This window comes from Colwellia sp. 75C3 (assembly GCF_002836255.1).
Lineage (GTDB): Bacteria > Pseudomonadota > Gammaproteobacteria > Enterobacterales > Alteromonadaceae > Colwellia.
In genome coordinates this window covers 57,672-173,014 of sequence record NZ_PJAU01000054.1, presented here as the reverse complement: position 1 = coordinate 173,014, position 115,343 = coordinate 57,672, and the positions used below count along the sequence as shown (strand labels likewise).

The 115,343-nt window shown below is 37.6% G+C and carries 79 protein-coding genes and 1 tRNA gene (2 of these 80 cut by a window edge); 44 read left to right on the top strand and 36 right to left on the bottom strand.

Features of this window, described 5'->3' with window-relative positions; all coding sequences use genetic code 11:
- The 7 genes from CXF85_RS13325 to CXF85_RS13300 form a co-directional block, all read right to left on the bottom strand.
- A protein-coding gene (locus CXF85_RS13325; protein ID WP_198555634.1) for a cadherin domain-containing protein crosses the window boundary here: on the bottom strand, window positions 1-6,839 show its 5' portion. The gene continues 3,688 nt to the left of window position 1, outside the view; 6,839 of the gene's 10,527 nt are visible here — the first part of the coding sequence; it begins with the start codon at window positions 6,837-6,839; its stop codon lies off the left edge, out of view.
- A gap of 141 nt (window positions 6,840-6,980) precedes the next feature.
- Complete coding sequence (locus tag CXF85_RS13320) at window positions 6,981-7,253, bottom strand: histidine kinase dimerization/phospho-acceptor domain-containing protein (RefSeq protein ID WP_101229148.1); 273 nt, start codon at window positions 7,251-7,253, stop codon at window positions 6,981-6,983.
- Window positions 7,254-7,374: 121 nt separating this feature from the next.
- Window positions 7,375-8,052, bottom strand: a complete 678-nt coding sequence (locus CXF85_RS13315) for a response regulator (RefSeq protein WP_101229147.1) — start codon at window positions 8,050-8,052, stop codon at window positions 7,375-7,377.
- Window positions 8,053-8,055: 3 nt separating this feature from the next.
- The gene (locus CXF85_RS23410) at window positions 8,056-8,106 is read right to left on the bottom strand and encodes a hypothetical protein (protein WP_442871872.1); all 51 of its coding nucleotides are present in this window, start codon (window positions 8,104-8,106) and stop codon (window positions 8,056-8,058) included.
- Window positions 8,094-8,639 carry a hypothetical protein gene (locus CXF85_RS23160; protein ID WP_232771190.1) on the bottom strand — a complete coding sequence of 182 codons (546 nt, stop codon included), beginning with the start codon at window positions 8,637-8,639 and terminating at the stop codon, window positions 8,094-8,096. The genes CXF85_RS23410 and CXF85_RS23160 overlap by 13 nt, the downstream gene beginning before the upstream one ends.
- 108 nt (window positions 8,640-8,747) lie before the next feature.
- Complete coding sequence (locus tag CXF85_RS13305; RefSeq protein ID WP_101229146.1) at window positions 8,748-11,960, bottom strand: two-component regulator propeller domain-containing protein; 3,213 nt, start codon at window positions 11,958-11,960, stop codon at window positions 8,748-8,750.
- 651 nt (window positions 11,961-12,611) lie between these two features.
- A complete protein-coding gene (locus CXF85_RS13300) occupies window positions 12,612-15,488 on the bottom strand; it encodes a M16 family metallopeptidase (protein WP_101229145.1) in 2,877 nt (958 codons plus the stop codon).
- A 268-nt stretch (window positions 15,489-15,756) separates the two neighbouring features.
- On the opposite strand from CXF85_RS13300, the gene CXF85_RS13295 reads away from it, so the two are divergent.
- Window positions 15,757-15,942, top strand: coding sequence for a hypothetical protein (locus tag CXF85_RS13295; protein ID WP_101229144.1), 186 nt, complete (start codon window positions 15,757-15,759; stop codon window positions 15,940-15,942).
- A gap of 54 nt (window positions 15,943-15,996) precedes the next feature.
- Window positions 15,997-16,362, top strand: coding sequence for a cupin domain-containing protein (locus tag CXF85_RS13290; RefSeq protein ID WP_101229143.1), 366 nt, complete (start codon window positions 15,997-15,999; stop codon window positions 16,360-16,362).
- A 4-nt stretch (window positions 16,363-16,366) separates the two neighbouring features.
- Here the strand turns inward: CXF85_RS13290 and CXF85_RS13285 are convergent, their stop codons facing one another.
- The 3 genes from CXF85_RS13285 to CXF85_RS13275 form a co-directional block, all read right to left on the bottom strand.
- Window positions 16,367-16,618, bottom strand: coding sequence for a hypothetical protein (locus CXF85_RS13285; protein WP_101229142.1), 252 nt, complete (start codon window positions 16,616-16,618; stop codon window positions 16,367-16,369).
- Between the two features lie 70 nt (window positions 16,619-16,688).
- Window positions 16,689-17,141 (bottom strand): hypothetical protein, encoded by a 453-nt coding sequence (locus tag CXF85_RS13280; protein WP_101229141.1) that lies wholly within the window; start codon window positions 17,139-17,141, stop codon window positions 16,689-16,691.
- A gap of 236 nt (window positions 17,142-17,377) precedes the next feature.
- The gene (locus CXF85_RS13275; protein ID WP_101229140.1) at window positions 17,378-19,573 is read right to left on the bottom strand and encodes a S46 family peptidase; all 2,196 of its coding nucleotides are present in this window, start codon (window positions 19,571-19,573) and stop codon (window positions 17,378-17,380) included.
- Between the two features lie 393 nt (window positions 19,574-19,966).
- On the opposite strand from CXF85_RS13275, the gene CXF85_RS13270 reads away from it, so the two are divergent.
- From CXF85_RS13270 to argR, 4 genes are all read left to right on the top strand, one after another.
- Window positions 19,967-21,331 (top strand): hypothetical protein, encoded by a 1,365-nt coding sequence (locus CXF85_RS13270; RefSeq protein ID WP_101229139.1) that lies wholly within the window; start codon window positions 19,967-19,969, stop codon window positions 21,329-21,331.
- A 53-nt stretch (window positions 21,332-21,384) separates the two neighbouring features.
- Window positions 21,385-22,524 (top strand): imelysin family protein, encoded by a 1,140-nt coding sequence (locus tag CXF85_RS13265; RefSeq protein ID WP_101229138.1) that lies wholly within the window; start codon window positions 21,385-21,387, stop codon window positions 22,522-22,524.
- Window positions 22,525-22,873: 349 nt separating this feature from the next.
- Window positions 22,874-24,496 (top strand): di-heme oxidoredictase family protein, encoded by a 1,623-nt coding sequence (locus tag CXF85_RS13260; RefSeq protein WP_101229137.1) that lies wholly within the window; start codon window positions 22,874-22,876, stop codon window positions 24,494-24,496.
- A 245-nt stretch (window positions 24,497-24,741) separates the two neighbouring features.
- Window positions 24,742-25,218: a transcriptional regulator ArgR gene (gene argR / locus CXF85_RS13255; protein ID WP_101229136.1), complete on the top strand. Its 477-nt coding sequence runs from the start codon at window positions 24,742-24,744 to the stop codon at window positions 25,216-25,218.
- A gap of 140 nt (window positions 25,219-25,358) precedes the next feature.
- On the opposite strand, the gene CXF85_RS13250 is transcribed toward argR, so the two are convergent.
- Window positions 25,359-26,618 (bottom strand): outer membrane protein transport protein, encoded by a 1,260-nt coding sequence (locus CXF85_RS13250; protein WP_101229135.1) that lies wholly within the window; start codon window positions 26,616-26,618, stop codon window positions 25,359-25,361.
- Between the two features lie 253 nt (window positions 26,619-26,871).
- On the opposite strand from CXF85_RS13250, the gene CXF85_RS13245 reads away from it, so the two are divergent.
- From CXF85_RS13245 to CXF85_RS13225, 5 genes are all read left to right on the top strand, one after another.
- Entirely contained in the window at window positions 26,872-27,312 is a 441-nt protein-coding gene (locus CXF85_RS13245; protein WP_101229134.1) for a hemerythrin domain-containing protein, read from the top strand.
- Between the two features lie 5 nt (window positions 27,313-27,317).
- Complete coding sequence (locus CXF85_RS13240; RefSeq protein WP_101229133.1) at window positions 27,318-27,590, top strand: DUF2249 domain-containing protein; 273 nt, start codon at window positions 27,318-27,320, stop codon at window positions 27,588-27,590.
- A 17-nt stretch (window positions 27,591-27,607) separates the two neighbouring features.
- Window positions 27,608-28,918, top strand: coding sequence for a hypothetical protein (locus tag CXF85_RS13235; RefSeq protein WP_101229132.1), 1,311 nt, complete (start codon window positions 27,608-27,610; stop codon window positions 28,916-28,918).
- Window positions 28,919-28,967: 49 nt separating this feature from the next.
- Window positions 28,968-29,630, top strand: coding sequence for a fumarylacetoacetate hydrolase family protein (locus CXF85_RS13230; protein WP_101229131.1), 663 nt, complete (start codon window positions 28,968-28,970; stop codon window positions 29,628-29,630).
- Between the two features lie 105 nt (window positions 29,631-29,735).
- A complete protein-coding gene (locus CXF85_RS13225) occupies window positions 29,736-30,134 on the top strand; it encodes a YacL family protein (protein WP_101229130.1) in 399 nt (132 codons plus the stop codon).
- Between the two features lie 104 nt (window positions 30,135-30,238).
- On the opposite strand, the gene CXF85_RS13220 is transcribed toward CXF85_RS13225, so the two are convergent.
- From CXF85_RS13220 to CXF85_RS13195, 6 genes are all read right to left on the bottom strand, one after another.
- A complete protein-coding gene (locus CXF85_RS13220) occupies window positions 30,239-31,078 on the bottom strand; it encodes an HDOD domain-containing protein (RefSeq protein ID WP_101229129.1) in 840 nt (279 codons plus the stop codon).
- 333 nt (window positions 31,079-31,411) lie between these two features.
- Entirely contained in the window at window positions 31,412-32,815 is a 1,404-nt protein-coding gene (locus CXF85_RS13215; protein ID WP_101229128.1) for an AmpG family muropeptide MFS transporter, read from the bottom strand.
- Window positions 32,816-33,077: 262 nt separating this feature from the next.
- A complete protein-coding gene (locus CXF85_RS13210) occupies window positions 33,078-33,407 on the bottom strand; it encodes a hypothetical protein (protein WP_101229127.1) in 330 nt (109 codons plus the stop codon).
- 239 nt (window positions 33,408-33,646) lie between these two features.
- A complete protein-coding gene (locus CXF85_RS13205) occupies window positions 33,647-34,225 on the bottom strand; it encodes a peptidylprolyl isomerase (RefSeq protein ID WP_198555641.1) in 579 nt (192 codons plus the stop codon).
- 91 nt (window positions 34,226-34,316) lie between these two features.
- On the bottom strand, window positions 34,317-34,886 hold the full coding sequence (locus CXF85_RS13200; RefSeq protein WP_101229295.1) for a YajG family lipoprotein: 570 nt from the start codon (window positions 34,884-34,886) through the stop codon (window positions 34,317-34,319).
- A gap of 16 nt (window positions 34,887-34,902) precedes the next feature.
- The gene (locus tag CXF85_RS13195) at window positions 34,903-36,081 is read right to left on the bottom strand and encodes a methyltransferase (protein WP_101229125.1); all 1,179 of its coding nucleotides are present in this window, start codon (window positions 36,079-36,081) and stop codon (window positions 34,903-34,905) included.
- 150 nt (window positions 36,082-36,231) lie between these two features.
- Between CXF85_RS13195 and CXF85_RS13190 the strand changes: the two genes are divergently transcribed.
- Both CXF85_RS13190 and fabV read left to right on the top strand, forming a co-directional pair.
- The gene (locus CXF85_RS13190; RefSeq protein ID WP_101229124.1) at window positions 36,232-36,546 is read left to right on the top strand and encodes a BolA family protein; all 315 of its coding nucleotides are present in this window, start codon (window positions 36,232-36,234) and stop codon (window positions 36,544-36,546) included.
- Between the two features lie 157 nt (window positions 36,547-36,703).
- The gene (fabV, locus tag CXF85_RS13185; RefSeq protein WP_101229123.1) at window positions 36,704-37,894 is read left to right on the top strand and encodes an enoyl-ACP reductase FabV; all 1,191 of its coding nucleotides are present in this window, start codon (window positions 36,704-36,706) and stop codon (window positions 37,892-37,894) included.
- A gap of 130 nt (window positions 37,895-38,024) precedes the next feature.
- Here the strand turns inward: fabV and trhA are convergent, their stop codons facing one another.
- Together trhA and CXF85_RS13175 are read right to left on the bottom strand one after the other, a co-directional pair.
- The gene (gene trhA / locus CXF85_RS13180; protein WP_101229122.1) at window positions 38,025-38,684 is read right to left on the bottom strand and encodes a PAQR family membrane homeostasis protein TrhA; all 660 of its coding nucleotides are present in this window, start codon (window positions 38,682-38,684) and stop codon (window positions 38,025-38,027) included.
- A gap of 131 nt (window positions 38,685-38,815) precedes the next feature.
- Window positions 38,816-39,034 carry an EF-hand domain-containing protein gene (locus CXF85_RS13175; protein WP_101229121.1) on the bottom strand — a complete coding sequence of 73 codons (219 nt, stop codon included), beginning with the start codon at window positions 39,032-39,034 and terminating at the stop codon, window positions 38,816-38,818.
- A 319-nt stretch (window positions 39,035-39,353) separates the two neighbouring features.
- Here CXF85_RS13175 and CXF85_RS13170 point away from each other — a divergent pair, with 319 nt between their 5' ends.
- The 10 genes from CXF85_RS13170 to ribB all read left to right on the top strand — a co-directional run bounded on the left by CXF85_RS13170 (window position 39,354) and on the right by ribB (window position 49,954).
- Window positions 39,354-40,796, top strand: coding sequence for an alpha/beta hydrolase (locus CXF85_RS13170; protein WP_101229120.1), 1,443 nt, complete (start codon window positions 39,354-39,356; stop codon window positions 40,794-40,796).
- 38 nt (window positions 40,797-40,834) lie between these two features.
- A complete protein-coding gene (locus CXF85_RS13165) occupies window positions 40,835-41,590 on the top strand; it encodes an ABC transporter ATP-binding protein (RefSeq protein ID WP_101229119.1) in 756 nt (251 codons plus the stop codon).
- On the top strand, window positions 41,587-42,777 hold the full coding sequence (locus CXF85_RS13160; protein ID WP_101229118.1) for an ABC transporter permease: 1,191 nt from the start codon (window positions 41,587-41,589) through the stop codon (window positions 42,775-42,777). Before CXF85_RS13165 ends, CXF85_RS13160 begins: the two co-directional genes overlap by 4 nt.
- A gap of 143 nt (window positions 42,778-42,920) precedes the next feature.
- Entirely contained in the window at window positions 42,921-43,430 is a 510-nt protein-coding gene (locus CXF85_RS13155; RefSeq protein ID WP_232771189.1) for an RNA polymerase sigma factor, read from the top strand.
- A 1-nt stretch (window position 43,431) separates the two neighbouring features.
- Window positions 43,432-44,157, top strand: coding sequence for a hypothetical protein (locus CXF85_RS13150; protein ID WP_101229116.1), 726 nt, complete (start codon window positions 43,432-43,434; stop codon window positions 44,155-44,157).
- Window positions 44,158-44,672: 515 nt separating this feature from the next.
- Window positions 44,673-45,932 (top strand): serine hydroxymethyltransferase, encoded by a 1,260-nt coding sequence (glyA, locus tag CXF85_RS13145; RefSeq protein ID WP_101229115.1) that lies wholly within the window; start codon window positions 44,673-44,675, stop codon window positions 45,930-45,932.
- Window positions 45,933-46,237: 305 nt separating this feature from the next.
- Window positions 46,238-46,735 (top strand): transcriptional regulator NrdR, encoded by a 498-nt coding sequence (nrdR, locus tag CXF85_RS13140; RefSeq protein ID WP_101229114.1) that lies wholly within the window; start codon window positions 46,238-46,240, stop codon window positions 46,733-46,735.
- A gap of 1 nt (window position 46,736) precedes the next feature.
- The gene (gene ribD, locus CXF85_RS13135) at window positions 46,737-47,978 is read left to right on the top strand and encodes a bifunctional diaminohydroxyphosphoribosylaminopyrimidine deaminase/5-amino-6-(5-phosphoribosylamino)uracil reductase RibD (protein ID WP_101229113.1); all 1,242 of its coding nucleotides are present in this window, start codon (window positions 46,737-46,739) and stop codon (window positions 47,976-47,978) included.
- A 57-nt stretch (window positions 47,979-48,035) separates the two neighbouring features.
- The gene (locus CXF85_RS13130; protein ID WP_101229112.1) at window positions 48,036-48,722 is read left to right on the top strand and encodes a riboflavin synthase; all 687 of its coding nucleotides are present in this window, start codon (window positions 48,036-48,038) and stop codon (window positions 48,720-48,722) included.
- Between the two features lie 122 nt (window positions 48,723-48,844).
- The gene (ribB, locus tag CXF85_RS13125) at window positions 48,845-49,954 is read left to right on the top strand and encodes a 3,4-dihydroxy-2-butanone-4-phosphate synthase (RefSeq protein WP_101229111.1); all 1,110 of its coding nucleotides are present in this window, start codon (window positions 48,845-48,847) and stop codon (window positions 49,952-49,954) included.
- Between the two features lie 54 nt (window positions 49,955-50,008).
- On the opposite strand, the gene CXF85_RS13120 is transcribed toward ribB, so the two are convergent.
- Window positions 50,009-51,139 carry a hypothetical protein gene (locus CXF85_RS13120; protein WP_101229110.1) on the bottom strand — a complete coding sequence of 377 codons (1,131 nt, stop codon included), beginning with the start codon at window positions 51,137-51,139 and terminating at the stop codon, window positions 50,009-50,011.
- 122 nt (window positions 51,140-51,261) lie between these two features.
- Window positions 51,262-55,002: a hypothetical protein gene (locus tag CXF85_RS13115; RefSeq protein ID WP_101229109.1), complete on the bottom strand. Its 3,741-nt coding sequence runs from the start codon at window positions 55,000-55,002 to the stop codon at window positions 51,262-51,264.
- Between the two features lie 349 nt (window positions 55,003-55,351).
- Here CXF85_RS13115 and CXF85_RS13110 point away from each other — a divergent pair, with 349 nt between their 5' ends.
- The 3 genes from CXF85_RS13110 to CXF85_RS13100 are packed head-to-tail and all read left to right on the top strand — an operon-like array spanning window position 55,352 to window position 58,110.
- Window positions 55,352-56,566, top strand: a complete 1,215-nt coding sequence (locus CXF85_RS13110) for a hypothetical protein (RefSeq protein ID WP_101229108.1) — start codon at window positions 55,352-55,354, stop codon at window positions 56,564-56,566.
- A 13-nt stretch (window positions 56,567-56,579) separates the two neighbouring features.
- On the top strand, window positions 56,580-57,356 hold the full coding sequence (locus CXF85_RS13105; protein WP_232771188.1) for a PepSY domain-containing protein: 777 nt from the start codon (window positions 56,580-56,582) through the stop codon (window positions 57,354-57,356).
- Window positions 57,343-58,110, top strand: a complete 768-nt coding sequence (locus tag CXF85_RS13100) for a PepSY domain-containing protein (RefSeq protein WP_157829103.1) — start codon at window positions 57,343-57,345, stop codon at window positions 58,108-58,110. Before CXF85_RS13105 ends, CXF85_RS13100 begins: the two co-directional genes overlap by 14 nt.
- Window positions 58,111-58,340: 230 nt before the next feature.
- On the opposite strand, the gene CXF85_RS13095 is transcribed toward CXF85_RS13100, so the two are convergent.
- From CXF85_RS13095 to pepA, 4 genes are all read right to left on the bottom strand, one after another.
- Window positions 58,341-58,550 (bottom strand): cold-shock protein, encoded by a 210-nt coding sequence (locus CXF85_RS13095; RefSeq protein WP_011041587.1) that lies wholly within the window; start codon window positions 58,548-58,550, stop codon window positions 58,341-58,343.
- A 497-nt stretch (window positions 58,551-59,047) separates the two neighbouring features.
- On the bottom strand, window positions 59,048-61,903 hold the full coding sequence (locus CXF85_RS13090) for a valine--tRNA ligase (RefSeq protein WP_101229105.1): 2,856 nt from the start codon (window positions 61,901-61,903) through the stop codon (window positions 59,048-59,050).
- Window positions 61,904-62,109: 206 nt separating this feature from the next.
- Window positions 62,110-62,592 carry a DNA polymerase III subunit chi gene (locus tag CXF85_RS13085; RefSeq protein ID WP_232771187.1) on the bottom strand — a complete coding sequence of 161 codons (483 nt, stop codon included), beginning with the start codon at window positions 62,590-62,592 and terminating at the stop codon, window positions 62,110-62,112.
- A 96-nt stretch (window positions 62,593-62,688) separates the two neighbouring features.
- On the bottom strand, window positions 62,689-64,194 hold the full coding sequence (gene pepA, locus CXF85_RS13080) for a leucyl aminopeptidase (RefSeq protein WP_101229103.1): 1,506 nt from the start codon (window positions 64,192-64,194) through the stop codon (window positions 62,689-62,691).
- Window positions 64,195-64,689: 495 nt separating this feature from the next.
- On the opposite strand from pepA, the gene lptF reads away from it, so the two are divergent.
- Both lptF and lptG read left to right on the top strand, forming a co-directional pair.
- Window positions 64,690-65,856, top strand: a complete 1,167-nt coding sequence (gene lptF, locus CXF85_RS13075) for an LPS export ABC transporter permease LptF (RefSeq protein ID WP_101229102.1) — start codon at window positions 64,690-64,692, stop codon at window positions 65,854-65,856.
- Window positions 65,856-66,923 carry an LPS export ABC transporter permease LptG gene (gene lptG, locus CXF85_RS13070; RefSeq protein ID WP_101229101.1) on the top strand — a complete coding sequence of 356 codons (1,068 nt, stop codon included), beginning with the start codon at window positions 65,856-65,858 and terminating at the stop codon, window positions 66,921-66,923. The genes lptF and lptG overlap by 1 nt, the downstream gene beginning before the upstream one ends.
- A gap of 104 nt (window positions 66,924-67,027) precedes the next feature.
- Here lptG and CXF85_RS13065 read toward each other — a convergent pair whose 3' ends face one another.
- Entirely contained in the window at window positions 67,028-67,528 is a 501-nt protein-coding gene (locus CXF85_RS13065) for an RDD family protein (protein ID WP_101229100.1), read from the bottom strand.
- A 312-nt stretch (window positions 67,529-67,840) separates the two neighbouring features.
- On the opposite strand from CXF85_RS13065, the gene prsT reads away from it, so the two are divergent.
- Together prsT and CXF85_RS13055 are read left to right on the top strand one after the other, a co-directional pair.
- On the top strand, window positions 67,841-70,639 hold the full coding sequence (gene prsT, locus CXF85_RS13060) for an XrtA/PEP-CTERM system TPR-repeat protein PrsT (RefSeq protein WP_157829102.1): 2,799 nt from the start codon (window positions 67,841-67,843) through the stop codon (window positions 70,637-70,639).
- Between the two features lie 178 nt (window positions 70,640-70,817).
- Window positions 70,818-71,984: a choice-of-anchor A family protein gene (locus CXF85_RS13055; RefSeq protein WP_101229098.1), complete on the top strand. Its 1,167-nt coding sequence runs from the start codon at window positions 70,818-70,820 to the stop codon at window positions 71,982-71,984.
- A 128-nt stretch (window positions 71,985-72,112) separates the two neighbouring features.
- On the opposite strand, the gene CXF85_RS13050 is transcribed toward CXF85_RS13055, so the two are convergent.
- Window positions 72,113-75,220: an efflux RND transporter permease subunit gene (locus CXF85_RS13050; protein ID WP_101229097.1), complete on the bottom strand. Its 3,108-nt coding sequence runs from the start codon at window positions 75,218-75,220 to the stop codon at window positions 72,113-72,115.
- Between the two features lie 339 nt (window positions 75,221-75,559).
- On the bottom strand, window positions 75,560-76,660 hold the full coding sequence (locus tag CXF85_RS13045) for an efflux RND transporter periplasmic adaptor subunit (protein WP_101229096.1): 1,101 nt from the start codon (window positions 76,658-76,660) through the stop codon (window positions 75,560-75,562).
- Window positions 76,661-76,823: 163 nt separating this feature from the next.
- Between CXF85_RS13045 and CXF85_RS13040 the strand changes: the two genes are divergently transcribed.
- From CXF85_RS13040 to CXF85_RS13030, 3 genes are all read left to right on the top strand, one after another.
- The gene (locus tag CXF85_RS13040; RefSeq protein WP_101229095.1) at window positions 76,824-77,444 is read left to right on the top strand and encodes a TetR/AcrR family transcriptional regulator; all 621 of its coding nucleotides are present in this window, start codon (window positions 76,824-76,826) and stop codon (window positions 77,442-77,444) included.
- A gap of 319 nt (window positions 77,445-77,763) precedes the next feature.
- A tRNA-Leu gene (locus CXF85_RS13035) sits at window positions 77,764-77,848 on the top strand.
- A 99-nt stretch (window positions 77,849-77,947) separates the two neighbouring features.
- Complete coding sequence (locus CXF85_RS13030) at window positions 77,948-78,226, top strand: peptidylprolyl isomerase (protein ID WP_101229094.1); 279 nt, start codon at window positions 77,948-77,950, stop codon at window positions 78,224-78,226.
- Between the two features lie 126 nt (window positions 78,227-78,352).
- Here CXF85_RS13030 and CXF85_RS13025 read toward each other — a convergent pair whose 3' ends face one another.
- The gene (locus tag CXF85_RS13025; protein ID WP_101229093.1) at window positions 78,353-80,773 is read right to left on the bottom strand and encodes a methyl-accepting chemotaxis protein; all 2,421 of its coding nucleotides are present in this window, start codon (window positions 80,771-80,773) and stop codon (window positions 78,353-78,355) included.
- 503 nt (window positions 80,774-81,276) lie between these two features.
- Here CXF85_RS13025 and CXF85_RS13020 point away from each other — a divergent pair.
- From CXF85_RS13020 to CXF85_RS13000, 5 genes are all read left to right on the top strand, one after another.
- Window positions 81,277-82,830 (top strand): ATP-binding protein, encoded by a 1,554-nt coding sequence (locus tag CXF85_RS13020; RefSeq protein ID WP_101229092.1) that lies wholly within the window; start codon window positions 81,277-81,279, stop codon window positions 82,828-82,830.
- Window positions 82,831-82,981: 151 nt separating this feature from the next.
- On the top strand, window positions 82,982-83,773 hold the full coding sequence (locus tag CXF85_RS13015) for a substrate-binding periplasmic protein (RefSeq protein ID WP_101229091.1): 792 nt from the start codon (window positions 82,982-82,984) through the stop codon (window positions 83,771-83,773).
- A gap of 418 nt (window positions 83,774-84,191) precedes the next feature.
- Window positions 84,192-86,024 carry a S8 family serine peptidase gene (locus tag CXF85_RS13010; protein ID WP_101229090.1) on the top strand — a complete coding sequence of 611 codons (1,833 nt, stop codon included), beginning with the start codon at window positions 84,192-84,194 and terminating at the stop codon, window positions 86,022-86,024.
- 294 nt (window positions 86,025-86,318) lie between these two features.
- Window positions 86,319-88,022, top strand: coding sequence for a S8 family peptidase (locus CXF85_RS13005; RefSeq protein WP_101229089.1), 1,704 nt, complete (start codon window positions 86,319-86,321; stop codon window positions 88,020-88,022).
- A 98-nt stretch (window positions 88,023-88,120) separates the two neighbouring features.
- Window positions 88,121-91,282, top strand: a complete 3,162-nt coding sequence (locus CXF85_RS13000) for a two-component regulator propeller domain-containing protein (RefSeq protein WP_232771186.1) — start codon at window positions 88,121-88,123, stop codon at window positions 91,280-91,282.
- Window positions 91,283-91,620: 338 nt separating this feature from the next.
- Here CXF85_RS13000 and CXF85_RS12995 read toward each other — a convergent pair whose 3' ends face one another.
- Together CXF85_RS12995 and CXF85_RS12990 are read right to left on the bottom strand one after the other, a co-directional pair.
- Window positions 91,621-93,147 carry an AMP-binding protein gene (locus CXF85_RS12995; protein ID WP_442871871.1) on the bottom strand — a complete coding sequence of 509 codons (1,527 nt, stop codon included), beginning with the start codon at window positions 93,145-93,147 and terminating at the stop codon, window positions 91,621-91,623.
- A gap of 128 nt (window positions 93,148-93,275) precedes the next feature.
- Window positions 93,276-94,715: a coniferyl aldehyde dehydrogenase gene (locus CXF85_RS12990; protein WP_101229087.1), complete on the bottom strand. Its 1,440-nt coding sequence runs from the start codon at window positions 94,713-94,715 to the stop codon at window positions 93,276-93,278.
- A gap of 260 nt (window positions 94,716-94,975) precedes the next feature.
- Between CXF85_RS12990 and CXF85_RS12985 the strand changes: the two genes are divergently transcribed.
- The 3 genes from CXF85_RS12985 (at window position 94,976) to CXF85_RS12975 (ending at window position 99,860) form a co-directional block, all read left to right on the top strand.
- Window positions 94,976-96,955, top strand: a complete 1,980-nt coding sequence (locus tag CXF85_RS12985) for an alkyl/aryl-sulfatase (protein ID WP_101229086.1) — start codon at window positions 94,976-94,978, stop codon at window positions 96,953-96,955.
- A gap of 106 nt (window positions 96,956-97,061) precedes the next feature.
- A complete protein-coding gene (locus CXF85_RS12980; RefSeq protein WP_101229085.1) occupies window positions 97,062-98,270 on the top strand; it encodes an iron-containing alcohol dehydrogenase in 1,209 nt (402 codons plus the stop codon).
- 51 nt (window positions 98,271-98,321) lie between these two features.
- Window positions 98,322-99,860 carry a DUF1254 domain-containing protein gene (locus CXF85_RS12975; RefSeq protein WP_101229084.1) on the top strand — a complete coding sequence of 513 codons (1,539 nt, stop codon included), beginning with the start codon at window positions 98,322-98,324 and terminating at the stop codon, window positions 99,858-99,860.
- Window positions 99,861-99,906: 46 nt separating this feature from the next.
- On the opposite strand, the gene CXF85_RS12970 is transcribed toward CXF85_RS12975, so the two are convergent.
- The 3 genes from CXF85_RS12970 to CXF85_RS12960 all read right to left on the bottom strand — a co-directional run bounded on the left by CXF85_RS12970 (window position 99,907) and on the right by CXF85_RS12960 (window position 107,089).
- Window positions 99,907-100,944, bottom strand: coding sequence for an AraC family transcriptional regulator (locus CXF85_RS12970; RefSeq protein ID WP_198555631.1), 1,038 nt, complete (start codon window positions 100,942-100,944; stop codon window positions 99,907-99,909).
- 215 nt (window positions 100,945-101,159) lie between these two features.
- The gene (locus CXF85_RS12965) at window positions 101,160-103,580 is read right to left on the bottom strand and encodes a TonB-dependent receptor (RefSeq protein ID WP_101229082.1); all 2,421 of its coding nucleotides are present in this window, start codon (window positions 103,578-103,580) and stop codon (window positions 101,160-101,162) included.
- A 497-nt stretch (window positions 103,581-104,077) separates the two neighbouring features.
- Window positions 104,078-107,089 carry an ATP-binding protein gene (locus tag CXF85_RS12960; RefSeq protein ID WP_101229081.1) on the bottom strand — a complete coding sequence of 1,004 codons (3,012 nt, stop codon included), beginning with the start codon at window positions 107,087-107,089 and terminating at the stop codon, window positions 104,078-104,080.
- A gap of 311 nt (window positions 107,090-107,400) precedes the next feature.
- On the opposite strand from CXF85_RS12960, the gene selD reads away from it, so the two are divergent.
- From selD to CXF85_RS12945, 3 genes are all read left to right on the top strand, one after another.
- Window positions 107,401-108,438, top strand: coding sequence for a selenide, water dikinase SelD (gene selD, locus CXF85_RS12955; protein ID WP_101229080.1), 1,038 nt, complete (start codon window positions 107,401-107,403; stop codon window positions 108,436-108,438).
- Complete coding sequence (mnmH, locus tag CXF85_RS12950) at window positions 108,438-109,559, top strand: tRNA 2-selenouridine(34) synthase MnmH (protein WP_101229079.1); 1,122 nt, start codon at window positions 108,438-108,440, stop codon at window positions 109,557-109,559. Before selD ends, mnmH begins: the two co-directional genes overlap by 1 nt.
- A gap of 298 nt (window positions 109,560-109,857) precedes the next feature.
- On the top strand, window positions 109,858-110,472 hold the full coding sequence (locus CXF85_RS12945) for a hypothetical protein (RefSeq protein WP_101229078.1): 615 nt from the start codon (window positions 109,858-109,860) through the stop codon (window positions 110,470-110,472).
- Between the two features lie 85 nt (window positions 110,473-110,557).
- On the opposite strand, the gene CXF85_RS12940 is transcribed toward CXF85_RS12945, so the two are convergent.
- Together CXF85_RS12940 and CXF85_RS12935 are read right to left on the bottom strand one after the other, a co-directional pair.
- On the bottom strand, window positions 110,558-111,148 hold the full coding sequence (locus tag CXF85_RS12940; protein ID WP_101229077.1) for a DNA-J related domain-containing protein: 591 nt from the start codon (window positions 111,146-111,148) through the stop codon (window positions 110,558-110,560).
- Window positions 111,149-111,167: 19 nt separating this feature from the next.
- A protein-coding gene (locus CXF85_RS12935; protein ID WP_157829101.1) for an EAL domain-containing protein crosses the window boundary here: on the bottom strand, window positions 111,168-115,343 show its 3' portion. 405 nt of this gene lie beyond the right edge of the window; only the last 4,176 of its 4,581 coding nucleotides appear in the window; its start codon lies off the right edge, out of view; its stop codon occupies window positions 111,168-111,170.

Genomic DNA, 115,343 nt, shown 5'->3' with positions numbered 1-115,343 from the left:
ACATCACCAGATAAAGCCATGTCTAAATTAATGACGTCACCATTTTCTAAGGTTAAAACACCTTGCATTGCAGTCACTTCAAATTCAAATGCTTGGTCAAGATTGAAGTTCAGGTCTGCATTCATTTCAGTAGTAATATAACCAACTTCAAAATCAATTCCACTACGTTCAACAATAATGCCGTCTATTGAGGACGGGACTCCAGCAAATGTTTCAGGTGTGAGCTTTTTATAAAGTGTGGCAACATTGTCCATTAAAATAGCTGAGGTTATATTGAAATTATCTATCGAAACGGGATCAGAAGTGCCTTGCTCTACCTCAAACGTTTGCTGAGAACGATATATCGTATTACCTAAGTCAAATTGAGTGAGCAATTCTTCATCAATGGTTAAATGATGCGCCATATTACTTAACTGCAATTCTGAGCTCGCGGTAAATTCTGGCGATGTAGCCTCAAAGCCAACACCTTCAAGGTAAGATGCATCAAAAGAAAAACTGACACTACTGCCTAATGTCAGTTCATCATCATGTTCGATAGAAATGGCCATAGGTAATGTTAAATCGACTTCACCACCATCAAGGCTTAGCTCACCATGCCAATCTATATCAACTCTAAAATATGCTTCAAAATATTCATCCGTGAGATCCGCGGGGAAATTACCATCAACTTCATGCAGAATATCAGTACTTAGTGCAGTACCTGGGTAGAGTAATTTCATAACATCCATTAAATTACCAAAAGATGTATCTTTCCAAGTATTTACATCTGATGCACTAAAGTCTGCAATAGCATCATGATGTCCGCCAGAGGTATTAATAATATTGATGGTTACATCTGCTTGCGCAGCTTCGCCAAAACTATCAACTACTTCAACCAGCAATGTAAAAACACCGCTTGGAATAGACTCATAATCAACACCTGCTTCATTTAGTACGGTAATTTCACCGCTTTGGTCAATTGCGAAAGTATCACCAATATTGCCGAATAAACGATAACTAAGCACGTCACCATAATCAGCGTCTGAAGCGACAACTTGCCCTACAACATCACCTTCAACAGCTGTTTCTGTTATGTAAAAGCTTGCATCGTGAACTTGCGGAACGGTATTAATACCCACCCAAACATCAGGGTGTACTAACATGATGGCTGTACCATCAGTGTAACGTTTAAATTGTGTTCCTAAATAGGCTTCAGAGCCGTCTTGAACCCAGAGTTGGTCTAGCGCTAATAAACGATCACCAGTATCACCAATAACAATGACTCGCCCTAATGAACCAGCCGTTTTTACTAATGACAATTGGTTATCGCCACTGCCAGTAATATTAAATATTTCAATACCACGTACACGCTCTGGTGCACTGGTTAGATCTAAATCGAAATCTGCACCATCAAAAATAAGCGTATCAAAACCCGAACCACCATCAATACGGACAAATGAACCATCACTAATGCTAATGCTGTCGTCACCAGCCCCGGCATATAAAACATCTGCGCCGCCATTACCTACTAATACATCGTCGGCAAGCCCTGTACTTAATCTGTCGTCAGCTGACGTGCCCAATAATTTATCGGCATCGACCGTTCCCCATTGAGTAACTTCTAGACCTTGCCCAAATAACAAATAAGCACGGCCGGTATTATTATCAATGCCATCTAAACTATCCGAGTTTCGGCTCGACAAGATGAAATCAGCGATACCATCGCCGTTTACATCACCGGCCTTGGCTGCAAAATATCCTAACGAATCACCATTAGCACCTTCTAACAGATAACCCCCTTGGTTATTAACGATGTCAGACAATTTAATAATGTCGGTATCCGATTTACCATAAATAATAAAAACACTCTTCGTTGCTGCATCACCGAGCATAAAGTCATCATAACCATCGCCATTGATATCACCCAAGCCTGCTGCACTAGCTTTAGCCGCTACATTGTCATTAAATGAATTATTGGAATAATCGTCTTCAATCATAAACCCGCCAACACCATTCACTAAATCAGTTGCCTGGCGGTCAGATTTATCAGCGGTACCAAAAAACAGGTAAGATCTAGGGTGCTCCCAATCGGGGAATCTTCCTTTATCGGGTTCTATCACTAGAAAGTCATCAATACCGTCAGCATTTATATCACCAACGCTATCATTGATAAAAGCCAAACCAACATTAACAACGATAGTATTAGTGGAACCATCGTAAGATAAAAAGCTTGTTTCATTCGTTTCACCTGACGACCAATGGCTATAGTCATCTCCTTTTACGGCAGTACCTAGATCCATGCTTTGTGTTGTATTGCTGCCGAATATAAACGTTCCACTTGTGGCTGCATTATTCATTAAGGCAATATCAACCAAACCATCGCCATTTTGGTCACTGATAGCAAAACCAGCGGTTAATCCTGTACTCCCTTCCCATGATATATTTTCTTCTCGATAAATAGCAAAACCACGGGCATCGCCGTTATCTTTAGTTTCAAGTAGATTAACAGTTGCGCCATTGTTTTTTCCAAAAACGACGTAAACATAAGCAGGATTAAAAGCAAAAAGGCCGTCATAGTCATTCAGACCAGCAAGCTCGGCATAGTCAGAGAATCGAGTAACACCCCCGTCTACATTTTGGTAATAATAGGATGTCGCATCTTCTAAAATAGGGTCATTAAAGTCCTCAATTAATATGCTTTTATGTTCCAAGGGCTCGCCAATAATCACATCAGCTTTACCGTCACCGTTAACATCGCCTAAACTCACAGATCCGCCAGAATAATCATAATGACTGTTTGAATGCATCATGAAACCGGCATTGTTTGACCCATCAGCAATATCGGATAACAAAAGTGTTGATGGCGGTGTTTCACTACCAAAAATAACGTAAGCTCGTCCTGCGTGAGTAAAGCTATTGGTAACATCACTGGCATAAGGTGCACCAATGGCAATATCGTCAATGCCATCGCCATTCACATCACCACCTCCAGTTACGGAAAAACCGGCCAAATCACCGGCATTCTCACCGTAAAGTGCAAAGCCAGCAATGCCGCTAGTCACGTCTGTTAAAGTAGATAATGCACCACTGGCTTTCCCAAAAACCACATAAATTTTGCCCGCATTCTCGCCATTGGTACTGTCAAATGGCGCACCAAAAATCACATCATCTAAACCATCATTGTTAAAATCACCGGCTGATGCTACGTTCCAAGATAATTGGTTTTCAGCTGTTTCTCCGGTAAATTGTTGAATTAAATCGAGTGATGATGAGCCACTCAGTGAGCCACTTAATAGCTCATTGGGCGTATCGAGATCATTAATATTTATCGAAATAGTTTCGGTTGTTGCGCGAGCTTCATCATCGACTACTTTAATAGCCAATTCATAACTGCTTTGTAATTCATAATCTAGCGCATTGTTTTTAGCAACTTTAACTTCACCGCTGCTCGAATCTATTTTAAAAACACCATGTTCATTACCTGACTCAACACTAAAAATTAGTACATCTGTGGCATTACCCACATCGGCATAGGCTTCAATTGTACCGACGACAGAATTTTCATTTTTGTTCTCATCAATACTTAACTCAGTGATTACAAAAGAAGGTGCATCATCAACATTTTCAACGTCGATTGTTATGGTGATACTAATTGTTGAACCATCACTATTAGTAACCAGTACTTCAATATCATATTGCCCATTGCTGCTTTCATAATCACCAATACCACTGATAACACCGTTACTATCAATCGTAAAAATCTCTGTGCCATTCGGCACTATTGTATAGTTCACCGGTGTAGATGAAAAATCACTCAGTCTATCGGCAATAGAGTATGAAAAAGACTCGTTTTCTGTGGGTCGGTAATTCAAGCTCAATAAATTAACGCTACTCGCGTGATAATCTAGGTTAGGTACAGTTGCTTGTCCGTGACTACTATACCCCCAACAAACGACACCTTGCTCAGTATCTAATGCGCAAATGTGATAAGCGCCAAAAACAACTTGTACAGCTTTATTTAACGTAGGCTTATCGATGACTTGGCCAAAGATATTGTTACCCCAACAAACCAACCCCGTATCATCAACAACACAGGCATTTACATTACCAACAAATAGATGCGTTGGGTTATTCAATGCAGGAATATCTGTTTGTCCAGAATCGTTATTTCCCCAGCACTTAACACCAGCATCATCAAGTGCACAGGCATATGTTTTTCCAGAGCCTAATACCGTAGGGTTACTTAAGGTCGGTATGTTATTAATAATATCAGTATCAGAGCCCCAACAATTAACCTCCGTTTGATCAGCACTAACTTCATCTAAGGCACACGAAAAACCATCACCAACAGTGATTTTTAGTGGCGAGATTAAGGCAGGTACCGTTGTTGCTTCAAGTTCTGAATCTGGTCCCCAGCAACTCACTCCGCTGTCATCAACAGCACACGCGTGTAAAGCATTCATTGCTACTTGAGAAGGGTTAGTTAACTCAGGTGCATCATTAATATCAGTATTATCCCCCCAACAACTCACACCATTATCATCTAGTGCACAAGCATTTGTTGTAGATTCGTTTATGGATAAATAATAGGGATTTGTTAAATCAGGAATGGAGGAAATCAGTGAGGTATTACCCCAACATTGCACATCATTATCAAAAATAACACAGCTAGTGGTAGCACCTGCAGCCAAGAATGTTTGTTCAGTCGATATGTCGATTAGCTCATAAGCACCAAGATCAGTAGTCTCAGGGAAAGAACGAAATAGACCTTTAAAATCTGTATTAAGTCCGGTATCAGTACCCGCATCTACTGCGCCACTGTCTACTGCTAAACTATAATCACCATTGGCTGGGTCTAGTAACTTTGGGTCACCCGAATAAGGTGCGTTACAACTGCCGTCTTCAATCCAGTTACTGTTATTCGTTGTTAATGTACCCGCACAATCAGTCCCGACATGTCCATAAGTGATGTTATTGCTTAAACTAAACAGACCACCAGCGACATGAATAGCATCACTGCCAGAGAATGATTCATTGTTATAAAATGTATTGTTAATTAATGTTGTTGAAACGGCTGTAGAATCAGCATAAATAGCGCCGCCGTTGCCATTGTCAGTTTGGTTTTCTACAAAAATGGAGTTAGTGATCGTCATGGTTGCTTTATTACGAATCGCACCGCCCGCTTTAACTGTAGTGTTTGATTGGAACAGGCTGCGATCTACGCTTAATTCACCCGCGTTATTAATAGCGCCACCGTCACCGCCACCGTTATCGGCAGAGGTCGTACCGTTATTCAAAAACTGACTCTGCGTTACTGTGAGTACACCAGTGCTACTATTTACTATTGCGCCACCCCAACCCGTTACATAATTAGCATCGAAGATTGACTGCTCAATAGTTAAATTTCCGTAATTAGCGATAGCCCCCCCGACGGATTGTGTACCGCCACCATCAATAAAACTCAACCCCTTAATTACAACGTCGTGACCCGAAAAAACTTTAAAAATTTGTTTGTCTGAATAGCCGTCACTATCGCTATCACCACTAATGGTAACAACACTTGCACCATCGATAACTAAATCCTGTTCAATCGATAAACGATTTGCCAGGTTAATTTCAGTATCACCAATCAAGTTGAAAGTAATGGTATTATCGCTGCCATTTCCTGGGCAAATGTTAAGCAATGCATAACTTAAGGTATCATCGCCACTGCTTGCAGCACTGGTAACTACGAACGCTTTGGTACAGGCGACATATGGCTCTAGATCATTATCATTCAAAATACCATCGTCATCAAAATCGCCTTCTTCATAATCTTTACAACCATCGTGATTGGCATCCGTTGCCTCATCAGCGACCCAGCCGATGATACTTGCCGGACATAAATCTGCCGTGCCAATGACGCCATCATTGTCAAAGTCTAAATCTTCATTATACTCATAAGCACCAATGTCGATAGCAGCACCTAATAAACGCTGTTCTCCAGTAAAGTCAGTATCACCACTAGTCCACTCAGAAGAGCTACCGCTATCGACCAATAAGCTAGTTGGAATAGGTCGATAATCTCCATTGTTATAATCATAAAAATTTAGTGTTATCTTTGAGACACCACAACTAGCGTCGTCGATTGAGCTGTTGCTTGTCTGTAAAGCTCCCTCAGCCTTACATTGGTCCTGTGTTGAGTCTTCGCCCCAAATGATGCTATTAATTACTGTTACATCACTACTAGCACTACCTAAAATAACTCTTCCAGGTTCTCGCCCAATATTCCCGACCATTGTGGTATTAATGATTTTCACTGTTCCTGATGAGGCAAATACTGCAGCGCCTCTATCACCATCATTTTGTTCAAAAAGGCTGTCTTTAATGGTTAAGGTACTGGTTGAATCAATGAGAATAGAGCCAACATGAGTGCCATCATTATATCGAAAGGTTGATTTTTCTATTAATAAGTCACTGCCACTTTTATTGGTAATGGATGAACCTGTGCTAGTTCCATAACCATAACCTCGTTCAAGAATTAAATTTTTCAGGTTAACACTTAAACCACCGTTAATTTTTATATGACTAATATCTGCAGTATTATCACCGTCACTATCACCACTAATAATCACTTTTTGGCTTAAACCATCAATGCTTACACTTTTGTCAACAGTTAAAGTGCTTTGAAAATGAATAGTGAAATCGTCATTAAAACCGATACTGCCTGAATCACAGACATCTAGTAGCGCTTGACGTAAAGTGCCTGCGCCGCTGTCCCCGTTATTTGTTACCGTAATGGTATTACTACAAGCATTTGCAGTATTTGAACTCAATAATAGGGTTATTATAATGAATAATATTGGCATTTTTGTATTCATACTATTTATCACTCTTTTTATTTTTCTTATTTTAAATTTAAACATTATTGATATTTCGGCTGGTTTAGGAGGCAATTTTTTGATGTTACCCTAAGTAACAGAAATGATATAAAAACAATATGCAGTGAATATGCAGAGGGATTATTTATTTTCTTTTTCTTCTTTGACCATGTCATCTATTAGCATTTCAAATTCTTTAAATTTCCCTCTAAGGCTTTGAAAAACAATTTTATTATTTTCATACATTCCATCCTCAATTGACTCAACGTACATTTTTATAACTGATAGGGGGGTTCTTAGCTCATGAGAAACTTTATTTAGAAACAGTTGATTTTTTTGATCTACATTTTCAGCTTCTAACATTGATGCTGAATTAAAAAGCGACTGTGAATTTTGTGGCTGTATTTTTCTCATGGGTACACAGGTAATCTTTACAATGAATTAACGAATGTGTATTAGAACATAACAATATGCAGTGAAGATGCAGGAGGGAATAAATTCAAATAGAGGTGACTATTTAGTTTATGTTTTACTTTTAGAGTGGTTCGAACTTATAACCTGCGCCATAGATAGAGCGAATAACGTCATTTTCAATAGATAGTGCTTTGAATTTTTTACGCATATTTCGTATATGGCTATCAACCGTTCGATCCGACACATCACGATAATCTTGATAAACCAAGTCCATAATTTTACTACGTGAATATATATGATTGGGGTTTGTATAAAGTAAATTAAATAAAGCAAACTCAATTGCGGTAAGCTCAATACAGTTACTTTTATAAGTAATTTTAAAGCTTTTTTTGTCAACCACTAAACCACTGAGTTGCGATTGAGGCTCAAATTTTTTCATACGTCGTAAATTAACTTTAACTCTAGCAACGAGCTCTTTAATGCTATACGGCTTACATACATAATCATCAGCACCAATATCTAAACCAACAAGCCTGTCGATTTCTTCTACCTTTGCTGTCGTCATGATAATAGGAATATCAGAAAAACATCTCACTTCTTTACAAACATCTAAGCCTTGTTTAACCGGAAGATCTAAATCCAAGAGGATAAGGTTAGGTTTATTTTTCTGTGCCCATTCAACAGCACCAATGCCATCATCAAACCACTTCACTTGATAATCAGCGGCTTCCAGATACAAGGTAACTAGCTCAGCAATTTCAACGTCATCTTCAACGATTAATATGGTTTGTTTATTCATTTGTTATCTCTTAAACCTGCGTGATACTAAACCCATCATTCCTATTGCAAAAATAGCAAATGTGGTTGGTTCAGGTACTTCAACCTTTTACTCCATTTTGCAAAAACCAAGTCTTCATGTTCTCTTGTATTTACAGCGTACAGCAGGAAAATAGTGTGTTGTCGCATATATCTTACACTCGTATCATTTCTTCTTGGTATAACTTTTATCTCACTTAAATCAGTAAATACCGTGTAAACCTCACACACTACTTCGCTATCACAGCCGAAAATCAACTCTGGTGATATATCGAAAGAACCTAAAACGGTATCAATGAACACCTGATCCAAAAGGGCATTAGCAGCGTCGTAGGCTTGATCAATATTCGACCACAAGAAATCATCTACATCATCACAATCAGTAAAAATTTCGGCGCATTTTCCATCTATGAAAGAAACATTATATAATTCATTATCAATCAAAATATCCGTCGCACCGATTAGCTGCCCCTCGGTGTCAATAATGAGACCTGCATTTGCAATATTAGCTAAACTACTAACTGACAATAGTACCGTTGCAACGACCTTTTTTAATAATGTAAACTTCATTTTAATTTCCTTTCAATCACTTTTCTTCATTTTAGTAAATAGTGTTTATAATATGAAACACATCTTAGCAATGAAATATGCAGTGATATATTACGGGTAGCAATCTATCTAATTTATTATCGGAAACATAATCACAATTTTTATACCACCCAGACTAGAACATTGTGCCGTAACCTTTCCATCGTGTGCATTGATAATAGAGCTCACGATTGAAAGTCCTAATCCTGAGCTATTCGTTGAACGGTTGCGAGTAGCATCCGCTTGATAAGAACGATCAAATAATAAGGGTAACTCCTTGTCTTCAACACCAGGCGAGCTATCTTCAAATGATATAACAACATTTTCACTTTCAACAGACAATAGTACGTTAATGCACCCTTGTGGATCAGAATAACGAATACTGTTTTTCAACAAGTTATTAAACACTTGGCTTAAACGATCCGAATCAAAATTCACTTCCAATTCTTTTACCGTTGAAGAAGTAAAGCTAAGTAATAGACCTGCTTTTTTAGCCAGCGGTTGAAAAGATTCAATAGCCTCTAACAATATATGATTGATAACATGATCTTGTTTATTCAGTGTGAACGCCCCTGTTTCGACTAACGAAAGCTGATAAAGATCGCCTACCATTTTATTTAAATTGCCTAGCTTTTTCTGTAATGAATTATAAGATTTTTCGCTGTGTTGTAACACGCCATCTTCAAGTGCTTCTAACTGCATTTTTATGGTGGTCAATGGCGTCCTAAGATCATGAGTCACGTCAGCTAACATCCTATTTTTTTGTTCCATTAGCTCTGTTATCATTTCGGCTTTTTGAATAGCTTCTCTTTTCTCATGTTCCTTCCGCTCGCTTAATCTAATCGCTTTTAATCGCCACTGAAAAAGAAGATAAAGAGAAAAGGTAAAAAGCATTAATATTGCCAGCCTAAACCAGATCGTTTGATAAAACTTAGCCTCTACTATAACTTTTATTCTCATAGGGGGATTAGTCCAAATACCTTTTCGGTTACTTCCATCAAGCAGTAAAGTGTATGTACCAGGGCTGAGAGATGTATATTTGGCTTGCCTAACATCTGTAGGCGTCTCCACCCATGTATCATCGTAGCCTTCTAACTTATAGCGATAGTCATTGTTGTTAGGGCTGGTGAAATCTAAAGCTGAGAATCTAACAGAAAATTCGTCATCCGCTGGCGCTAAATGAATACCTTTTTTCACCACGCCAAAAGGCACTTCTTTATCACCTATAGTAATATTGGTAGCGACAATATTAGGCTGGAATATCCATGGTGTTATCTTTTTTGGCTCAAAGATTAATAAGCCGGAAGAAGCAAATAAAATTCTTTCCTCTCCAATAGCCAATATGGACTTTCCTCTTTGACTATTTAACAGACCATCGGCAACATCCTGCTCAGACAAAATATCTCCATCTGCACTTAAATGAAAACGCGGGCCATACCAGTAAGTTGAGTCTGAGCTAGAAAAAAGCATTTCGTCATGAGGGGTTTTATCTGTTGCCATTTGTGCAAAAGATGTAAATTGAAGTTGCTTACCTGTTTGATTAATTAGCTTATTAATACCTGAGCGAGTATTAATGAAAATATTTCCATCATTGTCTTCAATAACTTGGTTAATGTAATTATTCGATAGTGTCCCTTGGGTATTAAGCTCCTTAGAGTAAATTTTAATAGTTAAACTATCGATGGTTATTATTCCTAGACCATTATTTGTTCCAATCCATAGTTGACCATTCTTATCAACAGTCAATGATTTGATGAAGGCTAAAAATTCTGAACCATCCTGATTAATAACACTTTCAAGTTTTAGTTTTTTTAAATTAAGATGATGTAATCGATTGGCTTGTGCTATCCATACCCCTGTGTTTGATTGTGCAAGCAGCGTGATCCCTTCCGTAAAAGTTTTGCTTAGTGAAATAGAAACATTTATTAATTCTTCTTTTTCTTGTGAATATTGAAATAACTCGCCACTTTTAGCGCCTAAAAAAATGGCACCATCATCCGTCAAAATAGCACTGGTAATCTGACCAATCTCTTTAAAATCAGCCCCTACTAATTGATGACTATCTCCTGCCTGCAAGTTTATGCGCAGTATTTTATTCTTAGATATGACCAATATTTCATATTTTGATAGTTTGATCACCTGACTAATATAACTATCAAATATATTTTTTAATTGCGGTAAAAAAGTATTAACGCGTTTAATGCCTTCATTATGTTGATTAAAATAATGTAAACCAGAATCTTTAACACCTAACCATATTAATCCCGATTGTGATACCAACATTGCATTGACAAAGTCGTTACTCAAACTGTATTTGTCCAACAAGTTACTTTTTAATACCTTAAGCAACGCCCCTGAATGAGAATCCCTAATTTCTATTCCTGAAAAGCCGCTGATCCAAATTTCATTATCTGAAGGTTGCGCTATAGTCGTATTAATTTTCATTTGCTTTGGATTATCTAGTGGTAATTTGATAACAGTCGCACTTTCAATCTGATCAATATTATCTAGCTCAATAATATAATTACCTTTTTTCTGTGTGGCTAACCAAATACGTTTATCGCGTGCAATAAAAATTTTTCTGACAATTACATTTTTTAAAAGAGTATGATTACTGAATAACTGTTCATTATTTTCAGCTGTTTTTTCCTGATAAAATAGACTAAACCCCTGTTTTACTTCATCAAATAATGCCAATCCTTTACCTGAAGATATCCATAATCTATTTTGGGAGTCAAACTCAACGTCAAGTAAGTGATTAAAATAATATTCATCCGGCTTTTCAACTGAAAGATAATGAGAGAAAGTTTGTTGTTTATCGAACGTCTCCAAACCTTTATTTGTCGCGATCCAAAGTTTTCCCTTATTATCAATGGCAAAATCATTCACTTGTTTTCCAGCAATTGAAGATGAGTTTGAGTCGTCGTTAATGTATTGAGTAACTTGATAAGTATTTAGGTTGAGGCGAAACATGCCATCAGACATAGTTCCTACCCATAATGTATCTCCGTCGACTAACAATGCACGGACATATATTGTAGAAAAATCAAATTTTGAACTAACAAACAATATTTTTTTGTAATCGTAACCATCGAACCTAAATAAACCTCTTCGAGTACCAACCCAGATGAATCCTTTATCATCTTGGGCTAATTCATTGATTGATTTATTTTCTAAACGATCGTTAGCTTCTGCGGGATAAATAACAGGAGAAAAAAGATCATTACTGAGTTGAGCGTGAGAAAATTGGCTGAAACATAAGTTCACTAGAAAGAAGATAGATAAAGAATAGAAAAATTTCATTAAAAAGAAAGCCCTACTTAAGTATTATTATTTTTTTGGAGGGGATAGTGACATACCCACTTTAAATAGACCACTGCTGAAAGTATTGAATATACGCATCAGTGATAAAAAGGTTGAAATTCCACTTGAAAATATATCAAGTGAAAAGTTGACATAACTAGAGCATTTCTAATTCCGCAATGCCACAAAGTGAACATAAATTCTATGGCGGTATGTGCCCCTTTCCGCCATAGAATTATAAAAATTTAATACCTGAAATCATATTAATCTAATGTCCGCTTTGGTATTTTTTTATCAAATTAGAATTTTTGACTTTATAGATTCCTGATGAAATTTAGAACAATTCTATTATCTAACGCAGGGCTGATTTCTATCGGTTCAAATGTCGCTAGATAAGCTAGGGCTAAGGTCTTCTTTCGTATCTAAGTGAACATAAACGTGCCTAATTCCGAAGACTAATTTAGGTCTGCACTGTGACAATAGTTAACATCCCAAGTTATATCCAAACACATTTTTTCGCTCCTATTTAGCGTAATCACGCATTGTTTAGGGGAGAAATATTCAAGGTAAAAGAACTAAAAAAAGGCTGATAAATTATTATTTATCAGCCTTTTTGTTGTTAAGGTTATTACGCTTTATCTAAAGTGTTGGTTACTTAACGACATTACCCTTTTTATCTAAAACGATAGGCTCACCTAAGCCAAGCTCTTTCATGCGTGGCAATTGCGTTTCTGCATCGCCAACCACTAAATAGACCATTTTGTCTGGGTTAATGTAGGTTGAAATAGTCGCTTTCGCTTGCTCAAGTGTCATGTGTTGCAAGGCTGTTTGTTGCTTTTCTACATAGTTGCTGGCTAAGTCATAGCTACTAATATTTTGTAGAACACCCATCAAGCTACCCGTGGTTTCAAAAGCACGTGCATTCGATTTTGTTAACACTGATTTTGTCATTGCTAATGCGTTATCATCAAAACCATCACTGTAATTAGCCATTATTTCACGGAACGTTTGCATTGACTCTAAAGTCACATTTGAACGAACACTTGAACGAGCGGTAAACAGTCCACCGGCATTTTCTCGGCTTATGCCTGAATATGCGCCGTAGGTATACCCTTTTTGTAAACGTAAAATCTGGAATAATTGCCCAGAAAAACTACCACCTAAATTATGGTTTACCGCAACGGCTTGATAATAATCATCAGCATTGGCGACCATAGCTGGCATACCTATGCGTAAAAATGATTGTTTAGCGCCAGGTACATCAACAAAGTACACTTGCGCTTTATCAATGGTTGGTAATGCCGTGACTTCAGGTAATGCCACTTCCATCGATTTAAGTTGTGTACTAAATGCCGATAAGCTTTTAATAACGTCATTACGTTTAACTGCACCGGCAACATGTACTGTTGTCAGGTTAGCAGCAAGATTTGCTTGATAATATTTTTTCACGTCATCTAAAGTGATGTTATCAACATTTTCAGCTGTGCCAGATACTGATGTAGCTAGTTTACTGTTAGCGCCATACATTATTTTTGCATAAACGTTTTGTGCAATAGCACCTGGGTTAGCACTTGCTTGTTGAATGTTTGCTTTGGTTTCTTGTTTAATGCGATCCCATTCTGCAGCATCCCAACGAGGCTCTAATATGATCTCTTGAGCCAAAGTCATAGCCGCTTGGTAATTTTTAGCTAAGGCATTACCCGTTAATGTGATGTATTCGTCACTGGTGGTAAACCTGAACGATGCGCCCATTTCTCCCATGGCTTGTTCTAATTGTTGTGGTGTTTTATTTTTAGTGCCTTCCATCATTATTGAGGTAAGTAAGTTGGCAACGCCATCTTTTCCTGAAGGGTCTAATGAATGTCCACCCATCACACGAATTGAGAAAGAAACGAGTGGTAGTTCTGTATGCTCAATTGAAAGTACGGTTAAGCCATTATCCATCGTTATTTTTTGAACGTCAGGTAATTTTACTGAGCTTAGTACACCGTCTTTTGGCATAACAGAGCGGTCAAATGATGAAGGAGCTTGAGCAATAGGTGTTAATTTTTCTGTATTGGCTTCTTGTTTAGCGGCTGTTTCAGCGCCTTGCACAATTTCTTCTTCAACAACCTTGGCTTTTACCGCACCTGTTAAGGCGAGTGATTTTTTACCTTTAGGTACGAAGCTTGTGGCAATAGTGTTTTTATTTACAATGTATTTATTAAATACAGCCATAATATCGTCACGAGTCACTGCACGAAAAAGCTCTATCTCTTTAGTCACTAACGAGGGATCACCAGCAAGTTCATTATGCTGTGCAATGGTTGATGCCTTATTAAATACGCTGGTTAACTCACCGTAAAATGCTGTTTCGCGTTTTGTCATGATGCGTTCAAGCTGTGCATCAGTAAAACCTTCTTTGGCAAATTGGGCTAGTGCGTTATCAATGCTCACCTTAACTTTATCTAATTCGATGTCATTAAATGCGCGTACTTTTAAGGTAAATGTTCCAGCCAATTCAGAGCTGTAATTACTTGCTGAAACAGACGGTGCTAACTTGTCTTGCTCGACAATATTTTTATATAAAACACTGTCTTTGCCATCGGCTAATATTTCAGCCAATAAATCTAATGCATAAGCCTCTTTTTGATACTGCTCAATGGTAGGTAGCGTTAACGTTAACTCAGGTAAGGTAGCGAAATTATCTTCGTGATAAAGTGACTTACTTTTTTCGATAACGACTGGCATAGGTGGTAAAGGGGTAACATCGCCGCGAGGTTCAAGTTCACCAAAGTATTTTTTAATCCACGTTTTAGCTTCATCGGTCTCGAAATCACCAGCAAGTACTAAGGTTGCGTTATTTACGCCATACCATTGTTGATAAAACTCACGCACATCAGCTAATGTCGCATTTTGTAAGTCTTCTAAGCTGCCGATTACATCCCAGCTATAAGGGTGACCTTCAGGGTAAAGCGCGGTTAATGTTACATATTCAGTATGGCCATAAGGACGATTATCAACGCTTTGACGCTTTTCATTTTTAACGACTTGCTTCTCATTTTCTAGGCCTTCAGGCGTCACGGTATTGATGAAATAACCCATGCGGTCTGATTCCATCCATAACACTTTTTCTAAACCATCCTGTGGGAATAATTCATAATAAATGGTGCCATCTTGCCATGTGCCACCATTTAACGTGCCGCCCATATTGCCGATGTTTTTGATAAAGTTTCCAGGGCCTACGTTTTCAGAGTTTTGAAAAAGCATGTGCTCAAAAAAGTGAGCAAAACCAGTACGACCTAATTTTTCTCGATTTGAGCCAACATGATAAAGAATGGCAACCGCAACAACAGGGTCTGATTTATCTTGATGAAGTACTACTTCTAAGCCGTTAGCTAAGGTGTATTTTTCTAGTGCTACTGTTGGTAACTGTGCTTGCGCTACTGTTGCTTGAACGGGAGTATTTGTTGATTCAGAGCTTGTATTACAGGCTGTAATGCTTAAAGCTAAGGCACTTAGAGCGAATATTTTAGTTAACTTTATCACGGTTTATCCTTGCGTTATTGTTAGCGTTATTTCACATAGGTGTGAGGGCGTGCTATACCATTTGGGGTAATTAAGCTTACATAATTCAATGATGACTTAGTTAGTGCAATGGTGTTAATTGTTAAAAAATGTTATCGACTTTATCTAACTTAATAGTGATATTCAACTGAGGCTTGAAATGATAATAATCAAAAGTTATAGCGCTTTTATAAAGTAGTGATGAAAATTGACTATAGTGATATTACTCGAGATTTGACAAGGAAAGAAAATGACAACATTATTAACGGCCGCAAAAAGCTATTATTATGCCTATATTATAATGTCCTTAGGCGTGGTCTATAACTTAGTGCAGCAAGATTTTGTCGGTGTTGGCATCTTTCTTATTTTATCTGCTTTACTGATCGCTATTGGCTTTATAGTTAGTCGAAAAAATAGTTCAGAAGGTACGCCGTAAAGCTAGTAATACAAAATAGAGTTAACTATTAATTACAGGAATCAAAGTTACCGTATGCATAAAATTAATATCAATGAAAAATTCTCACTATTTGATGATAAATGGTCACCTAAAGTGATTGCCGAGTCTAATGGTCAGTTAGTAAAAATAGCCAAAGGCGATGGCGAGCTTGTTTGGCATAAGCATGATAATGAAGATGAGTTATTCATTGTTTTTACCGGTCAATTGACCTTACAGCTCAAAGCAGGCGATATTATTCTAAACCCAGGAGAAATGTATGTTGTTCCCAAGGGAGTAGAACATTGCCCAAAAGCATTACCTGATACACACTTTTTAATGGTAGAGCCGGCAAGTACGGCTCATACCGGTGAAAATATTAGTGAAGTGACGGTGGCATCTTCTGATCAAGCATGGATCTAAAACGCTAATTGATGTTGTATTTCCCTTTACCCATCTGATTTTCTTTTTGTTTTTGCGTCACTATGCGCTTATCAACTTGCACCATTTTAATGGTTTGATCTACTAGAGGGTCAGGCGTAAACATCTGCACAAAAATGCCAAAAGCAATGGCAATACCTTTACGTTTTCTGGCGAATTTCAATAACAAACAAGCAATAATGGCGAGTACAACAAACACTAACCACGGGGCTAGCATTGCATAAAATAAGTTTTCCATGTGATTTTCCTAAAATAAACAATTAATCGCTCCTATAACCATTAAATTTGGCGATAGAGTAAAAGTTAAATTAAGAAAGGTTTTGTTGGTATTGTAACTTTGCCTGGTAACAAGGCTTTTGGGCATACAAAGTGTTTTGTGTACCTTGGATATGTGTGTGGGTGGTGAGTTGTTCTTGATAAGATTGTCGCGCGAGTGATTGTGCATCGTAGAGAACTAAGTCTGTAGCAAGTTCATTTATTGTCGCGATAAAAAGTGTTCTAGCAAGGTTGTCGTTATCGTCTTGTTGCAATAAGGTCAGTAGGCTTATTTTGCGTTTTGATGGTGCAGTTTGCCTATTATAGTCCTCAATAGAATCAGTATGATTGTTTAATGTGTTGGTAAGGTCTGTACTCTCTGCGACCGCGTGGTATTTGCTTGCTAATAGAGAGGATAAAGGTACTGCCAGTGCTGAATGTAAAGACAGGGAAGCGCTAAGTAATAATAAAAATTTAATCAAAAAACTAGTCAAAGAACTATGCATGATGCCTCCCTTTATTATCTTTATTAATCCATGTGCCATTTAGCGTAAATGGTATCTTCAGCTACTTATGAGATAAGGCCAGAAGTTTATTTTTCAAGGGAAATTGGCAAATTATTGAGTGAAGTGTATGGGTAGGTGTGATTCAGCTGTGATTTTCAAAATAAAAAAATCCGGCACATGGCCGGATTTTAAAGTATCGATGAGTAAGTGTTTAGTTAACTAAACTTATTCATCCGTTACTCAACAATGTCCATTTCTTCGATTAAGTTAGTGGCGCCATCTACGTGCTCCATAACCCAAAGCATGTAACGCACATCAACGTGAATTGAGCGATTCAATTTAGTATCGTAATCCCAATCACCAATAATGCTTTCATAAACACCATCAAACACTAATCCAACAAATTCAGCTTTGTCGTTTAGTGTTGGTGAGCCTGAGTTACCACCGGTAATATCAAGCGTACCTAAGTAGTTAACAGGTACTGAGCCAAGTACTTTTTTCGCGTACTCGCCGTATTGTTTTTTATTGATTAAATCTAATTGCTTTTGCGGTGCATCAAACGGTGCAACACCGGTATCTTTAGCAACAATACCTTCAAGGGTAGTATAAGGCGTAGCCGTTAAACCATCTTGAGGAGAATAACCTTTTACATTACCGTAAGTAATACGCAAAGTGCTGTTAGCATCGGCATAAACAGGTAAGTCGTTATCGTTGAAGTAAGCAATAAGCGCTTCCATGTACTTAGGACGGAAAGCTTGGATGTTACCCGCTAGCTCTTTTGACTTATCTTCAATGACTTTACGTTCTTTAAAGCTAGAAACCGCTAATTGAATAAACGGGTCTTTGCTTTTGTTAAAATCACTTACCGATTTAGTCATAAGCGCTAAACGTTGCTCTTGTGAATTAAGCTTAGTCTTTTTGTACATTATTTTTAACTGTTTACGTAGCTTCTTCTCGTTAAAGTTTTTAGCTGTAGTCTTAGTTAAACCAAAGAATTTATCAAATGACTTAATACGCTCTGCTTTAGGTAAAGTAACGTAGTGCGTTAACATAGCAACAAGTATTTCTTTATCAATTTTCTCATCATAACGACGGTCAACTGATTTCATGTTTTGTTCAAAACGAGCGATATCACGTTCTTGGTAACCACGTTCACGTTCAATGTTCGGCTTAGTGTTTTCTACGGCTAAACGGTGTAGAGATTTCGCAGTAGATAACATTTTGCTATAACGCATGTAACCTAAAATTAAATCACGAGCTTGTTGCTTATCATCTTGTTTAACTAAGTTGTTTAAACCCGATAACGCTTCGCCGTATTGGGCTTTACGCTTTGAACTGCTGTTTAACCATTTAGCTAAATTTGTTTCAAGTTCTTGCTTACGTTGTAAAAAAGACCCTTTGTTGTAACTGTGGATCATTGAACCATAGTTTTTAGCATAGTTAGCAAGACCCGCTAATGTGCTTTCGTACTTAATACGCGCTTCACTACCTACTTCTGAATGGGTATGAATTAAATCAATAATCTCTTCGCGGTAAGCTTTAGCATTTGGGTAAGTCCAAGAGAAAGTATTTTCAACTTCATAAGCGGTGCGGTAGCGGTTAGTTCTGCCTGGGTAGCCAAGCACCATGATGTAATCACCGTCATCAACACTGCTTTTGTTTACTTTTAAGTGATGCTTAGGTTTGTATGGCACATTGTCTTTGCTAAAATCAGCAGGTTGACCATCTTTACCAACATAGGCGCGGTAGAAACCGTAATCGCCAGTGTGACGTGGCCACATCCAGTTATCAACATCGCCGCCGTATTTACCAATACTGCTTGCTGGTGCGTGTACTAAACGTACATCACGAATGGTAAGCTGTTTGAATAAGTAATATTCTAAACCGCCGTGAAAGTTAACTACACTACAACGGTATCTATCATCATTTTCACATTCAGCGACTAATTTTTTTGAATTAGTATCAACGGCTTTATAACGATCACTACCTGACATTTTTTCCGAAACGCCCGACTTTACCAATTTAGTTACTTCGGTAATTTCTTCGGTTACATAAATGCGACTACCCGGTGTTGCTGGTAATTCTTCAGCGAAATTCTTAGCTAAAAAACCATTTTTTAGTAAGTTGTTTTCTGCTGTTGAGTTGTATTGTACTGAACCATAAACACAGTGATGATTACTGGCAACTAAGCCCTGATCAGATACAAATGAAGCGGTACAACCACCTAAGCTAACAATGGCGCCCATAGGGAAACCTGTTAGGTCAGTTAAATCATTTGGGTTTAATTTTAAGCCCGCTTTAGTTAATTCTTTGGCGATTGTTGGTAGTTGGTTTGGTTGCCACATACCTTCATCAGCTAATGCCGAGCCTGCGCTAAGAGCCAGTGTTGGCAGTATTACCGACAAGCTCAGTAATTGTTTTATTTTATTCATAGCTTCCTACTTTTCTCATGTAGTTTTGACTGAATTTAATTGCTTTTTAGAAGGCAATTTTGATGTTATTCAGTTGTTAATTTTTTTGACGAAAAATGTCGACAGGAGAGTGTGCGCTAGCGACAAGTCTTAGTCAAAAAAAACAATGAAAATAATTAATTCAGATTGTAAAGATTGTCTTAAAAAGTCGCCGCTAACAATCACCATTATCATAACGATCATCTAATAATGTCTCCAAGACTATATTCAATTGGCAGCGAGATAAATCCATACAAAAAACTGAGTTAGTACACACCTATTGCAAATAAAAACAATTCTCACTTGTAATTGTAACTGAGTGTTATTATCATTCACGCAAATAATATTGATTCTCGTTTATATTTGAGTGATTTCATGAATAACATCGTAAAGTTTATAGCAGTAAGTATCCTTCTTTTCGTTCATCATCAAAGCGTTGCGGCGAGCGATGTGGAGTTAGAAGCAGAAATATTAAAGCAGAAAGATCAACTTCAGCTAATTGAAAAACAATTAGCTGAATTAAAAACAACCCTAATTACTGCTGAAGAGCAGCGTCAAGATGACAAATTAACCAGTCATGCTAAAGCTAAGAATTGGCAGATTAACTCTTACGGTAGCGTACTTTATAAAAATGAAGAGGTTTACCGTAATATCCAAGACACAAATCCTGAGCGAAAAGCGACCACTGATTTGGAGCGAGTCGTTTTAGAGTTTGTTTACGATTTTGATGCTAAATGGCAAGTAGAAGTTGAGCTTGAATATGAACATGGCGGCGTAGGCTCAACCCTTGAATATGATGGTTTTGAAGAGGCTGGTGAATTTGAGGCCGAAATTGAAGCGGGTGGCGAGGTTATTGTTGAAAAGCTACAAGCAAAATATAAAGCGAATGACTATTTCACCGTTAAAATGGGCCATATATTTGTTCCTGTTGGTTTAGGTACTGATTTACATAAACCAGGTCAGTATTTTTCCACGGAACGTTATTGGAGCGAAGCGACACTTATTCCACAAGTGTGGCATGAAACGGGTATTAACCTTATTAGTGCTTGGCAAGGTTTTACCGCTCAAACACTGATAACTACAGGCCTTAACTCAGAATATTTTAGAACTTATCAATGGGTCGCTACAGGACATCAAAAAAGATTTGAGCAAGTTAATGCTGATGATTTAGCACTAACGTTACGTTTAGACTACGGCAATATAAAAACGGGGAAAGGGTTTGGCGTTAGTTATTACACGGGTGACACTACAGGAAATCGTCACCATAACACCCAAATTGGCGGTAATGGAAACTTGACGATTATTGGTTTTCACGGCGCTTATAGCTATGACAATTGGCAAGTTAGAGGGCAATATTTATTAGGTACTTTAGATGATAGTGAAGCGATCACTAATGCCAATAAAACCACACCGGGCCTTAAACCAGGCAATTTCGCCCAGCTGGGCAGTGAAGCTGAATCATCATTTGTTGAGCTAGCCTATAACAGCCAAGCACTTTTAAATTTAAAAAATCCTCTTTATTTATACACAACCTATGAATATGCCAATCCAATTAAAAAAGTTGAGCAGGGCAATGCAACCGATCGTTTTAACAAAGCATCTGTTGCTTTTGGCATTAATTATTTTCCTATCAAAAATATCGTCCTAAAAGCACAAGTAGCACAACAAATGTATGCACAAAGTAACTTGGATGACAGCAGTAGCTTTAGCCTATCTATGGGTTATTTTTTCTCGATATAAAAAACTTAGTAACAATTAATCAATAAAAATATTTAAACAAGGAACACTCTACAATGTTAAAAAAATCACTTCTGGCTTTAGCCATCTCTAGCTTATTTCTTACTGGCTGTGGCAGTAGTTCATCAGATACTCCAGCGATTATCGAACCGACAGGTTTTACTTTTTCGGCAACTGAAATGATCACCAATTTAACTAATGATGTGATTGTAGCTGGTTATAAAAACCTTAATGATGAGGCGGCAGATTATTTGTTAGCCACACAAAACTTAGTTAATACGCCTACTGAAGAAAACTTAGCATTAGCTCAACAAGCTTGGAAAGATGTTCGTGTGCATTGGGAGCAAGGTGAGTCTCATATATTTGGTCCTGTTGATGCACTTTCTATTGACCCTCATTTAGATACTTGGCCATTAAATACCAGTGATCTACAAGCATTATTAGCGTCTCAAACTGGCTTTAGCGCTGATACAGTCAAAGCATTTAATGACGATGTACAAGGTTTCCATACCATGGAATTTTTATTGTTTGGTGATGGCGTTACCGACAATGAAAAATCTATTGCTGAAATGACAGCCTTAGAGCGTGAATACTTATCTGCCGCGACAGAAGTCTTTAAAGATCATACACAAACGTTGTTTGATGCATGGACTGTTGCTAATGATGCAAACGACGCTAATTCTCCTGCTTATAAAGATTTATTATTGACGGCAGATAATGCTGTTTACGCTTCTCAGTTAGGTGTAGTAGAAGAATTAATTAACGGTATGATTGGTATCGTAAATGAAGTCGGTACAACTAAAATAGCCACACCTTTTGGTAGCAGCATAGATAACATAGATACCACCAAGGTTGAGTCACAATATAGCTGGAACTCTCTCGCTGATTTTACTGACAACATTCAAGGTGTTCAAAATGTTTACCGTGGTGAATTCCTAGGGCAAGCAGATAAAGCAGGCATTATTGACTTTGTTACCGCCGCTGATGCAACTATCGCAACGCGTGTAGACACTGAAATAGTTGATGCTATCGCAGCAATTAAAGCCATTGCCGGTGACACTGATTTACCTTTCAGACAGGCCATTAATGATGTTGACGCTCGCGTGAGAATTCAAACCGCAATTGATGCTTTATTAACATTGCAAACCTCGTTAGAGAGTGATGTTTTAACGCAGTTGAAAAATTGGCAGCAGTAGTTTTTAGCTAGCGAATATGAGTGTTTTTCAAGGATGAATGTCGTGCAAGGATGCACACTTATTTATATACCCATCACACCTCAATATGCAGACTTCAGCAAGTCGAGAAAGGGTTAGGTACAAGGAATTGAGTGAAGGAAATAGTTACTCTATTACCTAAATCAATAACGCCGTAAATGACCCTTTATTGCATTGCCCGTAGGGAGTTAAGCTAGATCATCAGTTCAGCGTTGCGATACTTGATAAGGGAACAACCATTATCTGCGTAACGCGCCTTGAACTGACTTCCTAGCTTAGTTCTGAAACTGAACCTTGGGGTATGATGGGTAATGTCCTGGAAGTATTCTCAATGAAAAAATTAAGCAGAGCAAAGTGGTCAAGCTTGACCAACCCTTGTATCAGGTTAGTTATCGCGAGTTCGATAATTATTTCTGGTTGTAACTCAAGCAGTTCAGATAAAAAAGAAGAAGTATCTCAAGTTGCTTATACCCACGTAAGTCAATTAGGTGGTGATGCCACAGCGGTAAGCGCGAGCGATTCGGGCCATGGTTTTTCAACACCAATGCCGAATCTTACTAATGAGCAGTTAGACAAACATTTAGCTGGTGATGCGCATTTTGAAACCGCATTTACGACGGCGCCAAATAATGAACATCCAGAGCTTGATGGTTTAGGGCCTGTTTTTAATAACCAAGATTGTAATTCTTGTCATCAACGTGATGGCCGATCTTCAACAATTACCTTGGCACAAGATCAAGAACGTATCTTATTGGGGTCAGAAGCCGGAATTTTCTTACGTATGAGTATTGATGACGGCGAATGCTCTTATCCAACAGTAGAGAACAATTACTGTAAAAATGCTGGCGTTGATGGTTTTGGTACACAGTTATTTCATCGAGGCGTATTAAAAGCCAGAGATGATTGGCAAGAAAAGCCTTTCATTGGTCAAGCGGATGTTTATCTGGCTTATCAGTATTCAACGGTGGAATATGCCGATGGCAGTTCCGTTGAACTTAAAAAACCGATGTTTTCGATTGAACAACCTTATGATGTTAGTGCTGAAAACCGTTTAGATAGCGCTATTTTACAAGCAGATGTTCGGTACAGTCCAAGAAATGGTATGCCAGTTTTCGGCTTAGGTTTACTTGAACTTATCAGTGACGCGGATATTTTGGCTAATGTGGATGAAAATGATTCGAATAATGATGGTATCTCGGGGCGTGCTAATTGGGTATTTGATCCGGTAAAGGCACAAAGTAATGATGCTGTTCCTGTATCTTTAGGTCGCTTTGGTTGGAAAGCCAGTACGCCAAGTGTACGTGTGCAATCTCTTGGTGCTTTACGCGGTGATATGGGGGTGACTAATCCATTATTTCCTGATGAAAGTATTGCGAATACGCCATTGCATGAAAGTTACTTAACACGTACAAATTTTGTTGATACCGGTGTTGATGAACAAGGCAATACTGAAGCGTCGCAGGAATTTTCAGATGAGGTAGTGTTTTATGCTGAAACGTTAGCCGTGCCAGCAAGACGAAACGTTGACAATGAATCTGTGATTGCAGGTGCTCAACTTTTTGATCAAGTCAATTGTACTGGCTGTCATCAGCCTGACTTTACTACTGCAACGGGAGAGTTATTAGTCGGTGGTTTACCTGCGCCTGAAGGTCTGAAAGGTCAGCACATTTACCCCTTTACCGATATGTTATTACATGACTTAGGTGAAGGGTTAGCTGATAACCGTCGTGATTTCACTGCTACCGGAGTTGAATGGAAAACTAGACCTTTATGGGGCATAGGGCTAACTAAAACGGTTAATCCTGCCGCCGGTTTTCTACATGATGGCCGTGCAGCAACAGTTGAAGAAGCAATTTTATGGCACGGTGGTGAAGCGCAGCAAAGTAAAGAGCACTTCATGGCTTTGGCACAAGCGGATAGACAAGCGCTATTAGATTTTGTTATGTCATTGTAGTTAATAATTAAACGTTAATAGTTGCATGTTTTATAAGTAATAGGCTTTTAACCGATTACTTATATTTCGTATAAGAACCCACTAAATCCCTATAAAGTAAATGTAGATTTTAATTATTCGCGTTGAGATACTCATATTAGGGTTTTTCAGCTTAAAAAACGCCATGATTAATGAATAAGTATTCACTATGAGAGTATCAATAGTGTAGAATTAGTATATACCAATTAATTATATGAAGAAGCTAAATGACTAGCAGCCGTAAAGAGAAAGAATCCCTATTAGTTCATGCATTTAAAAAATTATTAAAAGAGCAATGTTATGGCTCACAAGGTCAGTTAGCAGAAGCGCTTGCGGCGCAGGGTTTCGAAGATATGTCACAAGCGAAAATATCTCGCTTATTATCTAAACTTGGTGCAGTTAAAACACGTAATACCAATAATGAAATGATTTATATTCTGCCAGATGAATTGGCAGTACCAAAATCTAAGCAATCAATCGAATCTGTGGTATTGAGTGTTAAGCATAACCAAATGCAAATCATATTAAAAACAGGTATTGGCGCTGCGCCATTAATTTCTCGTATGCTGGATAGCATGGGTGAGTCTGCCGGGATCTTAGGCACACTTGCTGGCGATGATACTATTTTTATTGCGCCAGTTGATGTTAATAAAATTGAAGAAATTACCATTTCAATTCGTAACTTGTTAGCAGTAAAAGATTAGTAGCTAAAGAATAACTATCTTCGCTTATGCAAAAGAAATACACGTACTAATAAGCAAAAAAAGTCCTCAAACAACGTGTGAGGACTTTCTTAAAACTCTTCAACTATTAATTAACCTAGTCAGCTAGCCGCTTCATTACGTTAGAAAACATGGTTGTATTGTGCAGAAACGATATACGCATCGCCTTCTGATTCAAATCCCCACTGTTGACCTAAATCATCTGTTTCAGTGAAGGTTTCAGTTTTACCTTGAACAATACTGACACCAAAATCAACTGAAGAGGCATTGCTGAAAGTGTAATTTAAACCAGCACTGATCCAAATACGGTCACTGTCTGGGATTGAGATAGAGCGATGGTCTTCATCGGCTGGTGTTTGGTCATAAGCAATACCCGTTCTCAATTTTGTGTTACTGCTTAGTTGGTAAGTCGCACCAAAGGCATAACGCATTGAATCTGAAAAATTCTCTTTTTTGGAAAATACAGGGGCATCTACCCCTTCAGCGTAACCCGCTAGTTCATCAAAGCTGCTCCAACCCGTCCACATAGCTGAGTAATGTACTGCTAGATCGTCATTTAATTGATGTAGGCCGGAAAACTCCATAATCGCCGGTAAAGTAATATCCATAGCGCCAGGTACAACTTCGCCATTGAAACCACCAAGTGTTGGAGGAATTTCATTACTATAATCACCTTCAAGCTCGAGCTTTACTTCACTGCGATAACTAAAGCCTAAGCGATTGTTTTCATCAAAATCATACGATAAACCCATATTCCAGCCGTAAGATATATCATCACCAGCCAAGTTTGCTGCCTCAGTTTTAGGTGCTAAACCATAAGGGTTCTCGCCAAAATTACGGACTAATGAAGCATCTGCGTAAATTACATTTAAGCCACCAGCGATGGCAAAGTTATCATTCACTTTATAAGAAAGGCTGGTGTTAAAGTTAACGGTAGTAATTGATGTTTCACCCGCCAATTGTCCTGCTGCATAATCTTCATCAAATTCAGTTGCTAAACCAAAATTCGAGAAAGTACCAAAACCTAGCGCAAACTTGTCATTTAACGGTACTACTAAGTACATTGCAGGAATGATGGCACTTGGTGCAATACTACTATCATTTAGCGCTGAAGCTGGGATGTCTCCAGGTGCATCAAGACCCGTTAAGCTGACATCAGGCATTACATAAGTGCCTGTCATTGAGAATTCCATGGTATCAAACTGCGCCATTAAGGCAGGATTACGGGCAACAACAGAAGCATCATCTGCAATGGCGGCTTCACCAGCGAAAGCTCTACCTAAACCTGCAGCACTATGCTCAGCTAACTGAAAGGCAGCACCTACACTGTAAAACGATGAGCAGGTTAATGATAACGCTAATAAGGATTTCTTGAATGTCATAACTTTGGACCATGTAGAATAATATAAAGTATTCAGCCTACCTCAAAGGTCAGACCAGAACTGTTATCAATGGTAAAAACTGGTAGCTGAATTGTGAACCTTACGGTTGAAAGGAGACTTATTTTTATATTTTGTCTTGGATAAATATTACTTTGTCGCGCTTTTATTAATGTAGGTCAAATCTCATGCTACGAAGCTACTCTATTATACCAATATTGATAATCACTAATAAACAGTAACAGCAGGAAGTCGTATGAGTTCAATTCCAGAGTACATGACAGCAAAACATAGAGAATGTGATGAGTTTTTTTCTGAAGCAGAATCTGCTGTTGCCGATAAAAATTGGCCGTTAGCATTAGCTAAATGGCAGATGTTTGCCAGTGAATTAACTGAGCACCTAGCGCAAGAGGAAGATGTTTTATTCCCACAGTTTGAACAAGCAACGGGTATGACAGCGGGGCCAACACAGGTAATGCGCATGGAACACCAACAAATGCGTGCTTTGGTGCAGTCGTTAGATAATGCGCTTGCTGCGAAGGAAAAAGATGAATATTTAGGATTATCTGAAACCTTGATGGTGATGATGCAGCAGCATAATATGAAAGAAGAAATGATGCTTTACCCTATGATGGCGCAACACCTAAGCGATGGCGATCAGCTTATTGAAGGCTTTAAAAGCAGTGAAGTCGCTTAGCACCTATGGAACTTGTGGTTGTTGATGTCAGTGAACTTGCCCCACCCGAGCCAATGACAGTGATATTAACTGCCTTGGCTGATTTGAAACAAGGCTGCTGTTTGCTGGTTACTCACAGACGACAACCATTTCCGCTGTATGAAAAGCTAGTTCAAGCCGGCTGGGCGTATCATTGCCAAGTACATGATGATGATAATATCTCACTGTTTATCTTTAAGCAGGCAGAACAACTTGTGTTTGAGCAATGCTTTGACGGTAAAACATTTCACTCAGCATAAAAAAGTAAAGGTTAGCCATGAACATGTCAGGCTTGTCATTTAACGCATTACCCCCTATCGATTTACCATTTCGTTTTTTCTTAACCGCGCCGCTTTTTATCATTGCTTGTGCGTTGTTAGTTTTATTTTCTGGCGAGACGCTTTGGTTGAGTCGTTGGCAACCTAATATGCTGGCGCTAACTCATGGCTTTACCTTAGGTTTTTTGACTATGGTAATGATGGGCGCATTATTACAATTATTACCCGTAATTGGTGGTGTCGGTATCGCCAAACCTCGATTTATTGCGACGACTAGCCATGTCTTATATTGTGCAGGTGTTGTGGCTTTAATGTTCAGTTTTGTTTTTGCTCATCAGTGGTTAACGCTGGCGGCATTAATACTGCTTAGTTTGGGTTTTGGCCTTTATCTTAGCGCTATTATCGGGGTGTTAATTAAAAAGATAAGCCAAGGTGATTCCATTAATGGCTTTCGTTTGGCGATAATATCCTTGGTTATATTACTGCTATTAGGCGTTTTACTGTTAGCGAATAGAGTGGGCATTAGCGTGTCATTTATTACTCTTGATAAACACCTTACCGATATTCATGCGCTTATGGGGTTAGTCGGCTGGGCAGGACTGCTAATTATTGCGGTAAGTTTTCAAGTTATCCCCATGTTTCATGTCGCACCTAGTATGCCAAAATATATAAAGCAGTATCTTGCTGGCAGTATATTCATTTTATTGATGCTTTATATTTTTTATGCGGAATTTGCCTTAGCCTTAATTTTTATTAGCCATGGGGTTTTTGCCGTTACCTTGTTTTATGTGATCAAGCAGCGTAAACGTAAAGTACCCGACACAAGTATTAAGTATTGGCAGTTGGCTGCGGCAACACTGTTATTACTTAATGTATTGTACTTTTTACCCGAATATTTTTATCACTCAGAAGAAACCCCTTTATTTATGCCATTACCTGATAAAGGTATGCTATTAACCGCAATTTTCATCTATTTCTATTTATTGTCAGTAATCCAGGGCATGTTACTCAAAATATTGCCATTTTTGAGTTATACGCACTTACAACAGCGCTGTTTAATCGACTTCTCAGCTATGCAGTTTATCCCACATATGCATGATTTTTTAAATAAAAAACAAGGTGTAGCACTGTACTATATGCATATAATCAGTGGATTATCTTTGGTTGCGGTAATCTTTGAACCGAGTTTATATGTTGTCTTTGCTCTTTTTCTTTTGATTGAATTTGTATGGCTACTGTTTTTAATGTTGCGGTGTATGCGTTTATATTTTTCAGTTAGTAAGAAAATCAACTTGTCCAATAACACGTAACTGATTATCATGCTCGCTAATCCCTTTTAGTAAGCTAAATAGGTCTTTTATGAACACTGTTACCCTTAAGTTAGATAAAAATTCAGCACAGTCAGTACAAGAAATAACCCCTTCTAAAGTGGTATGTATTGGCCGTAATTATGTTGATCATATTAAAGAACTTGCCAATGAAATACCTGATGAATTAGTGGTTTTTATCAAGCCAAATTCAGCAATTAGTTCAACATTATTGGCGAAACATAATGATGATGCCTTACATTACGAAGCCGAACTAAGCTTTTTGTATCAAGGTGGAAAGTTTACGGCGGTAGCGCTTGGTTTAGATTTAACTAAACGCGAAGTACAAGGAAAGTTAAAAGCGAAAGGTCTTCCTTGGGAACGAGCGAAGGCTTTTGATAAATCGGCTGTTTTTAGTGATTTTGTTAGTATTGAACAAGAAGATATCAAAAACTTGAATCTATCACTTTTAATTAATGATGATCTCAAGCAGCAGGGCGGCGTTAATTTAATGATGGCAAAACCTGATGATATATTAAAGGAATTGCAAACATTCGTGAGCCTTGAAGACGGCGATATTGTTATGACAGGAACGCCGAAAGGTGTTGGTGTGATTACTCAATCAGATAACTTTGTTGGTCAGGTTTTTTTAAGCGAAATGAATAACCAAACGCCTAGCCGCGTCTTATTAGATTATCAGTGGCAAGCACAGTAATTACTTCAAAAAAATTTATGATTTTAGCCTAAAGCTAAATGAAATCGGTAAAGGTTTGCTACACTTAATGTAAGCCATTTGATACCCCCATTGATAGGAAAGGCTATGGAATATGAATTTGTACACGACGCCATCACAGGCGAAGCCAGAGCGCTCTTTTCGTTAGAGCACGAGGTCATAGGTCCATGGATGGAAGTAGAAGTAGGGCACGATGTAACTAAGCTCACTAAGTTACTAACTGCGATAGATAATATTGAAAAAGGAGGATCACAAGAAGTACTTATCACAGGTAGTGAATATTCTATTACCTTAAGTAGGGATGATGTCTCGATTCAAACCAACGTCAGTATGAACGGTTCATTAAATGGCAGTGGTGAAGGTTTACCTGAGATGCTAACCGATGAGCATATTCATTTAGATCAAAATGAAATGGCTGGTTGTGGTTTAGATGATTTCAGAGCCTTGCTACTTTCTTGGGGACAGTTTACCAACGGTTTACGATAACGCTCCGGTAAGCTTGATTAAAGGTGCTCTGGTCGCACCTTTAATTCTTAATTATTTTACAATATTAGTTACTTATTTGTGTACTGTTTAACAGGTAGCTAAGGTTATTTACTCTCAGTAAACTCTGAAACTAGCGCTTGTAATGTTTCTTCATCAATTGCTAGCACCTCACACACCTTTTCTTGTACGTATGGCCAGTCTGCAGTGTCGCAATCAGAATGTTTTATAGATACTAGCTGTTCACTCAATTTAAGTACGGCAAATAAATCTTGTTCATGTGGGCTATTAAATTCGCTAATAAAATTCCTGTCATGATGCTGTAAAATAATTTGGCAAACGTCTTTGGGTAAACGCCATGAGCTGGCAACATAATAACCAAGAGTCGCATGGTTTACGCCGTAATGCTGTTCTTCTACTTCAGTAAGTGCCAGCTCAGGGGTGGTTAATGCTTCATCTAACAACTGTTGATAATCATTATATTTCATTGCCATTACTGGTACGCCGCAAGCATGAAATAACCCTAAACTAAAAAACTTATCATTTGCTATTTGAGGTCTATATCTTTGACCAATTAACATAGCCGCACTAGCAATATCAGAAGTAAACTGCCAAAAATCTTCTAAATCGATACTGCAATTTTTAGGATCAAAACTCTTTTTAAGCAAGCTGCCGGTAACCAGCATCACTACACCGAATATTCCAATATAATTGACTGACATTTTGATATCGGTGACTGTTCTACCTAAGCCGTACAAAGGTGAATTAATAGTTTTTAAAATAGCAGCACTAACAGCTAGATCTTTGCTTATAGCATTGCTAATAGCATTAATGTCGGGGTCAGTATCAGCCATGAGTTTGAGTAACTCGAGCAACAGTTTAGGCTGGGCGGGCACTGAAAAACCACGGCTAATATCATCTAAAACACTTTGATCAATAATTAACATAATGCATATAAAACGCTATAAAAACATAGCTTAATTGTATGTCATAAAAGCCGTTCATGCTCTATTTCTTGTTTAGATTAGCGGTTGTTTTTCTGTGAGGACTACTGTCCTCTTATCTTTGCCGTATTTGCATTTTTTATATCTGATATGGCTAAATTTTAATAAATCAGTGGGTTATGTAAATCATCATAACAAAGAAACCAATGATAATAGTGTTAAAGGCAAGGATGTAAGTGAATCCCTTGATACCTTGCTTAAGGCTGTAATTATGTGCAGTAAGGTACCAAGTCCAAATTGCACACATAATAATGGGTATTAAAAAGAAAAATTTTATCATATTGTTACCTTGTTAATTTGTTTTGAATTCTCATTCATATCACCGCTGCTATCTTCTTCAATGACCCGTTTCAATAGTACAATTAAGCCTAAAACGGGTATGCCAATTAATGCCGAACTAATAAAGAAGTTTACGTAACCAAAACCATCTACATATACCCCAGAAAAACCAGCAATAAACTTAGGGAATAACAGCATCATCGAGCTTAATAACGCATATTGTGTTGCCGAAAACTCTATATTAGTGAGTTTGGATATATAAGTAATAAAGGCTGTAGTAGCAATACCTGCACTAATATTATCCATAGAGATAATCACTGTTAAAAGGATGAGATCTTTTCCGGAAAAAGCAAGGACAGCAAAAATAAGATTGGTAATAACAACTAAAACAGCACCTAAAAAAAGAATGGAATAAGTACTATATCTTGTTAATAGTATCCCTCCAAGGCCTGCACCGATTAGCGTCATAATGACACCAAAAACTTTACTTATAGCCGCAACCTCTCCCTTGGTATATCCCATATCTACATAAAAAGGATTGGCCATGATACCCATCACAATATCTGATATCCGGTATGTAGCAATTAATAGTAATATCAGTAGAGATTGTTTGCCATACCGTTTAAAGAAGTCAGAAAAAGGAGCAACAATAGCGATATCAAGCCATGCGATAAAGCGTGAGAAAATTCGTGGGATATGCTGATGTTCAAGTTTAGTTTCTATTTGTTTAAGCTTAATGGTTTGTTTGTCGTGATATTCCGGCTCATGACAAGTAAAGGTAGTTATTATGCCCACAAACATGCAGCCAGCCATAACAAGGTACGAAACTGACCATGCGCTTAGTTGATATGCGTCACTAGGACTTGCCCAAGCAGCGATAGCAAGAGATCCAGCGCCAGCCATAATCATAGCAAGTCGATAGCCTGTCATATAAGCGGCAGCCATTGCGGCTTGAAACTTCTCAGGAGCTGATTCAATGCGGTATGCGTCAATAACAATATCTTGTGTTGCTGAGCTATATGCCACGATCATTGCAAAAATAACGAAAAGAGTAAGGTTTACCTGTGGATCACTCATCGCCATGCCAACGAGGGCAAGTACAATTGAAATTTGAGATAATAGCATCCAACTGCGACGACGACCCAAATAGTTAGTTAAAATAGGGATCGATAACCGGTCAACAAAAGGCGCCCAAATCCATTTGAATGCATAAGCGAGTGCTATCCAACTAAAATAGCCGATATTTGCACGACTAACACCAGCCTCACGCAACCAGAATGAAAGTGTAGAAAAAACTAAAAGGATGGGTAATCCAGCAGAAAATCCTAAGAAAAATAGCGTGGCAACACGTCTTTCTAAATAAATTTTGGCGCTCTGCAACCATGTTTTATTTTCTTGCATTTATAAATTACCTTTAAAAAAAACGGGGAACAAGCGTTGACTATTAAAAGGCAAACAAGCGCTAAAAATAGAACTAAAGCAAATAAAAAGACAGAGAATCTTTCGGGGACTGAAAATAACACCTTTTACAGATAGGGTGTACATACTTTAGGTCTTAGATCTTATTGAGAATGACAGTGATAATAAGCTGATTTATTGATATAGCAAGCGGATAAAGAGGAAGGGTAATGAAAAGTAAGATGTTTTTTATTAAAACGACTACTTAAGGGATTGGACGCCAGCCAATACAATCAATAGGATAACTACCGGTACCGTTAAAAAAGTCGAGGCAGGTATTCATTTCACTTTTAAAGAACAGATCTTGGCTAAGTGCTAAGGCTCCATGCAAGCTAACTTCATGCATTAAATGCCAAAACACACGTTCTTTAGCGCTATGTGGCGTTTCATCAAGAACTTTTAATAATGTCCACTCAGACATGGTATCTAAAATAAAACTGTCCAGTTCTGTGTAGTGAAGTTTTTCTTCGATAACAGCACTAACATAGGCATTCATTTGTAGTATTTTATCATCGATAAATTGCTCAATTATCATGGAGTCCCCTTATAATACACGTACCGTTTGGCACAGAAGATGACGCGGTTTAGCACAACGTTATAATTATCACCGAAAAGTATTAGTTTCTTTATTATTGATTTATCGTTTGATTATTCTTTATTATAATTCTTATTAGCCCACTTATTTATCGGTGATAATTGGCTTTTTGTCAAAGAAAAGTCCCTTTTTATTTGTTACTTTATTGTAAAGCAGTATTGGTGGGACTCTTGATAATACTAATCTTCAGCGGGCAATAATATCGCTTTAATTAAGGTGACAGGTTTTAACGGAACATCATTCCAAGCCATCGTTTCATTGTAATCGGTTGGTACTTTAGCTATTGCTTCTAGTACTTCTTCACCTTCAACGATAGCGCCAAAAACAGCATAACCCCATTTTCTTCCTGGATCTAAAGTCTTATTATCCGCGAGGTTAAAAAAGAATTGACGGTTGGCGGTATGTGGTCTGTTTTCTTTCGCCATAGCAATAGTCCCTGCTTCATTCTTAAGACCATTACCTGACTCATTAATAATGTTTTTACCTAAATCCTTAGCGATAAATTTAGCGTCGTAAGCACCACCTTGTACAATAAAATCATCAATAATACGATGGAATATGGTGTTGTTATATTCACCTTTGACCACGTATTCTAAGAAATTATCCACAGTAACAGGGGCTTTAACTCTATCAAGTTCAACGACAATTACGCCCATGGAGGTGATCAACTTTACTTTAGGGTATATATTCGTTGGATCAACGGCATAGCTAAAACAGCTAATGATTAGTAAAGCGCTTGCAATAATAAATTGGAAAATACGGTTCATAATTACCTACGGTTTAATGAAATAGAATGAGTAATACCAAACGGATTAATTAACTCGTCCCAGTGGTATTACATGGCTGACTTTATAAAAAGGTTTTAATATCTTTACTGGTTAATATTTGCTTTATCAAGGTACTTAAATGTTGGTTGAATTCGCGTTCTAACACCGCGATATCAGCATTAAGGGCACCTTCACTATGCGCTCTATTTTTAAAGCGGCTAGTCAGTGTTTGTTTGGTATTATCAATTGACACTTTGATAATAATTTCACTTTGAGTGCTGTAACTGACACTTTCTTGAGTAACACTGATAATTGCTTTTTCTATGGTAACGGTTATTTTATTATTTGCTGAGTTATCTAAAGCTAAACCTTGCTGTTGCCACTGTTTCGCTAATATGCCTTGAATAATATTTTCAAGGCGTTGCTCAGATGAAAGAATAATCGCCGCTTCATCTTCTTCAAGTATTTGGATGATATGCGTACTGGTACGCATATCAACAACATTCAGTTGTGCTTCTTTGCCCGATAACTGATTCGATGGTGATAGGCTAACTTGTGGTGAAACAATTAAATGTGTAGGGGCTGCGCTACAGCCGACAATACTTGCCAGCAATAAAGTTAGGGCTATCGACTTAAAGGTCTTTAAGTTCATGGCTTTCTCTATTTCCTTATCGTTTAATTGCTGATTGGGTAACAAATTTATCATTACTAGCGATTAAGGTTTCATTACCAAATAGGCGTTGTAACTTAATATGATAAGCTAACTTTTGGTTACCAATAATACGTAACTCGCCGCCTTTCTTTAATACGCGATGACTGTCTTTAAACATCTGCCAAGCGATGTGATCGGTTGTCGCGGTATTTTGGTGAAAAGGTGGGTTACATAAAATTAAATCGACACTTCCGCCTTCTATATCAGTCAAAGAATCGTTAAGAGTAAACTCACATTGGTCAATCACTTCAGGCATGTTTGTCATTATATTATGCTTAGCTGAGGCCATTGCCATGCTAGATTCATCAATAAACTGAACCTGTGCTTCTGGCTGATTTGCTAAAACAGTAAGTCCGATAACACCATTACCGCAACCTAAATCTATTACTTTGGTGTGTGCGGCAACTTTAGGTAAATTCTCAATAAAGTATCGAGCGCCAATATCTAACTTTTCTCGCGCATAAACATTTGCATGATTACTTATGGTCAAATCGCGAGACGGTGAGTCATTGGTAGATATATGTGCTAAAGGCCATACCGTTGGGAAAGGGGACTGATGTACTTGTTTGTTATCAAACTGACAAAAAACTAAACGTGCTTTTTTAACTGCCAAGGATGTTTTAGTGGTGCCTAAATGTTTTTCAAACACTTTTAAGGTAGAGCTGTGTATTTCTTTAGCGCGATCTGCGGCGATAAAAATACATTGTTCACTCACTGATTTTTTTATTTGAATAAGTTGTTCTATCAGTAGTGATTTACTTTTAGGGATCTTATATAAAATAACATCAATATCATTAGGTAAGCTATCAAGAGAATTTAACTGCTCAATTTTACTATCATCTAAGTTATTTTGCTCGATGTTATAGCTGGTTCCTTGGTTACTGATATAGGAATCATTGATAGAAATAACACTTGGATTTTCACTACCTGAATGGCAAAAGTTTGTAGCCAAGGTACCAAAAGCATCATTAAAAAGAGCCACCTTTGTTTGTGCGTTAATTAAACCTTGTTCATTAACATGGTTTATTAGGTACTCATCGGCTGAGTCCCATGCTTGTAAACTACGGTTTACTTGTGAAACAGGAAAACGGCTTAAGAATAAGTTCTTATCATTAACAATAAATGGACTGATCATAAAAATTGGCTAAAGGTCAGTGAAAAATTGCCCGCTATTGTGTCATAATTCACAACATATTGTTGGTCTATCCACTTAAATCAGCTAAAATATTTGTCACTTTTAGTACCTATGACTTCGGTACTTATTTTTATACTTATCGAGAGAATAATGACTGTTGCCTCTGTTATCGAACAAAAATTGCTTGCTGCTTTTCAGCCATCACATTTAGAGGTGATTAATGAAAGTAATAACCATAATGTACCACCGGGCAGTGAGTCACACTTCAAAGTGATTATTGTTGCTAAAGCGTTTGAAAATGAACGCTTAATTAAACGTCACCGCCTAGTAAACGCAGTACTTGCAGAAGAACTTTCTGATAAAATTCATGCGTTGGCATTACACACCTATACAGAATCACAATGGCAAGAGCAGTATGCTGAGAATACGCCAAGCTCTCCAAACTGTTTAGGTGGCGGAAAATAGAAAAACAATTACATTGCCTTCTGGTCATACCTCTTTATGCTTGAGGCAGGGTACAATGTCGTCAAAATTTGAAAAACTCTTTCAAACCTTAGCTATGATTTATACAAATATGCAAGACGGTAGCTGAGTCACTAATATAAATAAAAAGGTTTTACTTATGGTTATCAAACCAAAAATTCGTGGTTTTATCTGTACTAATGCTCACCCAGTTGGTTGTGAAGCGCATGTGAATGAGCAAATTGCTTATGTAAAAGCACAAACATCAGCGACCTCGGGTCCTAAAAATGTTTTAGTTATTGGTGCTTCTACTGGTTACGGTTTAGCTTCACGTATTACTTCTACCTTTGGTCATGACGCAAAAACGTTAGGTATTTTCTTTGAAAAACCACCAACAGATAGAAAAACAGGATCTGCTGGCTGGTATAATACAGCGGCGTTTGTAAAAGCTGCTGATGAAGCGGGCATTTACGCTAAGAACATTAATGGTGATGCTTTTTCTCATGAAATCAAAGCAAAAGCGATTGAAGCAATTAAAGCAGACATGGGTAAAGTTGATTTAGTTGTTTACTCATTGGCATCACCACGTAGAACTGATCCAGATACGGGTGAAGTATATTCTTCTACGTTAAAGCCTATTGGTCAAAGCGTTACTACTAAGAACCTTAATACTTCAAAACGTACTATCGATGAAATATCGGTTGAAGCAGCTAATGATGCTGAAATTCAAGGTACTATCGACGTTATGGGTGGAGCTGATTGGGAATTATGGATGAACCAACTTAGCGAAGCCGGTGTATTGGCTGAAGGTGTTAAAACCGTAGCTTACACCTACATTGGTAAAGAGTTAACGTGGCCAATTTACGGTAAAGCGACTATTGGTAAAGCTAAAGAAGATTTAGACAGAGCCGCTAGTGCGATTAACGCAGCGACAGCTGACTTAAATGGTCAAGCACGCGTTACGTCATTAAATGCTGTAGTAACACAAGCAAGTTCAGCTATTCCTATTATGCCTTTATACATCTCAGCTATGTTCAAAGTAATGAAAGCTGACGGTACTTATGAAGGTTGTATTGAGCAAATTTCTAACTTATTCAAAGAGAATATTTATAGTGATTCTCCTCGTTTAGATGAACAAGGTCGCTTCCGTCAAAACTATAAAGAACTTGAGGATAGCGTTCAAAAACGTGTTACTGATATTTGGAACATTGTTGATACTGATACGATTGATGAATTAACAGATTATGTTGCATATCATCAAGAGTTCTTAAAACTGTTTGGTTTTGATATTGCTGGTGTTGATTACGATGCTGATGTTAGTCCAGAAGTTGCGATTAATAACTTAATTTAAGTTAGCTACTATCAGTAAGGTTTTTTGCCTTAAAGGTGTCAAAATTAACATTGATAGCTAATTTGATCTTTACTAAAAAGCCGCATTTATTGCGGCTTTTTCTTATCTGAAATCTTGATTAACTTCTTAATTAAACGTACCAATAAATCATTAAAAAGTGACAAGTCGCGCCACCTAATACAAAAAGGTGCCAAATAGCGTGAGTGTAGGGCACCGTTTTTTTAACGTAGAAAAACACTCCAAGAGAATAAATTAGCCCACCTAATGCCAACAAACCAATGGCCTGTTCAGGTAGGTTTTCATATAATTCACCCAAAATACCCAACGAAATAAAGCCCATGCCTAAATAAGTGGCTAAAGATATCTTTTTGTATTTGTTACCAAATTTTATTTTGAAAAGAACACCTGCAATAGCAAATAACCAAATAAAAGCCAGTAGAGTATATCCAAGCGAACCGGCTAATGTGATAGCAAATAGGGGAGTGTAAGTACCTGCAATAAGTAAGTATATGGCGCAATGATCAAGCAGTTTGAATAGCTGCTTAGCCCGTTTATTAGTTAAGCTATGGTAAATTGTTGATGCGAGAAATAGCAGAATCCCGCTGGTTGCGAAAATACTAAAACTAACTATCCGGCTAATATCGCCATGGCTATTTTCTAATAATAAAAAAAATGCGAAACAACTTAATATCAGACCAAAAGCATGGCTGATAGCATTGAGCGTTTCTTCACTTTGACTATAGGTGTTTGATTGAGAATTGGCTGAAGAAAGATCTTTCTGATCAGTCATAATGTGCTGCTTTAATTGGTTCAGAGTGCGAGTCTACGCTGAGTACCAATATAATTCAAAGCAAAACAAAAATAGAGTCTATCTAAGGCTAAAGCGTTTTAGCCTTGGAGACGGGATTGAGCTGACTTTAGTTAAAGTGCTAACTCAATAACCATATCTTTCAACTCATCTTTGGAAATAGAGTTGCTGTGATTTTTATCAAAACGGTTAAATATGGTTTCGCACATGCGAATACCTTTGTCTTGCAATAAAACGTCAATCAGTTCAACAAACTCAGTGCGACTAATTACACCGTCTTTGTCTTCATCAAATACTTCAAATAACTCATCTACCCACTGATTTAAATCCATTGTAATCCTCACAAAAATTAAAAAACTATAACTAAACCATATCGCTTATTCAGGCGTTTGGGAATGGCTATTTCAACTTTTTTAGTCTTGTGATGGATAAAGTAGCTATTTGCGTGTTAATTGGTTGCTTTTACGGGGAAGTGCCTAGATTTAAACAAAGCTAGGCTTCTCCTTCTCATTAAAAATTTTAAGGAAATCAGCAGTTATATATTGAGCGATTTAGTCGTTTATGATTATTTTTAATTTTATTTTAATTTTTCTGTAATAAATTTGTAAATGCTCAGACTAACTGTTCAACGCTTTATTAAGGAAAGATAATATGAAAGTAACGTGGAAAAAGCTTTTGACGCTAAGTTTGTTGTCAATGACGGCAATGAGCTGGGCAAATGAGAATAAATTAACTTTAGATAATTGCCATTTGGGCGAAATACGCTCACAAGTAAAATGTGGCAAGCTTGAAGTACCAGAAAATTACCAAAAACCTGAAGGTGATAAAATATCAGTTAACTTTGCTGTATTGCCTGCAATCGATGACAGCGAATACAAAGTACCATTGATGTTTTTAGCTGGTGGTCCAGGACAAGCGGCGACTGAGTTAGCAATGCTTTTAAATAGAGCTTTCCGTGAAGTACGTAAAACGCGAGATATTATTTTAGTTGACCAGCGCGGTACCGGTGAAAGTCATGCATTGTCTTGTGATTTAGAAGAAGAAGGAAGTGTGTACAGCACGCTTACTAAAGACTTTAAAGCAAGTGATGTAAATGAATGTGTGAGTCAATTTAAAGGAGATTTAAGCCAGTACAATTCTGAAAATGCTATTCGTGATTTTGATGCTGTTCGTGCGGCACTTGGTCATGAAAAATTAAACATTTATGGCGGCTCTTATGGTACTCGTGCTGGTTTAGTTTATATGCGGATGTTTCCAGAGTCTCTTGAAAGCGTAGTATTAGATGGAGTAGGCCCAATTGAAGTACCCATTGGTTTATTTGGACAAAGTGTTGAACGAGCATTTAATTTATTAGTTGAAAACTGCCAAAAAAGTGAACCTTGTCATCAAGCTTTTCCAAACCTAGCTAAAGAATTTCAACAAGTTAAGTTACGTTTAGCAAGTGCCCCTGTATCTATTGATATTCAGCATCCTCGTTTAGGTACGCCTACTAAATTTGTGCTGGATGATGAAAAATTTACTACTAGCTTACGTATGCAGTTATATAGCACCAGTGGTCGTTCATTAGTACCTTTAGTTATTAATCAAGCATATTTAGGTAACTACCAACCACTGATTGGTTTAATGGCAAGTACTGAGGGTGAACAACAAGTTTATACCGGTTTGCATTTCAATATAGTGTGTAATGAAGATGTTCCGAGAATATCAGAAAAAATGAAAGCAGTTGATGCAACTAACAGTTTTGATGGCGATACTGGTCACTTTATCTTTGACAGTATTTGTCCATTGATTCCCAAATACCGTCCGAGTGATGATTTTTATCAAAGTGTCACTGCTGATATTCCCACCCTCATTTTATCCGGTAATTTAGATCCCGTAACACCGCCTAGTAATGGTGAATACTCAGCGAAGAGTTTACCTAATAGTCACCATATCGTTGCTAAAAATACTGCGCATATTGTTGCTACGAGTACTTGTGCTAATGATATTGTAAATGAATTTTTAACAACAAAAGATCCAAAAGCACTTGATGAGTCTTGTCTTGATGACATCCCTGAAGAAACGTTCATGACCAGTGTTAATGGTATTCAATAGAGCTATTAATTGGTTAACAGGGTAATAAGGAAATAGAAATGATTGAAGTAAATAATTTACATAAAAGCTTTATTGATAAAAAAGATAATAAAAACAGCGTTAAAGCGCTAGACGGACTTTCTTTTACTGCAAAAGACGGTGAAATCACCGGTATTCTAGGGCCAAACGGCGCCGGTAAAACTACCTGTTTACGAACGCTCTATGGTTTGCTTTCAGCGGATGAGGGGTTTGCAACCATTGATGGTATCAGTGTTACTGAAGATCCACTTGCTGCACGTGCCAAGTTGGGTATTTTTCCTGACAAATTTGGTTTGTATGAACGTCTTACTGCTTATGAGCAAATAGATTATTTTGCCAGCCTTCATGGCATGTCAGGTAAAACAAAAAAACAAGCGATAGAGCAAGTAATCCAAGATTTAGAGTTGGGCGAATTAGCGCATCGTAAAACCGTTGGTTTCTCACAAGGGCAGCGTATGAAAGTAACCTTAGCCCAAGCGTTAGTGCATCAGCCACAAAATTTCGTGCTTGATGAGCCAACCCGGGGGTTAGATGTAATGAGCACCCGCATATTGCGTAATCATTTGGCTAAATTTAAAGCTAAAGGACATTGTATTTTATTTTCATCGCATGTAATGCAAGAAGTTGCAGCGTTGTGTGACCGAGTGATTATTGTTGCCAATGGCAAACTTGCAGCACAAGGTACACCACAAGAATTATGTGAGTTAGCAGGTGAAAAGAATTTAGAAGAAGCCTTTGTTAAACTGATTGGCTCAGATGAAGGAGTTGCAGCATGATTACTTCAAATTTTAATCTAAATTTAATTCAGCTAAAAGCTCTACTACTGAAAGAGTATAGGGAAGCTTTTCGTGATAAACGTGCGTTAATGGTTGCGCTTGGAATGGCCATTTTAGCGCCTATTGGCATAATGGTTATGTCAAAAATAATGATTGAAAAATTGGTGGATGAGCCGCCGGTTTACGTTAAGTTTGTCGGTGCGGAACATGCGCCTAAGTTAATAACGCACTTTGCAGATAAAAATTTATTTGATTTTGCTGATGTGCCTGAAGATGAACGGTCTACTTGGGAACAACGTAATATAGCCATTGAAATTCCAGAAGATTATGCTGCTGATATGGCTGAAGGTAAGCCAATAAAACTGCATTTACAAGCTGACTTTACTGATAAGGCTGTTCAACCACCGGTTAGGCGTATTAATAATGCGGTGCGTGATTTTTCTATGTCGATTGGTTATAAACGTTTATTACTTCGTGGTGTAGATATACGTTTGCTTAGTCCTGTGAAGTTAGTTGAGCAAGACACAGCGAAGCCTGATGCGACCTTTATGTTAATTTCAATGATGCTTGGTATCTATTTGATGTTAGCTGCTTTTATGTCTGGTTTATCGGTAGCGATTGATTCAAGTGCAGGAGAGCGAGAACGAAATGTGCTTGAAATGTTGTTATGTCAACCTGTCAGCACGCTTAAAATTGTATTAGCTAAATTGATCGGTGCTTCAACCGTCTCTGTGATTGGCGTGTTATTAATATTAGTACTGACTTCAATCTCTGTGGGCTTTGTTGATTTAACAAAAATTGGCGCTACGTTCAGTTTAGATTTTTCAACAGCGTTAGTGTTGTTGTTACTGCTTTTACCCATTTGTTTTTTTGCGACAGCGTGTCAGTTATTTGTAGCCTTTCAAACAAAAAGTTTCAAAGAAGCGCAGTCTACAGTAGGTATGCTTATTGGTATTCCGGCGTTTATCCCTTTTGTTGTTTCAATGATGGATGACCGTCCTGAATGGTTAAATTGGTTACCAATTTCAGGTCAGTCAATGATCATTGAAAATATTTTTAAGGGTATTGAAGTTGATTGGTTAGCTGTTTTTGCGACTAGCGGCGTAACTATTGCTATCACTGTTGCTTTAGTCTTAGCGCTGGCTAAAAAGCTGAAGTCAGAAAAAGTGGTTATGGCATTAAGTTAAGCATTTTTTAATTGAATGAGTGAGCAGTAACTGAATAAGGTGATCCAAAAGTAATTATTATGTTAAATTCTAGCCAATTAATAATATCAAATGCTCAATTTTCTTCTACTTTAGGAAATGAAATTGGATGCAAGGAAAGCAAATTGGATCATCAAGCAGTATTTACTCAATGGATGACGGAGCATGAAAGACTGCTGCGTCATATCATTACCGGTTTTGAAGCAAAAGCTGCTATTCAAGATGAGCTTTTTCAAGAGATCGCGTTAAATATTTGGCGTGCCTTACCTAAGTTTCGTCAAGATTCAGCGGTGAAAACCTTTGTCGCACGTATTGCTCATAATGTATTAGCCACTCATGTTGCCAAAGCCATTAAAACAGTTAAAACCTCTGACATAGAGAGTTGTACTGAAGTTGAAAATATAACAGCGATACAAAACACACCTTATCAAGAGCTTAACCAAGCACAGCGTCAGGCTCGTTTATCACAAGCAATTCGACAACTTAAACTTGAACAACGACAAGTGATAACACTTGCATTAGAAGGCATGAGTTATCAAGAGATGGCTGATGTTTTAGTGATAACGACTAATTTAGTTGGTGTGAGATTACAACGAGCTAAAACATTATTGGCGCAGTTGTTGGAGGGATCATAAAATGGATAAATCAATATTGGACAATGAAGATACATCGTCGATAGAGCCCAGTAAGCTAGGAACAGATCATTCGATTCTTGTTGAAACAAAACAGATCGATGTACTTTCATTGCCCCAAAAAAAGAATATTTCAGGATCAGAAGGTGATAAACAAAATCCACCACTAGATGAGCAACCACTAGATGAAAATTGGCTAATACTCTCGCGAGACTGGCAAGCACAGCCTTTTGAAAAAACAGATATTAAAAAATTACTTAAACAAACGAAAAGACGCACCTTATGGGCAAAGTCTTTATTAGTCATTGATATCATTGCGACACTTGGGCTTATCATTGCCCTTATGGTCGGCCTATATCAAGGGGATTGGGGCACAGCGACCATAGCTTACTTTACCTTCGGTTCTTTAGGCTCGGTAGTTTTTGTGTATTATGAAATCCAAATACGCTTACGTATTTGGCAGCACAGTTGTGATAGTCCAGATAAAGCGGTAGAAAATGCGATTGCAGGAGTCGAGTCGTCAATAAAGTATATTAAATTAATAAAATGGTCATGTTGGTTGCTGCTGCCTGCAGTGAATTGGTATATTTATGCCATGATTGAAGAGTCAGAGAAGTCACCTTGGCCGCCTTTCTTTGCTATCAATACTTTTGTTATAATCATGTGGCTGATTACCCACTGGTTTCACATAAAACGTGAGCGTGAATTATTACAGCTTAGCTCTGTCTAGTAAGGAAATAAAAAATCTGCCGCTATTTGTGAAATAGATCAGTGAGTAATTACCGAAAAGGCATCATCACTTTTTATAATGATGATGCCTTTCTCGTTTTAAATTTGGTCTTCATTTTGTTTTTAGTGCTGATATTTGTTTAGTAATAATATTCATTCATGAAATGAATAATTTGTACTTTACCTTTGTATTCTGTTTATTATTCGGGTAACGATTTGATTACCTGTTTTATATTCGTTGTAAGTTGTTTTTTTATTAGTTATAGTTTGTTTGCTCGTTTTAGTGAAAACTTTTATAGCACTGTTAAGTACTGTTACTTAATAAATTACGCTATAGCACAGTGTAAAATGCACTAACGCTAGCCCGTTTTGCCGTGTACATAGAGGCAAAAATCAGGCAATATACTGCCACTAATTTTTGTATGTCTTTATTATCTTACTACGTAGTTAAGTTTACTCAGTAGGTAATTAGGGCACCGTTTGCAGCCTTGGGCTGAAATACTTAAGGAATAAACCATGTTTACTCGTGATATGAATATTGCTAGCTTTGATCCAGAACTTCATGAAGCAATTAGCAATGAAGTTGTTCGTCAAGAAGAGCACATTGAATTAATTGCTTCTGAAAACTACTGTAGCCCTCGTGTTCTTGAAGCTCAAGGCTCTCAGCTTACCAACAAATATGCTGAAGGTTACCCAGGAAAACGTTATTACGGCGGTTGTGAGTATGTTGATATTGCTGAGCAATTAGCGATTGACCGTGCTAAAGAATTATTTGGTGCTACTTACGCGAACGTTCAGCCACATGCTGGTTCACAAGCTAACGCTGCTGTTTTTCAAGCTTTAGTTACGCCAGGCGGTAAAGTATTAGGCATGAGTTTAGCTCACGGTGGTCATTTAACTCATGGCTCACATGTAAGCTTCTCTGGTAAGTCTTATGAAGCGTTCCAATATGGTCTTCACCCTGAAACGGGCGATATTGATTATGTAGAATTAGAGCGTTTAGCTTTAGAACACAGACCAGAAATGATTATTGGTGGTTTCTCTGCATTCTCAGGTGTTGTTGATTGGGCACGTATGCGTACGATTGCTGATAAAATTGATGCTATCTTCTTCGTTGATATGGCTCACGTTGCTGGTTTAATTGCTGCAGGTCTTTACCCTAGCCCATTACCACACGCGCATGTTGTTACAACAACTACGCATAAAACATTAGCTGGCCCACGTGGCGGTTTAATCGTTTCTGCTTGTGATGATGAAGCTATTTATAAAAAGCTTAACAGCGCTGTATTCCCTGGTGGCCAAGGTGGCCCATTAATGCACATTATTGCTGCTAAAGCGGTAGCATTTAAAGAAGCATTAGAACCTGAATTTAAAGTTTACCAGCAAAATGTTTTAGACAACGCTAAAGCGATGGTTGCAGTATTACAAGAACGTGGTTATAAAGTTGTATCTAACGGTACTGACAACCACTTATTGTTACTTGATCTAATTGATAAAGATATTACGGGTAAAGATGCTGATGCCGCTTTAGGTAAAGCACACATCACAGTAAACAAAAACTCTGTACCAAACGATCCGCGCTCTCCGTTTGTTACTTCAGGTTTACGTTTAGGTACTCCAGCAATCACTCGTCGTGGTTTTGGTGTTGAAGAAACAAATGCATTAACTGGTTGGATTTGTGACATCCTTGATGACATCAATAATGAAGATGTTATTACACGTGTTCAAGATCAAGTTAAAGAGTTATGTGCACGTTTCCCAGTTTACCAAAAATAAATAGATAGTACCTAAGTCAGCATAACTTGTTGGTGTAAGACAAAATTTAGGCGTCAAAAGTACTCATTGACTAACGTCAACTCCGTGCTTTTTTCTTTAAATTTAGCCTTACACCTTAAAGTTATTACTGACTTGCTATAACGAAATAATTGTAAAGTAAGTTAGTAGTCAATGAACGTCATTCTCGAAGTCTTTAGTCGGGAAGCCACTTTGTTTAGCTTAATCACTTGTTTTATATTAAAATGGTCGCCTTGAGCGGCCATTTTTTTTGTCCGTAAACTACTCTTCATTACCGTAGGTAAACCATGTATTGTCCATTTTGTTCAGCAAATGACACAAAAGTCATTGATTCACGTTTAGTTTCTGATGGTCATCAAGTACGCCGACGTCGAGAATGTTTAGCTTGTCATGAACGTTATACTACGTTTGAAAGTGCTGAGTTGGTTATGCCACGCATTATCAAACGAGATGGCAGCAGAGAGCCGTTCAATGAAGATAAAATGCTGAGTGGCCTCACTCGTGCTTTAGAAAAACGTCCGGTTAGCATGGAACAAATAGAGCTGGCTGTTAATAAGTTAAAGTCTCAAATGCGCGCTACGGGTGAACGAGAAATCAGCAGTGCGATGTTGGGCGATTTGATTATGGCACAGCTAAAAGAATTAGATAAAGTCGCTTATTTACGTTTTGCTTCAGTCTACTTGTCTTTTGAAGATATCAGTGAATTTGCCGATGAAATAACCCGTTTAGGTAAAGAGAAAAACGGAAAGGCAAAGAAAATCAAAGCCACGAAAGCAGTTAAGTAATATGAAGGCCAGTGTGACTAATAACAAACAAAACGTTGCTGAGCAAGACTTTACAGCACAAGACCATCTCTTTATGTCACAGGCTATTGAATTAGCTAAAAAAGGGCACTTTACTACGTCACCAAACCCGAGAGTTGGTTGCATCTTAGTGAGTTATACAGACGGTATAGGTAAAGTTATTGGTGAAGGTTACCATCAAAAGGCAGGGCAGGGGCATGCAGAAGTTAATGCTTTAGCTGCGGCCAACGTAAATAATGCCAAATTAATCGAAGGAGCTACAGCCTATGTTACTCTTGAGCCTTGTAGTCACTTTGGCCGAACGCCACCTTGCGCCAAAGCATTAATTGATGCCAATGTTGGGCACGTTATTGCTGCTATGGTTGATCCAAATCCACAAGTTTCAGGTAATGGTTTATCGCTATTAGAAAAAGCTGGCATCAAAGTGCAATCAGGTTTGCTAGAGCAAAGCGCTAAACAGCTTAATGTTGGCTTCATTCATAAAATGATAAATAACCTTCCTTATGTGCGCTGTAAATTAGCGGCTAGCCTTGACGGTAAAACGGCTATGGCCAGTGGTGAAAGTCAATGGATTACCTCAAGCGAAGCACGACAAGATGTGCAACGTTTACGGGCTCAAAGCTGCGCTATTATTACCGGAGCAGATTCAGTGCTGTTTGATAATGCTAAAATGACAGTTCGATGGTCTGAACTCGGCGAGTTAAAAAATACTTACCCAGAAGAAGTCCTGCGCCAACCATTACGTGTGGTTATCGATAGTCAAAATAGACTAACACCCGATCTCGCAATATTCGAACATGAGTCACCAATATTACTCATTAACGGCATAGATAATGGTAAAGTTAAAAATAAACTTGAGTCACATCTTGAAAACTTACCAAAATGGCCTCATTTCGTAGAACATGTACAATTACCTTTAGTTAAAAACTCTCAAGGTCAATTGAAAATAAATTTAAAGGCCTTGTTAGAGTATCTAGCTACACGAGGGCTCAATGATATTTTAATTGAGTCAGGTGCTCAATTAACCGGTGCTTTTATTGAGCAAGATTTAGTAAATGAACTTATTCTTTATCAAGCCCCCAAGTTAATGGGCGGTGACGGTAAGAACTTAGTGGAAATGCCCGGTATTTCAAAGCTGAATCAAGCCAAAGCGATAAGCATTAGTGATATTCGTATGGTCGGTGGCGATATTCGTATCACTAGCCAATTCATACCTAGTAAATAAGTACTTAATAAATAAACACACAAAAATACATACACAAAAAATTAAATAGAGAGCGCTATGTTTACAGGAATTATCGAAGCGGTTGGTACTATAAAAGCCATCAATGTTAATGCCCAAGGTGCTCGTTTAGTTATTGATACTAATAGCTTGGACATGAGTGATGTTAAGCTGGGTGACTCCATCGCAACTAACGGTATTTGTCTTACAGTCGTTGATTTTAATAACGCTAAAAGTAATGGCAGTTATAGCGCAGATGTTTCTAAGGAAACTCTACAACGTACTGGTTTTGCAAGTTATCAGGTTGGTAGTAAAGTAAACTTAGAAAAGGCTATGTTAGCTAGTACACGTTTTGGAGGCCATATGGTTTCAGGACATGTAGATGGTGTTAGTGAAATATTAGCTATCAATAACAATGGTAATAGTATTGAATACTGGTTAAGTATGCCAAGTGATTTAGCGCATTATATTGCCGAAAAAGGTTCAGTAACTATTGATGGTACCAGCTTAACGGTAAATGCATTGGCTGAAAATGGCTCAAGCGGCAAGTTTAGATTAACAATCGTGCCACACACGGTAAAAGAAACTATCTTTGCTCAGTACCAAGTAGGTAGCAAGGTAAACATGGAAGTAGATTTAATTGCGCGTTACTTAGAGCGCCTACTTACTAAAAGCCCTGAAGCTGACCAAGCTCGAACGTCTAACGTAAGCGAAGCCATGTTATTAAAAGCCGGTTTTATGAAATAACCGGATTATGAGCGCGAAAAATAAATCAGTAATCAATGCATGGTAATTATGCATTTTAAAACATATTAAATAAGAACAGTTAAATTAGGCTAACAACATCGCTAGCCATTAAAGAGGCCGAAATGAACTTAAATACCCCACAAGAAATCATCGCAGACATCGCCTTAGGTAAGATGGTTATTTTAATGGATGATGAAGACAGAGAAAATGAAGGCGACTTCATTATGGCCGCTGAAAAAGTGACGCCTGAAGCGATAAACTTTATGGCTACTCACGGTCGTGGTTTGATTTGTATGCCAATGAGTCGTGAAAAATGTGAAACATTAAAGTTACCCTTGATGGTAGATAAAAATAACGCACAATTTAGTACTAATTTTACTGTATCAATTGAAGCCGCAACGGGTGTAACTACCGGTATCTCTGCGGCTGATCGTGCAGCGACTGTACTTGCCGCGGCAAATAAAACAGCGACACACCTTAGTATTGTACAACCAGGTCATATCTTTCCATTAATCGCTAAAGATGGCGGTGTATTAAATCGTGCCGGTCATACTGAAGCCGGTGTTGATTTAGCGCGCATGGCGGGTTTTGAGTCAGCTGCTGTTATTGTTGAAATTTTAAATGAAGATGGCACCATGGCGCGTCGCCCTGATTTAGAAATTATTGCAGAAAAGCATGGTATCAAAATGGGTACTATTGCTGATTTAATTGAATTTAGAAATGCTACCGAAACAACTATCGAACGCATTTCTCAGTGTAAACTGCCAACGGCTTTTGGTGACTTTGATTTAACCGTGTTTAAAGACACTATTGATGGTCAAGCACACTTTGCCTTAACTAAAGGTGAAATTAAGGCTGAGCAACCAACGTTAGTACGTGTTCATTTAGAAAATACCTTTAGAGATTTATTATTCAGTCAGCGTGAAAGTGTGGCAACTTGGCCAATGGCTAGTGCATTAGAAAAAATTGCTAAAGAAGGCGGCGTACTTGTATTGCTAGGCAAACATGAGTCAGCGAGTGAATTAATTAACTTGGTAGAAAAATATGCCAAGATTGATGCAGGAGAAACAGTAAACGAAATTAATCGTCATATTGGCTCTCGTAATGTGGGTGTTGGCTCACAAATACTCGCTAACTTAGGCGTAAGTAAAATGCGTTTATTAAGCTCGCAAACTAAATACCATTCACTATCAGGCTTTGGCTTGGAAGTGGTTGAGTATATTGCAGACTAGTGTTTTGTAATAAATTCATATGAAAAAAAGGTGCTTATAATAAGCACCTTTTTTTTAGAAAGTGTAATGTCCTGATAGCCCCAAAGAAAATTGCATTGCTTTCTCTATATCAATATTGTCAATAGCAAGCCTCATAGCAAACCATGAGTTACTGTATTGAATTTCAGGGGAAAGGTGTTCTAAATCTAGCATTAACGTAAGTACGCTAGTTTCAAATTCGATTTCTGCACCAGCATAATAAAAGTTAACATCCCCTTGTCGCTTATAACGAGCAAGATAACTCATAGTAAAATGTTCACTACTCAAGCTTTCATCTAGGTAATGTGCAAGTAAGTTAACCTGTTCAGGCAAGGTAAAGTCAAAATCTTTAGCACCAAAAACGCCACGGTACAGGGGTAAATATGACTTACCACCAAGGCTATTGATAAAAGTACCATCGGTATCGACTTTCCCTTGGCTAAAACCTAAACTTTTCATGCTAAATTGTGAATATAAATCTTTAATATCAACACTGATATCAAATTTATCAGTTACTTGCCAATTAATAGCTAAATCAAGAGTTATGCCATAACCATCGGTTTCCCAGTTATTGTTATTGGTGTGTTTTAAAAAATTTTTATCATTGTAATACTCACTAAGCTCCGCTGTACCAGTAATGTTATTATTGTCATCACCAAAAATTTCACCGGTAATTTGAGACTCCCTGCTGGCACTAACATCCCAGTAGCCAATATTAATTTCAGTAGAAAAATCGTCGAGCTGCCATTGATAACCAACCCTAAAGCCATTACTACGTTGGTGATGTAACTTTAACGCAAGTTGATAATTATCTTGTGTGATGAGCGGTTGATCAGTTCGTTCTAAATAAAAAGCTTGCGCGGTATCGGGGTTAGTATATACAAAGTAATCAATTCGGTGAGCAACGTTAAAATTTAAATTTCCCCAATAAGCTTTTATGCCTGTTTCATTTTGGGTAAAACCAATGCTTGAATCTGTTGCGGGGACTTGTAGCCAATCGTCTTCAATAAGTTGTTTTATCGGTAAAATATTACTGAATGATTCACTCAGTACATAAGCTGAAACATGATTGTTTTTGAGTTGTTTATTGTTAGCGTGCCCTTTATTTGCCCAAATCAAGGTAAATAAAAAAGTTAACGTAACAGCACAAAGTAAATTAATCTTCACTAAGATTCCTTATTGGAAGAAAATGATCTTTTGTTAGCTTATAAAAAATGCCAGTCATCAATGACTGGCATTTTAATTTAACCTAAACGACTATCGTTTAGTAGTTAATAGCGAAGTAAAATTTATAAACTTTCTTCTTCTTGCACACCATCATTATCAATGTCTGCGTAAACGATAAAAATAGCACCATCTCTATCTTCAATAATTGCAGCTTCTATTGCTGTAGGACCAACAAGAATACGACCAATAACTTGTGTAGTAGATGTATCATCTTCATCTGGTTCATTTAGTACTAAGACTACACCATCAGCGTTATTAGCCGTTAAACGACCTTCCACTTCGGTATTGTAATGCGCAGTAAATGAACGCTGTGTGTCAGCACCGGGTAAACGGTAGCTCATACTAAGGTCAAAAGCACCATCTTCAAGGGCAGTTCTATTGCCTGAAAGTTGTAACTTCACTTGGTAGTCACCTAAGATAGCTTCTAATGTTAATGCAGCATTAATATTAAGAAAAATATCTTCGTCTTCTAACAAGTCGTTAGAATCAGCTTCGATGTTGTAACCATCAAACATGGTGGTTCCAGCTGATAATGAGTCTAAGGTATCTTTATCAAAATCAGTTTCAACTTGACCTATACCATCCCAATAATAGGGTTTAGCAGCGTAATGATTTGCTCCGTTGTTAATAAAGCCCTGATAAACATCAATTGCACTACTGACTGTTAATGGGTTAAAGGGTAAAGGATTCCAATTCACAGTAGCCCATGATTCAGCGGTCCAATCAAAATCATTGTATGAAGTAAATTCAGTGACAACCCAGCTATTTTCATCAAAACCGACCACGTTGCCATCTGCATCCACTAAGTTGCCGTCATCATTAAAGCCGTGAACAGTGTTGAATCCGCCAAGATAGTAAGCAATTATGATGTCTGCTTCTCCAAAACCGACTTCACCGTCCACTTGGTAGTCCATTGGCATAAGTTTAAGTTGAGAATTAACTTTACCCCAAGGCCCTTGTGCCATTCTACTAACAATAACTTGTGGCACATCTAATCCAATATCGGTGACTTTTGACCAAATAGATTCAGTGGACGTACCATCTTCATCTATTTTTTCTTCATCAGAGTTAAAGTTACTACCGACTTCACCGGTAAAAGTGTAGGTGGCAGTATAAGCATCTTCAATCGTTGCAGTTACCGTATTGGCATCAGCACTCACTTCAACCGTTAATACATCTTTGATTAATGCTTGAGTAATGTAACCATCTAAAGAGGTGACCGAACCGTCCTTTAATGCCATTAATTCTTCTTCATTAAAAAAGACAGAAACTTTACCTAAGCTAGTTTGAGTTGAGATTTCACCACCCCAATCATTGTCAATTTTTTGAGCATATAAATCAGCAGCATTATTAATCATATCAAGGTTATATGGCATAACCCAAGATTCGCCGGAAAATTCGACAAAATCGTCAATACTATTGAAAGTGCCTATAACCCATGCATCATCAAAATTACGTGCAGTACCATCGGCTTGTAATAACTGGCCATCAGCATCTAATAAAGCCGCTGTGTCGTATTCATAACCTTTTTGCCAGTGCCCAATAACAGCTACTTCAACAGAATCATCTGTGCCATCTGCATTAGTATCAACAGGAGTGAATTTAGTCGACCAAGCCCAAAAACTATCAGTTTTTTCTATTAGACCGGAAATAGAATAGGTAACAACGTCACCTAGTGTACGTATCATCTCTGTTTCAATGAATGATTCGCCCCACGGATGCGTTTCTGGAACCGCTGGAATATTGCTTGATGTATTAGTCCATTCACCGTCACCCGGTGTAAAAGTACGAGTTAGAGTATATGGATTGGTTGCTATATCTGAGGGGGAAACAACAATAGTATGCTTATCTGCAGATACATTAACAGCAAAAACACCCGGTACTTCTTTACCTATATATTTAAATTTCGGTGCTTGGTAGCCATCAAGGTTATCAATATTAACAGTCAGTGTTGCGCTGATTGAATCACCTTCAAGCGAGTTGAAGGCACCACTGAGCGTTAACATCTCAGGTAGTGCCAAGGTTTCTAGCTCTGGACGGCCATAACTAATAATGTCTTGATTATTTTTGTCATCCCAACTTCTTTGCTCATCAAGAGTGCGCTCTCCTACCATTAATAATTTTGTTTTTACCATACCTTCAAAAGTTATTGGATTAGTAACTAAACCTACTTCTTTTTGCGCTAATGATAAACTTAACTCTAATTCACCAGAAATAATCTCACCTTCATAAGTATCATTTTCTAATGCATCACGAGAAGCTGCAGTATCAAGGTTAACTTTAGCGAAACTACCTTCGTTCAAGGTAAATTTGGCGCCGGCAGATTCAAGTAAACCATCAATGGTTAAGGTGATACTTTTCTTATCATCTGAAAATTCAGCAGAGGCATTTAGTGTGGCTTTTTCAGTGCCTGAAACGGCTTCAACCTTAAACAGAATACCATCAGTTGCTGTGCGTTCATCAAAAGTGATAGTGCCAACAGCACCCGCTGTGGTGGTTAGGTAGCTCGCAATAGGAACCCCTAGTGCTGCGGCTTCTGGGCTTAGAGTTCCTGCATCATATTGTAAACTTAAATCAGCTAAGGCAGTACTTATTTGGGCGAGTAATGCAAAGTTATCCCTTTCTGTTTGCATCATGATACCGGCATTGTCGAGCAGGGCCACGTATTCATCACCTTGGGTTTTAATGCCTGCACCTTCAGTGGAGGTCTCATCAAACAAGTGAGTAAATAAGCGTACATCTTCGACCATCGCCTTAGCTTTAGCTACGGCATCACCTTCAGTAACGACATCAACAACGACTATAGCAAGGCCGTCATCACCAACATTCGCTTCTTGATAAGCTTGTTCATTAACAAGTTGTGTTGTTAGGGTTACTAAGCTTATTTCACTCGTTAAAGTACCGTCTGCAGTAATCAGCTCAGCGGCTAATTGAGCTGCTTCACCTGCACCCTCTAGTACTTCAGCTAAGGCTAATTCAAAACCATCATCATCGTCTTGAGTAACTAATAATGCACCATCATTTGCAACTAAATCAGCAGCGACTGCAGCAAGTTTACTTGATAAAACATCAGTTCCATCGGTTTCACCTGAAAAGAGTGCCGCCATGATGCCAGCATTGATTAAACCATATCTTAATTCTTCAGCATTATCTTCAGCTGCAACCGCGCTAGCATTATCTGTTACTGTTGGCTCTAATAGTGTTATATCGCCTGCAATACCAAAGGTACTGGCAATTTTTGCTGAATTTTCTGTGACAGACTCAGCATTAATGGTATCACTTGCTTCAATTAACTGAGCGGCTAAGTGCGTTAGTGCAGATACATTAACTTTAACTTCACCATTGCTACTGCTATCGACTATTGAAATAGCATCTAATTTGAAGTTAGGATCAAGCGCTGTTAAATCAATTGGTTCACCAAACTTAATATCATCACCACAACCAGCAGGAGCATCACAACTCATCGTGGTTGGCTTCTCAGGGTCTTTACTTGGTGATAATTCTATTTTAATTGGGCCATCATAATCTAATACGGTAAAAGTATAAATTCCATCACCATCGGTGCTAATATTTGCATCTTTTAATTCAGTGTCAGATAAGGGAATTGGGGTTCCATCAACATCAAATTTGTATACCTTTACTACAGCATTAGTTAATACCCCTTTAATCGCTTTACCATTAACGGTGGTTTCAGTTACAACAGGCGGTAGTTCATCAGGAGGTATTGTTGTATTAGAGCTATCTGAGCAGGCGCCAAGGGCCGAGGCAAGTGCAAGTGCTATTACATGTTTATTGAGGTTCACAGAATATCCTTATCTAGGTTGATAGTAACCGCTCCTACATAGTACATAAGAGTGAAAACTATATTTTATATGTATAAAGTCCATTAAAAGGTAGTTCGCTATCGGCGTAATTACAATGTAACTAACATGTCATTTCACCTCTTTTTGTGTGATTTTCTGGCATAGGTGTACATATTTGTCGATTAGTTATTGTAATTAAAACTAAAAAATTATACTTTCTGTTTCAAGCTGAATTGTATTTAATAATAGATAAACTCTTTCGTAGATAATCCCGTGTTATTTACATTTTGATCGCATGTATGCTTTATACTTTTACATCCACGACTTTATCATCACAAATAGGAGTCTTATGAGGCTTTCAACAGCAATTTTAACCGCACTTTCAATCTCATTATTAACCGTTAGCTTAAGTGCTTCAGCATTAACATCAGTTGACAGTAATTCAGTGAGCAGTCATAAAACTGAATTAACTATTGAAGAGCAGCGAGTAAAAAAAGCGCAACAAGCAATGCCGATGTTAAAAGGTTATTTTGATTGGTCTGATTTTAAGAGCGATTGGTCAATGGTTAGCGACTTTTCCATTGCACAGCGCGCTATGAACGAACTAGGTGATGAGCTTTGGCAATACAGTAAACAGCAAGCCCAATTAGGAAATATCGTAGATGATAGACCTTTATATTGGACTAGGTTAGCTATTCAATCATTTATTAAATCAACTCAAAATCGCTTTACTTCAATCGAGCTGGAAAGCTTAGTTGAAGTCTTTGAAAAAAGTTCTCGTGGTTACAGTGATATGGGCTATGTTAAATCGACAGAGAAGCGCATGTTTTTAACGGGTTTTGATCCTTTTCTACTTGATCGAAACTTAAAGCAATCTAATCCCTCAGGTCTAGCTGTTCTCTTACTTGATGGAACTGTCATTGAATATAAGCAAGGTGGTAAAACTATTACGGCAGAAATTAATACTGTCATGGTGCCAGTGCGTTATGCCGATTTTGATCAGGGCGAAATTGAAAATCTACTTGCGCCTTTTTATGCCCTTAATAGCGTTGACCTAATTTCGACAATATCGATGGGTCGTAGTGATTTTGATTTAGAGCATTTTCCGGGCTTAAGACGTAGTGCAACGGCTCCAGATAACGTCAATGTCTATACGGGCGCTAATAAAACTAACCCTTTAGTGCCTAGTTTACTTGCAGCGTCACTAATAGGGGATGAATTTGTACTGTTTAGTTTACCTTATAAAGCGATGATGAAGGCTAAAGGCTCTTACAAGGTAAACGATAATCGTGGCGTAACTATTTTAGAGGCAGGTGAAGCAAAGGATATTACCGCTAATAGCTTATCTGAGCTTACTGATAAAGTATCAGTACAAGGTGGCGGCGGTGGTTATCTTTCGAATGAAATTTCATACCGCAGTATTGTTTTACGTAATCGACTTGGCTCTACCATACCAACGGGGCACATTCATACGCCACGTATTAGTGGTTTTGACGCTGGAATTAACCGAAAAATAACAACGCAAATTGAAGCTATGTTAGTACAAGCATTAGCAGAAATATAAAGGAAGATCAGTAGTGTCTTTACATAGAACGAGTAGAAAATATCACAAATGGTTGATGCTTTTTGTCGGACTGCAGCTATTAACCTGGTCTATTACCGGGACGTATATGGTGTTAATGGATATTGATTATATTCATGGAGATACCTTAGTTGCTAAAAAGCAAAAAACACTCACCGCTGAACAAGTTGAATACTCTTTTAAAGAGCTACTGGAAGTACATCCTCAGGCGACAGCAATAGAACTTGGCTTTATGTTAAAGAAAGCTGTTTACCGCTTTAATGTTGATAAAAAGAAAGTGCTAGTTTCAGCGTTTGATGGCCAGCAACTATCGCCAATTAACGAGCCGCTAGCTATTTCTATCGCTAAAGAGCTGTATAACGACAAAAGTGTCACTATAGCCAAGGTTGAGTTGCTTACTGATAATTCTCCGGGTGAGCTAAGTGGTAGACATCTACCCGTATGGCGCATAGATTTTGATGATTTCGCCAGCCCTAGCTTTTATATTAGTGCGAACTCGGGCCAATTAGTAACGAAGCGGCATAACTTTTGGCGCTTATTTGATTGGATGTTTGTCTTTCATGTTATGGATTATACCGACGGGGAAGCTGATAATAAGTTGTTATTGTTATTTACTGTGTTTGCTTTTATCGCCAGTATATTTGGCTTAGTACTAACTTATTATCGTCTTGCTCCTCAGCACCGTCCTTCTAAAAGATCGGCGTCGAAAAATAAACCAAGTAGAAGAAAGCTTAAAGATGATAAGGCTGAGGCAACCAATGAAAAAAATTAATAAGCATAAGTCGAAGTTATTTAAGTTATCAACAGTTAAGTCATTGCATAAATGGTTATCGCTGTTAGTTTTTATACAATTGTTCATTTGGCTAGGTACGGGCTTGTTTTTTAATTTGATGGATCACAATAAAGCCCGTGGTAATCATAATAAGCAAACTGTTGTCACCCAACAAATTGATAGCCAGCGTTTACTCAACTCCAATTCAATCATTGCAAAAAGTAATACCCAAGTGAGTGAAGTTGTTTTGGTGCAGCGATTAGGACAGCCTTACTACTTATTAACCCATGATAAGGGACTTTATAGCCATTTCAAGAGCGACTATAGCTTGGTTGATGCCTATGCAGGAACAGAGTTAGTCGTTGATAGTAATGTCGCAAGTAGGCTAGCACAAGCAAGCTATAAAGGTTCTGGAGATATTAGCGGGGTAGTTAAACTTGAACCACCTATTGCAGATATGCTCAAAGAAAAAAATACCGTTTGGCAGGTCAACTTTTCAGATGACTTAGAGACGAGTGTTTATGTGGATGCGAGTTCAGGACGTTTAGTCGGGCACAGTAATGAAGATAAACGATTTGTTGATTTCTTCTTTATGCTGCACTTTATGGATTACCCTTTTCTAGGTGAAGGCTCGGTAGGTGGTTTTAATAATGGCCAAATAACCTTCTTTGCTTTATTAACATTAGCCTTTTGCCTAACGGGTTTTATTTGGGTCATTGAATTACTAAGGAAGGGGCGCTACAAATTTAATTGATAACATGCGTGATAGGTAATTGAATAATGTCGTGGTCATTTCGGTGATCACTTTAACTAAAATTATTGCGAGTAGCTCACTTCGTGAAGATACTTTGGAGCGGAGTGTTTTCTATTTTTGATTTTCTGTTTTATATTTTCTGCTTTGATTTTATTAAATTGCAGACACAAAAAAACGAAGGACGAGTTGAACTCATGCTTCGTTTTTTTAGATTAGCTTATAAGTTAAACTTATACAGCTAGTACGTTTTCTGCTTCAGGGCCTTTTTGACCTTGTTTAACAGTAAAAGTAACTGCTTGACCGTCAGCTAGAGTACGGAAACCGTCTCCAGAGATAGCGCTGAAGTGAACAAACACGTCAGGACCATTTTCTTGCTCTATAAAACCGAAACCTTTAGTTTCGTTGAAAAATTTAACTTTACCAGTAACTGTATCAGACATACTAACATTTTCCTGTAATCATAAAATAATATTGTGGCTCTATCCCAAAATAGGTAGAAACCGTTTTCACCCGAGTAAGTGCCCTCTACCAAAAGTACAGGAAGAGGAAGGAAACAAACCATATTCGACACAATCATTGTTTCAAACAATAGTTTGCATTGTCTAAACCTGCCTGTGTAGAATAATCAGTACACTATGTGCATCAGATAGAAAACTACAACAAAAGTCAGTATAAACCTTCATCTGCAACGCAAGAACTCAACGCGGAAGCAGTCTACCATAGTTGTTTTTAATTTGCTTTATAAAAAAGCAGAATAGTTCAAAATTTCTTTGTTTAAATGAGAGTAACTATCAAAGGCAGTGCTAATAGTCGAATAAGCGGGGGCTTGAGGGAAGGAGGGTGTAGACAATAAAAATGACGGCTATTTAGGGTAGCCGTCATTTTTTCGTTTTTAGCTTATCTATTTAGTTTAACTCTATCAGCTTAACTATTTAAATTAGAGCGCCGCTATTTGTACTTTTTGTTCAAGGATTTTAGCCAATGTTGATTCAGCATCTGCTAATTTTGCTTGTTCTTTTTCAATTACAGCAGCAGGGGCTTTACTAACAAAGTTTTCGTTACCTAACTTTCCGCGAACTCTACCTGCTTCTTTTTCAAGCTTTTCAATGGCTTTGTCTAAACGAGCTAGTTCAGCTTCTTTATCAATTAAACCTGCCATTGGTATCAATACAGATAAATCGCCAACTACAGCAGAGGCAGAAGCAGGACCTTGTTCATCGTCCGCTAATACCGTAATGCTTTCTAATTTGGCTAGTGAACTTAAGAACTGCTCATTTTCATCCAAGCGACGTTGATCGTTTTCATTAACGTTTTTAAGCAATACAGGTAATTCTTTACTTGGCGAAATGTCCATTTCACCACGAATGTTACGAATAGCGATAATGAATTGTTTAACCCATTCTAAATCGTCGATGGCTTGCTGGTCACAATTGTTTTCATTAAATTGTGGGAAAGCTTGAATCATGATTGAATCACCATTTTTTTCAAACTGACTCATTGGCTGAACACGTTGCCAAATGGTTTCTGTAATAAACGGCATGATAGGGTGCATTAAACGAAGTAGACCTTCTAAAACGTTTACTAAGGTATGACGTGTGCCACGTTGTTGTGCTTCATTACCCTTAAATAAAACCGGTTTAGTTAGCTCTAAATACCAATCACAGAACTGGTTCCAAGTAAATTCATACAAAGCTTGTGAGGCAAGATCGAAACGATAAGTATCAAATGCTTCATGTACTGTTTTTACCGTTTGCTCGAATTGACCTATGATCCAACGATCGGCAAGAGATAACTCTATGTCCCCGCCATCTTTCCCGCAATCAAATTCTTCGGTATTCATCATCACGTATCGGCTAGCATTCCATAACTTATTGGTAAAGTTACGGTAACCTTCAAGACGTTTCATGTCCCAGCTAATATCACGACCCGTTGTTGCAACAGATGTTAGCGTAAAACGAAGCGCATCAGTACCGTGTGCTTCAATCCCTTCTGGGTATTCTTTTCTGGTAAGCTTTTCAATTTTCTTGGCAAGCTTTGGTTGCATCATATTGCCAGTACGTTTTTTAAGTAGATCTTCAAGAGAAATACCATCAATCATATCTAACGGATCAACCACATTACCTTTTGATTTACTCATCTTATCGCCATTTTCATCGCGAATAAGGCCAGTCATGTAAATCTTTTTGAAAGGGATTTGTGCTTTACCATTTTCATCTTTGTTGAAGTGCATGGTCATCATGATCATACGTGCAACCCAGAAGAAAATAATGTCAAAGCCTGTTACTAATACATCAGTAGGGTGGAAGGTTTTTAAATCTTCTGTGTTTTTTGGCCAGCCCAAGGTTGAGAAAGTCCATAAAGCTGATGAGAACCAAGTATCAAGAACATCATCGTCTTGACGTAGCTTCATGTCACTAGCAATGTCATTGTTTGCACGTACTTCTTCTTCGGTGCGGCCAACATAAACTTTTTCATTTTCATCATACCAAGCTGGGATTCTATGTCCCCACCAAAGTTGACGAGAGATACACCAATCTTGAATATTATTCATCCAAGAAAAATACATGTTTTCATATTGCTTAGGTACAAACTCTATTTGACCATCTTTAACAGCTTCAACGGCAGGACCTGCTAATTTCTCAACACGTACATACCATTGGTCAGTTAGTAGTGGCTCAATGATAACGCCAGATCTATCACCGTAAGGGGCAACTAAATCATGATCCTTTACTTCAACCAATAAACCGAGTTCGTCAAATTTAGCGACGATAGCTTTACGAGCGACAAAACGGTCCATACCAGCGAATTCGCTTGGTAATTCAGTATCGTAAGCGTTACAGACTTCACCTTTAGTATCATAAACTTCAGCGCTTGCTAAAATAGCGGCATCTTTATCTAAGATGTTAATTTGTGGTAATGCATGACGTTTGCCCACTTCATTATCGTTAAAGTCATGTCCAGGGGTGATTTTTACACAACCCGTACCTTTATCCATGTCAGCATGATCATCACCAACAATTGGAATTAAACGATTTACTAAAGGTAATAATACTTTTTTACCAATAAGATCTTTATAACGTGGATCTTCAGGGTTAACCGCAACGCCAGTATCACCTAACATGGTTTCTGGACGAGTGGTTGCTACCACTAAATAATCAAGACCTTCAGCTGTTTTTGCACCGTCAGCTAATGGGTAACGTAAGTGCCACATGTGGCCTTTTTTATCTTTGTTTTCTACTTCTAAATCAGAAATAGCGGTGTGGAATTTTGGATCCCAATTTACTAGACGTTTACCACGGTAAATAAGGTCGTCTTCAAATAAGCGTACAAATACTTCTTGTACTGCTTCAGACATACCATCGTCCATAGTAAAGCGTTCACGAGTCCAATCGATAGAGTTACCTAAGCGGCGCATTTGTTTACCAATAGTGCCGCCAGATTCTTCTTTCCATTCCCAAATTTTATCGATAAAACCTTCACGACCGTAGTCATGGCGAGTTTTATCTTCTTCTGCGGCAATTTTACGTTCAACGACCATTTGTGTTGCTATACCCGCATGATCGCAACCCGTTTGCCATAAGGTATTTTTACCTTGCATACGTTGGTAACGAATAAGCGTATCCATGATGGTTTGCTGAAAAGCATGACCCATATGCAAGCTACCAGTAACATTCGGTGGTGGAATAGCAATACTGTAACTTTCACCTTCACCCGTTGGGCTGAAGTATCCTTGCTCTTCCCAGCTAGTATAAAGGGACTGTTCAATGTCGGTAGGGTTAAAGGTTTTTTCCATCATTTTATCCGGTAATAGGTTTAATAGTTGTTCGATGTTTTGTTGCCGCACTATTCATTAGTATTTTTTACCAGTGAAGGCTCAACAAAGTAAAATTGCAGCATAATAAATGCAACGTTTATTGAATTAGGTACTTTCGTGTTTATTTAGTCTTTTTTCTACTGTTCGAATTTATTTTTGTGCCAATGATTATGTCAAAATAGCGGCTAACTAGCCGTTTTTTCTACAACGGTTACCGCTTGGTTATCAACTTGAAAACCCCATTGTCGGCAAGTTTTAAAGCGTTCTCTCGCTTGTTGCTTACGTGTTTCATCACTGGGGACGAAATCAACTATGAATTGAAATTGGTTGGCAAAGTTAGGTACTTCACTGTTTAGATTAATAAGCACAGGACGACGCCCTTGCGGTGCTTGATAACCTATTTCAACCATAGCGCCTTGTTTTGGACCTTCACCAACTAGGTTGTGTGGTACAAAACTGTCGCTATCAAATGCCCAAAGCATCTCATCAATTTGTTCAGCATGTTGCTGGTCTTGTGCATAAATATAGACACGCTGATTTTGACGATAGAAATGACTGGCTTGCAAACAGGCATGATAAATCGCAGAACGAGTATCTTCTTCTTTCTCGTCTGTCCCTTCAACTGTAACTTCATCCTTAAGTAGATAAAACATTACTTGGGTTTGCATCATTCTTGCCTAATTAAGTTCGCCTAATTTAAATACTTAAGCCCGAGTAGTTAACTACTCGGGCTTATTCTTTTTCTATCAATTTACTCTGACGATTTACTCGCCTTGTTCTTGACCAGAACGGTTCAGTAAAAACTGCGTTAGCATGCTTACAGGGCGACCTGTTGAACCTTTGTTTTTACCACCGCGCCATGCTGTGCCAGCAATATCTAAGTGCGCCCAGTTATATTTCTTAGTAAATTTAGATAAGAAACAAGCCGCAGTAATAGTGCCCGCTTCTTTGCCACCTAAATTGGTAAAATCAGCAAATGGACTTTCAAGTTGATCTTGATAATCATCCCATAACGGTAAACGCCATGCTCTGTCACCACTTTGTTCTGAAGCATTTAATAACTCATGGGCAAGAGGATTATGACTACTTAATAAGCCGGTTGCATGTGCGCCTAACGCAACAACACAAGCGCCAGTTAACGTAGCTACATCAATAACCGCATCAGGGTTAAAACGTTCAACATAAGTAAGTGCATCACATAATACTAAACGGCCTTCTGCATCGGTATTAAGTACTTCAACTGTTTGACCCGACATAGTCGTTAATATATCACCTGGACGGTATGCGTTACTGCTTGGCATGTTTTCACAGCCAGCTAAAACACCAATAACATTGATAGGTAATTGCAATTCAGCAAGAGCATGCATTGCACCTAATACACCAGCAGCACCGCCCATGTCATATTTCATCTCATCCATGCCTAGACCTGGTTTTAATGAAATACCACCACTATCAAACGTTAATCCTTTACCCACTAATACCAGTGGTTTTGAATCATCAGCAGCGCCGTCATATTTAATGATGCTCATTAGTGATTCATTAACTGAACCACGACCAACAGCTAGGTATGAACCCATACCAAGCTCTTCCATTTCTTTTTCGCCAACAATCGTAGTTGTAACGTTGTCATAATCATTTTCAAGAATCTTGGCTTGTTCAGCAAGATAGGCAGGATTACAAATGTTTGGTGGCATGTTAGCAACATTTTTACAGGTAGTAATACCTTCAGAAATAGCTAAAGCATGAGCAACTGCGCGTTCACCAATAGGTAATTCACGGCGAGTTGGTACATTGAAAATAATTTTACGTAAAGGGCGGCGAGCCTCTGCTTTACGTGTTTTTAAGCTGTCAAAACTGTATAAGCCATCTTGTGCGGCTTCAACTGCTTGGCGAACTTTCCAATATATATCACGACCTTTAACATGTAATTCAGATAAGAAACATACTGCTTCCATTGAACCTGTTTCATTTAAGGTGTTAATTGTTTTGGTAATTATTTGACGGTATTGACGCTCATCAAGTTCTCTTTCTTTACCACAGCCTACTAATAAAACGCGTTCGCTTAAGATATTAGGTACGTGATGTAATAATAACATCTGCCCTGATTTACCTTCTAAATCGCCTTTGCGTAAAAGGTTGCTAATGTAGCCTTCACTGATTTCATCAAGCTGTTCGGCTGTACCGCTCAGTCTGCGTGGTTCAAAAACACCAACAACAATACAAGCGCTACGTTGTTTTTCGGGACTGCCGCTTTTTACACTGAACTCCATGACTTTTCCTTTTACAATTTTATAAGGTGTTTATTTAGCATACATACCAACCGGACTCATTAATTGACCACTTAGCGAGAATTAAAAGGCTTAGAGGCAAGGCATTGATTGAAGAGAATGGTTATTCCCTTGTCAATATCAATAACGCAGCATGTAAGCCTTTTAAACTCGCCCTTCGGGAGGTTATTAGCAAACTGATAACATCACAAAATGAATTAAATATAGAATAACTATGTTTAACTCATTTTACTTGTTCTAAGCTCTGCTAATACAACTCTAAGTTGGTTAATTAATTAATCTGTTTGGTATAATTGCTAAAATAAGTAAAAAATAGCACTCTTGTCTATTCAATTGATATCGCTAAGGGCTATAATTATAGTCGCACTCACCAATATTAGTTAGACACTGACTATATAGTTTACTTATGAAAACGACAAGTTTACTCAATATTTGCCAATATGTCAGAAAAAAACTAAGTTTTTACGGGATCTTTTTGTGATCATTTTTCGTTATTTATTAAAAGAAGTCGCCAAAACACAATTAGCTGTATTTTTTGTGTTGATGACTATTTTTATCAGTCAAAAGTTTGTCCGTGTATTAGGGGATGCTTCAGAAGGCAGTATTCCAGGGCAACTAGTGATGACTTTTATCGCCTTAAAAATACCAGATCTTGCAGGGTTTATTCTACCGCTGAGCCTATTCTTAGGGGTTTTACTTGCTTATGGCCGCATTTATGCGGACAGTGAAATGACCGTACTACACGCCTGTGGTGTCAGTGAGTGGTATGTTGTGCGCGTGACTTTAGTGTTGGCGGTTATTACCGCTATTCTAACTGGAATTTTCACTTTATACCTTGCGCCGCTTGCCTCGGAATACCAATATACTGTTAAAGAAGAGCTCGCAGCCGATTCTGGCCTAAGCGCGTTAGTCTCTGGACGATTCCAACAAACAGGAAATCAAGATGCGGTGGTTTTTATTCATGATAAAGACCGAGAAACTAATAGTTTTAATAAGGTATTTGTAGCGCAGTTACCTAAAGCGGGTAATGCCGAGGCAAGTATTATCAATTCCAGTTTAGTGTACGCTAAAACCGGCAAGGTTTTTGAGGATGAGCAGGGCTCACAGCAACTCGTATTAGGTGATGGTATTCGTTACCACAGAGATATTGATAGTAAAGAATTTCAATCTGTTGCGTTCGACAAATATTATATACAGATTAAAGATCAGGAAGTTGAACATCAACACCGTAAATTAAGCGCGTTAACTACACTGGAGCTGTATAACAATATCCCCCCTGAATTAGATTCAGCTTACCGGGCTACTATTCAATGGCGAATCGCCTTTCCTTTACTTTGCATCATTTTAGTTTTTATAGCCGTGCCGTTAAGTGTTGTTAACCCTAGGCAGGGGAAATTTGGTAAATTGTTGCCCGCCTTAATGTTATTTTTAGGCTATTTATTATTATTAACGTCAATGCGATCAGCAATTGAAAAGAATGCTATTCCAAGTGTTGTTGGCTTGTGGCCCATACATATCAGTGCTTTATTTATCGGGGTCATGTTGTTAATGAAAGAGCGTAGTAGTGGTCGAATTCTCAAAGCCAAATTTCCAATGCTTAAACGTAAATCGGCTCGAAAAACCAGTCAAGCAAAGGAAAGCTAATGCGAATTCTTGATTTATATATTGGTCGCGTGATTGCATCGACAACTTTTGTTACCTTAGCTGTTTTTATTAGTGTCAGTGGCATTATTAAATTTGTTGAACAAATGCGTGCTATCGGACGAGGTAATTACGATTTAGCACATGCCGCATTATATGTACTCTACTATGTGCCACGTGATGTCGAAGTATTCTTTCCTATGTCCGCGCTTATTGGCGGTTTAATTGGTATCGGCATGTTAGCGAGTAACAGTGAACTCATTGTGATGCAAGCCGCGGGTTTATCACGTTTAGATATTATTAAGTCAGTCATGAAAACCGCAGTGCTGTTGATTGTTGTTAGTATGGCTATTGGTGAGTGGTTAGCGCCAAGTGGTGAAGCTAAAGCGCGTCAAATTCGCGCGCAAGCAATTTCGGGTGGTAGTTTAATTGCCTCAAAGAATGGTGTATGGGCTAAAGACGGAGATTATTTTGTTAACATTGGTGAAGTGTTGGACAAAGGAAAGTTAAAGAAAATACAAGTTTATGGTTTTAATGAAGAGTTAAAAATTGATAGTTGGCTGTCTGCAAAAAGTGCAATTTATCAAGAAAATAGCTGGTTACTTACCGATGTTGAGGAATTTGTCTTAACTGATAACGAAATTATTACTACCAATCATGAAAAGAAAATCTGGAACTCGTCGTTAACACCGAAAAAACTTGGCGTAGTAACCGTTACGCCGGAGTCACTTTCTTTGCGGGGTTTGATTGATTACTTAGATTATTTAGAAGCCAATGAACAAGATCCTAGTCGTTACGAACTCGCTTTTTGGCGAAAGATCATGCAGCCATTAACTGTTGCCGTTATGCTCTTAGTCGCCTTATCGTTTATTTTTGGTCCATTACGCTCAGTCTCTATGGGCGCACGTATTATGATGGGGGTATTTACCGGGATTTTATTTTTTATCTCTAACGAGGTACTGGGTTCATTAAGCTTAGTTTATCAACTACCTCCGGTACTCGGGGCAATGATGCCAAGCCTGGTCTTTGTAAGCGTTGCTTGGTACATTATTGGCAAGAAAGGCGCATAAAGACTTTAGTCAGCGAATAGAAAATAATCTTAATCTATCCCAAAAAAAACGCTATTCATGAAATGAATAGCGTTTTTTTATCGTTTTTTTGATTCTCACTAACGCTATAAGCGGCCTCTATTGGCTTCTAGTGAAAGTACCACCACTTCAGTATTTGTTAGCCTGTCTTGTAGGCTCAACTTATTCTTTCTATCGATAAGTACAATCAAACTGCCTAAACCAAGTAGTGTTGGCACTAAACGTTTAATGGCCGACATTTTACTTATTAATGAACCGTCTGTATTTTGTACGCGTAATCGCCACGCCCTCATACCTAATGTTTGACCTTTTTTAGCCCAAAAATAAACGAAAAATATGCAAACCCACGCTACACACCAACTATTAAAAGCAATTTTGTAAGCAATATGTGAAGCATTCCAATCAATGCCAAAACCACTGCGTGTGATAGCTATTAACTCTGCCGCGTCTAAGGCGACAAAAAGTGCCACACAGATATAACCTGAAAGCATAAAGATAGCGATAACAATAAGTGAATCATAAATCCATGAGCCAAAGCGACGTCGAAAGCCTGCGCGAGGGAAAGTTGGGGGTGTTGTTTCTGTCATGTTGTCGTCTTTATGTTGTGCTTTAATCAGCGGGGCGGGATAACATTTATACAAGGCAGTTTAACAAAATTTTTCTTAATTGAGTATCCCTGTTAGTTATCGTAAAATGGCAAAACACACAAAGCATTGTAAAAGTTGTGTGTTTGCGGGCTTTGATTAAGGGACAATATTAACTAAATGGCTCCCCTCCTTCCAGCGTACAGCAATACCTATTGAGCGTAGTTCAGCAACGAACTTAACCTCATTATTTATTTTAATTTATTATTCTTTGGCTTGTTATGTTAACGGCCACTTATGCACAGGTGTGTTTTAATGCGTTTTATATTTCTGCTTATCAGTTTGTTTTTTACTCTTACGGCAAGTGCTAATGAGGCAATGAAGTATTATGAGCAAGCCTTAAATCACTTGCATGCAGGCAAGCTTTCAGCTGCTGAAATAGCAGTTAAAAATAGCTTAAAGCTTGACCTTAACTATTTGCCCGCACGTTTATTGTTAGGCAAGGTGCTATTACAAACAGGAAAATACCAAGCCGCTGAAAAAGAGTTTGAACAATCTTTGCAACTTCATGCGGATTCTTTTGCTGTGGTTATCTCTCTGGTCGAAGTAAAGTTATTACTTAATAAAAGCCAACAAGCGTTAGAGTTATTAGCGAATCACCCACAGCTGAAAAGTGAATCAAAATATCATTATTTTCAGGCCAATGCTTATAAAGCACTGACACAATACAAGCAGTCATTGTCAGCATATCAATTAGCTATTGTAATGGAGCCTGATTCAGCTGAAATTCATACCGCACTAGCGGACTTATGGTATAAGCAAGAAAGTATTATCAGTGCGCAAAAAGAGATACAGCAAGCATTATCGTTAGACAGTAATTATGTGCCGGCGTTGCTATTAAGTAGTGAAATAAATAAAAGTTTAGAGCAATATGAGCAAGCTGCTCAGGCCATTAAGCAAGTACTTACGATAGATAAAACGAATAAGCAGGCAATGTTTGCTAAAGCTGGCTTATTGCTCAGTCAAAATAAATTACCAGCAGCTCTAGCCATCGCCCTTAAACTTAGGGAGTTAGCACCAAACGATCCTTACGCAAAACTGTTGCATTCATCCATTGTCGCGCAGCAAGGAAAAAGTAAACAGTCGCGTCGTCTTTTAACAGATATTAGACAACAATTATCCGGTGTTTCAGAGCGTAACCAAGAAGATCAGCAAGTCTTATTATTATCAGCAACCGTTGACTTTGTTAACACGAATAACTTATCAGCGAGAAATAAATTTTCGCGTTATATCGAGCTATATGGCGAAAACTCAAATGCACGCCGCTATTTAGCTATTTTATCTTTTAGAGCCCAGAAATTTGAAAAAGCACAACAACATATCGAAAAAGCCTTAGCGTTAAATACCTACAATGTTGACCTTTACATACTGGCCGCTGAGATCTATCGTCAAGGGGATTTAAAAAGTAAGCAGCTGGCTATTTTAGCGAAAGCCCATGGTAATTTTTCGAGTAATGAAAAGGTGAGGCAGCATTATGTTGCTAGTCTATTAGACCATGAGCTGTTTGATGAAGCATTGGCTGTGTTGGATAAAACCAACCCAAATACCAGTTTGCAAAATAAGACTATTTTAGCTTTCATGCAATTAAAAAGTGGTTTGTATGAACAAGCTAAAATTACCACACAAGCATTGCTCGATGAATATCCAGGCAAAGTGGAAGTACTGCAATTAGCTGCTGAACTAACGCTTAAAACTGAGGAAGATCGCCAAAAAGCGGTTTACTTTTTGGAAGAAGCACTTGTGTTAGAAGACAGTTTCACACCTGCACTAACGGCATTAGCGGGAATTTACTTGCAGCAAGGTAATTTAATAAAAGTAGAGCAGTATTATAAGAAGTTACTCACTATTAATGCTACCGACGCATTAACATTACAGCTGTATGCTGATTTAGCCATTAAACAGGACCGATTAGTATTGGCAATGAAATTGCTCGAACCTTTGGCTAATAACAATGATTATCGCAACGGTAGAGCATTGATAAATTTATATATTGTTACTAAGCAAGCTGATCTAGCACTTACTCTAATCAAACAGCTTGAAAAAGAGTACCCGTTAGATGAAGCACTATTGCTGAGTAAAAGTCGTATTCAGGCGCAGCTTGGTCAAGATGCTTTAGCGATGCGAACGTTAAAAATATTATATGGTTTGATTTACGATGACAGTGATAAGTTGGCGACGTTAGCGCATGCGCAGTTGGATATTCTTGATGTGGTTTCAGCGAATAAAAGTATCGATCGGATTAAAAAATTAGAAGCGGCACAAGTACCGGAATACCTGCAAGCACGTTATTACTTTATGGACAAAGAGCCTACTAGATCGCTGAAACTTATTGATAGTGCACTAAACGAATACCCGGATAATCGTGTTTGGTTAACCTTAAAAGTACGCGTGTTAATCTCTCAGCAAAAGTTGAGTGACGCAACCACAATTTTGAGTAACTTATACAAAAAGCAAAAAAATCGTAACGATATGCAAATGTTAGCACAATTGTATGGCCAACAATTACAGATGGAACCGTTGATAAGTTTACTAAAGGGTTGGATTAAACAGTCGCCAAATGACGACTGGGCACGAGCACAATTAAGTGCGGTGGCTTTGAGCGAAGGAAATCAACAATTAGCAATTGACGTCTTGGAGCAATCGCCAACGTTAGATGAAAATCCTATCTTTTTAAATAACTTAGCACACTACTTTTTAGACATTCATTTTCAACAAAAAGAGGCTGGCATTAGCACTGCTGCCTCTTATGATAAAACATTAACTAAAGCGTTAACCTATGCTAAAACAGCGTATAAGTTAGCTCCTAATATAGCGGCTATTAACGACACCCTTGGTTGGATTTATGTACATAAAGATCAAGTAAACAATGGCTTAAGTTTATTGCGAGAAGCGAGCGCTCGCGATGCCACTAGCGGCGAAATTTATTATCATTTAGCCTACGCGCTAGCAGAACTGAACAATATTCAACAAGCTAAGTCAGCACTGGCTAAAGCAATCACACTGGCACCTGCGCATACTTTGCGTTCTTCGGTGACCGCCAAGGTTAACAACTAAAACTGTAAACACATTGTTATCATATCGTTATATTAAATATTCATGAGTACTGATGAAATAATATAACGAGACAATGACAGCGGTGTCATTTTGTAACTGATTAGTATATAATCTGCGCAAATTTACACCGTCTGTTGCTAAATGGCGACAGAGGTATTGAACAAAGACAAGGAATAGTATGCGTAATCTCTTTTTATCAGCAAGTATTATCATTTCAGTTGCACTTGTAGCAACGTCTGTATCAGCTGTTGAGATCGACTTAGGTGCGGCAAGCAAATACAATGCTTTCATTAAAAATGACTTCACCGTTAATGGCTCTGATACACAAGGACGTATTGCTGTAGGCGGTAACTTTACTGTTGATGGTGGCTATGATATTGGCGAAAAAATAGATGCCTTTGGCATGGGTGCAGGCCCAAGCCTAGTTGTCGGTGGTAATGTTATTAAAACTGGGCAAGGTAGCTTTAATGTATATGAAGCAGGTCCACACCAATCTCCACACGCAGGTGAGGTGGTGTATGCTGGTACCGCGTATAATAATAATACTGAAATTACCTCAGGCGGCAGTGGTGCATTTGAAGCACAGTTAAGTAAAGTTACTAAAAGTCAATTACCAGTAGATTTTGATAATGCTTTTGCCCATTTAAATACACTATCAAATAACTTGGCGGCAACCACAGCTCACGGTGCCACAAATCACGCAGCTGATTGGGAAGGGGCTCCTACAGGTCCATTAACATTTATGCCAACCACAACCAATAATGATAATGTCTATGTTTTTGATGTAACTCAGGAACAAATTAATGCAGGCACTACTTGGAATGTTACGGGTGTTAGTGATGATGCAACGATTGTTTTTAATATTACCAATGAAAATAATGTTCAAGGTAAGAAATGGGGAAGCAATGCAGATTTTTGTCAAGCAGGTCAAACAGGTTGTGCACAGCTAAACGGCCAAATTGTTAGTGTTAACGGTAATACGTTAAGTCCTGTAAATGAGCAATCATTAACAGGACGTCCAGAACATCAGATTTTATATAACTTTGTTGGCGCGACTCAAGTTGTGCTAAATGGCTCTACTTACGGTTCTGTTTTAGCGCCTGCTGCAGATATTAAGGCAATAACGGGTCATCTTGTTGGTCAAGTGATTGGTAAATCGTGGAGTGTAAAACATAATGTTCAAATTAATTACAACCCATTCACATCAGTGGGTACTGGTCCGGTAGCTGTTCCTACTCCAACCAGTATCTGGTTGTTTTTTCTAGCCATTATGTTGGTTTATGTCAATAGGAAAGTGCTATTAGCAAAACACATTAAAACCTCTAAAAAGCCTGTTACCACGTAATATTTGTAGAGAAATTTTTTCATTAAAAAAGCCAATTTTCTTGTTAAGGGGGCCCTTGTCAAGAAAGTTGGCTTTTTTTTGCTCTATTTTAAATAAACAAACTAAGTATTACTCGCTAACTAGGCTAACTAGGCTAACTTAGCTAGGGCTGAACTGTCACGTGTATCGACAATTTTATAAAAACCACAGTATAGCGCTGGAACTACCGCTAAGGTTAAAATCGTACCAATGCCTAGACCAAAAGCAATAACGTTAGCCATGCCGTAAAACAATGGATCCTTACCAATAATTAAGGGTAATAAGCCCATCACCGTGGTGATCGTTGTCATCGCAATCGGACGTAGTCGTGTTAAACAGGCATCAACCACCGCTTGATAGTCGGATTTTCCTGACTCGGTTTCAATTTTAATTCTATCAATTAATACAATGGCGTTATTGATAATGATGCCCGCTAAACTATATAGCCCTAGCGTAACCATAAAACCAAAAGGTGCTTGCATCAAAAACAGGCCTAATACCGCACCGATAAAAGACAGTGGAATAGTTAAGGTGATCACCGCTGCTTGCCTAAAAGAATTAAATTGCGCTACCAATAATATTAAGATTAAACCTAATACTATCGGCATACTGGCACCTAACGCTTTTTGTGCGGCTTTAGACTCCTTAATCACGCCATCATATTCAATAGTATGATTTAGTGGTAAATCAGCAGCTAAAGCCTGAATTTTAGCATCAATAATGTTCTTAAGGTCTTCAGCAGCCACATCAGAATTCCTGGCTTGAATACTAATAGTACGGAACAAATCTTCGTGGTGAATAATCGAAAATTGATTGTACGGGGCTAAATTAGCAACTTGAAATAAAGGTACTGTTTGCCCTGTTTTATTCGAATAAATATTGAGAGTTCTAAGCCTATCTAAGCTCTGACGTTCTGCTTGCTCAGCTCTTAATACCACAGGAATAACATTATCACCTTCACGAAACTCAGTAATTTTCGATCCGGAGAAATAGGCCTCTAACGCTTGGGCAATTTCTTCAGAAGTAAGGCCTGATCGCTTTGCTCTATGTTGATCTATTTGAACATCAATTTTAGTGATCAAGTTTTCCCAATCGGTTCGTATATCCAGGGTATTAGGGACATCGTGTAATACTGCCATTATCTGTTGTGCTTTTTTATAGATAACGTCTTTGTCCGGTCCTTTTACTTGAATTTTAATGGTACTTGAGTCGGATGGTCCTAAAAACATCTTTTTAACACGCGCAGAAACGTTAGGAAAATCATGTTCAATTTGTTCATCAAGTTTTAACACGGTGGCACTAATATCAGTATTGTCTTTAACGTTTAATACCATAAAACCTTTGTTTTGTGCCGGGTCTTCAGGATTAAGGGACATCACAAATCTAGGGCCACTAAAGCCAACATAAGCGGAATAACTATCAATATAATTGAATCGTTCATTATCGTCTAGCCAAGTGAAAATGTCCTTCATTTGGCGATTAGTTTCCGTAGACGAAGTACCATTAGGCAAGTCAATATTGACTAGGATTTGGGTACGGTCTGAATCAGGAAAAAATTGTTTGGCGACATACTTCATTGAGATAATTGAGCCAATAAACAACGCTAACATAGCCGTCATAAACAGTGCTTTATGTTTGAGTAACCAATGTAAAAACGTTTCGTAGTAACGATAGAACTTACCGGGATCCGGCTTTTCAGATTTACTACCTTTAGCCCCTTTATTTTCTGCTTTTTTACTTTTGGGGAGAGTAATAAAGAAATAACATAATAGCGGGGTAACACATAAAGCTAATATCCAACTGGTCAGCAAGGTAATTAAAATAACGAGTGAGATAGAGCGAGTATATTCACCGGCGACATGTTCAGCCAGCATCAATGGTAAGAAAAATAGAATAGTTGTTACTGATGAACTCAGTAACGGGATGGCGAGCTCTTTGCTGCCTTGCAACATAGCATTATAACGATCTACGCCATCTTCTAGTCGACGTTTGAAGTCTTCAGCGATAACAATACCATTATCAACTAATAAACCTAGCGAGATAATAAGCGTCGCTAAACTCATTCGTTCGAGTTTCATGTCACTAAATTGCATTATGCTTAACGTGGTCAACATAACAAAAGGCACGATAGCACCGACAATAAGACCCGTGCGTAAACCTAAAAACAAAATAACAACCACTAATACAATGGCCAAGGTTTGTAATACATTAACAGAAACACCATTAATGGTTTTTTCTACCTGATCAGCTTGATAAGTAGCAATTTCAAGGTTGTAGCCAATAGGTAAACTTGATTCAATTTCATTGATTTTGCTTAATACTCGAGGGGCATATTCTAACAGGTTGTTTTCTGGCAACATCGAGATGGCAAAGAATATGGCAGATTGACCATTTAAGTAGGCGGTTTTATCCGGTGGGTCGATAAAATCTCGGCGTAAAGACACGACATCTTTTAGTGCGATAAAATCTTCAGTATTAGGGATGCTGATATAGGTATCACCAATATCATCTAGGCTATTGAAATTACCTGAGGGTTCAACAATAAAACTGATTGCCCCTGTGTTAATTTGACCACCAGAGCGGACAATATTTTGCTTTTGTAATTCACTGATAAGTGATTGTGGAGAAATACCTAACTGAGCAAGCCTCGCATTAGATGCCTCTAAGAAAATACGCTCTTCTTGTCGGCCTAAAATCTCAATCTTTTTAGTACCCTCTACCCCATATAAAGTATCGCGAATATGCTGGGCAATGTCATACATTTCACCCAGATCAAAACCATCAGCGGTCAGCGCTAAGGTAACAACAGAGACATCACCAAATTCATCGTTAACATAAGGTGTATGTGTACCTGAAGGCATTTTTTTATGGGCAGAAGCTACTTTATTCCGTAGGTTTTGCCAAATATCATCAAGGTTAAAATAACGGTCATAAATTTTAACGTGAATGATAGATATACCGGTAGCGGAGCTAGATTTTATTTCTTTTACTTGCGGTATTTTTCGTATTTCTTCTTCTAATTTTTTAGTGATTAACTGTTCGATTCTATCGGGTGCCATACCTGGAAAAGAGGTACTGACAATCGCTTCACGAATGGTAATGGTTGGATCTTCTTGTGCTGGTAACGTGAAGTAGGCAAAAAGGCCATTAACAAGTAATACAGCGATAATCAAAAATACGCTTTTTCGATACGTAAAAGCCAGTTGAGTAATGTTCATTAATATTCCTAATACCAATTCTATTAAATTTATTCCCAACTCAGAGCTATTATTAGCGAGCTTAGAACAAGTGAAATTGATTAAACATAGTTATTCTATATTTCACCAATTTTATGATGTTATCAGTTTGCTAATAAGCTCCCGAAGGGCGAGTACCTAATGAAAGGTAAAGGCTTATTTGCTGCGTTATTGATTTTGATAAGGACGCTACACGGATGTAGCTTCTTAGAGAATGCAGGAGCATATTCTCCTGAGTAACCATTCTCTTCAATCAAAGCCTTGCCCCTATGCCTTTTAATTCTCGCTGAGTGGGAAATAACTTAATAGACTTGGTATTGTTTAGTTAAAACGCTGAATGCTGTTATCTATCAAGCTGACTTGCTGTCCATCACGCAAGAAAGCAACACCGGCTGTCGCAATAATATCGTCTGGTTTTAAGCCTGATGATATGAACACTTCATTTTTGAAAATGTTCTCTGTCTGTACTTGAGTTTTAGTCACTTGCTGTGTTTCAGGGTTATATACAAAAACATACGCTTTTTGCTCTAATCCAGCGCTTAGTGCCGTTGCAGGAATACGAAAAACATCCCCTTTATGACCAGTTCTACCAGTACCAGAAAAAGAAAACGCCACTTCTGCTGTCATGCCTGCACGCAGTAATGGATTATCACCTTGCAATACGGCAGTTACCGGGAAGGCATTGGCAAACTCAGCGCGAGTACCTATTTCTGTAATTTGGCCTTGCATAGTTAACTGAGGTAAAACCGGAAAATTAATAGGCAGAATAGTATGTAACCTTAATTCACGAATGAGGGTTTCAGGTACTAGGATATGAACCTCTAAGCCGTGATTACCTTCAATCTCAAAGAGGGATTCACCGGGTGATATTTGTTGAGAAGGTTCAAATAAACGTTTGGTAATAATGCCGTCATAGGGTGCTAATAAAATACTGTCTTGTAAGTTTTTACTGGAAATATCCAATTGCGCTTGAGCAACATCGGCAGCACTCTTACTTGCATCATATGTGGCCTTAGCATTATCAAAGCCCGATTGTGATACTACGCCTTGCTTAAGTAACTTTTCATAACGGTTATAACTATTTCGGGCATCAACTAATGTTGCTTTCGCTTGTTGGTATTGTGCTTTTGCAGACTGAAGCCCTAAGTTGAAGTTACGCTGATTTAAGCGGGCAAGCTCTTGCCCTTTAACTACCTCATTACCCAAATTTACTTCAATGCTCTGAATTTTACCTTGTACTTCAAAGCTAAGCTTTGTTGCTTCAACGGGGGCAACAATACCAGACAAAGTACGGATTTGTTCAAAAGGAGATATTGCTACCTTTGTCCACATTATCGGACGAATTGGTTTAGTAATTTCTTTAGCTGGTTCATTACACCCAACGAGTAATAGGGTAATAAATGTGAATAAGATTGCGCGCATACATGTTCCTTCAAATTCTTTTGGCTAGCCAAAAGTGCAGGGGTATCCCTATGAGTAAAGTTCATTTTGACTGAACTGTACAATTGGTACTACTCAGTACCGCATATTTTGGTACTATGTAGTACCAAAGTCAACAATATAATTACAATGACGGCAATTTCAAATGGTTAAAGACAGCACTTTAGAACTAACGAAACTCAGCCCAAGAGGCCTTTTGATATTAGATGCAGCACAAGATCTGTTTTATTCTCAAGGATTTGATGAAACATCTTTAGCAATGATCATTAATGAAGCCGGTGGTTCAAGACGTTCTATCTATAATGAGTTTAGTAATAAACGAGGCTTATTGATGGCCGTTGTTCAAAGACAAGTTAAAGTGCAGTCTGAAATTCTGACTTCGATAAATCGAGAGCTAGATGCAAAGCAAGCACTTAACCAAGTGTGCTTCAAGTTTGTAAAAGGCATGTTGTCAGCAGATTTGATGTCACTGTTTCGTTTAGTCGTACAACAAGTAGTGAAATTCCCTGAGCTTGGTGAAATGATTTATCAAAAAGGGCCTATGGCCGGCGTCTTACCTTTAGTGGATTATTTATCATGGCTAACTGAGACGAAAGTATTAAAAATTGAAAACTGCCACTTTAGTGCGCAAATGCTTATTGAAATGGCGAAAGGACCATTACATACTCGTAGCTTATTACTGCCGAATAAAAAATTTAGCGATGAGGAAATTATGAGTCAAGTAACCAAGGCTGTTGATCTCTTCTTAAATGCACACAGAAAGTAAGACGATTGCACAAATAAACGACACTTGATGCCTAAGGACAGTGAACAGGTGAAAAACTTGTTGCTTACTGCAAAAAGTTTCGTATAATGCCACCCACTGAAGCTTATAGCTAAAGTTAACGTGTCACCAAGTTGGTGAGTACGGCGGATTTAAAATCCTTTGCATTAAAAGCATAAATTTTACGTTGTAGAAAACAATACCAGCGTGATGAAAATAGTGTCTACGAGTAGTAATAACTACCGTATTTACAAGTAGTCGTTGAGTATAAAAATATTTAAGTTAAAAGTTGATGTATAAACTCTTAACAGAAAAAGTTTAAGCCGCAGTGGTGGAATTGGTAGACACGTCGGATTCAAAATCCGATTTCGAAAGAAGTGACGGTTCAAGTCCGTCTTGCGGTACCATATAAAGAAAGCCCTGATTCGAAAGAATCGGGGCTTTTTTATGTCTGAAAGATAATGTTAAAATAGATTAGTTATCAGCGGTATTAAAAAGGTTTTTACATGGCAGCTACAGCGTACGCACTTCACATCTTAGTGAAGCACAAAGAAATTGCAGAAGATATTATTAAGCAGTTAGGTAAAGGTGCTAAGTTTCAAACATTAGCTAAAAAATATTCGTCATGTCCATCGGGTAAAAAGGGCGGAGATTTAGGCGAGTTTAAACGAGGTGAAATGGTACCTCAGTTTGATAAAATAGCCTTTAAAGGTGCACTATTAGAGCCTCACCTAGTAAAAACAAAATTTGGTTGGCATGTCATTAAAGTGCTTTACCGGACTTAATTTATAACGAGTTTTTTAATAAATATCTATAATAAAAAAACCGACAATTAACGTCGGTTTTTTATGTAGTAAACTTGATTGAATTACATGTTTACTTACCTATTTAGTTGATTTGCAACGCTTGTATTAATGGCGAATATTACGGTCTTCACCATCATTGAAAAAAGCGACTTGCTCTAATAGCGCTTGTGCTTGTTCTTCCATTGATTTGCTCGATGCTGATGCTTCCTCAACTAATGCAGCATTTTGTTGAGTCATTTCATCCATTTGACTCACCGCTGAGCTGACTTCGCCAATACCAGCTGACTGTTCTTTTCCTGCGCCATCAATATCGGCGATCATTTTACTGACCTCTTCAATTGCACTAAATAACTCACTAAAGGTTGCTTTGGTTTCATCAACTAACTTAGTGCCTTGTCCTACGGCCTCTACACTATCATTAATAAGACCTTTTATTTCTTTAGCTGCGCCCGCAGAACGTTGTGCTAAATTACGTACTTCAGCAGCAACCACTGCGAATCCTCTGCCTTGCTCACCAGCACGTGCTGCTTCTACTGCGGCATTAAGCGCTAATAAGTTTGTTTGAAAAGCAATTTCATCAATAACACTGATAATGTCTGCAATTTTTTTACTCGATCTATTAATGTCCCCCATCGCCATAATGGTATTATCAACTACACTTCCACCATCGCTAGCTTTCTCCATAACAGAGGAAGATAAAGCGCTTGCTTTAGACGTGTTTTCAGCATTTTGCTGAACGGTACTGGTTAATTCTTCCATCGCTGATGCGGTTTCTTCAAGGCTTGATGCTTGTGATTCAGTTCTATGGCTGAGTTCGTTATTTCCTTCAGCAAGCTCTCTTGCCGAGTCAAAAACATTGGTTGATGTATTACGAATATCCATCACCATGTCTCTTAATATATTAATAAATTCATTCATGGAGTTACCGATAACTTTAAATTCTCCGACTAATTCACTATCGATGTTTTGAGTAAGATCACCTTCTGACATAGCTAATAATAGATTTCTTATTTCAGTAATGGCTTTTTTTCTTGCGGTAATATCAGTGGCATACTTAACTACTTTAAAGGGCTTGCCATTTAAATCTAAAATCGGGTTGTACGACGCTTGTATCCAAACTTCTTTGCCACCTTTGCCAACGCGTAAGTATTCATTAACGTCATATTCACCACGATTAAGTTTTTGCCAAAATTCCTTGTATTCGTTACTGGCTTTATATGATGATTCAACAAATAAACTGTGATGCTTATTTTTTATTTCATCCAATCGATAACCTAATGCGTTTAAGAAATTATCGTTAGCGGTAATAATAGTACCGTCCATATTAAACTCAATGACCGCTTGTGCTTTACTTATGGCGTCAATTTGACCACTTGAGTCAGCGTTAAGTAATTTTTGCTGGGTAACATCTGAAGCAAATTTAACGACTTTAAAAGGATTACCGTTTAAATCCATAATGGGGTTATAGGACGCTTGAATCCAGACTTCTTTGCCGCCTTTACCAAGACGTTTATATTCTTGGCTTTCAAATTCACCACGATTAAGTTTTGCCCAAAACTCTTTATATTCGTTGCTGGCTTTATAAGCAGGTTCAACAAATAGGCTGTGATGCTGCCCTTGAATTTCGTTCAAGCTATAACCGAGTGTTACTAAGAAGTTTTCATTGGCGGTAATAATAGTACCGTCCATCTTAAACTCGATAACCGCTTGTGCTTTGCTTATCGCCTCTATTTGACCATTTGAATCCGCATTTAATAGTTTTTGTTCGGTTACATCGCTGGCAAATTTTACCACTTTAAAGGGGTTGCCGTTTAAATCCATAATGGGATTATAGGACGCTTGAATCCAGACTTCTTTGCCGCCTTTACCAAGACGTTTATACTCTTGGTTTTCAAATTCACCACGATTAAGTTTTTCCCAAAACTCTTTGTATTCGTTACTGGCTTTATAGGCCGGTTCAACAAATAAACTGTGATGTTTCCCTTGGATTTCTTCAAGGGTATAACCTAGGGTACTTAAGAAGTTTTCATTGGCGGTAATAATAGTACCGTCCATATTAAACTCGATGACCGCTTGTGCTTTACTTATGGCCTCTATTTGACCACTTGAGTCAGCGTTAAATAATTTTTGTTGGGTAACATCTGAAGCAAATTTAACGACTTTATAAGGTTTGCCGTTTAAATCAATAATGGGGTTGTAGGAGGCTTGAATCCAGACTTCTTTGCCGCCTTTACCAAGACGTTTATATTCTTGGCTTTCAAATTCACCACGATTAAGTTTTGCCCAAAACTCTTTGTATTCGTTACTGGCTTTATAGGCCGGTTCAACAAATAAACTGTGATGTTTCCCTTGGATTTCTTCAAGGGTATAACCTAGGGTACTTAAGAAGTTTTCATTGGCGGTAATAATCGTACCGTCCATATTAAACTCGATGACCGCTTGTGCTTTACTAATAGCATCAAATTTTGCTTTTAACTCTAAAAGTTCTGCATTTTCGTTTAGTGCGACATTTGTAGCAACATTCATAATTCAACCTATTGTCTGAATGTAAATACCCATCGTTAGTGAATGATATTTTAAGCTGAGCATCGCTATAGAGTTCCTGAAGCAGGAAAAATAACGATCATATATCACACAACTATTTGCTTTCCCCTCCTTGAGAAAGCGTATCATTTAGTTTTACTACTTAAAAGATAAGACAAATTCATCAAATCGCAATGGTATTTTAATTTTATTTTTTTATTGGTTAACTTGGTTTGTTGGTAATTTATTCAACATAAAGTTTGCAGATGAATTCAAGAAATAATGGGTCTATGTTCTATTTCTTGTCTGTTTTTGTCCATTAACAATTACCTATAGTTAAATAGCTTTACCGACATCAGCATAACTAATAGTATGAATGTTCTAGGTCTTTTAGGTGCACATTGTTGTTAATGCGTTATTGTTGTTAACAGGTATCAGTTCACTTTAATTATTTATGATGAATTCATATCAATTTAATACAGCATAGGTTTAATGAGAAAACTACCATGATGAATGCCTTTAACATCCTTAATAAGCTAAGTCGGCGCCTATTGTCTTATATTTTATTGTGCAGTATTTTCTTCTCAATATGTTCGACACTAATTCAATTATATAATTCTTTTCAAAATGATTTGAGATTGTTAGATCAACGTTTTGATAATATTGAGCAAAGCTATATCCCTTCAATTGCTACGAGTTTATGGGACTTTAATGAGCCTCTTCTTGCTGTGCAGTTACAAGGGATTGTTGATTTACCTGATGTCCGCTTAGTTAAAATATCTAATGATTTTGATTATCAGCGTCAGTTGGGTCAAACTGATGTGAGTGTTGAGAAATTTGTTGAGTACCCCATTACTTATTCAGATAATGTTGTCGGTAAGTTGACTGTTTATGCGAACTATCAAGATATATACCAAAAATTATATCAGCAAGCGGGTTTTATTTTGTTGAGCGAATCAATAAAGATATTCCTGCTAACATTTTTTATTATATTTATTGTTAATCAGCTTATTACCCGGCATTTGTTTTTAATTACTAAATACGCTCAGCAATTTGGTAGCGATAATCTCGAACAAGAGTTAACGCTATCAAATCGTTATAAAACTAAGGATGAATTAGACGATTTAGTTGATGCGATTAATATCATGCGCAGGAACCTAAACAGTGAAATTAGTAAGTTAGAAGATGCTGAAAATGCTTTGTTGGCACTTAATGGTGAGCTAGAAGTAAAGGTGCATGATAGAACCGCTATGCTGGCTAAAAGTAATAATCAATTACAGCAGTCTTTTGATGATTTAACTCTCGCTAAAGATAAAATAGTACAATCAGAAAAAATGGCTTCACTCGGTCAGTTAGTTGCCGGTGTTGCTCATGAGGTTAATACACCACTAGGTATTTGTGTTACTTCCATTTCAGCATTAAAGGAACATGTTGACAGTTTACAAGCAGCTATCAGTAATGAAAAACTTACAAAGTCCTTTCTAGTCAGTAAGTTAAATTTACTCACCGAATATGAACAAATTATTGAACGCAGTTTGATTAAGTCAGTTGACCTTATCCAAAGTTTTAAATCAGTAGCTGTTGAGCAGCACACAGATCCCGAAGTCGATATTAACTTAGCTAATCATGTCAATAATGTTGTTAATACGGTTAAAACAATGTTTAAGACTAAAAACTACAAGATCAACATTGAGGTTGATGAAGAATTGAGTTTGGTGACTTACCCTAGCGCCTGGAATCAAATCTTAACTAACTTTATGGTAAATTCACATGTGCATGGTTTTGAAAATACCAGAGAGGGTGAAATATCTATTCGCTTTACCCAAGAAGACGGCTACCTAACACTGTTATATCAAGATAATGGTAAAGGCATTAGTGATGAAGTTAATAATAAAGTTTTTGAACCTTTTATTACCACCAAGCGCGGTCAAGGTGGCTCTGGCTTAGGCTTGAATATAGTTTTTAACCTTGTTGATGCTAAGTTAGGTGGCACAATAGAGAATATTCAAGTTGATAAAGGTGCATGTTTTAAGGTTACTGTACCGATGCATAATACATAGTCTTTATGAAAGCAATACTAGTAAATAATAATTAGCATTCGATATAATTAATCAATGATAACTGTTCAAGGGAGCTAAACAAAAAGTACAGATATCAACTATTATAGGAAAACAAACACGAAAGTTATAAAGCCATTTATAAGGTAGTGAAATGTTGAAAGTATTTTATATTTTCTTTATCGTATATCTCAGTTTGAGTCTCAGTTTTTTATGTAAAGCTGCTGATATGATTCATTTAAGTACTTTCGAATACCCGCCTGAACATTCAAGATATTTACCTCACCAAGGTGTTGTTAGTCACATTATAGAACTTGCCTTTGCCCAAAGTAATATTAAGGTTAAGTGGCATTATTACCCCATGTCTAGAGCGTTTATGATGGCAAAATCGGGTAGGGTCGATGCGACTGCTTCTTATGGTTATTCTAAAGAGCGTATTGATGGAATGTATATGAGTAATAGCATTATATCTTCAGCGACTTATTTTTATCATTTAAAAACGACAGAGTTCAATTGGCGTGATATCAAAGATTTAGCTGGATTAAAAGTTGGCGTCACCAATAAATTAAACTATGGAGATATTTTTAATAAGGCCATCAAAGAAAATGTATTTATTATTGATAACGCTCAACATGACAATTTGAATTTTAAAAAACTATTGGCTGGGCGTATTGATGTTTTCCCCATGACGTCAGGTATTGCTGAGTACTTACTCATGACAAATTTTCCTAAGGGAACATTAGAAAAAGTAACCTATAACAAAAATCCAATTAGAGTTTATGACTCTTTTATCTTCTTCCCCAAGAGCTTACCTAAAAGTTCATCCTTGTTAGCTAGTTTTAATCAGGGCTTAAAAAAACTTCATAAAAGTGGCCAATACCAACAAATATTATCCAACTATCATAATGGCGATTACTCCACGCCAATAGCGCACAACAATAAGTAATATTTTAGTACTCGACTTAAATTACTCAGACTTAAATTGATTCTATCTCCCCCGAAACACTCGAAAAATAAAACTTATTAGATTGAAAATCATCAATGATTACGCCTGAATTATCGGTGAATAGTAATATAAAACTAACATTGTTATTTTATTTATCAAGCTAACTTACTGTAAATGTTAATTATTGTGTGGTGTTGTCGTTTTTGTTCGAAAAGTTGTCGTTATTTTACTAGGGGCGTTTTTAACAACTGATATTATCGAATTATGCAAGAGGCAGGGAGCCATGCTAAGCAAAATTATATATTAAGTGAAGCATATAAAGGCAGAACGGATAGTTCATCTAAACAGTTAATCAAAACAATAATAATTAGCGTCATTAACAATAAGACGACTTACATTACGATATAGTGGAGTACATATGAAGGTTTCTAAATTTGCAACATCGATAATTGCCCTAGCGGTTACTGCAGCATTTACAGCACAAGCAGCTGACGACAGATATATCATTAAGGTAGATGAAAGTAAGAAAGGCATTGTAAAAGCACTCGCTAAAAAATTAGGCGCTGAATTAAAAGTAGACGGAAATGGTTTCATCGCAGCTTCATTTGCTGGTAAAGATTTAAGCCAAGTTAAAGGTTTATTGAATAACCCACATATTCAAATGATTGAAGAAGATCAGCGACGTATGCCTCTTTCTGTATATAGCGATACGGCAGGCAACCCTATGACTACGCAGCTTACTCCTTATGCTGTTGTTCAATCTCAAGCTGACCAAGTTAGCTTTAACGCTAATGCTGGCATGAAAGTATGTATTATCGATTCAGGTTTAGATCGCTCTAACCCAGATTTCGTATGGAGCAATATCTCTGGTACTAACGACTCTGGTACAGGCAACTGGGATGAAAACGGTGGCCCACATGGTACTCACGTAGCGGGTACTATTGGTGCTGCAGACAATAACATTGGTGTAGTCGGTATGGCACCAGGTGTTGATATGCACATTGTTAAAGTATTTAATGCTGAAGGTTGGGGATATTCTTCGGATTTAGCTGTTGCAGCAGAAGTTTGTGCAGGCGCAGGCGCTAATATTATTAGCATGAGTCTTGGTGGTGGTGGTGCAAACAGCACTGAAGAAAATGCATTTAAAGCCTTTACTGATAATGGTGGTTTAGTTTTAGCCGCTGCAGGTAACGATGGTAACAATGTTCGTTCATTCCCAGCGGGTTACTCTTCAGTAATGATGATTGGTGCTAACGACAATAACAACGCAATTGCTGACTTCTCACAGTTTCCAAGCTGTGACGTAACAACAGGCCGTGGTAAAAAACAAACAACTACAACGGATGAAACTACGTGTGTAGAAGTTACAGCTGGTGGTGTTGATACGTTATCTACTTACCCTGCAGGCATGGCAACGAGTGCTTCAATGAGCGTTGATGGTGCTGCTTTTGCAACATCCGCAATGGAAAACGCGGGTTCAGTATCTGGTAATACTTACAACATGGGAACTGCAGAGTCTACCGACTCAGGCGCAAACGGTTTGATTTGTGTTATAGAACGTGGCGTTATTTCTTTCCATGATAAAGTTTTGAACTGTGAAAATTCAGGTGGCGTTGGTGCAGTGCTTTATAATAACGAACCCGGTATGCTATATGGTACTTTGGGAGACACTAACGCAACTAGTATCCCTGCGGTAGGTGCTTCTCAAGAAGACGGAACAGCGTTATTAGCAGCAAATACAGTTGATATTACTATTGGTACCAGTGACTATGGTTTCATGAGCGGTACTTCAATGGCTACGCCAGCAGTATCAGGTATGGCTGCGCTAATTTGGTCTAACCATAATGGTTGTACAGGTACCGATATTCGTGATGCATTAAAAGCAACGGCTGAAGATAATGGCGCTGCAGGTCACGATGACTACTTTGGTCATGGTATCGTTAAAGCAAAAGCGGCAAGTGATTACCTAACAGCTAACGGTTGTGGTGGCGGTGTTACTCCTCCTCCAGTAGGCGGCGATATTACAGCAGACGCTTCAGCATACCGTGCTAAAGGTAAAAACAAAGTTGACGTAACATGGTCAGGTGCTGCTACTTCTAGTGTAGAGATTTTCCGTAACGGTTCTTTATTAACAACTACGGCAAATGATGGTGCATATACTGATAGCTTTAGAAACTCAGGTACATTCACTTATAAAGTTTGTGACCAAAATAGTGATAATTGTTCAAGTGACGTAACAGTAAACTTCTAATTTGAACTGACTTAAGTACTTGATTTAGTACTCTTCAAGTACTTAATATCCAGCTCATTACATGAGCTGGATATTTTCGTTTAAAGTACTTTCACTTTTAAATACTCTCGATGCAGGGTTAAAATCATTGTGGTCAGGGTGTGTTTAGTTTATGTTTTGTAGTGATGTGTTTCTTTGTGACCTACTTTTAACAATTGTAATGAAAATAGGTTCTGCAAGATTTGAATAATTACACCCTAATGTTTTAAAAGTATGTAGGTATTTTGAAGATGTATTGGGCATAGGGGAAATAAAATGTTGAACAATTCAATAAGAAAAATAATTAAACCAATCTCATTGTTAGGTTTTGTTGGTATCTCAACTTTGCTTGTCATTATTTCATTAAACAGTACGGTTAATGAGAAAACTCAGTCTTATATTATCAGCTCAGCCGATTACTCGTTATTAAAAGAAACAGTCTTAGCGCTCAACGTGGAGCCTTCTCATGAACTCGCCATTATTAATGCTGTAGCCGTTGATTTGACTCAACATCAGCTTTCCCAATTACAGAAAAGCATTGATGTTAACGTTACTCAAAACCATAAAGTAGAATTGTCAGGTGGTAAGGCCTGGGGGAAAAGAAAATGGCAACCCAAATCGGTAGTTAATGACTTAATTGATGCCACATCAGTACACGCAACGCGCAATTTTGGCGATGGTGTGACCATTGGCTTTTTAGATACAGGCCTCGACCAGTTACAAGGGACATCTACAGGCTTAGGCTTATCAACTGATTTATATGGCCGAGATAAGTTCTGGGGCACTTATGACGCGATAAATAACGCCATCAGTAATTATAGTAATGAAGAAAGTGGTCATGGTACACATGTTGCCAGTATTGCCGGAAACGCTGATTATGATGTTTACGGTAAAGTTTATGGTGTAGCACCGAACGCTTCGCTAGTAGGCATTAAAGCGTTTGATGCACAAGGTAAAGCAACTTACGCTGACGTTATCCGTGGTATTGACTGGGCTCTACAAATCAAAGATCAAATCAATCTTAGAGTGCTTAATATGTCATTCAGTGGGCCAGCCCGCTCTTATTATTGGGACGATCCTTTAAATCAAGCGGTAATGAAAGCATGGCAAGCCGGTATTGTTGTGGTTGCTTCTGCTGGCAATAGTGGTCCTGACCCTATGACAATCGGCGTTCCGGGCAACGTTCCTTATATTATTACTGTTGGTGCGATGACAGATAATTATACTGATTCTGATGAAAGTGATGACATATTAGCCACTTTTAGTGCTGCAGGACCTACAGTAGAAGGCTTTGTTAAGCCTGAAATTGTCGCACCAGGCGGACATTTATCAGGTTTGATGGCTTTTGACACTCAAATAGTTCAGGAGCATCCAGAATTTCATGATGGTGGCCGTTACTTTGAAATGTCAGGCACATCGCAAGCTGCTGGTGTGGTTTCTGGTGTAGTGGCATTAATGTTGACCCAAGATCCAACGTTGACACCAGACGAAGTGAAATGTCGCTTAATGGACAGTGCTCATGCCGCATTCGATAATAACGGTGAACTTGCTTATAGCGTTTTTCAACAAGGTTCAGGCATGATTAATGCTGCTGATGCATTAACGAGTACCGCTTCATCATGTGCGAACCAAGCATTAGATATTGCTCAAGACTTAGAAGAAAATGAACACTTTTTTGGGCCTGCCAATATTAACGATGATGGAAACTTTTATGTTGAAGGTTTAGGCGATGAGTATGTATGGCGTTTGGATGATAGTAATCTTGATGGTGATACAATAATTTGGCGAATGAATTATGCTGAAAATGCATTAGATTGGAGAAATACGGCCTCAACAGATACAATAATTTGGCGAATGAATGTTGAAACTGACACGATAATTTGGCGAATGAATCTTGAATCAGATACCATAATTTGGCGGATGAGTGTAGCTGATAACACTACCAATATTAATGTTAATAATTGGGTTGAACAACAATAGCTGATTAACACCTAAGCCACTGTTACTACAGTGGCTTTTTTATACCCTTTATTTAATACTGTAAACATTTATATCTCATTACTTTATAAGGGCTTTTTGTGAAAATAATATTTATATTTTTATTATCAATTATCATTAACTCCAGTGCTCTTGCACAAGAAATAAAACTGTTTAAAAACTTTGGTATTGATAACCCAATGTCCTACAACTTTGTTAGAACGATTGCACAAGATGAAGATGGTTTTATGTGGTTTGGTTCCTCCGAAGGCTTAGACCGTTTTGATGGGCACCAAACTCTCAGCTTCCAGCATGATAACTCTCAGCCTAACTCATTAAGCTCAAGTGTAATCAGCCGTATTCTCATTGATAAACAACAACGATTGTGGGTGGGTACTTTCGGCGGAGGTTTGAATTTATATAGACCTTCAACTCAAGATTTTTTACATTTTACCACTAAAACTAAAGATTCAGGGCTGACAAATGATAGCGTTAATGCGTTATTTGAGGATAGTGAAGGTAAAATCTGGGTTGCTACCGAAAAAGGCTTAAATGTTCTCAACTATCATGAAGGAAAATGGACAACTCAGAAAATTTTTCAAGAACTAGGGAATCCTAATAGTCTTACCCACAATGCTGTACTTTCAATTATTGAAACCCGTAATCAAGAAATTTGGGTTGGCACAAATGGGGGAGGAATTTCGGTATTTAATCTACAAGGAAATTACATTAAGTCCATTAAGTACGGTGATCAAAACAGTGCTACTTATGTTAATAAATTTGTCAGTAGTCTGTATCTAGATATGAGCGGGGATATTTGGATCGGCACAGTAGATAATGGTTTATTGAAGTATGCCGCTAACACAGAGAAATTTATTCACTATCAAAATAATGTAGATGATCAGTCAACGATTAGTAGTAATGCAATAAGTAATATTTATCAGGATTCAGAACAAAATATATGGATTGCTACGGACAACGGTTTATCTATTTATAATTATAAAACTCATCATTTCAGTCGATACAATTACTCTCCTAATAACCCATATAGTATAAGTAATGACTTCGTTCTTACTTTTTTTGAAGATAATCATAAAATGATGTGGGTAGGGACTTTTTCTGGCGTAAATCGATGGGATCCTAATATGGCAACCTTTCGACAATACAGTACGCAAACTAATCCCATTTTAAAAAATCACAATATTACTAGTTTTGCTCAATTTGATAAAGATTTTTTATATTTTAGCACCTATAGCGCTGGAATTTACCGGTTGTCACAAGATGATAATTCAATTTCAGCTGCTGTTTTTAATACCTCGTTTTCAGAATATAGAATTATGACACTGTTTGCCGATGGCAATACATTATGGGTCGGGACGCGAGCTTCAGGGTTATTTTCAATTGACTTAGAAACGAATAAAGTTAGTGCATATAAGCATGATGCTGAAAATAATAATTCTATTTCGGCTAACAGTATTACTGATATTATTAAAGATAGAGATGGCAATCTTTGGGTATCTACTTTCCATCAAGGCATTAACTTATTTAATAAAGAGGGGACTTTTAAACGTTTTATAAAGAATAAATCACACAATGAAAAAGGACCCGGTAGTAATCATGTTGTACAGTTGTTAGAGGATGACCAAGGCTTTATTTGGTTGGCAACTTTTGGTGGTGGAATAAGTCGTTTTGATCGTAAAAACCAAACGTTTACTCATTTTAGATATGAGGAAAACAACCCTAACAGTATCTCTGATGACTTTTCATGGATCATGTGGTTGGACAATAACAAAAATCTTTGGTTTGGTACTCAATCTTCAGGTTTGAGTATGTTGAGCCGCGAAAATCGTCATAATAATAACTTTTCATTTATTCACCTTGATACTAAAGATGGTATGAAAAGCTTGACCGTATATGCTATCACTCAAGACGCTTATGATGATATTTGGTTTAGTACCAATAAAGGAATTTCTCGTTATTCAATGAGTGAGAAAAGTTTTAAGCATTTCAACCTCACCCATGGCTTAGTTGATTTAGAATATACTCATTCTGCTGTATTTCGTTCAATGGACGACACCATGTACTTTGGTGCTGGTAAAGGCATGAATAGCATCAACCCAGAAAAAATTAATACTAATCAGTCAGCACCAGAAGTACGATTAACTAATGTTTTGAAGTTGAATGAACCCATGCCTCTAGGAAGTTCATTATCTAATTTAACTCAATTGGAACTTGATTACAGTGAACAACTTATTTCATTCGAGTATGTCGGCTTAAACTATGCGGATCCTAACTCAACACGTTATAAATATCGTTTGAAAGGCTTTGATGAAGAGTGGATTGATGCCGGTAAGTCACGACGAGCGACTTATACTAACTTACCTTCAGGCAGTTATCAGCTACAGGTTATTGCTGGTAATGGCGACAACCTTTGGAGTGATCCTGGTTTATCACTTAATATTACGGTAAAGCCAGCCCCTTGGAATACTTGGTGGGCATATGTACTTTATGCAGCATTGATTGCGTTATTGTTGTTAGCATATTCGCGTTTTTTAAACCGAAAACTGCTTATAGAACAGCAACAAAAAGAACTTTTTAAGCGTCAAGTTAAAGAGAAAACACAAGAATTTCATTTGAAGAATGTTGAACTTGAACAGGCAAATAAACAGCTAGAAGATGCTGCGACGGTCGATAAAGTGACGGGCGTTAAAAGTCGCCGGTATTTAGATATTTATATCGAACAAGCCAGCCAACTAATGTCTCAAATTCATGAAAACATCCTGCCCGTACAGCGCAGTCTATTGCCACGTTTATACCTTGTAATGATTAAGCTAGATAATATAGAGCAAGTAACGAATAGCCAGTTAGTTGATTTGACTGATTTGTTGCTTTATAGCCGTAATAATGATGATTTAGTTATTCGCTGGGCCAATGATACCTTTGTTATTATTGGTTACGAGAAAGATGACAATGCTCGTGAACTTGTTTCTCGCTTAACTGATCGTTTTGCCCAAGTATTAGGTCATAGCATTGAGTCAGGTATGGCTTATTCTTTTTACCCGTTTAACTTTGAGCAACCTATGGCGCTATCATGGGATCAAGTGAGTGTTCTTACCGAGCATGCATTAAAAGTGGCAAGCAATAACAAAATGAGTTGGTTAGGTTTTTATGCCCCACAGACTCAACCGTTTAACTATTTAGATGTCATTCAGCAGCAAGGCATTGACGAGTTAAGTAAACTAGTCAAATTAAAGCAGGGTTAGGCTGCATAATACCTTGTAAGTGTAAGTGTAAGTGCATTGCTGACGTTGTTTTAACTAACGGTAGCTCCGCAGATATTACAATGGTAAGTATCAATGATTACCTTATGACTTCTTATTGCTAATTTGATCTTGCCGAATAAAAATGGACAGTAATTAATAATATTTTATTCAGCTTCAAAGACAGAGGGGCTTTATACTTTAGTTAGCTATAAATTACTTCTTTATAGCTAACTTCCCTTTTATTTCAAATAGTTGGTTTGACATTCATTATAAAACGGCTATAAAAATTTGATTATAATTTAACAATAAATTGATAGATTTAAACTGTATGATTTCTGCTAGTTTCTTAGCTCTTTTCGTAAAACTTTTCCGATAGAACTTTTAGGTAATTCATTTAAAAAGATCATTTTTTTAGGGACTTTATAGGGCGTTAATAATTCTCGGCAATAACGTGTAATCTCTTGATAACAAAGATCAGCATTTGACCTTTTAACAATGAAAGCAGAGACTAATTCACCTGATTTAGGGCAGCTCTCGCCAACCACCGCGGCTTCTAAAATATCGGGGTGAGACATTAAAATATCTTCAATCTCATTGGGATAGACATTAAAACCAGAGACAATAATCATGTCTTTTTTTCTATCAACTATTTGAAAAAAACCATTGTTTTTTTGCAGTGCGATATCACCGGTTTTAAGCCACCCCTCTTGGGTTAGAACTTTTTGGGTTTCCTGACGTTGTTGCCAGTACCCTTGCATTACTTGTGGCCCTCGAACAACTAATTCTCCTGTTTCTCCTAGTTTTACTTCCTTGGCATCATCATTCCAAATTTGTACTTCGGTACCGATCACAGGTAAACCTATAGTACCTAATTGTTCTTTCCCTGGTTCATTTAATGTCACTACAGGTGACGTTTCCGATAAACCGTAACCTTCAGAGATGGTACAGCCGGTAATTTTATACCAATTATCTGTTGCGGTAGAAGTAAGGGCAGCGCCGCCGCTAATAGTAAATTTTAATGCGTCAAAGTTAACTTCTTTAATTTTTGGATGACTGCATAATCCAATAAATAAGGTATTGATGCCACAAAATCCAGTCACTCTATTTATCATTAAGGTGTCGATAAAACCTTCAATGTCTCGAGGGTTTGGGATAAGAATATTATTATTTCCTTTACTAAACACCCATAAATTCAGTAATAAGGCGTAAATATGATAAAGCGGTAATGGGGTAACAAAACATTCTTCGCCTTCAACCGCTACGTTTGATAAACGTTCCGACGCTTGCATGACATTACTTAATAAATTTTTATGGGTTAATACTGCCCCTTTGGAGACCCCTGTTGTGCCACCCGTATATTGAATGGCCGCAATGTCATTGATGTTTATTGGTTGGCGGTTAATCTTTGAAAATTCATTGCCTGATTTTAAGGCTTCACTGAAACTGATTAAATTGGCGGATAGTACTTTTTTCTCGTTGATGATTTGAGGTTGCATTAAATCTATGGCGTGAGTTGCAATAATCGTATTAATGTTAGTTTGCTCAATAATCCCAACTAATTTAGGTAGCAAATCAGCAAGAATAATAATGGCTTTCGCGCCTGAATCACTAAATTGATGCTGCATTTCACGTGCTGTGTACAAGGGATTGGTATTAACTAAAACTAACCCTGCGCGAATAACTGCATAGGCGGCAATTGGGTATTGGGTAATATTTGGTAGTTGAATAACCACCCTATCACCCGCGTTAAGCTTAGCAACTTCTAATAAATATGTAGCTAAAGCCGATGATTTTTTATCAATGTCAGCAAAGGTCAATGTCTGACCTAAACATTGATATGCACTCTCAGTGGAATTTTTGTCCATCGCTTCTTCAATTAAATCTGCAAGACTCTCATGAGCTAAGTTTAACCCACCATTTTTGGAGTCAATCGCTTGGTTTAATAATGCTGATGAGGTCGGTACTGTTGATGATTTCATAATTAATGGCTTCACTATTTGATGAGTATTTTATAAATAAGTTTGTGAATGATTTGGTTGTAAGGAGGAAAGATTAAAGAGCCTAAACTGAATTTTCCACGTGAAAAAACCGCCTTAGCTTTTGATAGTGCTAAAAACCCTTCACGCCCATGGTATTGGCCCATGCCTGAATCACCTATACCGCCAAACGGTAAATCGTCTTGTGCAACATGCATTGCAGCCTCGTTTATACATACTCCACCCGCTTTGGTTTTATTCAGAACTAGGTGCTGAGTCTTTTTATCAAAACTCATTAAATACAGCGCTAATGGATTTTCGCGTTGATTAATATAGTCTATGGCCTGTTGAATGTCGTTGTAAGGCACAATAGGCAATAAAGGGCCAAAGATTTCTTCTTGCATAACTCGCATGTCATCATGAATATTGGTGATCACGGTTAACGCCATTTTCCTCACATTGCCATCAATTTTTTCTACTGTTAATGGGGTAATCACTCCGCCTTTATTGCTCGCGTCCTCTATTAAATGGTGTAATCGTTGAAATTGTGCATTATTGATAATACCGCCATAATCTGGATTATTTTCAATATTGGGGTATAGGGAGTTAAACTGAATTTTAAGCGTTTCTATTAATTTCGGGATTTTTTCTTCAGGACAAAGTAGGTAATCTGGTGCGACACAGGTTTGACCGCTATTTAAGGTTTTTGCGACTAAAAATCGCGTTACTGCGGTCGAAATATCAATGTCTTTACCAATAATAACGGGTGATTTCCCACCTAACTCTAAAGTGACAGGCGTCAGGTTTTCTGAGGCCGCGGCCATTACTTTTTTGCCAATAGCTGTGGAGCCTGTGAAAACTATGTGGTCAAAGTTTAAATGAGTAAAATGTGCCGCGACAGAGGAACCACCACAAATTACCGTAACTTTTTCAGGAGGAAATGCACTGGCAATTAATCGTTTCATTATCCTGTTAGTGTTTGGGGTAAACTCTGACATTTTAATGATGGCAGTATTGCCGGCTGACAAAGCAGTGATTAAGGGACCAAGCGCTAAAAAAATCGGATAATTCCATGGTGTGATAATGCCAACCACGCCAAGAGGCTGGTACTGTACATGTGCTTTTGCCGGTTGGAATAACGGATGAACATGCCTTTTACTCGGCCTCATCCAACGCTTGATATGCTTAATTGCGTAATTTGCACTCAGTATGGTGGTTAGAATATCACCCAGTTTACTATCGTCTTTACTTCGATGACCAAAATCGTCACTCATAGCAATAAGTAACTCATTTTGATGGTGAGTTAACGCATTTTTTAATGCCTTAATGTCACTAATTCTTTGCTTCGCACTTGGTATTTCCACGCAGTTTTCATTTTTTTTTTGAAGTAAAAACAAACGTTCTAATTGCTCTATTTCTTCTTTGTCATCACATTCGGTATAAGGGTTATCGGCCATTAGTTTCTCTATTATACAAGCATTTCAAGTGTTCAATACTAGAATGCTTTCCTGTCTTAAATCCTAACTTTCGATGTCATTTTTTTGTCTTTCACGTCATAACAACTAATTTATAGAAAAGAGAATCTGGTTAATAAGAAGGAAATTGCACTCTGTCGTTTAAGCACCAATAGTTGTCAGGTGAAGACAGTAAACTTTAAATAATTAAGGTTATCGTATTAGGCAGTGATAATAAAAAAGTTATAAAAGAGAGTGTTTAAATGCGATTACCTTATGTGCTAATACTACTGTTGTTATCTGCTTGCCAACCGAATCAAGAAACTAAAGAAACCAGTACCTCACAGGCTGACTTAGTGAGTGATGTAGCAAGTAAGTCAACTATTGCGCATCAAGCGCAAGTTAAAAAGACGATTAACTTATCAGACGAAACCGATTTTACCCAAGCCAATAAAGGCTTGATTGCCTCTGCTGACAATCTACTAATACGTAATGCCGCCAATGACATCATTTGGAGCAACCCAGGCTACAAGTTTATTAAGGGAGAAGCGCCAAACACCGTTAATCCTAGTTTATGGCGTCAAGAAAAGTTAAATAATATTAGCGGTTTATTTAAAGTCACTGACGGTATTTATCAAATTAGAGGCTTTGATTTAGCCAATATGACGATAATTGAAAGTTTAAATGGTTGGATAATTGTTGACCCACTTACGGCAAAAGAAAGCGCACAAGCAGCTTTAAAATTTGCACAGCAACACTTAGGTAATAAACCGATCAAAGCGGTGATCTTAACTCACGCTCATATTGACCACTTTGGCGGTATTCTGGGCGTAGTAAGTGAGCAAGAAATTGCACAGCAAAACATTCGTATTATTGCCCCTGAAGGTTTTATGGACGCGGCGACCAGTGAAAATATTATTGCTGGTATTGCAATGTCACGTCGTTCTGCTTATATGTTTGGGAAAAACTTACCAAAAACAGTGACGGGTCATGTTGGCTCAGGATTAGGAAAAGGTCCCGTTTTTGGTACGTTTGACATTGTTCAGCCAACAGAATTAATAAGTGTCGATAATACTAAGCTTTCAATTGATGGTATTGAGTTTGTTTTCCAAAATGCTTCAGGCAGTGAATCCATTGCAGAGCTTACTTTTTACTTACCGCAATTAAAAGCTTTTGGTGGGGCCGAGTTAGTGTCTCGCAATATGCATAATTTATATACTTTACGCGGGGCAGAGGTTCGTAATGCCTTAGTGTGGAGTAATACAATTAATCAAGCGCTAACATTATTTGGCCAAGCAGACTTGTATTTTGGTAGTCACCATTGGCCAGTTTGGGGTAACGATCAAGTCACTACCTTTTTAAAAAATCAGCGCGATTTATATAAGTTTATTCATGATCAAAGTGTTCGACTGATGAATCAAGGTTTCACTGGCAATGAAATTGCCGAACAAATTATCTTGCCGACGTCATTGGGTAATTATTTTTCTAACAGAGGTTACTATGGCAGCCTAAGCCATAATGCCAAGGCTGTTTATCAATTTTATATGGGCTGGTTTGATGCTAATCCGGCGCATTTAAACCCTTTACCACCACAACAATCTGCAACAAAATATGTTGAGATGATGGGCGGATCTGAGCAAATATTAAAAAAATCAGCGATTTTTTATGAACAAGGAGAATACCGCTGGTTAGCCGAAATGCTCAATCACTTGGTTTTTTCTCAACCAAACAATGCACAAGCAAAATCCTTGTTAGCCAAAACATATCAGCAACTTGCATTTCAAGCAGAATCAGCGGCGTGGCGAAATTTTTATCTCACTGGTGCACAAGAGCTTACCCAAGGCGTGAGTAAAAAAGGCATTGATTTAGCGGTGATGGCAGGTATCTTCAAAAATACACCCGTGAACAAGTTCTTTGAATCAATGTCGGTTAGGTTAAACAGTGAAAAAGCACAGGCGGAACAGTTCAATATTGCAATAGTTTTTACTGATCTTGATGAGCGTTATATTTTATCGGTTAACAACTCAGTTTTACATCACTCCCTTGATAACGAAAACAGAAAAGTAGATGCGACTTTATCATTAACCCATGAGCTATTTGTCAAAATCCTCATTGGTCAGGCAGGTATTAAAGATACCTTGTTTTCAGATGACTTATCGGTAGATGGCAGCATTTGGGACCTAGTTAATTTCTTTCAGTTATTTGATAAACCCGACGGCCAATTTAACATTGTAATCCCCTAGATAGCAGAATGTCGTACTTAACATAGAAGTTGTCATGTAATGCTCAGTATTCAATTTTGTAAAAGGTCATACTGAGATTCATCATTCAGAAAAAATTAGGATTTTAATGTTTTTTATTCAAGTATGTTTTTACAAAATATTAATGATGGGATTGAAAGTGGCCATTAAGCTTATTCCACAGCCTCAGCCTGTTATTTTTACTGGGCAACATTCCTCACTTGCCCTGGTTGATCTCATCATCAATCAAAACATTAAACGAGTCTTAATTGTCACTGATAAGGTGTTATATCAATTAGGTATCACCGATAAAATTTGTCAAAAACTAGCAGAGAATCACATTGAAGTAATTATTTTTGACCAAGTAACACCTGACCCTTCTGATCTTATTATTGATCAAGGTATTAATATGGCGAAAAATAATAATTGTGACTTGGTATTAGGCATTGGCGGCGGTTCATCACTTGATGCTGCAAAAATGATTGCGGTATTAGCTACCACAAGAAAAACAGTGAACAATGTCGCAGGTTTATTAAAAATAAAAGCACAAGGCTTACCGTTATATTTATTACCAACCACCTCAGGTACTGGCTCTGAAGTGACCATGGCAGCGGTTATTACCAGTAGTAAATCTGAAGAAAAATTGTTAGTTATTTCGCCGAAGATACTACCTATAGGCACTGCTTTAGACCCCATTTTAATGCAGGGTATGCCAGCAAATATTACCGCTGATACTGGCTTTGATGCGTTAACCCACGCGATAGAAGCCTATCTGTCTATGCATGCCAATGAGCAGACTAATTTATATGCTTTAACTGCAATAAAATTAATATGTAAACAATTGCCTATCGCCTATCAAGAGGGTAATAATATTGATGCAAGAGAAGCACTTGCTGTTGCTTCTTGTTATGCCGGCTTGGCCTTTACCAAAGCTGGTTTGGGTTATGTGCATGCTATTTCTCATCAAATTGGTGCTAAATATCATCTTCCTCATGGCATGACTAACGCAATTGTCTTACCTCATGTACTCACCTTTAATAAACTGTCTTCATGTACCCGCCTGGCACAATTAGCCAAAGCAATTGGCTTAGATACAGCTAATAAAAGTGAATTGGCCATGGCAGACTTATTTATTGAAAAAATAAAAAAGTTACAGCGCACCTTAAATATTGAAGAGACGATTACGTGTTTACGTGTTGACGATATTGATGATTTAGCCAAAGCCGCTTTAAAAGAAGCACACTACCTTTACCCAGTGCCACAATATTTAGACTTAAAACAATGTAAAAAATTGTTCCAACAACTAATGCCATCATAAATTACAACGATAAAAAATTAAAAATTAAAAATTAAAAATGAGGGGAAACTAATGAAATCAAAATTATCAACGCATAATCAACGGTTGTCTAAAGCTAAGACGAAGCCTAAGTTATCAACAACATTGAGTGTACTTGCTCTATCTACCATGTTGGTGTTGCCATCGTTAGTAAACGCAAATGAAATTATTAAAGCCTTTAAAGTTAACAATAATTTTTCTGTGCAAGCGATGAAAGAAGCAGATAACAAAGCCAAAGAAGAATGGGCATACAGTGTTGGTATTCAAGCATTTATGTTCACTATACCGATGATAATGCATGATGTTCAGCGTGATTTACGTATGGATTTGAAAAAGATAGCACGCATTAAAGATAAGTGCCCTTGTGCGCCGGTTGGTCAATGGGGTCATTCATCAAAATTGGCCACTTCGAACGATACTATGCCTTATACGCCAAATAGAGATACCGTGTATTCGGGGTTATCTGTTTTTTTGGCTGAAGAGCCGGTGATCTTAGTTGTGCCACCCATTAAAGACCGATATTACTCATTGCAAATCGGCGACGCTTATATTGTTAATCAACATTATATAGGCACGCGTGCAACGGGATCTGATGGTGGAAATTTTGCCTTAGTTGGTCCTAATTGGCATGGTAAGTTACCTGATGGTGTTAAGGCATTACGCATGCCAAATAACTCTGCTTTAGTCGCGTTGAGAATTGCCACTTATACAGAAACCGATGAAGATGTGGAATTGATCAAAGCCTATCAAAAACAGTTTGATGCAGTGCCATTATCTCAATGGGGTCTTCCGAAAGAACAACGTAGTTATGATTTACCTAAACTGGCGAATACTAGTATGAAAAAAGGTAAATTAGGCTACTTTAGTTACGCTGCTGAGTTATTAAAAGAAAATCCGCCAGTTGGAGAAAATAGAGCATTATTAAACACCTTTAAACATATTGGCTTGTCAGATACTCAGGCATTTGATCCTGAAAGTTTAGATCCCGCAATTCAAAAAGGCTTGGCTAGAGCGGTTCAAGCAGGTATTGATATCGTTAAATGGAAAGTCAAATTTAGAGGAACACAAAGTGACAATAAATGGAATGTAGATTTTGTCGGTGGCAGTTATGGCAGTGACTACTTTGCTCGCGCTGAAGGCGCAGTTCAGGGGTTGTTTGTTCACTCTCCTGAGGAAGCCGTTTATTTTCATACTTATTCAGACAGCAGTAATGAGCCGTTAATTGGTAAAAACACCTATAAACTGCATTTTGATAAGGGCGAGTTGCCTAATACAGCTAAATATGGCTTTTGGTCTATCACAATGTACGGCGATGATTATCAGTTAGTAGGAAATGATATTAACCGTTATTCCATAAGAAAAAGTACCGATGGTTTGCAGTACAATGACGATGGCTCTCTTGATATTTACATTCAACCTACACCGCCCGAGGGTAATGAATCTAACTGGCTTCCAACGCCTAAAGAAGGTATTTTCAGATTGAATTATCGTGTGTATTTACCCAATCAGGAAGTGCGTCAATGGAGTTCGGTAGAAAAATATTTACCTGGCGTTAATAAAATAGAACATTAATCATTAATATCAAGCACATATAATATAAAAAATTATATGTGCTTATTTATTCTTGTAATAGTTTTTGACTATGCTGATCACGATAATGTTTAGGGCTGGTCTTGGTCCAACGACGAAAAGCGCGGGTAAAACCACTTTGATCTGAAAAACCTAACATGTAAGATATTTCTATTAAAGGTACACGTTGTTCCGCTAAAAGCTTCTCCGCCATATGATGACGACACTCATCGAGTATTTCATTAAAACTTTGCCCTTCCGCTTTTAACTTTCGTTGTAAAGTACGTAAGCCTAATGCTAAAAAGCTCGCTATATTTTCTATTTCAATTTCATCCTTTAACATATTATCTAAAATATACGCTTTTACTTTTGTTGACACTAAATCTTGGCTGAAATGCTTTAAATGTTCATCAATCCACATCTCTAGTGTTTTGGCAAGGGAGGGATTAGCAAGCATCTGTGGACGCTCTAGATCCATTAATGAATAAATGATTCTATGACCCGTTTGATTAAATAAAACAGGACAATTAAAGAATGCTTGGTATTCGTTAACAAAGTCACTTTTATCATGTTTAAAAGAAACTTCTAAGGGAGAGAAGTCTTGGGTTGTCATGACTCGAGATAATGAAATCAAGGTCGACATAAAGGCCTCAATGGCTTCAACAGCAACAGGTTCATTTTCTGGGGGAATATCAATATGCAAAACAACGGTATCGTTGATTTTTTCTAAACGGTGTTCTGCCGCATCAGTGGTCATTTTAAAATAACGCAAACTATGTTCAAAACCTTCCAGAATAGTACGACTGGAAGCAAAAGCTAGCCCAACGGCACTATAGGTATTAGGTTGAAAAAATTGCGTTAGCCGTAAGGCAAAGCATTCATCTTTACTTTCAAGTACAGCCAGTCGCCATAACACGGCCATTTTTTTTACGGGTAAACGTACTTCAGGGTTATTTTGAATGGCATCTAAATCTATATGGGCTTGAGTGAAAATCTTTTTACTATCAAGATTATAGCTTTCAATTGCTTTGGCAATAAGTAAGGCCCAACTGCCTATAGTTGTTGGTGTATTGGGAATTAATGTCATAGAACTCATTTTTATTTTATAATATATCTAATCATTAAGTTGATATAGCAGTTTAAGATATCGTCGAGAATATGTCTATATTAGAGGATTTAACTCAGTATCAATAAGTTTATGTAGAGTTATTATACAAAAATAATAAAATTAGAAAATGAATTTAATGATACAAAAAAGCCCTAGGTCACTAGGGCTAAATCATTGCAATTTTTTAACAGCAATTAATAAAAACTATACCTAAATTGCACACCAACGCTACGCCCAGGTTCGATCATGTTGGCATAACCACCTTTGGTAAAAGGTAAATCAAACGAAAAATTTCTCGTCTTTTCATCGGTAATATTCTTACCCACTAAAGCTACTTCCCATTTTTCTTCATACATTAAAGCCATACGCATATTTACTTTGGTATAAGCGTTTTGCTCAGTGAACGGGTTTAAATCTGTTGAAGTGTAAAAGTCTGAACGATAATTAACATCAATGTTGGTGATCAATTCATAATCATCAAAAATTAAGGTAGCATGTTCAATACCTATGTTCGCCGTAATATCAGGAACTAAAGCATTGGTTTCCCCCGTTAAGTCACACGAATTTCCTGTTTCATCAACATTGTCAGAGACTAAAACATTACTGGTAAAGCACTTTGCACCTTTAAAATCATCCCATTCAAAATCTAATAAACCGAGACCGCCTGCAAGGGTAACTTCATCCAAAATAGCCCAGCGGCCATCTAGCTCAATACCAGAGGTAGTTGCTTCACCCGCATTTTTAACATTAAAACCGACTTGACCATCAAAGACAGAAGTTTGTAAATCATTAAATTTCATCTGAAAAACAGCAAAGTTTAATTCAGCTGCACCATCATCTAAGGTTAATTTTCCACCAAGCTCCATAGAGATCACTTCTTCCTCTTCAAACTCAAAGTTTCCGCCTAGGTTAGATCTCGCATCAAAACCGCCAGATTTGAATCCTTGAGCACCTTTAACATAAAGTAACGTATCTTCATTTAATTGATAACTTAAGGTTAATGAAGGCGTTAAACTCTTTTCTTTTCTTGAGTCTTTTAATGAATGTTCATCAATAGTGCCATAGATACTGTTTGGGATGTTTTGCGTAGGAGATCCTAATAAAAGTGGATCTAAATAAGGAAATTGATCACCTAACATTAAGCTGTATACATTGCCAGGTAGCCCAGGTAAACCAAAGGCAGCTAAAGCACCTGCGAGTGCTGGTGGTTTGACTAATGCGGATTCTTGTATTCTTTGACCTGTTTTGGGGTCAATAACTAACATATTACGCTGACCGTCTTTTTCTTCTTCGGTATAACGTACCCCTAAAGATGCTGTTAATTTTTCACTTAATTGGTAGTCAAACTGGCCAAAAAGGGCCCATAAATTTGAATTAGACTCAAACTCACGTTCACCTCTCAAAGCAAGTGGGTATACAGAAGAAACCTCAGAATATTCTAAATCAGAACGTTGAAAATAAGCGCCGATAATATAATCAAAGGTTTCATTGCCCGGTGACGTTAAGCGAAATTCTTGACTAAATTGTTGGTAATTTTCACTAAACTCAGGTGAATATATCAGTGTTCGCGCGCTACTGTCTTGATCTTTAGCGCCATCAAGATTGTAGTCTTGCCAACCAGTTACGGAATTAAGGGTGTGATCTCCTAATTCATAGGAAAGGTTTAACGTGACATGATTAGCGGTTGATTCTTCAAACTGTTTTTCACCTAATGCCGGTGAGGTGTTAGCGGTTTTATAATCAAAATCATATTCTATTAAACTTGCTAGTAACGCTTCAGTTTTTGGTGTACCTGCTTCTTTAAGGTAAGGTTCAACCGTGACAATAACGTTTCGCCCCTTGATTTCATCAGTATCATGTTGAATTTTTAAATTTGCATTGAATTTATCACTAATGTTCCAATCAAGTGTTAAGCGTGCGGCAATGTTATCTCTTTGTGGCTCATCATTACCCGTCACAACATTTTTAACATAACCGTCATCACTTTCATATTTCATCGCAAGACGAGCACTTAAGTCGTCGGTTAAACCACCTGAAACGGTAAATTCTAGATCTTGTTTATTAAACTCAGGGACATAATAACCTTTAACCGATGCTTCAAATTCTTGAGTGGCATTTCGTGAGGTAATATTAAGCGCACCTGCGGTGGTATTCATGCCAAATAAGGTTCCTTGAGGTCCACGTAATACTTCAACGATATCAACATCTAAAAAAGAACTGCGCATTAATACCGCACGTCCGCGGTAAATTCCATCAACATACGTACCTACCGTTTGCTCAAAACCTTGGTTTGGACCTGAACCCAATCCACGCATATAAATATTATAACCTTGACCTGATTTACTCACAGTAAAGTTAGGCACATAGTCAGACATCTCTTCCATTTGTGTGATGCCATTATTCGCTAATTTATCACCGCTTACGGTCGTAATTGAAGCAGGAACATCCTGTAAACTTTGCACTCTTTTTTGTGACGTAACCTCGATCACTTCAAGTGCGTTAATGGTTTTTTTTGCATCATCTTCTATTTCTTCAGCAATACTCACTTGTTGATGAAATAACGCAAAAAGTGATATTGCAATTACAGATTTATTAAAACTAGGTGTTGTTTTCATTGATTCCCCACTTATTTTTTATATTATTGTTTAGTGATGAAGCTCAAGTTAATCGTTGAAATGATAACCGCATGACTAATTATTGTTATCATATACACTAGTTAATTTTGACTAATAAAGACTTGAACTTAAACGTCAATAATTAGCCGTCAAACGACAAATTGCTTTTAAGAAGGCTAAGTGAACCTTAGTTAACGTCTTAGTATTTTTTATCAAGTTAAACAAGGAAGGATTTCCACTAAGGAAAAATTCACCAGATTACTATATGAATAACGCTGATGCAGAGGGGCAAATATTTATAATTTAGTTAGAGGTAACCCACAGGTTAGTGAATTATTTAATGTCCGCTATTTATGAACGTTTAAGTCCTGAGTCATTCAACAACTAATACTCATTGCTTACTACCTTCTGACCAGATCAACCGTATGATTTGGTTAATACCAATATCCCAAAGTGCAAGCTCAGATATGAATTACTAGAGTTAGTTGGCATTATACCTAATCAGGTGTTGAGTCTTCTTGTGCCATTTTCTGCTGGTATTGTTTTGGCGTGCAATGATAACTTTCCTTAAAGCACCGGCCAAAATAAGTTTGTGATGAGAAGCCAACATCTAAGGCAATACGGCCTATTTGTGAACCACTCATCAGTAACTCTTGTGCCTTTTTCAAACGAAATTCTTTGATGAAATTATTAGGTGTGGTACCGAGTATCACTTTAATTTTTCGTTGTAATTGCCTCTCACTTACCGCGAGTTCTTTTGCTAGTAATGATATATCTAACTCAGGCTCGGTGTAATGTTTGGCTATTAGCGCCTCAAGTTTATGTAAAAACTTATCTTCTAGGCTACTTTCCTCTATCGTCTCTTGCGTTAATTTTGCTACATTTTTCTGGCTGGTTGTTTTTCTCTCTGCTTTTTTATCATCGTTAAATTGTTGTAAATAGCGTTTTTGTAGCTGTTGTCTGTTCGCTATTAAGTTTTGAATTCTTGTTAATAGTTCATGTTGATTGAAAGGTTTACTTAAATATTCATCAGCATTGAGCTTAAGGCCTTGTAATCTGCTTTCAAGATCAGATCTTGCGGTAAGTAGTATTACTGGAATATGTGCGGTCATTTCGTCTTGCTTTAGCTGTGTTAATACTTCAAAACCATCAATGCCAGTTAACATTAAATCACAAACAATTAAATCGGGGATGTATTCTTGCGCTAATTGTAGGCCAAGCTCACCACTGCCAGCGAGAATGCAATGATGCTGTTGCTCAATAACTTGTTTTATATGACTTTGCATATCAAGATTATCTTCGATTACTAAGACTACTTGCTGGGAATGATTGGCTTGATTACTTGTGGCGGAGCGCTGCTCTGTTAGTAATGAAGTAACTTCATTCTCGGAGATACTGATCTCTATTTCTGTTTCAATATCCTTTGCAGATGCTAGGGGCATTGAAAGGCTAAACTTACTGCCATGGCCCTGTTCACTTACTAAGGTTATGCGCCAGCCATGTGCTTTGACGAGTTCATTAACAAGTGATAAACCAATGCCAACTCCAAAAGTCGCTTGGTTTTTTACATCGTCTGCTCGTTGAAAACGTTCAAAAATTTTTCCTTGTGAAGCTTTATTAATACCTATTCCTGAGTCAATAATATCTACAATAATGGTATCTTGCTCTGCATAAGCATTTACTTGAACAGAGCCGCCTTTAGGTGTGTATTTTATTGCATTAGCAAGCAAGTTAAATATAATCTTTTCAAAAGCTTGGCCATCGCAATCTAACCACAGGTCGTCAGGGATATTACTACTAAAAGTTAAATGACTTTGTGATGCTAAACGGGAAAAAGAATCAACCGGCATCATCATTAATGTATTTAATCGGTAAGTACTCAGCGACAGTTGTGGGTTGTCACTTAAACGTGAAAGCTCTAATAGTTGCTCAACCATACGTACTAGCCGTAAGCCATTACGTTTGGCTGTTGTTAACTCTTCACTTTCAAGTTCATCTGATGTTTTGGTGATGTATCTATCTATGATGCCATTAATGATGGTTAGCGGTGTTCTAAATTCATGTGAAATGTTTGCGATGAATTTATCTTTTAATTCTAGTGCTTGTTTTTCGGCATTTTTTCTTTCTGATAAGTTAATGAAGGTTATAACAATAAGTGGCTGTGTAGCCCTTTGAGCAAATTGTAATTCTGCTTGAGCTGGAAATTCGGTGCCGTCTGAGCGCAGTGAGATACACTCAACAGAAATACCTAAATTTTTACGTTGTAATGAATAGATATTACTTTGGAAGTCAAAAAAGAAGTGCATCTCGTCTTTTTCTGCAAATAAATTACTAACAGATATACCCTTTAATTCTTGCTCAATACTTTGAAACATCTGCACCGCTGCGGGATTAGCAGATAATATTTCACCCTTAATGGTGGTAGTTAATATGGCATTATTTGAGGCGCTGACTATCGCTTTATCTTCACTATTAATTAATGCATCGGTTAAATCATCATTTAAAGAAGTGAGTTGCTGGTGTTTATTTTTTTCAGTAAATAAACTTTTTTTGAGCTTATTGCTATGACTACGACGTGTGATTGCGATACTTGATAGCAATATGGAGCCAACAAATAACCAAAATAAAATGATAATAGATTGTAGATTTGAATTAATGTTGTAAAAAAGTTTCTGTTCATAACCATATAAATGTATAACGATTGGTATGATCATAAGTAGTAAAATTGAGAGTTCAGGGCTATTTTCTTTTTCAATAGCTTTAGGTAACTTTCTTGATTTTAAGGTGATATTTGCCGTGAGTATTAATAAAAAATAAGGTAATAAATAAATAAGCTGAGCATAGTAACTGTGAGTATTTTTTAGTATGGAATTATCAAGGTAAGTATTTGTATTACCAATTAATAAAAAAGATGCGCTCAACGAAAGTAATGCAAAGGTATACCGCCATAAATTATCTTTACAACTAAATAAACACAGTATTAACTTAACAAGTATTAGCGTATTTATTACTAAGTGAAATAGTAAGGAAGGCTTGGATGTTTGGTATATTTCCTGCGAAAACCCAGCAGGTAAAAGAATAAAATAGCAAAAGCAAATTAGGGTGAAAAATACCGCTGGTACTTGACCATTAATATATTTTTTTAGTGGTAAATTACTTAAATGAGGATTGGTTTCTATTGCTAATAAAATAAAGAAATAAATAAATAGAGAGGCAAAATCCTGATAGAGATGCTGGCTGATGCTAGCGGGTGCGCCGTTTAAAAATTTACTGGTTATCACCACGAGTATCGCTAAAAGCAGGTATTGCCAAAATAGTTTAAATGAGCGAGAAGTCTTCTTTTTATAACAAAAATATAAAACGATACCACTGAATATTTGTAAAGAGAATAAGGCTACGTTTGAAACGAGTTCCGGAGAAGTTGATAGCCAACTCGCAATGAGTTGGTAAGGAATAAAGAGAATAAGGCCCGTTAAGGCTAATATTAATTGTCTAATAGCTATTTGCAATGGTTATTCCTACTTGGTCTTCAGTAATATTATTATAATTTTAAGCCATTCAATCCTTTTAAATAACACTATTACTGTAATCTATATTAACAGTTTACTTACATCAAGTTACTCAGGTCATCTAATACTCTATTAATGCAGTTTTTACTGAATCGCTAAGGCAGCGTTAGCAATAAATTTAATCGTCTTGGTTTGACTGATATTTTTTGATGGTTTACACCAATGCCAACAACTAAATAGTAATAGGCAGGTGTAACAGCGGCGGTATTACTGTAAATTAGCTACTTGCTTACTCTTTTATACGAATCACCATGACACCAATTCGCTTGACCCAATACTCACACGGCGCAGGCTGTGGCTGTAAAATTTCGCCAGCCGTACTTGATGTGATGCTAAAATCATCACTGACTTTGCCCGAGAACAACGCACTTTTAGTGGGGAATAGCACCAAAGATGATGCGGCTGTTTTTGATATTGGTAATAACCAAGCCGTGATCTCCACTACTGATTTTTTTATGCCCATTGTCGATGACCCGACTGACTTTGGTAAAATTGCCGCCTGTAATGCCATCAGCGATGTTTATGCTATGGGCGGAAAGCCACTAATGGCGATAGCTATCTTGGGTTGGCCAGTTAATCTTTTAGCACCAGAAATAGCTCAGCAAGTACTTGATGGCGCTAGAGCTATCTGTGCTGAAGCGGGGATCCCGTTAGCGGGAGGTCATTCAATTGATGCGCCAGAGCCTATTTTTGGCTTGGCGGTTACTGGCTTAATTAATACTACTGATATTAAGCGAAATAATACCGCAGGGGTTGGCGATCTTTTATATCTAACTAAGCCGTTAGGTATTGGCATTTTAACCACAGCTGAAAAACAAGGGAAATTGTTACCTGAACATGCGCAATTAGCGCCACAAGTAATGAAAACCTTAAATACCATAGGGCAAAAATTCGCAGCACTTGATACGGTTACTGCAATGACCGATGTGACCGGATTTGCACTATTAGGACACCTATTAGAGGTGTGCCAAGGTAGCGAAGTTGCTGCTGTAATCGATTTTAAGAAAGTACCAACCCTTGACTTCGTTCATGATTATATTGACCAAGGTTGTGTACCTGGTGGCTGTGATCGAAACTTTGTCAGCTATGGCGAACACGTCGGACCGTTAAGCCCAAAACAAAAAATACTTCTGTGTGATCCTCAAACCAGTGGCGGCTTACTTGTCGCAGTACAGCCAGCAGGTAAAGAAGCTTTTGAAACGCTATGTCATGATAATGGTCTGAGCCTGGAACCTATTGGCGAACTTGTGGCGGCAGTAGCAAGCGCGCCAACAGTGAGTTTATTGTAATGAGTATAAATACTTCAGAAAGCAACCGCTCAACAACAGAGCGAGCCGACAGTGCTGATTTTCGCGCTATTATTTGTAATAAAACACCTTTAATGGATGTACGGGCGCCGGTTGAATTTGAAAAAGGCGCTTTTAGTCAGTCGATTAATTACCCACTAATGAATAATGATGAACGTGCGGAAGTGGGTCTTTGTTATAAAAATAAGGGACAAGAAGCCGCCATTACGTTGGGTAACGCGCTAGTTTCAGGAGAGAGTAAAGCAAATCGATTGGCACAATGGCAAGACTTTGCACGAGAAAATCCACAGGGTTATCTGTATTGTTTTCGTGGTGGTTTACGTTCGCAAACAGTACAGCGTTGGTTAAAAGAGTCTGGCATTAACTATCCACTGATTACTGGGGGCTATAAAGCACTTCGTCAGTTTTTGTTGAATGAAATTGAACAACTAGCGTTACATCCATTTATTATTTTAGCCGGTAATACCGGTAGTGGAAAAACGCCTTTTTTGACTCAATGTGTTAATAGTTTAGATTTAGAAGGCGCAGCGGGGCATCGAGGCTCAAGTTTTGGAGGTTTCGTTACACCGCAAGCAAATCAAATAAATTTTGAAAATAAACTGGCTGAGCAATACATCAGGGGTAACTTTTCTTTAGATCAACGGTTGATCCTAGAAGATGAAGGCAGGGCAATAGGTGGGGTTCATTTACCTGAAAGTTTACGCAAAGCGATGGTATTGGCGCCAATAGTGGTGATTGAAGAAAGCTTAGACTATCGACTTGAGCAGATTTATCAAGAATACATTATAAAAATGACAGCACAGTACCAAGCTGCTTATGGTGTTGAGCAAGGTTTTATCGCCTTCAGTGAATATTTGCAGCATGGTTTATTCAAAGTACGAAAACGCATGGGTACAGAGCGTTATGGGCAATTAAAAGAAATACAGAGTGCAGCGTTAACTCAGCAGCAAAAGGGTCAACAGCAATATCACTTGGATTGGTTAAAACCTTTGCTTAGCGAATACTATGATCCTATGTATCAATATCAGTTAGGTCTAAAAGCCGAGAGAGTTATATTTCGTGGTAATAATGCGGAATGTTTAGCTTTTTTACACGATGACTAAAACCTAATTTTCATGATCTGCTCAGTTCTACGGTATCAGTAAATTTAAAAATCATATTTCACTTTAACTTCATCTATTGTAATTTATATTAACTAAATCGATTAAGCTTAAATGAGTAACGAAACAACTCATTTAAGCTAACTACTTTAATTCGGCTTTATAATTAATTAAAAGGCGGCATTAAAGTTTTTAGTACCAAATCCAACAATAGTATTAATTTTCTCTGTTCTCGTATTGACTCTCCTCTCATCAAAGCATCTAATATGTCGCAGTAAAATAACAATGAAAAAGGTGTCGTATGGCTATTCACAATATCACTGATAGCGCATTACTAGTAAAGAAATCACGAAGAACAATTCAGCGATACATAGCTAGCGGAAAGCTAACTATTATACGTGATACGTTAGGTAATCCACAAATTGACACTACTGAGTTAATAGCTGTTTTTGGCCCGTTATCTAAGGTGTCTCAGAATAAGTTAGTTAAAAAGTCGCAGTATGTCGCTGTGAAATCATCTAGTAAAACATCTAAAAAAAATAACACAGTTACTCTAACTCATGATGAACTTGAAGATATCATTACGCGTGCTGTAGAAAAAGCACTGAGTAAAGCGATACCGCTATTGATCGAACAAAAAAATACAGCACAAATACTCGAACCAATTTCATCAACGGCTCCCGTTGTTCATAAAAAAAGAAAAACAACACTACCCATACATAGACCTTCCATCGCTAAAAAGAAAGAAGCTAAAAATGGTTATGCTGTTGCTTTTGGTCTTCCTAATGCTATCACTGAGGTTATTCATTTACGGATAATGAAGTTACATGGTGAGGGCTTAACATCAAGAGAGATAGGAATAGAGGTCAGTGTGAGTCAAGCATCAATACAACGGACTATTAACGTTAGTACCTAAATTAATGAGTAGACCAGATAAAATAGAGTTAGTCACAGGAAAGTTAGAAGCACATCAGCTAACGCGCAAAAAGAAAGAATTTTCGTTAAGTTCCATGATAACGGAATCTTAAAATTTCGTAGGCTTTTCGGATTTCGATAAAGACATCGGCACAGCCGCCTTTATCTGGATGGTTAGTGATAATTTTCTTTTGATAAGCTTTACGTATCTCAAACCAGCCGATATCTTTATCGATCCCTAGGGTCGTTAGCGCATCATCAACCTTATCAACAGCACGATATCTATGCCAAAAACTAGCGAAGAGTGTCTCAACCTCTTCAACAGATATGTTACTCAAATTAGACCAGTCCAAATAGTAGCTGGCCAAGTTAGTGTCACGCGTAGTTAGGGCTTCTTTCGCGCCAAGGTGATTCGGAATAATGCAGATTTCTAATGGAAATATTGTTAGTAAAAATCCCTCTTTTTGAATATCTTGTTGAATTTGATAAAGCGCGTTCATCACAAAAAAATTCTTTTGGAAAATAACTATCTGAGGATCGATATCTTTTAGAATAAGCGAAAGAAAGTCCTGTTCACAAAGGTTCACCAAATCAATCAGCGAGCAGGAGCTGTTCTTCTCTCTTAAATACCCCAGTATCGAAATAATCAAAGGATTGGTCATTTGTTTCGGATCCATTTGAGCTCACTCTAATAAGTTATATCTGCGATTTGTACTCAGATGCATTCATTTCTAACAGTGAAATAATTTGGCTGTTTGGTAATGGCTTGCTGTAAAAATACCCTTGAATATAATGACATTTTCTAGCTACGAGGAAGTCGATTTGTTCTGTTGTTTCAGCGCCTTCAGCGACACAGCTCATTCCTAAATTTTCAGCTAGACTGATAGTTGCTTCAATGATCGCTTCATCAGCATTATTTTGGCCAATATTAGAGATAAAGCTTCTATCAATTTTTATCACATCTAATGGCAGTAATCTTAAGTAAGATAATGACGAGTAACCAGTGCCGAAGTCATCAAGGGATAACTTGATACCTAAAGCTTGTAGCAGGTTCATCTTCTCAATGGCTTTTTCAGGTTCAGTGATAAATGCAGACTCGGTAACTTCTACTTTTATTGCTGAGGTAGGTAAATTAAAGTCGTTTAACATTGAGGTAATCAAAGTAACTAATTCACCTTTGCTAAAATGACTAGCAGAAATATTTATAGATAAGTAAAAGTCAGATCGGAAGCTTCGCCATGTCAGTAAGTCTTGTAATCCGGTTGTTAAGGCGGTTTCTGTCATAGAAATAATAAGATGTAAATCTTCAGCTAAAGGAATAAAGTCAACGGGTGAAATCATGCCCTTGTCGGTAGGCCAGCGCATTAACATCTCTGCGCCAACAGCTTTACCATGGTGTGCATTAACAATAGGTTGATAGTGATTAATAAATTGCTTTTCTTTTACTGCTTGTTTTAAGTTTGTCTCCAGTACTAACCGTTTTGCTGCCGCTTCATTCATTGAAGGTTTAAAATATTGATAATTATTTCGACCATTCTGTTTAGCGCTGTACATTGCAATATCACTACTTTTCAGAAGTTCAGCTGAATCAATACCATCTTCAGGGTACATAGAAATACCTATGCTTGAACCAATACTGACCATGGTGTCTTGCAGTGTTACCGGTTGTTCAACAGTATTAATAATTTTTTGCGCTATTTGAGAAAGTTTATCAGATGATGAAAACTTTTCTAACAAGACAACAAACTCATCACCGCCTAGCCTTGCTAAAGTATCATCTTGACGTAATACATTCGTTAATCGTTGTGTCACTTCTTTTAATAATATATCGCCAGCATCATGACCTAAGGTATCATTGACTTGTTTGAAACGGTCTAAATCAATAAAAAATATTGCTAAACTATTTTTGTTTCTTGCTGATAGCTCTATTGCATGGTCAATGCGTTCAATGAGTAAACTTCGATTAGGTAGCCCTGTTAAATGATCATAATTAGCCATATAGCGCAGTTCACTTTCCGCTTGCTTTTGAGCGGTAATATCTGTCATAACCATAATATAGTGAAGGCTGCCATTATTATTAATACCGACATTAATTTTGACCAGGACGTGATATTTATCACCGGCGGTAGAGGTAACTAGCTCTTCTCCACGCCAATGATCATTGACACCTAAGCTTAAAACGATATCGCTATAATATTTTATCCTTTTTTTACTGATACCCATTGATGCGCCATCAAATGACTGCTCTTCTTTCCAACCGAATATGTTTCTCATGGCTTGATTTGAGGTAACTTTAGTGAAATCTTGATTGATGATTAGCACCCAATCTTTTGTCTGTCTAAATGCTTCGCCGTAATATTGAGCACGTTCTTCATCAACCTTAGATTGGGTGATATTGGTGTAGGATCCCGTCACGCGTTTTGGATTTTTCTTATTATCAACTTCGACAATTTTCCCTAAGTCTTTGTACCATAGCCATTCCTTGTCTTCGCCTTTTAATCGATAAGTACAAGAGAAGGTTTCATTAACATCTGCTGCGTAGATGAATCGTTGCCAAGTAGCTAAAAAATTTGCTTTATCATCGGAATGAATTTCATTAATAAATACTTTTATAGGAAAGGTGTAAGCATTTTCAATGAGACTGACTTTATGTTTAAAGCGATTCGCAGAAAAGCTATTCGCATCGGCGTGCCAATCCCACACATCACTGTTACTCCCTTTTAATGCCAGTTGTAAACGGTTTTCTCTAAAAATGACTTGTTCATGGGCCGATAATAGTTCAGCACGTTGTTTACGCCTTTTATTTAACCAAAGGCTAAATGCAGAGATAAGTAAAATAGCATACAGAATATAGGCAGTAGGTGATGCCCATGGTGCATAAGAAACGTTAAATTTGATAGTGATTGGTTGTGAGTAATTGCCGGTAATGGGGGATTTTGCTCGAATAGATAAAGTATGTTTACCTGATTCTAAGCTAGGAAAAACAATATGATTTTCATAAGTTAATGGATAATTGACGATACTTTTACTTGTTAAAGAATACTCGAATAAAACATCTTTAGACTTTGAAAAATTAAAAGTAGTAAAATCAACACTAATGCCTACATCGTCATATTTAAGCTCTATTATTTTGTCTGAATTAAATATATAGGCATCTTCTAAATGGCGAGTGAGGAGATCGACTTTAGTGACAAAAACGTCTGGATTACTGAGCACGCCTTTTTCTTTTAGATCCAAAGGATTGAAAAAAGATACACCATTCATTGAGCCGTAAACTAAGTCACCATTGGCTAATTGGGCATGGGCGCCAGAGTTATACTCCATGCCTAAAAAACCATGATGGATACCATATTTTCTTATATGAAAAGAGCGTGTATCAATAGAATAAATACCGTCATGAGTTGATGTCCAAAGATCTCCTTGGGAATCTTGATATAGGCCATAAAGGTTGTTATCTAGAATACTATTTTCACTGTTAAAAGTATGGATAATCTCGTGTGTATCTAAGGAAACCCCGTAAATACCTTTTGAGGCATGAGCCAACCAGAGTAGGGAGTGTTCGGTATCAATAACAAAACTATCAATAAAACCCCACTCATCATTGTTCATCTCGCTATGTTCGTATATTTTCTTGAACACCTGAGTATCACTATTAAAAGTCCATAAGGCTGTTGCTGTACTAAACCAAATTTCACTATTCGCATTTGAAGGTTTAAACAAATACCAGATATCCTTAATGCCCGCATCGGTCATTATTTTACTGAAATCAGTTAATAGTTCAGACTCCATATCAATCATGAGTAATTTATTAGTTTGAGTAAACCAGAGGTACTGGTCAGTAGTGAAGTACTCGGGATATTCACCTGTTATTTTTTCTGCAATCTTTTTTCCAAAGGGGATCGGTATAATGGATTTGGTTTTAATATCAAAAAGCCGTAAGCCAATTGAAGTATTTAACCAAATTGTTTCGTTTTTCCCATGTTGTAATGACGTTATATTACTTTCAGTAAATGTTGTTTTAGAGTTTTTAATAGCAAGCAGCTTTTCAACTTTATGCGTATTTCTATCAAGTAAATTTAAGCCATTATCTGTCGATATCCAAAGTAATTGTTCATTATTTTTATCAGGTAAAATATCAGTGACCTTATTACTGGTTAAACTATTATCTCTGCCTTTGTAATAGCCATAGTTCTCAATTAACTCTAAGTTAGGATTCCATTTAAGCAAACCTTTGCTAACGCTAACTAGCCAGTAATAGCCATCCTTGTCGATCATTAAAGATTTAACGGTATTATTGGCAAAAGAAGGGTCGTATTGATCAAAGCTGAATAAGTACATCCCTTCATTTAACTTGGTGTTATATCGGTACAGTCCGTCCGTGGCTCCTATTATTAACTGCTCATTTTCTATAAAAAACGCCCATACTGAGACATGCTCAAAAAGAGTTTTGTAATTAGGTAAGTTAGCATCATTATTTTTAGAGAATAGTGAATCAATTGTCTGAATATCTAACGAAAAAACTCCATCATTAGTGCCCAAATATAATATTTTATTAATAATATTTAATGAAAATATTTTATTAGCTTGTATCGGTATTAAATTAGTATTCAGCGTAGATTGTTCATTAATAGTGGGTAATTTAGCAACTTGACCCGTAGATATTCGGTAGACAATAGTCCCTAGCTTACTGGCTATATACAGATAGTCATTATGTAACGTTAATTGCTGTATTTTGGTAGGGACATCAAGATACTTTTTTAAGTTGAATACTTGTTTATAAACGTTAGTTTTCACGTCAATTGTGGCTAGATATTTGTTTGTTACAATCCAAGCTTTACCATCACTTTGTACCTGGTAATCTATGATCCAATC

Excerpts from the sequence above, each read along its gene's own strand:
- CXF85_RS13320 (WP_101229148.1), bottom strand. The coding sequence starts at position 7,253 with ATGAGAAAAATACAGCCACAAAATTCACAGTCGCTTTTTAATTCAGCA.
- CXF85_RS13315 (WP_101229147.1), bottom strand. The coding sequence starts at position 8,052 with ATGAATAAACAAACCATATTAATCGTTGAAGATGACGTTGAAATTGCT.
- CXF85_RS23160 (WP_232771190.1), bottom strand. The coding sequence starts at position 8,639 with ATGAAGTTTACATTATTAAAAAAGGTCGTTGCAACGGTACTATTGTCA.
- CXF85_RS13305 (WP_101229146.1), bottom strand. The coding sequence starts at position 11,960 with ATGAAATTTTTCTATTCTTTATCTATCTTCTTTCTAGTGAACTTATGT.
- CXF85_RS13295 (WP_101229144.1), top strand. The coding sequence starts at position 15,757 with ATGACAACATTATTAACGGCCGCAAAAAGCTATTATTATGCCTATATT.
- CXF85_RS13290 (WP_101229143.1), top strand. The coding sequence starts at position 15,997 with ATGCATAAAATTAATATCAATGAAAAATTCTCACTATTTGATGATAAA.
- CXF85_RS13285 (WP_101229142.1), bottom strand. The coding sequence starts at position 16,618 with ATGGAAAACTTATTTTATGCAATGCTAGCCCCGTGGTTAGTGTTTGTT.
- CXF85_RS13280 (WP_101229141.1), bottom strand. The coding sequence starts at position 17,141 with ATGCATAGTTCTTTGACTAGTTTTTTGATTAAATTTTTATTATTACTT.
- CXF85_RS13275 (WP_101229140.1), bottom strand. The coding sequence starts at position 19,573 with ATGAATAAAATAAAACAATTACTGAGCTTGTCGGTAATACTGCCAACA.
- CXF85_RS13270 (WP_101229139.1), top strand. The coding sequence starts at position 19,967 with ATGAATAACATCGTAAAGTTTATAGCAGTAAGTATCCTTCTTTTCGTT.
- CXF85_RS13265 (WP_101229138.1), top strand. The coding sequence starts at position 21,385 with ATGTTAAAAAAATCACTTCTGGCTTTAGCCATCTCTAGCTTATTTCTT.
- CXF85_RS13260 (WP_101229137.1), top strand. The coding sequence starts at position 22,874 with ATGAAAAAATTAAGCAGAGCAAAGTGGTCAAGCTTGACCAACCCTTGT.
- argR (WP_101229136.1), top strand. The coding sequence starts at position 24,742 with ATGACTAGCAGCCGTAAAGAGAAAGAATCCCTATTAGTTCATGCATTT.
- CXF85_RS13250 (WP_101229135.1), bottom strand. The coding sequence starts at position 26,618 with ATGACATTCAAGAAATCCTTATTAGCGTTATCATTAACCTGCTCATCG.
- CXF85_RS13245 (WP_101229134.1), top strand. The coding sequence starts at position 26,872 with ATGAGTTCAATTCCAGAGTACATGACAGCAAAACATAGAGAATGTGAT.
- CXF85_RS13240 (WP_101229133.1), top strand. The coding sequence starts at position 27,318 with ATGGAACTTGTGGTTGTTGATGTCAGTGAACTTGCCCCACCCGAGCCA.
- CXF85_RS13235 (WP_101229132.1), top strand. The coding sequence starts at position 27,608 with ATGAACATGTCAGGCTTGTCATTTAACGCATTACCCCCTATCGATTTA.
- CXF85_RS13230 (WP_101229131.1), top strand. The coding sequence starts at position 28,968 with ATGAACACTGTTACCCTTAAGTTAGATAAAAATTCAGCACAGTCAGTA.
- CXF85_RS13225 (WP_101229130.1), top strand. The coding sequence starts at position 29,736 with ATGGAATATGAATTTGTACACGACGCCATCACAGGCGAAGCCAGAGCG.
- CXF85_RS13220 (WP_101229129.1), bottom strand. The coding sequence starts at position 31,078 with ATGTTAATTATTGATCAAAGTGTTTTAGATGATATTAGCCGTGGTTTT.
- CXF85_RS13215 (WP_101229128.1), bottom strand. The coding sequence starts at position 32,815 with ATGCAAGAAAATAAAACATGGTTGCAGAGCGCCAAAATTTATTTAGAA.
- CXF85_RS13210 (WP_101229127.1), bottom strand. The coding sequence starts at position 33,407 with ATGATAATTGAGCAATTTATCGATGATAAAATACTACAAATGAATGCC.
- CXF85_RS13200 (WP_101229295.1), bottom strand. The coding sequence starts at position 34,886 with ATGAACTTAAAGACCTTTAAGTCGATAGCCCTAACTTTATTGCTGGCA.
- CXF85_RS13195 (WP_101229125.1), bottom strand. The coding sequence starts at position 36,081 with ATGATCAGTCCATTTATTGTTAATGATAAGAACTTATTCTTAAGCCGT.
- CXF85_RS13190 (WP_101229124.1), top strand. The coding sequence starts at position 36,232 with ATGACTGTTGCCTCTGTTATCGAACAAAAATTGCTTGCTGCTTTTCAG.
- fabV (WP_101229123.1), top strand. The coding sequence starts at position 36,704 with ATGGTTATCAAACCAAAAATTCGTGGTTTTATCTGTACTAATGCTCAC.
- trhA (WP_101229122.1), bottom strand. The coding sequence starts at position 38,684 with ATGACTGATCAGAAAGATCTTTCTTCAGCCAATTCTCAATCAAACACC.
- CXF85_RS13175 (WP_101229121.1), bottom strand. The coding sequence starts at position 39,034 with ATGGATTTAAATCAGTGGGTAGATGAGTTATTTGAAGTATTTGATGAA.
- CXF85_RS13170 (WP_101229120.1), top strand. The coding sequence starts at position 39,354 with ATGAAAGTAACGTGGAAAAAGCTTTTGACGCTAAGTTTGTTGTCAATG.
- CXF85_RS13165 (WP_101229119.1), top strand. The coding sequence starts at position 40,835 with ATGATTGAAGTAAATAATTTACATAAAAGCTTTATTGATAAAAAAGAT.
- CXF85_RS13160 (WP_101229118.1), top strand. The coding sequence starts at position 41,587 with ATGATTACTTCAAATTTTAATCTAAATTTAATTCAGCTAAAAGCTCTA.
- CXF85_RS13150 (WP_101229116.1), top strand. The coding sequence starts at position 43,432 with ATGGATAAATCAATATTGGACAATGAAGATACATCGTCGATAGAGCCC.
- glyA (WP_101229115.1), top strand. The coding sequence starts at position 44,673 with ATGTTTACTCGTGATATGAATATTGCTAGCTTTGATCCAGAACTTCAT.
- nrdR (WP_101229114.1), top strand. The coding sequence starts at position 46,238 with ATGTATTGTCCATTTTGTTCAGCAAATGACACAAAAGTCATTGATTCA.
- ribD (WP_101229113.1), top strand. The coding sequence starts at position 46,737 with ATGAAGGCCAGTGTGACTAATAACAAACAAAACGTTGCTGAGCAAGAC.
- CXF85_RS13130 (WP_101229112.1), top strand. The coding sequence starts at position 48,036 with ATGTTTACAGGAATTATCGAAGCGGTTGGTACTATAAAAGCCATCAAT.
- ribB (WP_101229111.1), top strand. The coding sequence starts at position 48,845 with ATGAACTTAAATACCCCACAAGAAATCATCGCAGACATCGCCTTAGGT.
- CXF85_RS13110 (WP_101229108.1), top strand. The coding sequence starts at position 55,352 with ATGAGGCTTTCAACAGCAATTTTAACCGCACTTTCAATCTCATTATTA.
- CXF85_RS13100 (WP_157829103.1), top strand. The coding sequence starts at position 57,343 with ATGAAAAAAATTAATAAGCATAAGTCGAAGTTATTTAAGTTATCAACA.
- CXF85_RS13095 (WP_011041587.1), bottom strand. The coding sequence starts at position 58,550 with ATGTCTGATACAGTTACTGGTAAAGTTAAATTTTTCAACGAAACTAAA.
- CXF85_RS13090 (WP_101229105.1), bottom strand. The coding sequence starts at position 61,903 with ATGGAAAAAACCTTTAACCCTACCGACATTGAACAGTCCCTTTATACT.
- CXF85_RS13085 (WP_232771187.1), bottom strand. The coding sequence starts at position 62,592 with ATGCAAACCCAAGTAATGTTTTATCTACTTAAGGATGAAGTTACAGTT.
- pepA (WP_101229103.1), bottom strand. The coding sequence starts at position 64,194 with ATGGAGTTCAGTGTAAAAAGCGGCAGTCCCGAAAAACAACGTAGCGCT.
- lptG (WP_101229101.1), top strand. The coding sequence starts at position 65,856 with ATGCGAATTCTTGATTTATATATTGGTCGCGTGATTGCATCGACAACT.
- CXF85_RS13065 (WP_101229100.1), bottom strand. The coding sequence starts at position 67,528 with ATGACAGAAACAACACCCCCAACTTTCCCTCGCGCAGGCTTTCGACGT.
- prsT (WP_157829102.1), top strand. The coding sequence starts at position 67,841 with ATGCGTTTTATATTTCTGCTTATCAGTTTGTTTTTTACTCTTACGGCA.
- CXF85_RS13055 (WP_101229098.1), top strand. The coding sequence starts at position 70,818 with ATGCGTAATCTCTTTTTATCAGCAAGTATTATCATTTCAGTTGCACTT.
- CXF85_RS13050 (WP_101229097.1), bottom strand. The coding sequence starts at position 75,220 with ATGAACATTACTCAACTGGCTTTTACGTATCGAAAAAGCGTATTTTTG.
- CXF85_RS13045 (WP_101229096.1), bottom strand. The coding sequence starts at position 76,660 with ATGCGCGCAATCTTATTCACATTTATTACCCTATTACTCGTTGGGTGT.
- CXF85_RS13040 (WP_101229095.1), top strand. The coding sequence starts at position 76,824 with ATGGTTAAAGACAGCACTTTAGAACTAACGAAACTCAGCCCAAGAGGC.
- CXF85_RS13030 (WP_101229094.1), top strand. The coding sequence starts at position 77,948 with ATGGCAGCTACAGCGTACGCACTTCACATCTTAGTGAAGCACAAAGAA.
- CXF85_RS13025 (WP_101229093.1), bottom strand. The coding sequence starts at position 80,773 with ATGAATGTTGCTACAAATGTCGCACTAAACGAAAATGCAGAACTTTTA.
- CXF85_RS13020 (WP_101229092.1), top strand. The coding sequence starts at position 81,277 with ATGATGAATGCCTTTAACATCCTTAATAAGCTAAGTCGGCGCCTATTG.
- CXF85_RS13015 (WP_101229091.1), top strand. The coding sequence starts at position 82,982 with ATGTTGAAAGTATTTTATATTTTCTTTATCGTATATCTCAGTTTGAGT.
- CXF85_RS13010 (WP_101229090.1), top strand. The coding sequence starts at position 84,192 with ATGAAGGTTTCTAAATTTGCAACATCGATAATTGCCCTAGCGGTTACT.
- CXF85_RS13005 (WP_101229089.1), top strand. The coding sequence starts at position 86,319 with ATGTTGAACAATTCAATAAGAAAAATAATTAAACCAATCTCATTGTTA.
- CXF85_RS12995 (WP_442871871.1), bottom strand. The coding sequence starts at position 93,147 with ATGGACAAAAATTCCACTGAGAGTGCATATCAATGTTTAGGTCAGACA.
- CXF85_RS12990 (WP_101229087.1), bottom strand. The coding sequence starts at position 94,715 with ATGGCCGATAACCCTTATACCGAATGTGATGACAAAGAAGAAATAGAG.
- CXF85_RS12985 (WP_101229086.1), top strand. The coding sequence starts at position 94,976 with ATGCGATTACCTTATGTGCTAATACTACTGTTGTTATCTGCTTGCCAA.
- CXF85_RS12980 (WP_101229085.1), top strand. The coding sequence starts at position 97,062 with ATGTTTTTTATTCAAGTATGTTTTTACAAAATATTAATGATGGGATTG.
- CXF85_RS12975 (WP_101229084.1), top strand. The coding sequence starts at position 98,322 with ATGAAATCAAAATTATCAACGCATAATCAACGGTTGTCTAAAGCTAAG.
- CXF85_RS12970 (WP_198555631.1), bottom strand. The coding sequence starts at position 100,944 with ATGACATTAATTCCCAATACACCAACAACTATAGGCAGTTGGGCCTTA.
- CXF85_RS12965 (WP_101229082.1), bottom strand. The coding sequence starts at position 103,580 with ATGAAAACAACACCTAGTTTTAATAAATCTGTAATTGCAATATCACTT.
- selD (WP_101229080.1), top strand. The coding sequence starts at position 107,401 with ATGACACCAATTCGCTTGACCCAATACTCACACGGCGCAGGCTGTGGC.
- mnmH (WP_101229079.1), top strand. The coding sequence starts at position 108,438 with ATGAGTATAAATACTTCAGAAAGCAACCGCTCAACAACAGAGCGAGCC.
- CXF85_RS12945 (WP_101229078.1), top strand. The coding sequence starts at position 109,858 with ATGGCTATTCACAATATCACTGATAGCGCATTACTAGTAAAGAAATCA.
- CXF85_RS12940 (WP_101229077.1), bottom strand. The coding sequence starts at position 111,148 with ATGGATCCGAAACAAATGACCAATCCTTTGATTATTTCGATACTGGGG.